Below are 111666 nucleotides of genomic sequence, written 5' to 3' on the forward strand. Positions count from 1 at the left end.
GCACCGCATTGGCCGTACCGGCCGCGCCGACCAGGAGGGCTGGGCGTTCAGCCTGGTCAGCATGGACGAGATGGGGCGTGTAGGTAACCTGGAACAGCACCACGGTGGCGAGTTCGAATGGCATCCGCTGGCCGAGCTGACGCCCGCGAGCAGTGATCGGCTGCTGCCGCCGATGGTGACGCTGCAGATGCTTGGCGGCCGCAAGGAGAAGATCCGCCCCGGCGATATCCTGGGCGCGCTGACCGGCGAGGCTGGCTTTACCAAGGAGCAGATCGGCAAGATCAACGTGCTGGAGATGTCGACCTATATCGCGGTGGAGCGCAGCATCGGGCGCGAGGCGGTGAAGCGGCTGAATGCGGGCAAGGTCAAGGGCAAGAAGGTGAAGGTGCGTCTGATGACGGAGTAAATGGAGGCCGGCAGTAGTGGGTGCGCCACAACATCGCTACAAAGATTCGCGTAAGTCACCCTGTAAGCCGGCGCATTCCTTTGCTACTCTGGTTCCATTGGTCGCAAGGCAGGTAGCGCCAGCCGCATGATTTCTCGACGGAAGAGGAGTTGGTGATGAAAACTGCACGCCAGGTTCTGGAATCCAAGCCGACTCAGGCCATCTACAGCATCCCCCCGACGGCGACGGTGTATGCCGCGCTGCAGCTGATGGCCGAGAAAGGGATCGGCGCCCTGCTGGTCATCGAGCACGGTGACATCATGGGCATCCTGAGTGAGCGCGACTATGCGCGCAAGGTGATCCTGATGCAGCGCACGTCGCGCGAGACGCTGGTGCGCGACATCATGACCAGCTCGGTGATCTACGTCAGTGCCAGCCAGAGCACCGACGAATGCATGGCGCTGATGACCAAGCACCGGCTGCGCCATCTGCCGGTGATGGACAACGAAGAGCTGGTCGGCATGCTGTCGATCGGTGACCTGGTGAAGGACATCATCTCCGAGCAGCAGTTCATCATCGAGCAGCTGGAGCATTACATCCATGGGGGTGGGCATTAGGCAATTTGCGTTGGGCTGGTGGTGAATTGATCCGCCGGCCCTCTCCCCCGGCCCCTCTCCCGCGGGCGGGAGAGGGGAGAAAACCGTAGGGGTTTGACGACAGCCCCTGGGCCTCCCTCAGCGCGATATGCGCTAACCGCATATAATTATGCGGTTACTGAATTACGGTCACTCCGCTGCGGCTTCCCAGCCGTTCCTGGCGGAACTTCCGGCCGGCAATTCCTCCTTCCCCAAGTCTGCTTCGCGGCACGATGCCGCGTACCCGTCTCTGCAATGTCGTCGTCCGCATCCGCCGCCCAGGCCATCCCCGCTCCCGTCCACGACCATCGCGCCATCATGCGTGTGATCGGCGGCATCGTGCTGTGCATCCTGCTGGCGGCGCTGGACCAGACCGTGGTGATCCCGGCGGTGCCGGCCATTGCCAATGACCTGAACGGATTTGGCCACCTGTCGTGGATCGTGACCGCGTACCTGATCGTGTCGACGGTGACCACGCCGCTGTACGGCAAGCTTTCCGACAGCTTCGGGCGGCGCCGCCTGCTGATGGTGGCGATCACGCTGTTCATCGGCGCCTCCGTGGCGTGCGCGCTGGCGCAGACGCTGGGGCAGCTGATCCTGTTTCGCGCGCTGCAGGGCGTGGGCGGCGGCGGGTTGATGTCGCTGGCGCAGGCGGCCATCGCCGACGTGGTGGCGCCGCGCCAGCGCGGGCGCTACCAGGGCTACCTGGCCACGGTGTGGGCGGTGGCGTCGATCGCGGGGCCGCTGGTGGGCGGCTGGGTGTCGGACCACATGTCGTGGCGCTGGCTGTTCTGGGTCAACGTGCCGCTGGGCCTGCTGGCGATGGCGATGTGCTATCGCGGGCTGGCGATGCTGCCGCCGCGTGGCGGCCGGGCGCGCGTGGACTGGCTGGGCGCGCTGCTGCTGGCGGTGGCCATCGTCGCCTTCCTGCTGGCAATGAGCTGGGGCGGCGATGTCTATGACTGGCTCTCGCCGGAGCTGGCCGCGCTGCTGGTCGCCGCGGCCGTGGCGGTGGCGCTGCTGGCGTGGCAGGAGCGCCGCGCCGCCGACCCGATGCTGCCGCCGCGGCTGTTCGGCAACCGTGCCTATGTGATGGGCGTGGCGGCATCGGCGCTGTCGGCGCTCAATATCTTCCTGTGCATCTTTGCGCTGCCGCTGCATTTCCAGCTGGTGCGCGGCGCCGATGCCTCGACCTCCGGCCTGCTGGTGATGCCGTTCCTGCTGGCGACGGTGGCGGGCAACTTCATCGTGGCCTGGGTCGCGCCGCGCGTGGGCCGCATGCGCGGCATCCTGACGGCGGGCTATGTTGCCGGGGCGCTGGGCCTGATCGTGCTGGCGCTGGTGACGCCGGCGGTGCCGCTGGCCGTGGTGCTGGCGGCGATGACGCTGGCCGGCGTGGGCCTGGGCATCACCATGGTGGCCACGCTGATGAGCGTGCAGAACGTGCTGGAGCGCCGCGATACCGGCGCCGGCACCGGCGCGCTGCTGGTGCTGCGCTCGCTCGGCAGCGCGCTGGGCGGGGCGCTGGCGGGCACGCTGCTGACGCTGGAATTCCGCCATGCGCTGGCGGCTTCGGGCGTGACGCAGGCGCTTGACCTGGGTGCGCTGCGCCATGGCAGCGAGGCGCTGGCACAGTTGTCGCCGGCGGTGCGGCACGTGCTGGCCGGCGGTGTCGAGTCGGGCTTTCAGCTGATCTTTGCGGTCGGCGCGGCTGCGTCGGTGCTGGCGCTGCTGGTCGTGCGCAGCATGCCGGACCTGGAGTTGCGCAGCAGCGTCACGGAGCATGCGGCCACGCTGGCGATGGACTGAAGCGGCGGGCGGCAGCCAGCCCGTCATCGGCGTAGACTACGCGTACCCGATACAGCGAGCCGACCCTTGGAGCCCCGTCGCCATGTTCCGTCGTTCCCTGATTTCCCGCCCCTTCGCTTTCGCCTTCGCCTACGCCGCCGTGGCGCTCGCCGCGTCGGCCCTGCTGCCCTCGCCCGCCCGCGCCGCCGAGAAGTCCGCAGCGCCCGCCGCCGCGCAGGCCGGTGCTTGCCCCGCATCGCTCAACTTCACCTTCCCGCGCCTGCAGGATGAAGCGCCGCAGAACCTGTGCCAGTACGCCGGCAAGGTGGTGCTGGTGGTCAACACCGCCAGTTATTGCGGCTTTACGCCGCAATATGAAGGGCTTGAGGCGCTGCACGCCAAATACAATGCGCGCGGGCTGGTGGTGCTGGGATTCCCGTCCAATGATTTCTCGCAGGAACCGGGCTCGGAGAAGCAGATCGCGGACTTCTGCTACAACACGTACGGCGTCAAGTTCCCGATGCTGGGCAAGTCGCACGTGCGCGGCAGCGACGCCAATCCGATGTACGCGCTGCTGGCCAGACAGACCGGCACCGCGCCCAAGTGGAACTTCTACAAATACCTGATCGGCCGCGACGGCAAGGTGGTCGCCAGCTACGACAGCCGCACCAGGCCGGACGACAAGGAACTGGTGGCGAAGATCGAATCGCTGCTCGGCGCGCAGCACTGAGCAGCGCCCTGCACCCTTCGCTCAGTCCCGCACTAGCCCTTCCGCGCGCATTGCTTCCTGCACCGCGGGCCGTGCGGCCACGCGCGACAGGTATTCCTGCAACGACGGGTACGCGGTCAGCGGCATCATCAGCATGCGCGCCCAGCCGAGGATAGTGAAGCAATACGCGTCGGCCACGGTGTAGCGGTCCCCCGTCAGGTATTGGCGGGTTTGCAGGTGGCGGTCGAGTTCGGCGAAGCGCGCCTGAAGCTTGGCCTTGCATGCCTGCTGCGTGCTTTGCGCGGTTTCCTTGTGCCACAGCCACGGACTGAACACCTTGTGCAGCTCGGTGGAGACCAGCGTCAGCCAGCCGGTGGCTTCCAGCCGCTCGCGCGTGCCGGAGGCGGGCAGCAGGCCGCGCTCAGGCACGAGATCGGCGATGTACTGGAGCAACGACGCCACTTCGGTATGGCGTGAGCCATCATCCAGTTGCAGCAGCGGCACGTAGCCGCGCGGGTTGATCGCGTAGTAGTCGTCGCCGCCGTTCTCGGGCTGCGCCAGCTTGTGGTGCGGGAGGTCGACATGGGCCAGCGTGACCGGCAGGCCGGCTTCGCGCAGCGCGATATGGACGGACATCGAGCATGCGCCTGGGGAGTAATAGAGCTTCATCGCGATCCTGTTTGGGGTTGGCTGGCCGCCACGTCGTTGTGGGGCCGTGCGAGCAGTCTAGGATCGCGTTTGCGGTGCGGCAATGCGCGGGCTTGCGGAGGGGGATTGCAGATTTGCACAGCCCGCGCCAAGTGCGATCGGGCGATGGTGCGATGGTGCGATGGCGCGACCTGTCGACCGTCGCGCCGTCGCCCTTCAGGTACTTATTCCACTTCGCGGAACAGCCGCCCCCATCCTTTCAGCTCCCGCGTATCCACGCCGCACAGCCGCAGCGATTTCCACACCACGGTAGAAATGGTGTCGTACAGCGGAATCCCCGTCTCGGCCTCAAGCTCTTCCGCCAGATGCGCCGCACGCAGGTTGGTGCAGAACGTGGTGATCGCCTGCGGCCCATGCTGCGCGAGGCCGCGCACCATCTCGCGGATGGTGTCCGCCTCGACTTCGGCAAAGCTGTAGTTCACGTGCAGGTCGAGGTGGCTTTCGGCCACGCAGTGAAAGCCGCTGCGTTCATAGTTGGCGATGATGCGCTGCTGCACGTCGTCCAGGTACGGCGTGGCCAGGCCGAAGTTGCGCGCACCGGTCTTTTCCAGGATCTCGTTGAGCGCCAGCACCGAGGTGGTGGCCGGGATGCCGGTCGCCTCGGTGATCTGCCTGCACAGCGCTTCATCCTTGTCGAAGCCGAGCCAGCCGGACGAGGTGCCGTTCCAGGCGATGACGTCGACGCGCGCATCGGCCAGCAGGCTGGCGGCGGCCAGGATCTTGTCCAGGTTGAACTGCCCCAGCGCCTGGTCGCGCAGCGAGATCTCGGTCACGGTGAAGCGCGAGAAATGCGCGCTGACGTTGGGCAGGCCGGCAACCATCGCGCTGGTGATGGGCTCGAGCGCCGTGTTGGAAGACGGCGTGAGCATGCCGAGTCGGATTTGCTTGGTCATGTGGTGGTCTCAGGAGTCAATGCGGGGGACGGGACGTTGCCGGCCCCCTGCTCGTCTTGGAATTCGGTGATCGCGGCGATCCGCGAGGATCAGACCGGAATCTTGGTCTCGTAGTCGATGGCTGTCGAGGCCATCAGCAGCCCCACGCCCGCCGCCGCGAAGAACATCAGCGCCAGGAAGTACGAGCCGGTGAACTGCACGATCATGCCGACGATGATGGGCACGGTGATGCCGCCGATATTGCCGCCCAGGTTCATCACGCCGCCCAGGAAGCCGACCTTGTTGCGCGTGCCGAGCATCGACGGCACGCACCAGAACAGGCCGCACCAGCGCAGGAAGAACAGCGTGGACGACAGCAGCACCACCACGATGATCGGATCGCTGACATAGGCCACCGAGAAGATCGAGGCCGTGGCCACCACCGCGGCGATGCCGAACAGCGTGCGCATCACCACATTGGGACGGCCGCCCGCCTCTTTCCACTTGTCGGCGATCCAGCCGCCGATCAGTTCGCCGATAAAGCCGCTGAAGAAGATGATGAAGCTGGCGCCGCCCATCTGCTTGATGTCGAAGCCATGCACCTTGTTCAGGTAGTTGGGCATCCAGGTCAGCAGGCCGTAGAACACCGTGTTGAAGCACATCCAGCCAGCGGCCATGCACCACACCGAGCGGTACTTGAAGAAGTCCATGGAGCGGCCCGACAGGTTGGCCGGCTCGGCGCGGTGTTCGTTGGCTTGCGCTTCTTCGATATAGCGCGCTTCCAGCTCGTTCACGCCGCGGTGCTCGCGCGGGGAATTGCGCACGTAGTACCAGGCCAGCACGCCGGCCAGCACGGTGCCCACGCCGGCCACGATAAAGGCCAGCCGCCACGAGCCAAGCGAGGCGATCAGCCACGTGATGATGATCGCGCCGAGCGCCGCGCCCAGCGGTGCGCCGCCATCAAGCAGCGTGGCGCCGCGGCCGCGTTCGTTCTGCGTCATCCAGATCGCGTTGAGCTTGCCGCCGGCCGGGTAGATCGGCGCTTCGGCGGCGCCCAGGCCAAGCCGGGTCAGCATCAGCGAGGTGGCATTGGTGGTGAACGCCGCGATGGTCTGGGCGAGCCCCCAGAACACGGTGGCGCAGGCGATCACGATGCGCGGCTTGTACTTGTCGGCCAGCATGCCGCCCGGCACCTGCATCAGGGCGTAGGTCCAGAAGAACGAACTGAGGATCAGGCCCTGCATGGTGGGACTGAGGTCGAACTCCTTTGCGATCAGTGGCATGGCCACCGAGAGCGAGGCGCGATCGATGTAGTTGATCGCGATGAGGAACAGCATCATCAGAAAAATCTTCCAGCGCACGGAGGTCTTGGCCTCCGTTAACACCGTCGCCTGGCTTGTCGTTTGCATGGCGGCGTCTCCTTGTCTTGGTCCTTTGGATGGGCAGTTCTAATTGGGTGTCGCGCAACAGGGCCGAGTATAGGATACGTAATCTGTAATTACAACGCGTGTAAGTCATTGATTTTACGATGTTGCGAATGCACAATTTTGGGATGTGATAGCCTTGCTGTGGTGCATTTCCCCATTCTGGTGACGTCTTTGACACAATCGCTTCCCAAAACCACGCGCCTGCGCACGCTCGGCATGTCGGCCGAGATCGCCGTCCGGCTGCGCACCATGATCGAAGAGGGCGAGTTGCCGCCGGGCGCGCGCATCGATGAACGCGCCTTCTGCGAAGCCTTCGACGTCTCCAAGACGCCACTGCGCGAGGCGCTCAAGGTGCTGGTGTCCGAGGGACTGGTGCTGCACCGGCAATACATCGGCTACCGCGTGGCGCCGCTCGACCTGGAGGAGTTGCGCGCCACCTTCGAGACCCTGCACGGGCTCGAGGCGCTGGCCGGCGAACTGGCCGCGCGGCGGCTGGGCGACGCCGCGATGGCGAAGCTGGAGCGGCGCCACCAGGCCATGATCGACGCGCATGCCGCGGGGCGGCGTACCGACTATTTCCGCATTAACCAGGAAATCCACCAGTTCATCATCGACGGCGCCGCCAACCCGGTGCTGGCTGGCGTCTACGCCACGCTGATGAGCAAGGTCCACCGCGCGCGCGGCGCCGCCAATGCCGACACGCTGCGCTGGCAAGAGTCGCATGAGGAACACGAGGCCATCATGGCCGCGCTGCGCGAGCCCGGCCGCCCGCGCCTGGCGCAGGTGTTGCGCCAGCATTCCGAGAACACCGCGAAAGAGGTGCTGGCCGTGGTGGCGCGCTCGCTGGCCGAGGCCGGCGCACGCGACCCTGGCCTGAAGCAGTCCGCATGAGTCATCCCTGACTCAAACGCAATCCCTGACGAAGACAACGACGATGAAACTGGTTCGAGTAGGCAATCCCGGCGCGGAGCGCCCGGGCGTGATCGATGCAGAGGGCCGCGTGCGCGACCTGAGCGGCGTGGTGGGCGAGATCGGCCCGGGCGAACTGGCGCCTGCGGCGCTGGCGCGGCTGGCGCAGGTGGACGTGGCGGCGCTGCCCGTGGTCGAGGGCGCGCGCGATGGTGTGCGTTTCGGCGTGCCCTGGACGGGTATCGGCAAGATCGTGGCGATTGGCCTGAACTATGCCGATCACGCCGCCGAGGCCGGCATGCCGCTGCCGGCCGAGCCGATCGTGTTCCTGAAGGCCAACAGCTCGCTGAACGGCCCGGACGACGCCGTGATGCTGCCGTTCGGCTCCGAGAAGTCCGACTGGGAGGTCGAGCTCGGCGTGGTGATCGGCACCACCGCGCGCAATGTCTCGCGCGAAGAGGCGCTGAACCACGTGGCCGGCTACTGCGTGGTCAACGACGTGTCCGAGCGCGAGTTCCAGATCGAGCGCGGCGGCACCTGGGACAAGGGCAAGGGCTGCGACACCTTCTGTCCGGTCGGCCCGTGGCTGGTGACGCGCGACGAAGTCGCCGACCCGCAGGCGCTGGGCCTGTGGCTGGAGGTCAACGGCGAACGCGTGCAGCGGGGCAGCACCGCGACCATGGTCTTCGACGTGGCTACGGTGGTCAGCTATGTCAGCCGCTTCATGACACTGCTGCCGGGCGACCTGATCGCGACCGGCACGCCGCCGGGCGTAGGCATGGGCTTCAAGCCGCCGCGCTTCCTGAAGGCGGGCGACACCATGCGCCTGGGTGTCGACGGGCTTGGCGTGCAGAGCCAGCGCGTGGTGGCCTACGGCGAGCGCTGAACGCACCGGCGCAAGCCGGGCAGGGCGCGGCGTCACCCGGCAAGGTGACGCCGTCGCGCGTCGGGCAAAGCTGCAAAGCCGGTAAAAAGCGCCCGTTTCAATGGTTCCCCATCGAAACGCTTTCATACAAAGCGTTGGGTTTCCATACAAAGCGTGCCGTGCGCGCAACGGTTCCGGTGGCGAAAACGCCCGGATCGCATCGATTTACGCGAAATCGCACACTTGGCATTTCGCTTGCGTTTTCTGCGTGAAATACTGGTTATACAGGTTTCGCCAGAGAGCAAACGCCATGTCAGAGCACGCCCCCGAGATCGAGTCCTACCTCGGTACCACACTCAAGCGCCGCTACTGCGGGCTGGCCGACACCCTGGACAGCCGCGCTGAACTTGAAGCGATCCGGCGCAACATCCACCAGAATCCCGAACTTGCCTTTGACGAGGTCCGCACCTCCGGCCTTATCGCCAGCCTTCTGGAAGCGTGGGGCTTCACGGTCACGCGTGGCGTGGGCGGGACCGGCGTGGTCGGGACGCTGAAGTGCGGCGAGGGCGCGCGCAGCATCGGCATCCGCGCCGACATGGACGCACTGCCGATCCACGAGCGCACGGCGCTGCCTTACGCGAGCGTCAATGAAGGTCGCATGCATGCCTGCGGCCACGATGGCCACACTGCGATCCTGCTCGGCGCTGCGCGGCAGCTGGCGCGTACGCGCACCTTCGACGGCACCGTGCACCTGATCTTCCAGCCGGCGGAGGAAATCGGCGCGGGCGGCGGCGCGGAGCGCATGCTGGCCGACGGGCTGTTTGAACGCTTCCCGTGCGACGCGATTTTCGGCCTGCACAACCATCCAGGCGTGGAGCAGGGCAACTTCCTGTTCCGCTCGGGCCCGTTCATGGCGGCGTGCGACACCGTCACCATCACCATCCGCGGCAAGGGCGGCCACGCGGCGCGCCCGCACCAGTCGGTCGATCCGATCCTGGTCGCCGGCAGCCTGGTGATGGCGCTGCAGTCAGTGGTATCGCGCTTCGTGGACCCGAACGAGGCCGCGGTGGTGAGCATCGGCACGCTGCACGCCGGCCACGCACCCAATGTGATCCCGGACAGCGCGCGCATGGAGATCAGCGTGCGTTCGTTCAGCCCGGACGTGCGCGCTTCGCTGGAGAACCGCATCCGCCAGCTTGCAATTTCGCAAGCCGAGGGCTATGGCGCGGTGGCGGAGGTCGACTACGTGCGCGGTTATCCGGTACTGGTGAACAGCGAACGCGAGACGGAGTTCGCGCGCCAGGTGGCCGAGGAACTGGTCGGTGCCGACAAGGTGGTGTCGCAGGCCGCGCGCATCACGGGCAGCGAGGATTTTGCGTATTACCTGCAGCAGCGTCCGGGCTGCTTCGTGCGGCTGGGCAATGGTGCCAACCAGCCGCTGCTGCATAACGCGGGCTACGACTTCAACGACGAGAACCTGACGGTGGGGGCGGCGTACTGGACCAGGCTGGTGGAGCGCTACCTGGGGCGTTGAGCGGGGAAAACGCCAGTGGTTTTCTCCCTTCTCCAACAAACGCCTAGCGGAAAAACCCGCTCGGCGGCACGCCGAACTGCCGCCTGAACATCGTTGCGAACGCGCTTGGGCTGTCGTAGCCCAGGTCCAGCGCCACGTCGACCACCTTGCTGCCCGCGGCCAGCTTTTCCAGCGCCGCCAGCAGCCGCGCCTGCTGGCGCCATTGCCCGAAGGTCATGCCGGTCTCGCGCGCAAAGCGGCGCTGGATGGTCTTGGGATCCACGCCCAGCTGTTCGCCCCAGTCCGCCAGGGTCAGGGCGGTGTCGGGCGCTTCCACGATCGCGTCGCAGATCTGCCGCAGGCCCGCGTCCGACGGGCGCGGCAGGTGCAGCGGCAGCGATGGCACCAGCAGGACTTCATCGAGCAGCAGCCGCATCAGGCGCGCATCGCGCGTATCCGGATCATAGGGCAGGGGGATGTCGATCGCGGCCAGGATCAGCTCGCGCAGCAGCGGCGAGATGCCGAGCACGGTGCAGCGCTGCGGCAAGCCGGGCGCGGCATCCGGGCGGATATAAGCGGTGCGCATCTGCACGTGGCCGACCATGCGGATCCAGTGCATGGTGCCGCCGGGCATCCACATGCCGCGCGTGGGTGGCACGATCCACTGGCCTTCCTCGGTGGCCACCACCATGACGCCGTGCACCGCGTGGATCAGTTGCGCATGGGGGTGCTGGTGCCGCTTGGTCACTTCGCCAGGCAGGTAGTCGGCGGCCATCGCGGCGACCGGCATCGGGCTGCGATCGTAGCGGACGTAGCGCGGGGGATCGCTGTAGGTGTCGCCCGGCGTGGCGACGGGGGGTACCGGCAGGTCGCGGACACGCCGCCGGGCGGTGGGATCGGGCGGGGCGGTGTCGCCGGGAGCATGGGGGGCGCGCGGCATGTCCTTTTCTCCAAGGTTGCGGACTTATTCTCGCAGGACAGGCGCCTGCGCGCCAGCTAGCATCCATGCTCACAGTCCTGACTGGCCAGCGCCCCCGCTGGCCGCTTTCCGTTTGTCGAGAGCCGCCAATGAGCACAACCATCGACTCCGCGCCGACCGGCGCTGCAGCTTCCAGCACTTCTAGCACCCCCACCACGCCCGCGCAGGCCGAACGCACCGGCTTCCGCGTGCTGTCGGCAATCAGCTTCGCCCACTTCCTCAACGACATGATCCAGTCGTTGATCCTGGCGATCTACCCGATGCTCAAGGGCGGCTTCAACCTGAGCTTCACGCAGATCGGGCTGCTGACCATGACCTACCAGGTCACCGCATCGCTGCTGCAGCCGGTAGTGGGGCTATACACCGACAAGCATCCCAAGCCGCATTCGCTGGCGATCGCCATGGCCTTCACGCTGGCGGGCCTGCTGCTGCTGTCGGTGGCGCCGACCTACGGCGTGCTGCTGGTAGCGGCGGCGCTGGTGGGTACCGGCTCGTCGATCTTCCACCCCGAGTCGTCGCGCGTGGCGCGCATGGCGTCGGGCGGCAAGCACGGGCTGGCGCAGTCGATCTTCCAGGTCGGCGGCAACGGCGGCAGCGCCATGGGCCCGCTGCTGGCGGCGCTGATCGTGCACCAGCAGGCCAGCCTCGCCTGGTTCTCGCTGGCGGCGCTGGTGGGCATCGTGGTGCTGTGGCGCATCGGCGGCTGGTACTCGCGCCAGCTGGCGCAGGGCGCGCGCAAGCGCAAGGCTGCAGGCGCCGCGGCCAGCCCGGTGCCGACGCGCGTGGTGATGCGGGCGATGGTGGTGCTGATGGTGCTGGTGTTCTCCAAGTACTTCTACATGGCCAGCCTGACTTCGTACTACACGTTCTACCTGATGGAGCGCTTCGGGCTGGAGCGCCAGAACGCGCAGCTGCACCTGTTCCTGTTCCTGTTCGCGGTGGCGGCGGGCACCATCCTGGGCGGGCCGATCGGCGACCGCATCGGCCGCAAGCGCGTGATCTGGGCGTCGATCCTGGGCGTGGCGCCGTTCACGCTGCTGCTGCCGCACGTGGGCCTGTTCTGGACCACGGTGCTGACCTTCATCATCGGCTTTATCCTGGCGTCGGCGTTCTCGGCGATCCTGGTGTTCGCGCAGGAACTGATCCCCGGCAAGGTCGGCATGGTGTCGGGGCTGTTCTTCGGCTTTGCCTTCGGCATGGGCGGCATCGGCGCCGCGGTGCTGGGCGGGATGGCGGATACGCATGGCATCCGCGCGGTGTATGAGTACTGTGCCTACCTGCCGCTGCTGGGGCTGCTGACTGTGTTCCTGCCGGACCTGCGCGAGCGCGCGCACGGCTGACGCGGCTGGATTTCCGAGGCGCCGGGCCAACAGGGCTCAGGCGTCGTTTGTCTCCCCGCCGCCGCCAGGCGGCGGTTCGAACTGGTGCAGCCAGCGCCGCAGCAGCGTGGCCAGCTGGGCCCGTTCCGCGGCGCTGAGCGCCTCCACCAGGCGGTGTTCGTTTTCGACGTGCGGGTGGCGCTAATGTCGCCGCTTCTGCCGCCGCCTTTGCCGGCCCGGCTTCTCCGGCCCCGGCGTCCTCCACGCCCGGCAGGCTGCCGCGCATGCCGTCGTCGGCGGTGTCGGCGTTGGGGCTGCTGAGCCCGGTCAGCGCCTCCGCGCTCGGCTTCCTGGTGCTGGGGCAGGCGCTGACCGTGGTGCAGGCGGTCGGGGCGCTGCTGGTGCTGGCCAGCGTCTGGCTGGGGCAGCGCGCGCCAAACTGAGTGCATGGGCACTGCCGCGGCGGCCGTGAACTGCTGCGGGCGGGCGTTTTGCGGCATCATGGCGGGCATGAAGTCCGCCGTGCCCACGATGCCCCCGCTTTCTCCGGTCACCTCCCAGCCTGTCGCGCCGCCGGCCAACCCCAAGCCGGCCTGCGAGCGCTGCCTGGAACTGGCCGCCGACCCGCGCCGACGCGAGCCGCCGGCTTGCCTGGCGCTGCGCAATACGGCGCCGCTGGTCAGCAAGAGCGAGGCGGGCGTGCCTTTCAGCATGCTGACCTTTGCCTGTCGCGACTGCGGCACGGTCTGGCGCCTGTATGACCGTGCCAACGAACTCTTTGTCTCCTGGGTGCCGGAGCGCCCGCTGGTGCGTTGAGGGGGGCGCGGAGTTGTTCGTGGAGTTGAGCGTGGAGCTGGGCGCCCAACACCGTTGAGCGCGCAACCGATCGGCTAAGATAGCGGCTGTCGCGCGCTGGCCGGCAGGCCGCTCGCCCTGCGAGGCGCGCCCCAGACACTCTCCCCGTATTCCCGACACTATGGCCTTCCCGTTCCGCCCGACTTTGCTGGCAGCCACCGTTGCCGCCGGCCTGCTGGCCGCCGCACTCCCCGTCGCCGCCGCCGCCGCAGACAACTACCCCAGCCGCCCGATCCGCCTGATCGTCGCCTATCCCACCGGCGGCATCAGCGATACCGTGGCGCGCGCGCTCGGCGAGCGCCTGTCGGCGCAGATGGGTACCTCGGTGGTGGTCGAGAACAAGGCCGGCGCCGGTGGCAGCATCGGCATCGACGCCGTCGCCAAGGCCGCACCGGACGGCTATACGCTCGGCTTCGCCTCGACCAGCCCGCTGACGCTGAACCCGCACGTCGGCCACGTCAACTACGACCCGCAGAAGGACGTCGCGCCGGTCATGAGCGTGATGTACTCACCGGTGCTGGTGATCGCCACCAACGGCTTCAGCGGCAAGGGGTTCGCCGACGTGGTCGGCCAGGCCCGCGCCAAGCCAGGCTCGGTGCGCTGGGCGACGTCGGGCCTGGGCACGGTCGGCCATGTGGTGCTGGAACAGGTCAAGCAGAAGTCGAAGGCCGACATCACGCTGATCCCGTACAAGGGCGCCGGCCAGCAGATGAACGATGCGCTCGGCGGCCAGTTCGAGGTGATGAGCACCAACGCCAGCCCGGCGCTGACCCAGCACATGCAGGCCGGCCGCCTGCGCGCGCTGGCGGTGGGCGCGCCCAGGCGCCTGGAGAGCCTGCCGCAGGTGCCGACGCTGGCGGAGCTTGGCTACCCCAAGGCCAACCTGACTTCGACCTTCGGCATCTTCGCCCCGGGCAAGACCCCCGTGGCGATCATCGACCGCCTGAATGCCGAGCTGAACAAGGCACTGGCAGAACCGGAAGTCCACGAGCGCCTGCTCAAGGGCGGCGAAGTGCCCACCGGCGGCACGGCGGCGCAATTTGCCAAGGCGATCCGCGAGGAGTACGCGGAGAACGCGCGCATCGTCAAGGAAGCCGGCATCAAGGCGGACTGATCCGGCGACTGCCGGCTCAGGCAGTATCGAGCCGGCACCCCAGCCCATATACCGACGACAGCCGCACGCCGTTGTGCGGCCACAGCGACAGCTTGGTGCGCACGCGCGACAGATGGCTGTCCACCGTACGCGACGTCGGCTCGACATGGTAGCGCCAGACCTGGTCGACCATGGTCTGGCGCGGCACCACGGTACCGAGATTGCGGAACAGCAGCACGGCCAGGTCGAATTCCTTGGGCGCCAGCGGCACCGGCCTGCCGTGCACCCAGGCACGCCGCTCCGCGGGGGCGAAACGGAACGCGCCATGCGCAACGTCGCAGGCTTGCGCGGTCGGCCGCGCAAGCCGCAGCAGCGCCTGCACACGCGCAGCCAGCTCGCCCAGCCGCAACGGCCTGGGAACATAGCTGTCGGCGCCCTGCGCAAAGCAGGCCGCGACGAAGTCGTCTTCGTTCGAGCCGCCGGTCAGCATCACCGGCAGGTCATGGCCCAGCGAGCGCCGCACCCACGCCAGCACGTCCAGCGTCGGGATCCCCGGCGTTTCGCAATCGAGGATCAGCAGGTCGAACGGCTCGGCGTGCAGCGCGCCCAGCAGCGTGCGGCCGCTGAGGTAGCGCCGGCACCGGTGGCCGTCCAGGCGCAGGCTCTGTTCGATACGGATGGCGAGGGTCGGATCGGCCTGCAGCGAGGCAATCTTCACGGTCGTGGCTCCTCCTGCCGGCGCGATGCCGCCGGCAATGAATGCGGGCAGGGAACGGGAACAAGCGGGAAGCAGGGGCACCGGTTGCCCGGTACCGCGGCGAAGCCATGTTATTGGCCGCCTTGCTGAGGCAAGAAGTAAAAGATTGTTGAAAGCCTGAATTGAGGTCTTTCCTATTCGTCCCGCCGGTTGCGCGGTCTTAAATGACTCGCTACGGCCGGCAGCCACGGTGTGCTGCCATGGCCGGCAACATCGCCGGAGATCAAATATGGGAAAGAAGATTGCATCGCTAGAGGACGCCCCCGCCGACGCGGCGCTGATCCGCCGGATCATCGCCGGCGGCGGGCATGAATGCGTAACCTTCACGGAAAGCCGCAAGCTGCTGCTGGCGCTGCGTAACGCGTGCTTCGACCTGCTCTTGCTCGACTGGTCGATGCCGGACCTGTCCGGGCGCGAGGTGCTGGGGTGGGTGCGCACGCATCTCGACCGGCGTGTGCCGGTGATGTTCCTCAGCGGCCGCGACGCCGAGCAGGATATCATCAGCGCGCTTGCCGCCGGCGCCGATGACTACATGGTCAAGCCGGTGCGTCCCGCCGAACTGTCGGCCCGCGTCGAATGCCTGCTGCGGCGCGCCTATCCCGCGGTGCAGTCGCCGCACGCGCCGCTGCGGCTGGGCGAATATGCCTTCGACTGCGCCATGCGCACGGCCACCTGCAACGGGCATCCCATCTGCCTGACGCCCAAGGAGTTCGACCTTGCCGTGCTGCTGTTCCGCAACGAGGGCCGCATCGTCACGCGCGACCACATCACCGCGGCGGTCTGGGGGCGCGAGATCTCGTCGCTGTCGCGCACCATCGATACCCATGTGTCGCGCGTGCGCAGCAAGCTAGGCCTGCAGGCGTCGCAGGCGCTGCGGCTGACGCCGGTCTACACGCATGGCTACCGGCTCGAGCGGATCGAGCGCGCCGCCGCATGAGGGCAGGCGCATGCCGATGAAAAAAGGCACCCGAAGGTGCCTTTTGCCAGGGACTGCTGATCGGGTAACGATCAGAAGATGTGGCGGATACCCAGCGCAGCGCCGGTCTGGTTGTTGCGGCCCGGCATTTCGGTGATGGTGCCGCCCGAGACCTTGTTGAAGTCCACGGTGCCGTAGACCTGGGTGCGCTTGGACAGCGAGTACTCGGCCAGCAGCACGCCGGTGTAGCGGCGGCCGTTGTTGTCGTTCACGCCGTTGACGTTCTCGACGTAGTCGCCGTAGAACACGCCGGTCAGGGCCAGGGCCGGGGTGGCCTGGTAGGTCAGGCCGATGTAGCCGATGGTGTCCTTGCGCGGGTTAGCCGCGAAGTTGCCGCCAGCCGGAACCGGGTTCTGCGTTGCGCCGCCGGTGAAGTTCAGCGAAGCGTCGACCGAGCCGGTGCGGTCCTGGCCGCCGATGTAGCCCAGGAAGACCTTTGCCGGGCCGATCGAGTACTTACCGGCAGCGCCCCACATTTGCTGCTTCTGGCCGGTGGTGTTGCGGACTTCCTGGTACACGCCGCCGATGCCGAACGGACCGTAGGTGTAAGCGGCACGAGCGCCCCAGTACTGGTTCTGGCTCATGCTGCCCGGCTGCTCGCCGAAGCCGTAGCTGGCGCCAACATCCAGGCCGCCGAACTTGCCGCCGTAGCTGACGACGTTGTCGTTACGGAAGTTGGTCAGGAAGAACGGCCAGGCGTTGTTGGTGTAGTTGCCGATGGTCAGCGGATCGTAGTCGCCGAAGAAATTAAAGCCTTCGGTGTACTGGCGGCCCAGCTTGATCGTGCCGAAGTCGCCCGACAGGCCCACATAGGCTTGACGGCCGAACAGGCGGCCATTCTGGTTGGCACGGCCGGTGTCCGGATCGAAGCCGTTCTCCAGCTGGAAGATTGCCTTCAGGTTGTTGCCCAGGGCTTCGCTGCCCTTGATACCCCAGCGGCTGTTGGTCACTGCGCCGTTGGTCAGTTCCCACGAGTTGTCGTTGTTGGCGCTCGAGTTCGTCTGGAAGCGAATGCTCTGGTCAACGATACCGTAGAGGGTGACGGACGACTGGGCGAATGCCGAGCCCGCCAACAGGCTGCCGGCTGCGAGGACGATGGCCGATTTCTTCATGGTGCTCCTTTTCTGTCTTGTACTGTTCTCTGCCGGATCACGGCAGGAAGAAGGTCTACGTTTCGTGTAAACGCCGCGAAAATTTAACAAAACGTAAGCAGTAAGGACACAAAACTCCGCGAAGCCGCGCTTTCAAGCAGGATTTTGGTGGAATTCCGTTGTCGCGCCGCTACACAATACCGTGATGGTGCGGTGCGTCAGCATGGACTGGCGGGGAGCGCGAGTGGTGCGAGTGAGAGCGTAAAGCGACAACAGGCCAGGACGCAGATACGCGTCCTGGCCTGTGGCAAAGATGGCATGAAAACCGGCCGGCCCGTGACGGCGCGGCCGGCGGATCAGCCTTGCGGGATCTCGATCTTGACTTCGAGCACCTCCAGGTTGTCCTGGCGTTCGAGGCTGACGCGCAGGTCCTGGTCGCTGATCTTGACGTACTTGGAAATCACCGCCACCAGTTCGCGCTGCAGCGCGGGCAGGTAATCGGCGGGTGCGGAATGGCCGGTGCGCTCGTGGGCGAGGATAATCTGCAGCCGCTCCTTGGCGACCGACGCGGACTTTTTCTTCTCCCCCAGCAGGAAGGAAAGGATCGACATGGGGATGGGCCTCCGGACCGTTTATTTGTTGCCGAAGATGCGGGAGAACAGCCCCGGCTTCTGGTAGTCAGTGAAGCGCATCGGCTTGTCCTTGCCGAGGAAGCGGTCCACCACGTCGCCATAGGCGTCGGCCACGTCGCTGCCTTCCAGGTGGATGGCGGGCGTGCCCTGGTTGGATGCGTGCAGCACGGCTTCGGACTCAGGCACCACGCCGATCAGCTTGATGCGCAGGATTTCCTGGATGTCGGTCAGCGACAGCATCTCGCCGCCATGCACGCGCTTGGGGTTGTAGCGGGTGATCAGCAGGTGTTCCTTGATCGGGTCGCCGCCTTCGCTGGCACGCTTGGTCTTGGAGGCCAGGATGCCGAGGATGCGGTCCGAGTCGCGCACCGACGACACTTCGGGGTTGGTGACGATCAGCGCCTCGTCGGCAAAGTACATCGCCATCAGCGCGCCCGACTCGATGCCGGCCGGCGAATCGCAGACGATGTAATCGAAGTCCATCTCGATCAGGCCGTTGATGACCTTCTCCACGCCTTCCTTGGTCAACGCGTCCTTGTCGCGCGTCTGCGAGGCGGGCAGGATGAACAGGTTCTCGCACTTCTTGTCCTTGATCAGCGCCTGGCGCAGGTTGGCTTCGCCCTGCACCACGTTGATCAGGTCATACACCACGCGGCGCTCGCAGCCCATGATCAGGTCGAGGTTGCGCAGGCCGACGTCGAAGTCGATCACGGCAGTCTTGTGGCCGCGCAGGGCCAGGCCGGCGGCAAAGCTGGCGCTGGTAGTGGTCTTGCCGACGCCTCCCTTGCCGGAGGTCACAACGATGATTTTTGCCATGGCTCTTTGGTCCAGTAATTAGGTTGAAGCTTGCGCTGCTTGATTGGGGTCCCCGATGCCGGCGCGGTTACTTGAGCCGCAGCGCCTCGAGGATCAGTTTTTCTTCGGCCAGGCGCACCTGGGCCGTCTTGCCGAGCACGTCGGCCGGGAACGCCTGCTCCGCGGTACGGTAGATGCCGGCAATGGAAATGAGTTCGGGCTCCATGCACGTGCTGAAGATGCGCGCGCCGGTATTGCCCTTGACACCCGCCAGCGCGCGGCCGCGCAGCGGGGCATAGATATGGATGTTGCCTTCGGCGATGACTTCGGCGCCATAGCTGACCACGTCGAGGATCACCACGTCGCCGTGCGCGTAGACCTGCTGGCCGGAGCGCAGCGGCTTGTCGATCACCATGGTCTGGTGCTGGCGCAGCGCGGCGGCGACCGCGGCGTCGGTGGTGGCCTGCGCGGCGGCGCGGACGGCGTCCTCGCGCGCGGCCTGCTCGGCCGCGGCTTGCGCGGCGGCCTGTTCCGCCTCGGCGGCGGCCTTGGCCTCGGCGGCACGATCGACCCCGCTGCCGCGGCGGCTCTGGCTGTCCAGCAGCGGCAGGCCGAAGCGCTCGGCCCATTCACGCTGGCCCGCGCGGGCTACCACGCCGATGGCGCGTGCCTTGAGCGTGGCCAGGGTCTCGATCACCGTGCCGAGCGCGACTTCTTTATCGTCCTCGAGCGCGCGCAGGTCCAGTGCGATCACGTCGTTGGAGAAGAAATCGGGAGTAGCTTCGAACCGGGAGAGGAGGTCATCCCTCAGCGCTGCCATGTCGGCGGTCTGGAGGGCGAGAAGGAGGGCGTCGACGTTGCCACTGCGCAGCTCGAATCGTGGCGATTTCTTCTGGGACATAGCCGGTGACCGTGGAAATGCCACATTCTAACGTTCTCTTACTCGCGAACTGTAACAATTGGCGCGATCCGTGAGATCAAGGCGCATTGGGTGGCCTGTGCGTTCCATCCGCGCGGGCGTTGTGCGTCAGGCGGCTCGCAACGCCTGCCGCGTGTGACGGTCGACACGCAGCGCTACCACGCCCGGCGGTAGCAATTTGCAAAGGCTTGTTACGATTGCGCCATCTGATAGCGGAGTTCCCATGGGCGCCATCGTCAATTGCGTGGCCTACCGGCAGGGCAAGCGGCTCGGTACGGTCGGCATGGAGGAGATCCCTGCGGTGCTGGGCGTGCCCGGCACCTTTGTCTGGCTGGGGTTGCATGAACCCGACCTGGCGCTGCTGCGCCAGGTGCAGCTCGCCTTCGGCCTGCACGACCTCGCGGTGGAAGATGCGCTCGACGCGCACCAGCGGCCCAAGCTCGAGGCCTACGGCGATTCGGTCTTTGTCGTGCTCAACACGGCGCAACTGGTGGAAAACGAAGTGGTGGTCGGCGAGACGCACCTGTTCGTCGGCCCCAACTACGTGGTCTCGGTGCGCCATGGCGCGAGCAGCGCCTACACCCCGGTGCGCGAGCGCTGCGAAAGCGATCCGCAGGGCCTGTCCAACGGGCCGGGTTATGTGCTGTACGCGCTGATGGATTTCGTGGTCGACCACTACATGCCGATCGTCACGCGGCTGGAAGACACGCTGGAGGAGCTGGAGCAGGGCATCTTCCGCGACGAGTTCGACCGCGGGGCGATCGAGGACCTGTACAAGGTCAAGCGCCAGGTGCTGCGGCTGCGCAATGCGGTCAGCCCGGTGGAAGACATGTGCAGCCAGCTGATCCGCCTGCACGAGGAACTGGTGCCCAAGGAACTGCGCGCCTACTTCCGCGACATCGAGGATCACGCCAGCCGGCTGGTGCGCACGCTCGACGTGATCCGCGAAATGCTGACCACCGCGGTGCAGGTCAACCTGGCGCTGGTGACCGTGGGCCAGAACGAGGTGGTCAAGCGGCTTGCCGGCTGGGGCGCGATCCTGGCGATTCCCACGGTGGTGTTCAGCCTGTACGGGATGAACTTCGATTTCATGCCGGAACTGAAATTCCACTATGCCTATCCGGCGGTGATCGGCGTGACGGCGATGGCGTGCGGGCTGCTGTGGCGGCGGCTGCACCGGGCGGGATGGATATGATCCGATCGGTTCTTTATCGACTCAATGAATAATCCGTTCTATTTTTCTTGATGGTTGATTATTCGCGTTGATAAATGGCCGCCTACCGGGTGCCCTCGCTGACTCCTACACTGGAGCAAAGAAGGCGCCGCACCCGGAGTCCGCCATGTCGAAAGTCCGTTTCCCGCATGCCGCCGTGCTGGCCGGCATCCTTGCCACATGGCTGTGCCTGCCGCTGGCCGACGCCGCACCCCAGCCGCCCGCTCCCGCGCAGGCACAGACCCGCGAGGCCGTTGCCGCCTATGAGTCGGGCCGCTTCGACCAGGCCTTGCAGGGTTTCTCCAGCGCCGCGCGCCAGGGTAACCGCCTTGCGCAATTCAACTACGCGATGATGCTGCTGCGCGGCGAGGGCACCGCTGCGCGGCCGCAAGAGGCATTGGTGTGGCTGCGGAAGGCGGCCGACAATGGCATGACGCATGCGCAATACACCTGGGGCGATCTCTATGAACGCGGCGAGCTGGTGCCGAAATCGCTGGAAGAGGCGAACCGCTGGTATGAGCGCGCGGCGCAAGGCGGGCACGTGCAGGCGCAGATGGAGCTGGCGACAAATTACTTCACCGGGCGCGGCGTGCCGCGCGACTATGCGCAGGCGTTTGTCTGGTACCGGCGCGCGGCAAGTGCGGGAGATGGCGGGGCGCAGTACATCGTCGGCAGCTTCTATGAGCACGGCGAGCCTGGCGTGGTCGACCGCGATATCGAGCAGGCGAAGATCTGGTACGCGCGCTCGGCTGCGCGCGGGGATCCCGGGGCGCTGGCGAAGCTGAGGTCGTTGCTGGAAGAGACGGTGAAGGGGAGGGCGGGGATGTAGGCAAGAATTGCCCAACACAAACTGCCCAACACACAAAGGGGGGAGCGGTTTTGGGTGCTCCGGAGTGGCCCGAGCTAGCCTAAGCAAGGTGTTCTCCCTCTCCCCTCAGCGACCTCAGCGGGAGAGGGTTGGGGAGAGGGGGGTCTGGCAAGCGACCACATCAAGCGGGGCCAACGGTTTTAACCCACGGGCGTCAGCCTTTGATCCTCCGGCCCTCTCCCCCGACCCCTCTCCCGCAAGCGCTTGCCTTTACCCACATCTCGATTGGAAAGGTTGTAAACCGGATTGGACGGTGTTAACTTCGTGTGAAGTTGACAATCAGTGGTGGCAATTTTGCCGGATACGGAAGATCTCGAAGACTGGGCCAGCGACGAATTCAGTGGCGCACAATTGGGCGATGCGCGTCGCACGCGGCGCCTTGTGGCATTGGCGCGCGGACTGGCGCAAAAGGCCCATGTTTCGTTCCCGCAGGCCTTGAGTGGTGCCCAACTCAAGGCGGCATATCGCTTCTTTGACAATGAGGCGGTCGACCCGGACGGAATCCTGGCGAGCCACGTCACGCAAACCGTGGGTCGCATGCAGCAGGTACCTGTCGTATTGGCGGTGCAGGACACCACGGAATTCAATCTGGCAAATTTGCCCGCGACTGAGAGGCTTGGTCACGGCACGGGCGGCAATTTGCACGGATTCATGTTGCACAGCGTGCTGGCGGTGACGCCTGAGGGCCTGCCACTGGGCGTGTTGAGCATGAAGACGTGGGTGCGTGCGCCGCAAGCATCGGGCAAGGCCGGGCAGCGCCGGGCGCTGTCCATTCGTGACAAGGAAAGCGTGAAGTGGCTGGAGGGGCTGGAATGCCTTGAGCCGCTCAAGATGCAGTGTCCGGACACGCACCTTGTTGCCGTCAGCGATCGCGAGGGCGATGTGTACGACGTGTTCCTGGCGCCGCGCCCAGCGGGGGTGGACTGGTTGGTGCGGGCCGCCTGGAATCGAGGCGTGGACCACCCAGAGAAGTATCTGTGGGAGACGGTTGCTGCGGCTCCTGTACTTGGAGAGACCGTATTGCACGTGCCCAGGAGCGGCGCCAGGCAGGCGCGTAGCGCCCGACTGGCTTTGCGTTGTGTGCCCGTCCAACTGCGACCGCCGCGCAGCCGCGGTGCAGAGGATCTACCGAGTCTCGAAGTGTTTGCCATTCACGCGCTGGAGATCGAGCCGCCCCAAGGCGTTGAGCCGCTCGAATGGATGTTGCTCAGTTCAATGCCTACCCAAACGCTGGAAGATGCGCTGGAGCGACTGAGCTGGTATGCCCGGCGCTGGACCATTGAATCCTGGCATCGTGTCCTGAAGAGTGGCTGCCAGATCGAAGCGCGGCAGTTCGGGACGCTGGAGCGGTTCCTACGTGCTACGGCGCTGTTCGCCGTGATCGGCTGGCGCATTATGTACGCGACCATGCTGGGCCGGCTCGAAGCCGATATCCCTTGCTCGGTGCTACTGCAACCGCTCGAATGGCGGGCCTTGTACTGCCGCACGCACGGCACAACCAAGCCACCGGAAGAGGCGCCAAAACTCAGCGACGCGGTCCTTTGGATCGCCAAGCTCGGTGGCTACCTGGGTCGCAAAAACGACGATCCCCCGGGAGCCACCGTCCTCTGGCGCGGCTTCCTCGCCCTGCACGAAATCACCGAAATGTATCGGATCTTCCAGAAAGACGAGTAAGCCGCCGCAAGTTGTGGGTAAAGGCAAGCCCGCAAGCGGGAGAGGGGAGCAAACCGGCGGCTTGGAGACTGGTCCTCAGCCCAATTTCTTCCGCAGCAGCTCATTAACCTGCGCCGGATTGGCCTTGCCCTTGGTCGCCTTCATCGCCTGGCCGACCAGCGCGTTGAACGCTTTTTCCTTGCCCGAGCGGAATTCCTCCACCGACTTGGCATTGGCCGCCAGCACGTCGTCGATGATCTTTTCCAGCTCGCCGCTGTCCGACATCTGCTTCAGGCCCTTGGCGGCGATGATCGCGTCGGCATCGCCGTCGTGCTCGCCCGCCCACATGGCCGGGAACACGTCCTTCTTGGCGGTGTTGTTCGACACCGTGCCGTCGGCGATGCGCGCCAGCAGCCTGGCCAGTTGCGCCGGCTTGACCGGTGCGTCGTCGATGGCCATGCCTTCGCGGTTCAGCTGCGACGCCACATCGCCCATCAGCCAGTTGGCGGCGGGCTTGGCGCTGGCGCTGCCGGCATCGGTGACCACGGCCTCGTAGTAGGCGGCGAAAGCCTTGGTCGCGGTCAGCGTGGTCGCGTCATACGCCGACAGGCCGTATTGCGACACGAAGCGCGCCTGCATCGCGGCAGGCAGTTCGGGCAGTGCATTGCGCACGCGATCGACCCATGCCGGTTCGATCTCCAGCGGCATCAGGTCGGGATCGGGGAAGTAGCGGTAGTCGTGCGCGTCTTCCTTGGTGCGCATCGCGCGGGTCTCGCCGGTGTCCGGATCGAACAGCACGGTGGCCTGCTGGATCTTGCGGCCGTCCTCGATCTCGGCGATCTGCCACTGCACTTCGTATTCGATGGCCTGCTGCAGGAAGCGGAACGAGTTCAGGTTCTTGATTTCGCGGCGCGTGCCGAATTCCTTCTGCCCGTACGGGCGTACCGACACGTTGGCGTCGCAACGGAAGCTGCCTTCCTGCATGTTGCCGTCACAGATGCCCAGCCACACCACCAGCGAGTGCAGCGCCTTGGCGTAGGCCACGGCTTCGGCGGCGCTGCGCATGTCGGGCTCGGTCACGATCTCGAGCAGCGGCGTGCCGGCGCGGTTCAGGTCGATGCCGGTCATGCCGGCAAAGTCCTCGTGCAGCGACTTGCCCGCATCCTCTTCCAGGTGCGCGCGCGTCAGGTTGACGGTCTTCTCGTAGAACTCGCCCTTCTTGCCTTCGACCTGGATGGTGATGGTGCCGCCCTGGACCACCGGGATCTCATACTGGCTGATCTGGTAGCCCTTGGGCAGGTCGGGGTAGAAGTAGTTTTTGCGCGCGAAGATGCTGCGCGGCGCGATGGTGGCACCGATCGCCAGGCCGAACTGGATGGCGCGCTCGACCGCGCCCTTGTTGAGCACCGGCAGCACGCCGGGCAGCGCCAGGTCCACCGGCGAGGCCTGCGTGTTGGCCTCGGCCCCGAAGGCGGTGGAGGTACCGGAAAAAATCTTGGAGGCCGTCGAAAGCTGCGCGTGCGTTTCGAGGCCGATCACCACTTCCCATTGCATGGCGGTATTCCTGTTCGGTTCTTTCGTTCTGTCTGTTGCGGCGGGGCGGCGGGCCGCCCCGGGTTCGGTCTGTCTGGTTGCGGCCCTCGGTGCGGCCTCAGTGTGGGCTCAGTGCGGTCTCAGTGCGGGCTCAAGGGTCGGGGCTGGCAAGCCAGGAATCGAGTTGCGCGAGTGCCGCGGCGCGCGCCACCGCGTCGCCGCCGACGGTCACCGCGCGCGCCTTGCGCACGCCGCCGTTGCCGTTGCTGCTGCCCGGGACGTCGCGGCGGACGTGCAGTTCGCTGGTGCCGTCAAAGCCGTGATGGGCGCCGGGATAGATCTCAAGCCGGAAGCGCGCGTTGGGCTGGCGCGCCAGCACGGCGGACTGCAGCATGGCGCAGCGCGTCGCGGGCGTCCAGTCGTCGGCGCCGCCGATCATCAGCAGCATGGGCGTGCGCAGCCGGTAATCGTGCTGGCGCACCGCGCGCTTGCAGCCCGGATAGAACGCGACGGCGCGCTCTACCTGCGGCGTGCCGGCCGGCCATGGGCGGCTGGCGTCGACGCTGGCAAGCACCGCCTGCGCGCCGTTGGACCAGCCCAGCAGCACGATGCGCGCGGGGTCGACGCCCGGCTGGCTGCCCAGCCAGCGCAATGCGGCAAGCGCATCGGCGCGGCGGGTGCGGTCGTCGATGCCGCGGTTGTCGACGGGTTCGGTACAGATGCCGTGGGGTTTGCCGCGGGCACTGAAGCTGTCGGGCATCAGCACGGCGTAACCGCGCGCGGTCAGCCACTGGGCGTATTCGCGGTAGCGCTGCTGCAGCAGTGCTGACGCGTCGGCGGCGTCGCCGGTGGCCATGGGGTCGTGCGCGGACAGCAGGCCGCCGCAGCCATGCAGCGCCACCACCACCGGCAGCGCGCGCGGCGTGGCACCCTCGCGCGGCACGAACCAGTAGGCGGTCAGCGCCGGCGTGGCGGCGTCGCCGCGCAGCAGCACGCGTTGCGCAGGCACCGGGGCGGAGCTGGTGGCCGCGGTTGCCGGCGTGGCACCGTGGCGCGTCACCGCGCTTGGCGCCAGCGCGCCGGCCGGCGACATCAGCGGAGGCTGCACCAGCGACGGCGCCGGCAGGTCGGGCGTATGCGCCGCGGCGCCGCCGAGCCACGCCACCAGGCCGAGCGCCAGCACCGCTGCCGCGGTGCGGCGTGCGGCGGGGATGGCGCTGGCGGGGTGGGGCTGGATGGCGGGCGTACGCGGCATGGTCGTTGCGGTCAGCGCGTGGCGGCGCAGCCGCCGCTGCCGGGCTCGAACATCACGGGCCAGGCCTGTTCATAGATGCCGGGCGTGCAGCGCTGCTGGCAGTTGGCATGCGCCAGCGTGACGCGGCGCGGGTCCTGCCAGACCATCAGCTTGCAGCCGCTGCCGTCGTTGGCGCGCAGCTCGATATGCGGCTTCTTCTGGACCTGGCGGAAGTCCGCCAGGTTGAAGGTGCACGAGCCGCGCCGTCCCACCCACAGCTTCCACGACAGCTGCTGCACGGTGTTGTCGGACACGCGCAGCTGGGCATCCTCGCGGAAGCCGTCTTCCTCGGTGCGGCGGCAGTCGCCGGCCAGGTCGATGTCGCGGCTGGCAATGGGCGTCGGCTTGCCGATGATCGGCAGCTGGATACAACCCGCCACCAGCGTGGCGAACACCGCGGCGGCAAGCAACCGGAGGAAGGTCGGCGTCATGGTCAGGCCTTGGCGGGGCGGCGCAGGTGCCAGTCGGTCGCCTGCTGGAACGCGTGCGCGGCCTGCAGCAGGCGCGCTTCGTCGAAGTAGTTGCCGATCAGCTGCAGGCCGACAGGCATGTTGCCGTCGCCGAAGCCGCACGGCACGCTCATGCCGGGCAGGCCGGCCAGGCTGGTCGACAGCGTGAAGATATCGGCCAGGTACATCTGCACCGGGTCGGAGGTCTTCTCGCCAAGCTTCCACGCCACCGTCGGCGCCACCGGGCCCATGATCACGTCGCACTGGGCGAAGGCGCGCTGGAAGTCGTCGGCGATGATGCGGCGGATCTTCTGCGCCTGCAGGTAGTAGGCGTCGTAGTAGCCGTGCGACAGCACATAGGTGCCGACCATGATGCGGCGCTTGACCTCGGCGCCAAAGCCTTCGGCGCGGCTCTTCTTGTACATGTCGAGCAGGTCGCGGTACTCGGCGGCGCGGTGGCCGTAGCGCACGCCGTCGAAGCGCGACAGGTTCGACGAAGCCTCGGCCGGCGCGATCACGTAGTACACGGGGATCGACAGCTCGGTCTTGGGCAGCGACACCTCGACCAGCGTGGCACCGAGCCTTTCATATTCGGCCAGCGCGGCGCGCACGGCCTGCTCGACGTCGGCCGACAGGCCCTTGCCGAAGTACTCCTTCGGCAGGCCGATGCGCAGGCCCGCCAGCGGGCGCTCGGCGGTGGCGCCGGCGCGCGGCTGGCCCAGCAGGCGGGTGTAGTCCTCGTCCACGCCGCCTTGCTCCGGCGGGATGCTGGTCGAGTCCTTCGGGTCGAAGCCGGCCATGGCGTTGAGCAGCAGCGCGCAGTCCTCGGCCGAGTGCGCCATCGGGCCGCCCTGGTCCAGCGAGGAGGCGAACGCGATCATGCCGTAGCGCGACACGCGGCCGTAGGTCGGCTTGATGCCGGTGATGCCCGAGAACGACGCCGGCTGGCGGATCGAGCCGCCGGTGTCGGTGCCGGTGGCGGCGGGCGCCAGCCCGGCGGCAACGGCCGCGGCCGAGCCGCCCGACGAGCCGCCGGGCACGCGGCTGGTGTCCCACGGGTTCTGCACCGGGCCGAAATGCGAGTTCTCGTTGGACGAGCCCATCGCGAACTCGTCCATATTGGTCTTGCCCAGCGTGACCATGCCGGCGGCGGCCATGCGCTCGACCACGGTGGCGTCGAACGGGCTTTCATAGTTGCCCAGCATCTTAGAGCCGGCGGTGGCGCGCCAGCCGCGGGTGACGAATACGTCCTTGTGCGCGACCGGCACGCCGGTCAGCGGCGCGGCCTCGCCGCGCGCGCGGCGCTCGTCGGCGGCGCGCGCCTGCGCCAGGGTGCGCTCGGGGTCCACATGGATAAAGGCGTTGAGCGCGGCGGCTTGCTCGATGCGCGACAGGTACTCGCGCGCGAGTTCCTCGGCGGAGACGGTGCGCGCGGCCAGGGCGTCAGCGAGCTGGCGCAGGGAGGTCACGGAATCAGCGGAAAAGGGCATGACAGTCGGGTTGGCATTCGGGTGGCGTACTGGCTGGGGCGGCCGGCGCGACGAGCTGGTGCGTAACTTGTAACCGGCGGTGTAACCGGCGCGACCGGCGCAGGTCACTCGATGACCTTGGGCACCAGGTACAGCCCGTTCTCGGTGGCCGGGGCAGGGCGCTGGTAGTCGATGCGGCGGTCGCTCTCGGTGACCGCGTCGTCGCGCAGGCGCTGCACCATGTCGCGTACGGCCGACAGCGGGTGCGCCAGCGGTTCGATGCCGGTGGTGTCGACCGCCTGCATCTGCTCGACCAGCGAGAAAAAGTTGTTCAGCTGCGCAAGCGTCTGTTCGGCTTCGGCATCGCTGGTTTCGATGCGGGCCAGGTGGGCGATGCGCTTGACGTCGGATAGGTCGAGGGCCATGGCGTGGTGGTTCTGATGCACGGATGCGGAAGGTGCCGGCAGGGCCGGCGTCCGGCCGTGCGGCGGTGGCGTCGCGCGGCCCGGACAAGGCGGCTCCGGGGCGCGGCAACGGCGCAACGGAGTCGTCGGAATTACAGGGTTTTTCAGGCCGTAAACGCCCGAAGCAGCAGGAATTATAAGGTATCATTGCGTGTTCCCGACCTTTGGCAACGCCTTCGTCACATTGCCGCCAACGTCGCCGCAAACCGGTCCCCGGCCGGCCTGCCGCGTCTGCCTGCCGAAGGTGCCCGAAGGGCGAAATCTGGGTCCTCTGATTAGGCCTCCGCCGCCGGCCACGACATCCCTCGAGAGACGGGACATGCCGAGCCGGCCACTGCACATTTTCGCGAACTTTTTCGCGAGGCCTAATCAAAGGTTCCCGTAGGGCTGGCCCGCGCGGCATGCCGGCGGCGGCGCCGAACCCGACTCCAATCTAGCACCCCGGCCCGGGTTCCCCCGCGCCGGAGCGTGGGCGGGCCGGGAAGCCGAGAACCATTCCGTATTCAACACCCAAGCAATTCGTGGCCGGGCCGCCCGCGGCGCCGGCCGCTTCGCCTACCCGCGAACACCACCACAGACAGGATTCCTGATGTTCGGATTTCTCCGCAGCTACTTCTCCAACGACCTGGCGATCGACCTCGGCACCGCCAACACGCTGATCTACATGCGCGACAAGGGCATCGTGCTGGACGAGCCCTCGGTCGTCGCGATCCGCCAGGAAGGCGGTCCCAACGCCAAGAAGACGATCACGGCGGTGGGCAAGGAAGCCAAGCAGATGCTGGGCAAGGTGCCGGGCAATATCGAAGCGATCCGCCCGATGAAGGACGGCGTGATCGCCGACTTCACCGTCACCGAGCAGATGCTCAAGCAATTCATCAAAATGGTGCATGACAGCAAGCTGCTGCGCCCGAGCCCGCGCATCATCATCTGCGTGCCGTGCGGCTCGACCCAGGTCGAGCGCCGCGCCATCCGTGAATCCGCCCTGGGCGCCGGTGCCAGCCAGGTGTACCTGATCGAGGAGCCGATGTCGGCAGCGATCGGCGCCGGCCTGCCGGTGTCGGAGCCGTCGGGCTCGATGGTGGTCGATATCGGCGGCGGCACCACCGAGGTGGGCATCATCTCGCTGGGCGGCATGGTCTACAAGGGTTCGGTGCGCGTCGGCGGCGACAAGTTCGACGAGGCCATCGTCAACTACATCCGCCGCAACTACGGCATGCTGATCGGCGAGCAGACCGCCGAAGCGATCAAGAAGGAAATCGGCTCGGCCTTCCCGGGCTCCGAAGTCCGCGAGATGGAAGTCAAGGGCCGCAACCTGTCCGAGGGCATCCCGCGCGCCTTTACCGTTTCGTCCAACGAAATCCTGGAAGCCCTGACCGATCCGCTGAACCAGATCGTGTCGGCCGTGAAGATCGCGCTGGAACAGACCCCGCCGGAACTGGGCGCCGACATCGCCGAGCGCGGCATGATGCTGACCGGTGGCGGCGCGCTGCTGCGCGACCTGGACCGCCTGCTGGCCGAGGAAACCGGCCTGCCGGTGCTGGTCGCCGAAGACCCGCTGACCTGCGTGGTGCGCGGTTCCGGCATGGCGCTGGAACGCATGGACAAGCTTGGCAGCATCTTCTCCTACGAGTAAGCACCAGGAACTGCACGTGGCGATGCGCGGCCTGCCGGATCGTTGGATCAGGGCGGCGCCGCGGCGCCGCATCCGCCGGGGGATTGCCCCGGCAACGCCCGCCGCCCTGCGGCGCCGTGCCCCCGCCGGGCGCGGCACCGCGGGCGGCGCGGTGTTTGCGGCATTCGCATGCGTGCACCGGCCTGCGTTCGGGTAAATGGATTACTCTCCTCCGCCGCTCTTCAAGCAAGGCTCCTCGGCTGTCGCCAGGCTGGTGCTCTACGTGGGCATCGCGCTGGCGCTGCTGGTGGTCGACGCCCGTTTCAACGCGCTCAGCGTGGGCCGGCAGGTGGCCGCCACCGTGCTGATGCCGGTCGAGCGCCTGGTGCTGGTGCCGCGCGACGCGCTGCGCACCGCGTTCGACTACGCGCAGTCCTCGGCGATACTCGCCTCCGAGAACCGCGAGCTGCGCCACAACGCCGTGCAGCAGGCCGAGGCCTCGGTGCGCCAGGCCCAGCTGGAAGCCGAGAACAACCAGCTGCGCAAGCTGCTGGGGCTGGCCCGGCAATCGGCCACGCCGGTCACGTCGGCTGAAATTCTCTATGACGCGCGCGACCCCTACAGCCAGCGCATCGTGATCGACAAGGGCAGCCAGCAAGGCATGCGCGCCGGCTACCCGGTGATCGACGAGCGCGGCGTGGTCGGTCAGGTCACGCGCGTGTCGCCGTTCCAGTCCGAAGTCACGCTGCTGACCGACAAGGACCAGGCGATTCCCGTGCAGGTGGTGCGCAACGGCCTGCGCAGCGTGGCCTTCGGCGGCGCGCGCGCGGGCCACTTGGACCTGCGCTTCATGGCCGCCGCCGCCGACCTGCAGCAGGGCGACCTGCTGGTGACATCGGGGCTGGACGGCACCTACCCGCCGGGGCTGCCGGTGGCGAAGATCGTACAGATCGAGCGCAAGGCCGATACCGCCTTCTCGCGCATCTACTGCGAGCCGGTGGCCGGCGTGCGCGCGCACCGGCAGCTGCTGGTGGTGCGCTATGACTCCGCCATCCCGCCGCGCGAGTCCGTCGAGGCCAAGCCCGAGGCGCCGGTCAAGGGCGCCAAGTCCGCCGCGGCACGCGCGGCCGCGGCCAGCGCCGCGGCGGCCAGGGCGCCTTCCGCCAAAGAGGCCAGGGACGCCAAGGAGGGTCAACGGTGACCAACCCCCAATACCTGCTGCGGCCGGTCAACCCCGCGTTTATCGCGCTCAGCTTCGTGCTGGCGTTCCTGTTCAACCTGATGCCGTGGGGCGACACGCTGTGGATCCCCGACATGGTGGCGCTGGTGCTGGTGTTCTGGAACATCCACCAGCCGCGCAAGGTGGGCATGGGCGTGGCTTTCGCGCTGGGCCTGCTGATGGACGTGCATGATGCGCGCCTGCTGGGCGAGCATGCGCTGGCCTATACGCTGCTGGCCTACTTTGCCATCACCATCCACCGCCGCGTGCTGTGGTTCACGGTCTACACCCAGGCGCTGCACGTGCTGCCGCTACTGTTCATCGCGCACGCGGTGCCGGTGCTGATCCGCCTGGCGATGGGCGCGCCGCTGCCGGGCTGGCAGCTGCTGCTGGCGCCGGCGATCGAGGCGCTGCTGTGGCCGCTGGCGACCAGCCTGCTGCTGGCGCCGCAGCGCCGTTCGAGCGATGTCGACGAGACGCGCCCGATCTGACGCCACTCATCCCTAACAGGCCCCGCGCAGTACCATGACCGAAATCCGCAACGTCGAACTGGAAATCGGCCGCTTCCGCATCCGCGTGGCGGCCGCGGCCCTGTTCACGGTGATCTGCTTTGGCCTGCTGTTCTCGCGCTTCCTGTGGCTGCAGTGGTACAAGCATGACCAGTACTCGGCCAAGGCCGAGGACAACCGCATCTCGGTGGCGCCGATCGAGCCCAACCGCGGCATCATCATGGACCGCAACGGGATCGTGCTGGCGCGCAACTATTCGGCGTACACGCTGGAGATCACGCCGTCCAAGCTGACCGATACCCTGGACAACACCATCGAAAGCCTGTCGGGGCTGGTGGAGATCCAGCCGCGCGACCGGCGCCGCTTCAAGCGGCTGATGGAAGAGTCGCGCAGTTTCGAGAGCCTGCCGATCCGCAGCCAGCTGACTGACGAGGAAGTGGCGCGTTTCTCCGCGCAGCGCTTCCGCTTCCCCGGCGTGGACGTGCGCGCGCGGCTGTTCCGCCAGTACCCGCTGGGCGAGTCGGCCTCGCACGTGATCGGCTACCTGGGCCGCATCTCGCAGCGCGACCAGGAGCGGATCGAGGCCATGGACGAGGCCAATGACGCCGACAGCGCCAAATACGATCCCCGCAAGGACGCCGACAACTACAAGGGCAGCAACTACATCGGCAAGATCGGCCTGGAGCAGAGCTACGAGACCGAGCTGCACGGCCTGACCGGCTTCGAGGAAGTCGAAGTCAGCGCCGGCGGGCGCCCGATCCGCACGCTGTCGACCTCGCCCGCCACGCCCGGCAACAACCTGATCCTGTCGCTGGACATCCGCCTGCAGCAGCTGGCCGAGGCGCTCTATGGCGACCGCCGCGGCGCGCTGGTGGCGATCGAGCCGACCACCGGCGACATCCTGGCGTTCGTCTCCAAGCCGACCTTCGATCCCAACCTGTTCGTCGAAGGGATCGACACCAATACCTGGAACGAGCTTAACGGCTCGCCCGACAAGCCTCTGCTGAACCGTCCGCTGCGTGGCACGTATCCGCCGGGCTCGACCTACAAGCCGTTCATGGCGCTGGCGGCGCTGAGCACCGGCAAGCGCACGGCGGCGTGGGGCATGTCGGATCCGGGCTTCTTCACGCTGGGCAACCACACTTTCCGCGACGACAAGCCGGGCGGGCACGGCTGGGTCGACATGCACAGTTCGATCGTGCATTCCTGCGACACCTACTACTACGCGCTGGCGCGCGACATGGGCGTCAACGGCATCCATGACTTCATGAAGCCGCTGGGCTTCGGCCAGATCACCGGCATCGACATCGAGGGCGAAAGCCGCGGCATCCTGCCGTCGACCGAGTGGAAGCGCAAGGCCTACCGCAAGCCCGAGCAGCAGAGGTGGTATGACGGCGAGACCATCTCGCTGGGCATCGGCCAGGGCTACAACAGCTTCACCATCCTGCAGCTGGCGCAGGCGACCTCGGTGATCGTCAACAACGGCAAGGTGATGAAGCCTCACCTGGTCAAGGCGGTCGAGGACGCGGTCACGCGCAAGCGCACGCTGACGGTGCCCAAGGAAAGCTACACGATCCCGTTCAAGCAGGCCGACATCGACGTGATCAAGCGCGCCATGGTGGCGGTGACGCACGCCGGCACGGCCGCGCGCGTGTTCGCCGGCGCGTCGTACGAGTCGGCCGGCAAGACCGGCACGGCGCAGACCTACAGCCTGTCCAAGGGCGAGAAGTACAACCACCACGCGCTGGCCGAGCACAAGCGCGACCACTCGCTGTACACCGCGTTCGCGCCGGCGGACCAGCCGAAGATCGCGATCGCGCTGATCGTCGAGAACGCCGGCTTTGGCGCCGCGGTGGCTGCGCCGATCGCGCGCAAGCTGATGGACTACTACCTGACCGGCAAGTGGCCGGCCGACCTGGAGGCGATGGCGCCACCGGCCAGTGAGCGCGTGGCCGGCCGTCCGCCGGTGGATACGCCGAGCGTGTTCACCACCGGCCAGACCGCCAGCATTGCCAGCGCCACGGTGATGTCGTCCGGTGCCGGCCCCGCCAGCGGCGCCGCCGCCAGCGCGGTGGCCGCGGCCTCCGGCGCGCAGCCGGTGACGCCGGAGGCCATCGCCGCCGCGCTGAACGCCGGGGCAATCGCGCCGGCCTCGGCCGTGGAGACGCTGGACCAGCGCATGCTGCAGGCCCTTGGCCATAGCAAGCCCGCTCCGCAGCCGGCCTCCGCCCCCGCCGTGCAGCCCGTCAGGGCGCCCGCGCCCAAACCTCGCGTCAAGCCCGTGTCCGCCAAGGCGGCCAGCGGTGCCGACGCCACCCGCTGAAGGAGACGCGCATGGATCGCCGCCGCGTCATGTCCCTGATCAAGACCGCGCTGACCGGTTTTGACAAACCGCTTTCGCTGATCGTCTTCCTGCTGTTTGCCACCGGCATCGTCGCGCTGTACTCGGCCGCCATCGACATGCCGGGCCGCGTCGAAGACCAGTTGCGCAACATCCTGCTGTCGTACGTGGTGATGTTCGTGATCGCCTACCTGCCCACGCAGACGCTGATGCGGGTGGCGGTGCCGATGTACACGGTCGGCGTGGCGCTGCTGATCGCGGTGGCCATGTTCGGTTTGATCCGCAAGGGCGCGCGCCGCTGGCTCTATGTCGGGATGGTGATCCAGCCGTCCGAGATCATGAAGATCTCGATGCCGCTGATGCTGGCGTGGTACTTCCAGAAGCGCGAGGGCGTGATCAAGTGGTTCGACTTCATCGTCGCGCTGGGGCTGCTGGTGATCCCGGTCGGCCTGATCGCCAAGCAGCCCGACCTCGGCACCGCGCTGCTGGTGATGGCGGCGGGCCTGTATGTGATCTACTTCGCCGGACTGTCGTGGAGGCTGATCCTGCCGCTGTTGGGGCTGCTGGTGGTGGCGATCACGCTGCTGATCACGTTCCAGAACGACATGTGCGCGCCGGGCGTGAACTGGCCGGTGCTGCACGACTACCAGCAGCACCGCGTGTGCACGCTGCTCGACCCGACCAGCGACCCGCTCGGCAAGGGCTTCCACACCATCCAGTCGATCATCGCGATCGGCTCGGGCGGGGTCGAGGGCAAGGGCTTCCTCAAGGGGACGCAGACCCACCTCGAATTCATCCCTGAAAAGCACACCGACTTCATCTTCGCGGTCTACTCCGAAGAGTTCGGCCTGATCGGCAATGCGCTGCTGCTGGTGCTGTACCTGCTGCTGATCTTCCGTGGCCTGTTTATCGCCGCCAACGCGCCGACGCTGTTCTCGCGGCTGCTGGCGGGATCGATCACGCTGATCTTCTTTACCTATGCGTTCGTCAACATGGGCATGGTGAGCGGGATCCTGCCGGTGGTGGGCGTGCCGCTGCCGCTGATGAGCTATGGCGGCACCGCGCTGGTGACGCTGGGGGCGGGGGTTGGGATCCTGCTTAGTATTTCGCGGCAGAAGCGGCTGATCCAGACGTAGGTTTTTGCATAGCGCTGGTTTGCTCCCCTCTCCCCATGAGCCCCATGAGGGGGAGGGAGAACACCTTGCTTAGGCCAGCTCGGGCGGCGTTGGAGCACCCAAAACCGTGCGCCCCTGCGCAGGCAAGTGTGTTTGCTAAACTGCCACCCAATTTTCCTCTACCGGTCCAAGCCCCATGAACGCCCAAGACGTCGCCGCCTACCTGCAGAGCCACCCCGAATTCTTCGAAGAGCACGCCGAGCTGCTGGCGGCGGTGCAGCTGACCAGCCCGCACAGCCACCGCGCCGTGTCGCTGCAGGAGCGCCAGATGGAAATCCTGCGCGAGAAGAACAAGGGCCTGGAGCTGCGCCTGGCCGACCTGGTGCGCCATGGCCACGACAACGACCGCACCCAGCAGCGCCTGCACGACTGGCAGCTGCGGCTGCTGGCCGAGGCCGATTCGCACGCGCTGCCGTATGCCGTGCAGGACGGCCTGCAGCAGGTGTTCGACGTGCCGGCCGTGGCGCTCCGGCTGTGGGACGTGGCCGAACAGTACGTCCACATGGAAGTCGCGCAGGGCGCCAGCGAAGATATGCGCCTGTTCGCCGACGGCCTGCGCGCGCCGTATTGCGGCGCCAACAGTGGCTTCGAGGCGGCAGCGCTGCTGGAGCGCGACGATATCGTCTCGCTGGCGATGGTGGCGCTGCGTGTGCCCGTGCGCGCGGCCGATGCCGGTGCCGACGTGCAGGGCGCCGCGTTCGGCCTGCTGGTGCTGGGCTCGCCCGACCCGCGCCGCTTCCATGAAGGCATGGGCACGGCCTACCTGGCGCAGATCGGCGAAGTCGCCGGGGCCGCGCTGAACCGCCTGCGCGACTGAGGCCGATGCCGTGAGCGCACGCCGGCCATCGCGCCAGCCCGCTCCCGCGCCGGTGGATGACGGCGCGTCTTCGTCGACCGATCTGCCGGCCGATCCGCTGGTCGTGCGCTATCTCGACTGGCTGCGCGGCAGCCGCAAGCTGGCCGACCATACGCTCGCCTGCTATGGGCGCGACCTGCGCGTGCTGCAGGCGCATGCCGCGCGCTACGCGCCCGGTGTCGCATTGCTGGCGCTGCAGACCCAGCATATCCGCAACTTCGCCGCCCGCCTGCATGGCAGTGGGCTGGTCGGCACCAGCATCGCCCGCACGCTGTCGGCGTGGCGCGGCTTCTACCAGTGGGCGGCGCGGCATGGCCATGGCGTGACGGTCAACCCGGTCGAAGGCGTGCGCGCGCCGCGTTCCGGCCATGCGCTGCCGAAGGCGCTGTCGGTCGAGCATGCGGTGGCGCTGGTCGCCCACACCGCCGGCACCGATGCGCAGGCCTTGCGCGACCATGCGGTATATGAACTGTTCTACTCCAGCGGGCTGCGGTTGTCGGAGCTGGTGCAGCTGGACCTGCGCTATGCCGCCGTTGACGGCTACCAGTCCAGCGGCTGGCTTGACCTGGCCGGCGCCGAGGTGACGGTGACCGGCAAGGGCGCGCGCCGGCGCACGGTGCCCGTCGGCAGCAAGGCGATCGAGGCGCTGCGTGCCTGGATCGCGGTGCGCGACACGCTGCTGCGCCCCGGCGCGACGCCTGAAGACGCGCACGCACTGTTCCTGGGGCCGCGCGGGCGGCGGCTGTCGATGCGCACGGTGCAGTTGCGGCTCAAGCAGCAGGCGCTCGGCGCAGGCGTGCCGGCCGACGTGCATCCGCATATGCTGCGGCATTCGTTCGCCACACACGTGCTGCAGTCGTCGGGCGACCTGCGCGCGGTGCAGGAGATGCTGGGGCACGCCAGCATCTCGACCACGCAGATCTATACCTCGCTGGATTTCCAGCACCTGGCGCGGGTCTACGACAAGGCGCACCCGCGCGCGGGACGGCGTTCGGCGCCTGCGTCGGAACCAACAGGCGACGAGGCCGACAAGACCGGCGCCGCCGACGAAACCGGGGACTAATTCACTCCCACTGCGCCAGCACTTCGCGGAAGCGCTCGATCTCCGGCATCAGCCAGCTGCGGAAGGCCTGCACCTTGGGCAGGTTCAGCGACCCCGGTGCGCACACGAAGTACAGCAGCCACGGACACGGGATGCTGACGTCGAACAGCCGCACCACGCGCCCCGCCAGCAGGTCGTTGTAGGCCAGCGACGAGCGGATCAGCGCGATCCCCTGGCCCTCCGACGCGGCCTGCAGCAGCAGCGACGAATCTTCCATCAGCAGGCCCTTGCGCGGCTCGGGCCAGTCCAGCCCGGCGGCCTCGAACCACGGCTTCCACGGATCGCCCTCGCCGCGCAGCAGCGGCATGCCGGCCATCTCTTCCGGCTTCTGCGGCAGCCGTCCGCCGTTGAAGCTGGGGCTGCACATCGGAAAGAAGACGTCGTCGAGCAGCTTTTCCACATACAGGCCGGGATAGTCGCCGCTGCCCATGCGCAGCGCGATATCGACTTCTTCATGCGCAAAGTTGACCAGCGTGTTCGACGACAGCAGCTCGACGTCCAGCTCGGGATGGCGCTCGATAAAGCTGCCGATGCGCGGCGTGAGCCAGCGCGCGGCGAACGAAGGCATGGTGCTGATGGTCAGGCGCTTGTCGCGGTTGCCCGCCTGCAGCACGCGCGTGGCATCGGCGATCTGGAGCAGCGCGTCGCGCACGCGTTCGGCGTAGACGCGGCCTGCCGGGGTCAGCGCCACGCGTTTGCCGTGGCGCTCGAACAACGGCAGGCCCAGCTCGTCTTCCAGCCCGCGGATCTGGTGGCTGACCGCGCCGTGGGTGACGAACAACTCCGTCGCCGCGCGCGAAAAACTCTCATGGCGCGCCGCCGCCTCGAACGCGCGCAGTGCGGTCAGCGCCGGCAGGCGCGGCAACTCGCGGTGCCAGCCGCGCGGCAGGTCTTTTTCCCAGGCGCTCTTCCAGGCCATGGCTGCCTCCGGTGAAGTCGGGTTTATGTGAATCTGACTAACAAGAACAAAGAAAATATATCGTTTTGATAGTGTCCGGGCAATCACTAATATTCCATCACCGGCCCCCGCTGTAGCGATTCACCTAACGACGAATTCCACAGGATTTAACTGGCATGGTCCTCTTGCCGGGCCAATTGCATGGATTCGTTGCCCATAAGCGACAGCGTGGCGCAACTGCCTCCGGGCCGGCTGAACGGAGAACTTCGATGAAAACCGTGCTCACAACGACCGTGTTCACCCTGAATCCTGGCGAAGTCACCGCGCTGTCGGTGCACGCCGCCCAGCGCCTGCATGTCGAGAAAGCCAATGGCATGGATGTATGGCTGACGCGCGAAAGCGATTCGGAGGACTACTGGCTGCGTTGTGGCGGCAGCCTGTTGCTCCGCACTGGCGACGAGGTGGTGGTCAGCATCGACCCGCGCGCGCAGGAACCGGTACGCCTGGCGTTGATCGCCGAGGCGCGCCGTCCGGCGCTGGCGCTGGCCGATGTGCCGCACCTGGTGTACCGCAGCCTGCGCCGACTGGTTCGAGGCACGGAATGGACGCCTAACCAGGACCAGGCCGCCGCATCCTGAAGCCGAAGCGGACGGGACATCGTCCGCGTCACACCGGCGCCGCGCGCATCTGCGCCTGGCCTGGTCGCGTGACGCAAACGACGATTCCCCGGCGCCGCAAGGCTGACAGGGCAAGGCAGGGGCCGGCGCAAGCCGGCCCTTTTCGTTACACTCTCGCCATGCATCCGATTCAGATCATCGAACGCGGCCGCGAGGACTATCAGCCGTGTTTCGACGCGATGCGCGCCTTCACCGCCGCACGCTCCCCCGAGACGCCAGACCAGATCTGGCTGGTCGAGCATCCGCCGGTCTACACGCTGGGCCAGGCGGGCGATCCCGCACACCTGCTGTCGCCTGACGACAACATCCCGGTGGTGCAGATCGACCGTGGCGGCCAGATCACTTATCACGGCCCAGGCCAGGTAGTGGCTTACCTGTTGCTCGATTTGCGCCGCCGCCACCTGATGGTGCGCGAGCTGGTCTACGCCATCGAGCAGGCAGTGCTGGACACGCTCGCGGCGTATAATCTCGCAGCCGAACGCAAGCCCGGCGCCCCTGGCATCTACCTGTCCGAGGGGCCGCACCAGGGCGCCAAGATTGCCGCGCTCGGCCTCAAGATCCGCAACGGCTGCAGCTACCACGGCGTCAGCCTCAACGTGCAGATGGACCTGTCGCCGTTCCTGCGCATCAATCCCTGCGGCTATGCCGGACTGGAAACAGTCGACATGGCTACCGCGGGCGCCACCTGCCCGGTGGCGGATGCCGATGGCGCCCCCCTGCCCGTGACCGCGGCAAGACAAACCGACATCGCACAGCGCCTGGCGGCTGCATTGTGCGAAGTGCTGGCAGCGCACGAATCCCGCGTGCTGGCGGCTGAAGCCGCCGACGTGAATGCCGACCCGGCCCTGGCCTCCTAGTCAAAAGCGAAATGCACGCTGAGCGCGTGCGGAGAAATGTATGAGCGACGCCCTGATCGCCACTTCCAGCGAAGCCCCGCAGTCCCCCGCGGAGGCGTACGACCCGACCCGCAAGCAAAAGTCGGCCGACAAGACCGCACGCATCCCCATCAAGATCGTGCCGGCCGAAAAGCTCAAGAAGCCGGACTGGATCCGCGTGAAGGCTGCAACCGGCAATTCGCGTTTCTATGAGATCAAGGACATCCTGCGCGCCAACAACCTGGTGACGGTGTGCGAGGAAGCCAGCTGCCCGAACATCGGCGAATGCTTCGGCAAGGGCACGGCCACCTTCATGATCATGGGCGACAAGTGCACGCGCCGCTGCCCGTTCTGCGACGTCGGCCACGGCCGCCCCGATCCGCTGGATACGAACGAGCCGGGCAACCTGGCCCGCACCATCGCCCAGCTCAAGCTGAATTACGTGGTGATCACCAGCGTCGACCGCGACGACCTGCGCGATGGCGGTGCCCAGCACTATGTGGATTGCATCTCGCAGACGCGCGAGCTGTCGCCGGCCACCCGCATCGAAGTGCTGGTGCCGGACTTCCGCGGCCGCCTGGACAAGGCGCTGGACATCCTGCAAGCCTGCCCGCCGGACGTGATGAACCACAACATGGAAACCGTGCCGCGCCTGTACAAGCAGGCGCGCCCGGGCGCGGACTACGCGCACTCGCTCAAGCTGCTGCAGGAATTCAAGCGCCGCAACCCCAACGTGCCGACCAAGTCCGGCCTGATGGTGGGTCTGGGCGAGACCGACGAGGAAATCCTGGAAGTCATGCGCGACATGCGCGCGCACGACATCGACATGCTGACCATCGGCCAGTACCTGGCGCCGTCGAACCACCACCTGCCGGTGCTGCGCTACGTGCACCCGGACACGTTCAAGATGTTCGAGGACGAGGCGTACAAGATGGGCTTTACCCACGCTGCCGTGGGCGCGATGGTACGCAGTTCGTACCACGCTGACCAGCAGGCGCATCAGGCGGGGTTTGCCTGATCAGCATCGGGTTCAATGCGTTTTCAAAACGGCCGGGATTGACCCCGGCCGTTTTGCATTGCGCTGGCCTGTTTTCTGCATCGCATTCCCCTGGCCGCCAGCCTACACTGGTAAAAAGTGCGCTACCAGGAATCCCATGAGCCTCTGTACGATCCACCGCCTCGCCGAACAAGCGCTGCTCTACAGCGTGGCGCCCCCCGCATCGCTCGAGGTCCAGCGCCGCATCTGGGCCATGGCATCCCGGGCGGAAGGCTGGCGCGGCGTGGTCGACGTGGTGCCCGGCATGAACAACCTGACGGTGATCTTCGACGGCAGCGCCGATGTCGAGACGCTGGAGCGCGGCCTGAAGCAGGCCTGGTCCTCGGGCGAGGCGCGCAACACCACCGGCAAGGTGGTCGAGATCCCGGTGCGCTACGGCGGTGAGCATGGGCCGGACCTGGCCGATGTGGCCGCGCATACCGGGCTATCGCCGCGTGAAGTGGCGCGCCGTCATGCCGCCGGCGAGTACGTTGTCTACTTCGTCGGCTTCCAGCCCGGCTTTGCCTATCTGGGCGGGCTGGCGCCGGAACTGGCCACGCCGCGCCGGCGCGAGCCGCGGCTGGCGGTGCCGGCCGGGTCGGTCGGTATCGGTGGCGAGCAGACCGGCATCTATCCGGCGGTGCTGCCGGGCGGCTGGCAACTGATCGGCCACAGCGATGTTGGACTGTTCGTCGCGGACCGCGATCCGCCGTCCCTGTTGGCGCCCGGCGACACCGTGCGCTTTGTCGCCGAGGAAATCATCGCGTGATCGAAATCATCCGACCTGGCGCGCTCGCCTCGGTGCAGGACCTGGGCCGTACTGGCTTCCGCCGTTTCGGCGTGGGCCGTTGCGGGGCGATGGATATGCTGGCCGTGGCGGTCGGCAACCGGCTGGTGGGCAATTCACCCGAGTGCGCCGCGATCGAGTTCACGCTGGGCCGAGCCGCGGTGCGCTTCCATGCGGACATGCGCGTCGCGCTGTCTGGCGCGGAGTGCGGCGCGACGCTGGACGGAACACCGGTCTGGTCCTGGCATGCCTTCGACGTGCACGCGGGCGAGATCCTGGTGCTGCCGCCGGCGCGCGGCGGTACGCATGCCTACCTGTGCGTGGCCGGCGGCATCGCGGTCGACCCGGTGATGGGTTCGCGCAGTACCGACCTGAAGGCCGGTTTCGGCGGGCTGAACGGGCGCGCGCTGCAGGAGGGCGACCGGCTGCCGGCGGGAAGGCCGGGCTTGCGGGCCGACGGGGACTGGATCGGCGTGCAGGCGCCCGCTTGGGCGCTGCCGGCCGCCGTCGACGGCAGGGCTACGCCGGTGCGCATGCTGCAGGGACCCGAGTACGATGACTTCGAGGTGGAATCGCAGCAGGCGCTGTGGCAGGCCGACTGGATCGTCACGCCCAACAGCAACCGCATGGGCCTGCGGCTGAATGGGCCGGCGCTGGCGCGCCGCGCAGAATGCAGCGCCGACCTGCTTTCGCACGGCGTGATGCCGGGCGTGATGCAGGTGCCGCCGGCCGGGCAACCGATCGTGCTGATGGCCGATGCGCAGACCACCGGCGGCTATCCGAAGATCGGCGTGGTGATCGGCGCTGACATGTGGCGGCTGGCGCAGGTGCCGCTGGGCGCGGCCGTGCGTTTCGTACCGGTCACGCTGGCACAGGCCGCCGCCGCGCAGGCGGAGCTTGACCGCTACCTGCGGCAGATCGAACAGGCGCTGCAATGGCAGGGCGACGGCATGGCCATCGCCGCGCGCCGGCGCACGCTGACCCGCGCGGCGGCCTGAGCCTCGCGCTTGTACACATCGACAGAAGGCGGCATCGCGGTCCCCTCGCCGCACCGCCCAGGAGAACGGCAATGCAGATCGACCTGAACGCCGACCTCGGCGAAGGCTGCGGCAACGACGAAGCGCTGCTGGCGCTGATCAGTTCCGCCAACGTGGCGTGCGGCTGGCACGCGGGCGACGCCGCCACCATGGTGCAGACGGTGAAGTGGGCGCTGCAGCATGGCGTCGCCATCGGCGCGCACCCGAGCTACCCGGACCGCGAGAATTTCGGCCGCACCGAGATGCAGCGCGATCCCGAGGACGTATATGCCGACGTGCTGTACCAGATCGGCGCGCTCGACGCGATCGTGCGTGCGCAGGGGGGCGAGTTGCACCACGTCAAGCCGCACGGTGCGCTGTACAACCAGGCCGTGCGCGACCCGGCGCTGGCCCGCGCCATCGTGCGCGCGGTGCGGGATTTCGATGCCGACCTGGTGTTCTTCGGCCTGGCCGGCAGCCAGATGATCGACATCGCCAAAGAGGCCGGGCTGCGCGTCAAGCAGGAAGTCTTTGCCGACCGCGGCTACAACCCCGATGGCACGCTGGTCAGGCGCGGCACCCCTGGCGCACTGCACGACGACGAGGAAGTCGCGCTGAACCAGACCCTGACCATGGTGCGCGAAAAACGCGTGCGCGCCATCGACGGCACCTGGGTCCCGATCCAGGCCGAGACCGTTTGCCTGCACGGCGACGGTGCGCATGCACTGGCCTTCGCGCGCCGCATCCGCGAACGGCTCGGCGCCGAGGGCATTGCCATCCGCGCCGGCGACTGACGGCCCTTCAACCGACGGCGCCGCGCGTCGTCACCGTTCCTGCGTCCCGGTAGCGGCCGCCTCACGGCGCGCCGCGGCCTTCTTCATGGCGTGGCGGCGCAGGCTGACCTGCTCGAAGCGCCAGATCACATAGCAGAACGCAAGGAACGGCCATAGCCAGCCCAGCCATTGCGCCAGGCTGTTGAAGTGGATGAAGCGGCCCATGCGCCAGCCCTGCTCGGAAATCCACGCGTAGGGATTCGACGGCAGGACATTGGTCAGCGCCACCAGTGCGAGCAGCGCCACCATCGCCAGCACGGCGCGCACCCAGCGCGGCAGGTACAGCAGCAGCGCCAGCACCAGCGAGCTCGTCAGCAGCGCAAAGCGGCCGCCTTCGGACAGCCAGTTGAAGGCGCTGTCGGCCGGGAACTGCAATTCGGCCGCGGTGGCCTTGATCAGCAGCGCGGCGGCCAGCAGGCCAGCCAGGATGCGCAGCATCGGCGCGTTGCGGCGCATGGCGATCGAGGCGAACAACCCGGTGCCGATCCAGCTGCTGGCGGTCACCAGCGATTCCAGCAGTTGCTGGCTCTGCATGTCTTCGGGCCGCAGGCCGATGTGGTCCTGCCACGCCTCCAGTTGCGGGAACAGCATCTGCAGCACCTGCATCGGCCAGGACTCGGGATCGGTCAGCCATTCGCGCACGATGCCGCCCATGCCGAACAGGTGCTCCTGCGGGAAGATCTGCGCGAACGGCCACAGCATGAGCAGGATGATGGCAAAGCTGGCATGCGGCTCGAACCACGCATGGCGCAGCCGCGTCAGGCGGCCGCCGTCGATCAGCGCATGCGTGAAGGGCGCCACCACCGCGCCGCCCAGCAGCGCGCCCAGCGCATTGGTGATCAGGTCGATGTTGGAAGAGATGCGGCTTGGCAGCCAGGTCTGGAACGCTTCCATGCAGGCCGACAGCAGCGCACCGGCGACCAGCGCCACCAGCGTGGCGCGTCCGCCAGACATGCGCGGATGCAGCGACAGCACGACCAGCGCCCCGAAGGGAACGTAGCCGATGACGTTGGTCAGCAGGTCGAAGTCGGTGATATAGCGCGGCTTGGGCGCGGTGACGAAGGCGAACGGCGAAATGCCGTTGTCGACCCAGCCCGAGAACGGGTAGAGGCTGGCATACACCACCAGCAGCGTGAAGCAAAGCAGCCCAACGCGGGCCAGCGGCGAATACTGGGGCTCGGCGGGTCCGCTCACAGGCGGTACCGCCGCCGGTTGCGCGGCTGGCGCCGGGGGCGGTGCGGAGGGCGGCGGGACAGCCGGCTCCATGGCAATTCTCCTTGTCTGCCTTACTTTAGCGGCAGCGTGGCGGTCCAGTCGAGCAGCGCGGCGATGGCGGCGTCGCTGGCATCGGCCAGCGCCTTGACCCCGCCGGCGCCGTCGGCGCTGGGCGCGGGACGGCGCACCTCGAAGGTCTGCTGGCCGAGCCGGCCGCGGTGGTACACGGTGGCGCGCAGGCGCACCACGCCCTGGCTGGTGGTGGCACTGTCGAACACCTGCTCGAAGGCCAGCAGGTCTACTTTCAGCCCGGGTGCGCTGGGGTCGCCGGACCAGGCCAGTCCGCTGCGTGCCGACACCGCCTCGCGCAGACGCTCGTCGAACAGGCGCGTCGGCGACATCACCCACCGCTGCGTGGCATAGGGTTGCAGTCGCTGCGCCTGCGCGTACAGCAGGCGGTAGTAGAGGGCATTGCCTTCGAGCCAGTCGGGTCCGTCGGTGTGCGATACGCGCAGCTTTGGCAGCGGCGTGGGCGCTGTCGTGGCCGCTGTCGTTGCCGCGTGGGCAGCGGTGCCCGCCGAGCCGCCAGGCGCGGCGGACGGCCCCAGGTCGTACGTGACGGTCGGCGTGCCGCGCGACAGCGCGCAGCCTGCCAGCACCAGCGCGGCGCCTGCCAGCGCCAGCAGCGTGGCGGCGGTGCGGGAGCGGCTGCTCCGGCATGAATTCTCGGTGGCAGGGTTCACGGCGGGGCCTCGGCGGTTATCGTTCTTCGGCATGGCGATGGGTCGTCGATACGTCAGGGGGCGAAACCCGGTTCGCCCGGGCCCGGCGCGGGCGCAGGCGCGCCGAACAGCACGCTGGTCGGGCTGTCGTTGAACTGACCGGCGGCGCGCTCGAAGCTGCGCGCGGTCTGGCGCGCATCGCGGGCCAGTCCGTTGAGCTGTGGCAGGGTCTCGTCGCTGAAGGTGCCGGCGGCCGTCTGCACCGACGCCGCCGCGCCCTGCAGGTCGCGGCCGACGCTGTCGACCGTGCGCAGCACCGTGCCATTGGGGCTGGCCAGCTCCTGCGTCAGGCGCCGCGTCGATTCCAGCGTGGCGTTGAGGTTCTCGGCCACGCGCGGCAGCCGGTTCACGGCGGGCGCCAGCGATTCCGACAGCTTCGAGTAGTCCTCGGCGGTCTTGCGCACGGATCGGATCGCCGCCATCAGTTCATTGCGGTTGGTGGTCTGGAACATGTCGTTGAGCGAGGCCATCAGCGTCTCGGCCTGCGTCAGCAGCGAATCGCCGCGCTTTTCCAGCTCTTCGAAGAAGCCCGGGCGCATGGCGATGCGAGCCACCGCCTTGGGCGAGGTGCGCAGCGGCGGCGAGGCTTCGGCGCCCGCATGCGCGGCGGTGTCGTCCAGCTGCACGTAGGCGATCCCGGTCACGCCCTGGAAGCCCAGCGTGGCATAGGTGGTGCGCGTGATCGGCGTGTCCTGGTTGACGCTGATGCGCACGATGATCTGGCCCGGCACCTGCGGGTCGAACTTGATCGACTCCACCTTGCCTACCGCCAGCCCACGGTACTTGACGTCGGCCTGCGGCCCCAGCCCGTTGACGGTGGACCGCGTGATCAGGTCATACGGCACGCGCACGGCGTGGTCGCTGCTGAACCAGAACAGCGCGAACAGCACCAGCACGGCCAGGCCGATGGTGAACACGCCGGCAAGGAATGCGTGTGACTTGTTTTCCATCATGCTTCTCCGGGGGGCGCCGCGGGCTGAGGGGGCTGAGGGGGCTGAGGGGGCTGAGCACCCTGCGGCAGCGCCTGCAAGGCGCGCTGGGCGCGGTCGCCCAGGAAATATTCGCGGATGAAGGGGTGGTCCACTTTCACCACTTCAGGAATCGGCGCGGCGGCGACGACCTTGTGGTCGGCCAGCACCGCGACGCGGTCGGACAGCGCCACCAGCGTGTCGAGATCGTGCGTGATCATCACTACCGTGAGGCCCAGCTCGCGCCGAAGTTCCCGGATCAGCGCAACGTAGTCGTCCGACGCCATCGGGTCCAGCCCGGCGGTGGGCTCGTCGAGGAACAGCAGTTCCGGCTCCAGCGACAGCGCGCGTGCCAGCGCCACGCGCTTGATCATGCCGCCGGACAGGTCCGACGGCATCTTGTCCGCATCGCGCGCCGACAGGCCCACCAGCTGCAGCTTGAGCAGCGCCGCCCGGCAGATCAGGTTGTCCGGCAGCGCGCGCAGCTCGCGCAGTGGCAGCGCGATATTGTCGATCACCGACAGCGCCGAGAACAACGCGCCGCGCTGGAACTGCAGCCCCCAGCGGTTGCGCAGCGCCTGCAGCTGCGCCGGGCGCAGTTTGGCCGGGTCTTCGCCAAACACCTTGATGCTGCCCGATGTGGGCCGCTCCAGCCCCACGATCTGGCGCAGCAGCACGGTCTTGCCGCTGCCCGAGCCGCCCACGATCGACAGCACCTCGCCACGCCACACGTCCAGGTTGACGTGGTCGTGCACCAGGGCCTTGCCGAAGCGCTTTACCAGGTTGCGCACCTCGATCACCGCGGTGCGTTGTGCCGGGGCCGCTGCCGATGCGGGTTCCGTTGGCGCGTTCACAGGCCCACGTCCTTAAACAGGATGGCAAACACCGCGTCGGCCAGGATCACGATGGTGATGGAGGTCACGACCGACGCGGTGGTGCCTTCGCCCAGGCTTTGCGTATTGGGCTTGATGCGCAGCCCGAAGTGGCACGCCGTGAGCGCGATCAGGATGCCGAACGCCACGCCCTTGCCCAGCCCCAGCCACAGGTTGGCCACCGGCACCGCGTCGGGCAGCTCGCGCAGGAAGAACGCGGCGCTGATGCCCAGTTGCATGCGCGCGGCCACCATGCCGCCGGCCAGTGCCATCACGTCGGTCCACGCCACCAGCAGCGGCATCGAAATGGCCAGCGCGATCACGCGCGGCATGATCAGCCGGAAGCCGTGCGAGATGCCCATCACGCGCATGGCGTCAAGTTCCTCGGTGACGCGCATCACGCCGATCTGCGCGGTAATGGCCGAGCCTGACCGGCCCGCGATCAGGATCGCCGCCAGCACCGGCCCCAGTTCGCGGATCACCGCCATGCCGAGGATATTGACGATAAACGTGCTGGCACCGAACACACGCAACTGGTTCGCCGACAGGTACGACAGCACGATGCCGATCAGGAACCCGACCAGCGCGGTGATGCCAAGCGCCTTGTAGCCGACGTTATAGATATTGGCCGAAATCTCGCGCCAGGGGCCGCGCTGCGGCACGCGCGCTAAGCGCAGCAGGTCGAGCGCCAGCTGGCCCAGCATGGTGACGCCGATGGCCAGCTGCGCGCCGAACGAAAGCACGTTGGCGCCGAACAGCGCGACCGGGTTGAAGCGGTCCACCATGTGCTTCTTCCAGCCTTCATCCTGCACCGCGGCGATGCGCTCGAACACGCGGCGCTGGCCGTCGCTGGCCTCGATCTGCTGCGGCATCTTGCCGTTCCAGGCCTGCCATAGCAGCTGTCCGCCGATATGGTCCAGACGCTGCACCTCCGCCAGCGACCATTGCGCGTGCTCCGGATCCTGCGCCAGTTCGTGCAGCTGCGAGCGCAGCTGGCGCGCCTGGTGGCAGCCGGCCAGCGCGAGCGCGGTCCAGTCGCCACGCAGCGCTACGCTGACGGTCCCGTCCCCGCGCGTGATATGGAAGTCTGGCGTTGTCTGGCGTTCCAAGGGCATGCGATGTGATGGCCGAGTCTCGATTCTAAGCCACCCGCCCGGCTGGCGCGACCGCGGCCATGCCGGGCCAGGGGGCAGGGCCGGGGGAACCGTCCCGCGCGGCTACAATGCGGCAGTCGCGCAGGCGTCATGCCTGCCAGCCCTTGCAACGCCTTTCATAACGCTTGCACCGTCGATTGCCACCAGCGCAGCTTCCCATGCCAGACGCCCCTGACACCTCTCTCACGCCCGCATCGGGCCCGTCCGCCCCCTGGCGCATTGATCCCGCCGCCCTGCGTGCCGCGCTGTCGCCGGCGCTGCGCGACTGGACGCTGGAGCTGGTCGAGGAAACCGGCTCGACCAACGCTGACCTGACCGCTGCGTGCCGTCAGGCGCCCTGGTCCGATGCCGGCTGGCTGCGCCTGGCCTACCGCCAGACCGCGGGACGCGGGCGCCTGGGCCGGCCCTGGCAGGGGCAGGCGGGCATGACCTTCTCGGTGGCGCTGCCGTTCGCACTGGCGCCGGCGCAGCTCACCGGCCTGAGCCTGGCGGTGGGACTGGCGCTGGCCGAGGCCCTCGGCGATGTCGACGCGCGCCTGGGTGCCCGCGTCGGCCTGAAATGGCCGAACGACCTGCAGATCGATGGCCGCAAGCTGGCCGGCATCCTGATCGAATCGGTGCCCGCCGGGCCTAACCGGATCTGGGCCGTCGTCGGCATCGGCCTGAACCTGGTGCGCGATGCGCAGATGGAAGTCGCGCTTGGCCGCGAACTGGCCGGCGTGGCCGAGGTTATTCCGGGCTTCGACGCCAATCGCGACACGGCGCGCCTGCTGGCCGCGGTGCTGGAGCGGCTGGCATCGATGCGCACCGCGTTCCTGGCCCACGGCTTCGGACCGATGGCGCGGCGCTGGTCCGCCGCCGATGCCTACCGCGACCAGCCGGTGCGGCTGCTGCACGACGGCAAGGTGATTGCCGAGGGCATGGCGCGCGGCGTCGACGAGGCCGGCCAGCTGCTGCTGGAAACGCCCACAGGGCTGGAGCGGGTCGCCAGCGGCGAGCTGTCGCTGCGCGCCGCGCCGGGGCAGGAGGATGGCGCATGAGCGTGCCGCAGCTGCTCATCGACATCGGCAACACGCGCCTGAAATGGGCATGGTGCAAAGCCGGCGCGCCACTGCCGGCCGGCGCGGGTTTGCCCACGCCGTGGCAGCACGGCGGCGCGGTCGCACATGCCGATGACGATGCGCTGAAGACGCTGGCCGCCGACCTGCGCGCGCTGCGCGGCAGCGGCCCGATGCCGGCGGTATGGATCACCAACGTGGCCGGCCCGGTGATTGCCGCCGCCGTCGATGCGGCGCTCGCCGACGCCTTCGGCGGCTGCGCGCCGGTGCAGTGGGTGCGCAGCACCGCGGCGCACGGCAACCTGGCCAATGGCTACCGCGAGCCCACGCAGCTGGGCGTCGACCGCTGGGTCGGCGCCATCGGCGCGCACCGCTGGCTGCCGCACGACACGCTGCTGGTGGTGACCGCGGGCACCGCCACCACGCTCGACATCGTTACCGTCGCCGCGGATGGCCGCGCACGCTTCGAAGGCGGGTTGATCCTGCCGGGGCTGGCGCTGATGCTCGGCACGCTGGCGCGCAATACTGCGCAGCTGCCGGCGCTGGAAGTGGACGAGGCCGGCACCGTGGCCGGCGCGCACCTGCGCTGGGCTGACAACACCCACGACGCCATCGCCGCCGGCTGCCTGGCCGCGCAGGCGGGGGCGATCGAACGCACCTGGCGCGCGCTGGGCGAACGTGGGCCGACGCGCTGCCTGCTGTCTGGCGGCGCACGTAGCGCGCTGGCCGGCGCGCTCGCGGTGCCTTTCGAGATGCACGATAATCTGGTGCTGCTCGGCCTGCATGCGATGGCGTCGGCCGAGGCCTAGCGGCCATCGCCTTCACCACGGAATTTCCGCACGCTCCGCCGCCGTTCCATGCCCGTCCCACGCGCCCTGCGCATTGCCCTGCTGTTGCTGTTGCTCGCCAACACCTTGTTGCTGGTGGCGCTGGCCGGCCTGTTTGGAAAGAATCCGTTGGGCGGGTGGTTCGGCACGCCGCGCGAGCCGCACCGGCTGGAGCAGCAGGTGCGTGTCGAACGCATGCAACTGCTGCCGCCGGCACCGTCGCCCGCGGCCAATGGGGCGCCGCGCGGCGCCTTGCCGGTGGTTCGGCGCCAAGGCTGAGCGCGAGGCTCAGCCGGCCTGGCGCACCTTGGTCAGCAGCTTGGTGGTGGAGCGGTCGTGCAGGAAGGGGATGGCATAGGCCTGGCCGCCCCAGCTGCGCACCAGCCGGGTTTCTTCCAGCGTATCGATGTCATAGTCGCCGCCCTTGATATAGATGTCGGGGCGCACCAGCCGGATCAGCTCGACCGGCGTCTGCTCGCGGAACATTGCCACCAGGTCGACCGATGCCAGCGCGGCCAGCAGCGCCATGCGGTCGGATTCATGGTTGAGCGGGCGGTCGTCGCCCTTGCCCAGCATCTTGACCGAGGCATCGCTGTTGACGCCGACCACCAGGCTCGCGCCCAGCGCGCGCGCCTGCGCCAGGTAGGTGGCATGGCCGCGGTGCAGGATATCGAAGACGCCGTTGGTGAACACCAGCGGACGCGGCAGCGCGGCGATGCGCGCGGCCAGCTCGGCGGGGTTGTCGGCGGGAGTCAGCTTGGATTCGAAGGCGGGTACGGACATGGGTAAGGGATCGGAAGGTGGAGGCCGGCGCTGGCGGCGCCGGCACGCTTGTCCGAATGGTACCCCGTTCGATGCGCGGTTCGCCGCCCGTCAGCGCGAGTTCGCACCTTGCTTGCCTTGCTTAGCCGACCAGCGCCACCGCCGCGTCGTTGGCGGGCAGGGGCACCGTGGCCGCGGCAATGCCGCGCAGCACCGAGACCAGTGCCTCGCGCACCGCATCGACGTGCGCCGCCTGGGCGCGGCCGCCCAGGTACAGCAGGCTGACGTCAGCCCAGGCCGGGAAGCCCTCGGGCACCTGCGCCACGTAGGCGCTGTTGGCCCCGTCGATCCATGGCACGTTGAACTTCAGCACCGGCGTCACGCCGCCGCGCGAGCGCCACAGCGCGACCTGGCCGTTCCATGACGGCGCCACGGTCAGGCGGACCTGGTCAGACATATCCGCCAGGAAGCGCCGCACCGGGCTTTCGGCGTCGGCATCGTCGCTGAGCAGGGTCCAGTGCTCGGGCAGGGGGATGTCGTTGCCCGCGGCCTCCGCCTCCACGGATGGCAAGGATGGCAGCCGGATCAGGCTGCGCTGCGCCATCATCACGTGCTCGGCCAGCACGCCGCCCGCGCCCGGCAGCGCGTCCACGGTGACGGCGCAGTCGATCTGCCCCTTTGTCAGGGCCTGCCCGACCAGGCGGCCGTTGCCGATCACGCCCGAGACGATATGCACGTCCGGCAGCGCTGCCGAGAGCCGTGCCAGCACCTGCGTCAGCGCGGGATCGCCCAGCGCCATCGAGACGCCGACGCGCAAGGTCTGGCGCGGGCCGCCGCGCGGTACGCGTTCGCCCGCATTTGCCACCAGCCCGTTCCAGCGTTCCAGCATGCCGGCCGCGGCGCGTTCCAGCTTCAGCCCGTACGCGGTGGGCACCAGGCCGCCGCGCCGCTCGAAGAACAGCTCGTCGCCGGTCACGTCGCGCAGCTTGCGGATGGCGTAGGCCACGGTGGGCTGGCGCACGCCGAGCGCCTGCGCGGCGCGGCCGATGCCGCCGTAGTGCATGACCTGGACAAAGACGCCCAGGGCCTTGAAATCGATATGACGCAATCTTTACCCCTGCCAAGACGTTGCCGCGCGCCGTCGTCGCTGCCCCAGGCCCGTACGTTGCGGGAGCGCGGCGAGGGCGCACCCGGGAAGCGGGTGGCACCTTGCCGGCGGGGCCGAGCGGCGCTGCGGATAATCGCCAGCCGCGACTGGCGGATTTTTCGGGGATATTATCGGAATTACAGTCTATTACAAAATGATTTGCGCCAATAACTAAAGTCCGATCAATAACACATGAGGCAAAAAAGATAATCACGCACTGTGATTTAAGTATTTTATTTTCGGAATTAAAAGTTTTAGGAATGGCGCGCCACGGCTGGCATTGCGGCCAATGCGGGGGAGAGCTTCCGGATAACCTGGCCGTCTTGCCAGCGGTGTAGTAACGGGATACCACCCGACCCGTTGCAAAATCTGGCAGGCACCGTTGTTTCCGAGTATTCGGGAATGGCGGTGCTGGCGCGCCAATGAAAAAACCCCGCCGTAGCGGGGTTTTTGTCGGGGTGGCAGCAAGCTGCCGGATCAGGCCTGTGCCGGCTGGGCGCCGCCGGCGCCGGGCAGGCGGGCGTTCAGCTCCTTGCGGTAGCGGTTCAGGTCCTGCACCGATTCAAAGGTGCGTTCGAACAGCAGCGACATATTGTGCAGGATCCGTTCGATGACCTTCTTTTCCCAGCCTTCGTCGAAGCGGATCTGTTCGTCCAGCCATTTTTCCAGCCAGTCCGGGTCGGGCAGGCGCGACTGCACGGTGTCGTTGGGGAACAGCGCCTTGTTCACGTGCAGGTTGGTCGGGTGCAGCGGCTTCTCGGTGCGGCGCGCCGATGCCATCAGCACGCCGATCTTGGCGAACGCGGCGCGCGCGGTGTCACCGAACTGGGCCAGGTATTTCTTCATGTAGCGCAGGTAGGCACCGCCGTGGCGGGCTTCGTCCTGCGACAGGGTGCGGTAGATATGCTTGATCACCGGTTCCGAGTGCCATTCGGCGGCGCGCCGGTACCAGTGGTTCAGGCGGATCTCGCCGCAGAAATGCAGCATCAGCGTTTCCAGCGGCGGCGCCGGATCGAATTCGAAGCGCACCGCGTGCAGCTCTTCCTCGGTCGGCACCAGGTCCGGGCGGAAGCGGCGCAGGTACTCCATCAGCACCAGCGAATGCTTCTGCTCCTCGAAGAACCAGATGCTCATGAACGCCGAAAAGTCGGAATCGTGGCGGTTGTCACGCAGGAACATCTCGGTCGCGGGCAGGGCGGACCATTCCGTGATCGCGTTCATGCGAATGGTCCTGGCTTGGTCGTCCGTCAGCAGGCTGGGGTCGAAGCTATCCCAGGGGATGTCCTTGTCCATGTGCCAGCGGACCGCTTCCAACGATTTGAACAGTTCGGGGTAGAGCATGGTAAGCCTTTGAAATTACGGGCAGATTCTACCAGATGCGAATTATTCTCTTCTCCCTTTTTTAGTGCGGATCGGGGCAAATGCAACGACTTTTATGGATTTTGGCGCAGTCCACTGCATATTACGGGCGATCAGCGGCGCGGCGGGCGGGCCAAGTGCCAGCAACGACGCCTGGCGGCAGGCTGCTCAGGGCGAGACCGCGCCCTCGGGCAAGGCAGCGGGTGCCGTACCCGGCACCACACCGTACAGGAAGGCGGCCAGTTCGGCGGCCTGCGCTTCGGCGTCGCGCTCGCCCAGCGCCATCAGCGCCTGGGTGAACTCGGGCTCGAACAGCAGGTAGCTGGCAAAGGCGGCGCCGCGCGCCTCGGTGCCGCCCAGCGGCGCCAGCAGCGCGCGCACGGTGCGCGGCAGCTGTTTCAGGTGCTCGGCGGCGAGCGCTTCGATCGGTTCGCTCGGGGAGATCGTCATGACCTGCACCGGACGCCAGCCCTCGCGGTCGCCCGCGAGCTCCGGCATGCGTGCCAGCAGCCGGTTGATATGCAGCAGCCGCTCCAGGTCGGCGTTGAGCCCGTCCAGGAAGATGCTGGCCAGCGCCTGGCCGCCTACCTGCGCCAGCGACGGATAGCCGCCGGCGGGCACGGTGTCGAACCAGCCGGAGCGCTGGCGCGAGGCCGCGCCGATCGCCAGGACGCGCGACGCGCCCAGGTGGATGGCCGGCGAAAGCGGCGACATCTGCCGCATGGTGCCATCGCCGAACCATTCGTGATGGCCGTCGATCTCCAGCGGCATCGCCGGGAACAGGAACGGGATCGAGGCCGATGCCAGCAGGTGGTCCACCGTGATCGACGCCGGCACCGCGATGCGCTGGCTGCGGTGCCATGGATGGATACGGTGGTGCGACTGGTAGAAGGTGACGTGGCGGCCGGTGCTGTAGGACAGCGCGGTGACCGCGAACGCCTGCAGCGCGCCGCTGTCCAGGCTGGCCTGCACCCGCGCGGGCTCGAACAGCTCGCCCAGCATGCTGCCCAGCGGGGTGTTGTCGAATAGCGCGCGCGGCGCCCTGCGCTGCGTGGCCCAGCCCAGCGCCAGCGTCGACAGCCAGCGCGCGCCCGACACGCCCACGCGCAGCACGTCGGTACGATAGACGTCGTCGGCGTGGATGCCGTGCCACAGCGCACCCAGGCTTTGTGTGGCGGCCTGGAAGTCGCTGGCGTGGATGGCCAGCCCGGCACCGTTGATCGCGCCCGCCGAGGTGCCGGCGATAATGCCGAACGGCAGCCCGCCATGCGCCTTGCCGTGGCGCGCGGCGATCCGCGCCAGCCCGCACAGCACGCCGGCCTGGTAGGCGGCGCGCGCGCCTCCGCCCATCATGATCAGCGCGGTGGCGGCGGGGTTGGGGCCGCTATGGCCATTTGCGCCGCTGCGTGGGGCGGTCTGGTGTCCTGGCAGGGAATCGCGGTGCATGGCGGGGGCGCGGCGTAGCGACAGGTCAGGCGGTGCGGTGAAGCGTCATTCGTCGCCGCCGTTGTTGTCGTCCCTGGCGTCGTCGTTGCCGGTGCGCGTGGCCTTGGCTGTCTTCCCGGCAGCGGGCTTCTTTGCGGCCGGTTTCTTTGCAGCGGGCTTGGCCGCAGCCTTGGTCCCGGACTTGGCCGCACTCGTGGCGCCGTTCTTTGCCGTGGCGCTCGCCCTGGCGCCGTCGCCATTGCCATTTCCGTTGCCAGCGGCCTTGCGTGGCGCGGCGCCGGCGTCCGGCGCGGTGCCCGGCTGCGCCGGCGTGCCACCGGCACCGAAGCCGCCCATATTGAACGGCGCGATGCTGGCCGCGGCGGCGCTGCTGGCGATCTGGCTGAACTGATGCTGCAGCAGGTCCCACCACACCGCGGCGTTGGGTGCGCTTTCGGGTGTGGCCTCGGCCGACGGCTCGGGCGCCGGCTCGGGCTCGCCCGCCGGCTGCGCCGCGGGCGCTTCTTCGCCCAGCCCGGTGCCGGCGCGCTGCGGCGGCGAGGCGCTGGGCGCATTGGCCGCGCGCGCCACGTTTTCCATTGCCGCCTGCATGGCGTCAGGCGAGAGCGCCTTGCCGAAGGTCTGCAGCGCCACCAGCGTGGCGCGCTGGACTTCCAGGCCCTGGATCGTGGTGCGCAGCAGGTTGGTATTGAGTTGCAGCCAGCTTTCCACGGCCTGGAGGTCGGCGATGCGCTTGTCGAGGTCGTCGAGGTCCATCGGCGGCGTCATTGCCTGCAGGCCGGGCATCAGGCCGCCGGGCATGCCGGCGCTGCCGCCCCACAGGCGGCGCATGAAGTCGAAGCTGTTGGTGAAATCGGGAATCTGTCCGAACATGGTCGCGTGCTCCGTGTGCGGCGCAGCCCGCGCCCGGATGCGGGCTGCTCGGCTGCGTCGTCGTTACCTGAATTGTGGCGGCCGCTTCTGGCGCAGGCTCGCCATGCCCTCGTGCACGTCGGGGCCGGCAAAGCCCATGAATTCGAGCGCCAGCGAGGTATCGAAGGCGGGACCGGCCATGCGCAGCCAGTTGTTGAGGGCGTACTTGGTCCAGCGGATCGCTGTCTGCGATCCTGCCGCCAGCCGGTTGGCAACCTCGAAGGCGCGCGCCACCAGTTCGTCCTCTTCCACCGCCAGCGAGACCAGGCCGATCCGCTCGGCCTCTTCGCCGCTGACCGACTCGCACAGCATCAGATAGTACTTGGCCTTGGCCATTCCGCACAGCAGCGGCCACACGATCGCGGCATGGTCGCCCGCGGCCACGCCCAGCCGGGTGTGGCCATCGACGATGCGCGCGGTCTTCGCGGCGATCGAGATATCGGCCAGCAGCCCCGCCACCAGCCCGGCCCCTACGGCCGGGCCGTGCATGGCCGAGACCACCGGCTTGTCGCAGTTGATGACGTTGTAGACCAGGTCGCGCGCTTCGTGCCACACGCGCGTGCGGGTCTCGAAGTCGTTGGCCATGTCCTCCACCAGCGCCAGGTCGCCGCCGGCGGAGAAGCCCTTGCCCTCGCCCTCGCCGCGGATCAGCGCCACGCGGATGTCGGGGTCGGCGGAGACGTCGCGCCAGATCTCGGCCAGCTCGCGGTGCATGTTGGCGTCGGCGGTGGCCAGCTTCTGGTTGGCCGACTGGGCCGCGCCCATGATGATCTCGAGGATGGGGCCGTGGCGGCGCAGCGTCAGAGCCCGGTAGCGGGCGTAGCGTTCGGACAGTTCAGTGGAAGGCGAGTCGTTGGAAGCAGTCATGGGGGGCCTGTCAGGTAAGAGGCGCGAGCTGCGCGCCGGGTGCATCGCGAATTTACCAACCGATCGGTCGGTTAATTATATGCGTATCCGTCTATGCAAATCCGGCGGCAGGACCTTCCTGACAGGCGCGGCCGGTTCAGGGCGCCGCCACCAGCTGGTCGATCGCACCAAACACCGAATGCCCCTGCGCGTCGAACATCTCGATCTTGACCGCGTCGCCGAATTTCATGAACTCGGTGGCGGGCTTGCCGTCGTCGATGGTCTCGAGCATGCGCTTTTCGGCGATGCAGCAGTAGCCCTTCTTGCGGTCGACATTGGAGATCGTGCCCGAGCCGACGATGCTGCCGGCGCGCACGTTGCGGGTCTTGCAGATATGCGCGATCAGCATGCCGAAGTCGAACACCATGTCGGTGCCGCAGTCGGGCTGGCCGACCTTCTTGCTGTTCCAGTGCACCGTCATCGGCAGGTGCACCTTGCGCTCCCGCCAGGCCTCGCCCAGCTCGTCGGGCGTGACGGCGACCGGCGAGAAGGCGGTTGCCGGCTTGCTCTGGAAGAAGCCAAAGCCCTTGCCCAGCTCGGCCGGGATCAGGTTGCGCAGCGAGACGTCGTTGGCCAGCATCACCAGTCGGATCGCGTCGCCGGCCTGCTCGGGCGTGGCGCCCATCTTCACGTCGCCGGTGATGACCGCGACCTCGGCCTCGAAGTCGATGCCGAAGGCTTCGCTGGCGCACACGATGTCGTCCTGGGGGCCGAGGAAGTCGTCCGAGCCGCCCTGGTACATCAGCGGGTCGGTCCAGAACTCGGGCGGCATCTCCGCGCCGCGTGCCTTGCGCACCAGCTCGACGTGGTTGACGTAGGCGGAGCCGTCGGCCCACTGGTAGGCGCGCGGCAGCGGCGCCATGCAGTCCTTGGGATTGAACGCGAACGGATGACGCGCGCGGCCGGCACTGAGCGCGTCGTACAGGTCCTGCAGCTGCGGCGCGAAGAAATGCCAGTCGTCCAGCACGGTCTGCAGCTTGCCGGCGATATCGGTGGCGAAGTGGGCTTGCTTCAGGTCGCGCGACACGACCACCAACTGGCCGTCGCGCGAACCGTCCTTCAGGGTTGCGAGTTTCATGGGATGCGATGCGGTAGAGAGCGGGGCGTCCGCGCGGCGGACGCAGTGCCCGCTAGTCTACCGCGCCGTGCAGCGCGCCCCTGCGACAATGGCTCAGTCGACCGTGATGCCCTTGGCCTTGATCAGCTTGCCCCAGCGCTCGGCTTCCGCGCGCGCGTAAGCGGCGAATTCCTCGGGCGTGCTCGACACCGCCTCGACGCCGACGCCTTCCAGCTTCTTCTGCACTTCGGGGGTCTTCAGCGCCTTGACCAGCTCGGCGTTCAGCCGCGTGACCACCGCCTTGGGCGTGCCCGCCGGCGCCACCATGCCTTGCCAGGCATAGGCCTCGAAGTTGCTCACGCCGCCTTCGGCCACGGTCGGCACGCCGGGCAGCACCGCCAGGCGCTTGGGCGTGGCCACGCCCAGCGCGCGCAGCTTGCCGGCGCTCACGTTCTGCTGGCCCGAGGCCAGGTCCAGGAACATCAGGTCGACCTGGCCGGCCAGCAGATCCTGCACCGCGGGCGCAGCGCCCTTGTAGGGCACGTGCGTCATCTTGACCTTGGCCTGGTCCATGAACAGCTCCATGGCCAGGTGGTGCGGGCTGCCGGCGCCGGGCGAGGCGAAATTGACCTTGCCCGGGTTCTTCTGCGCGTACTCGATGGCTTCCTTCAGCGTGCGCGCCGGGAAATTGGGATTGGCCACCAGCACCAGCGGGAAGCGCGCCAGCTGACCGATATAGACGAAGTCCTTCTCGGGGTTATAGGGCAGCTTCTTGTACAGCGACGGGTTGGCCGCGAGCGTGGCGGTGTCGGCGGTCAGCACGGTGTAGCCGTCGGGCTTGGCGTGGGCGACGGCATCGGCGCCGACGATGGTGGCCGCGCCCGGGCGGTTGTCGATCACCAACTGCTTGCCCAACCCGGGAGTGATGGCCTGGGCGACGGTGCGCGCCACCACGTCGGTGCCGCCGCCGGCCGGGTAGGGCACGACCCAGCGGATCGGTTGGGCGGGCCACTCTTCGGCTTGTGCGGGCGCGCTGGCGGTGAACAGGGCGCCGGCGGCAGCCGTAGCGGCCAGCATGAGATGGGCATAACGACGCCCAAAGAAGGGACGCAGGGGGCGCATCGGTAGTCTCCGTGTTAAAAAGGGGCCCGGCTCGGCAGGCATCGACACGCGCGCCGCCGGGTCTGTTGCGAAGGAAGTCTACCGACGGCTTAAAAATTGGTAAATCGATTTCGCTATAGTAAATTTACCTACGAACTTGCCCGGGTCTCCGGGCGCTGATTCCCCGCCCCAATCCGCCCTTGCCGCTGGTCCACGCATGTCACGCATTGCTGAAAACGAAGAAGACGACGCCAAGCTGCGCTCCGGCATCCAGTCCATCGAAGTGGGCTTCAAGCTGCTCCAGGCGCTGGCCGCCTCGCCGCGCGCGATGATGCTGCGCGACCTCGCCGCCGCCGCCGGCATGAACCCGGCCAAGGCGCACCGCTACCTGGTCAGCTTCATGCGGCTGGGCGCGGTGGCGCAGGACCCGGTCAGCGGCCGCTATGACCTGGGGCCGTTCGCGCTGCAGCTGGGACTGGCGGGGCTCAATCGGCTCGACCCGGTGAAGAAGGCGCGGCCGATCCTGTCGCAGTTGCGCGACGAGATGGATCTCACCGCCGGCATCGCCGTGTGGGGCAACCACGGCCCGACCATCGTGCACTGGGAGGAATCCAGCCATCCGGTCACGGTGAGCCTGCGGCTGGGCGACGTGATGCCGATGCTCAACTCCGCCACCGGGCGGCTCTACGGCGCCTACCTGCCGCGCAAGCAGACCCTGCCGCTGGTCGAGCGCGAACTTGGCGCGCGCGGCAACGGCGCCGTGCCGGACATGCCGGCTTCGTTGGCCGAATACGACGCGATCTGCGCCGACGTGCGCGCGCATGGCGCCGCGCGCACCCTCGGCGGCGTGCTGCCGGGCATCAACGCGTTCTCGATGCCGGTGTTCGATGCCAACGGCCACCTGGCCATGGGGTTAATCGTACTGGGCGCGCAGAGCCTGTTCGATGCAGAATGGGGCGGTACGATGGATCGTCGCGTCCGCGATATCGCCCAACAGCTCTCATCGGAACTCGGCTACCTTGGTGCCGCCCCTCCGGCCGGAGAAACCGGCCACCCCTGATCCTCGCGCCCGCGCGGGCGCGGAGTCCCCCGTCTGGCGCCGCCGGCGCTGGGTGATCGCGGTTGCGCTGGTGGTGCTGGTGCACGTGCTGGCGGTGGTGGGATTCCTGCGCATGCCGGGCCCCCTGATCCCGCTCGACGTCACCGACACCCCCACGCTGGAGGCGGTCCTGCTGCCGCCGCCCAAGCCGCCCGCCCCGCCCAAGCCGCGCCCCGCGCCGCAGCCGCGCCCGAAGCCCGCGGCGCCGGTACCGGCGCCCGAGCCGCAGCCCGAACCGCCGGCCCCGCCGCTGGCAACCAGCCCGCAAGGCCCCACCGAGATGGCAACGGGTCCCGGCGGCACCGGGGCGGCCCCGGCGCCACCCGCCGCGCCGGCTCCTGCGCCGTCTGGCGGCCCGCAGGGTGGCGTCGACGGCGTTGTCTACAGCGCGCCACCGCCCGCCACCTACCATTACGCCAGCTACGTCAACGGCGTGCAGAACCCTGATGGCCTGATCCGCTGGGAGCACGACGGCCGCCGCTACCGGCTCGCGGTGGAAACGCGCGTGCTCTGGTTCCGCTTCGCGTTCCAGAGCAGCGGGGCGCTGTCCGAACAGGGACTGTTGCCAGAACGCTACGAAGAGCACCGCCGCAACAAGGCCGAGTCATCGCGCTTCGACCCCGCCGCCGGGACCGCTGTCCTCGGCAACGGCACGCAGTCGCCGTTCCCGGCCGGGGCTCAGGATCGCTTCAGCGTATTCCTGCAACTTGTCGGCCTGGTGCGTGGCAATCCGCAACGCTATGTCACGCCCGGTGTGACGGAAACGTTCCAGGTGGCGGATACGCGCAATGTGGAACCGATGCAGGTGCAGTATGTTGGAGAGGAGGACATCGACACGGGCAGCGGTGTGGTACGTGCAAAGCACTTCTTGCGGATGCCGCGCCGCGCCAATGACCGTCGCCGGGTCGAGCTATGGCTGGCGCAATCCCTTGGCTGGATGCCGGTGCGGCTGCGGCAGACCGAACCCGACGGCACCCAGATCGACCTGGTCTACCGCGGTAACGGAAGCTAAAAGCCACGGGCCGGCGCCCAGTCGATCACCGATAACCGGCCGGGCGAATGTCAACAATCGTCAAAAGATTTGTCGCCCGGGTCAACGCCGCCGCGTTTGGCGCATTCTTACTGACAGGAGCCCAGCCATGACTGTTGCCACGCCACCCGCCGAAACGCACCGCGTCCATGCCGACGGCGCCGAGCTTTACGTGCGCATCGACGGCACCGACGGACCGTGGGTGATCCTGGCCCATGCACTGGCCGCCAGCCACGCGCTGTGGGACCAGACCGCCGCCCACCTGGCGTCGCGCTACCGCGTGGTGCGTCCCGACATGCGCGGGCATGGCGGCAGCGATGCGCCGCTGGGGCCCTACACCATGACGCGGCTGGCCGACGATGTGATCGCGGTGATGGACGCGCTGGAAATACCGCAGGCCCATTTCTGTGGCATTTCGGTCGGCGGCATGATCGGGCAGACGCTGGGGCTGCGCCATGCGGAGCGGCTGCTGTCGCTGGCTTTGGTCGCCACCAACAGCCAGACTCCGATGGAAGCCCACCCGATGTGGCATAACCGCATCGGCCAGGCCGAGGCCCATGGCATGGCCGGGATGGCCGATGCCACGCTGGAGCGCTGGCTGACGCCGGCCTTCCGCGCCGCCCATCCCGATGCGGTGGCGCGCATCCACGCCATGCTGGTGGCCACGCCGGTGCGCGGCTACGTGGGCGTGGCCGAGGCGATCATGGCTTTCGATCTCGCCGGCGCGCTTTCCCGCATCCATTGTCCTACGCTGGTAGTAGCAGGAGAGAACGATCAGGGCGCGACCGTGGCGATGGCGCAGAGCATTGCGGCCGCCATCCGAGGCGCCCGGCTGGAAGTGATGCCGCAGGCGGCGCACCTGGTGCATGTGGAGCAGCCCGAGAGCTTCCATGCGGCGCTGGACGCCTTCCTCGGCAGTGCGGCGTGCGGTGGCCAGTGCGACGTTCCGTGACAGACAACACACTGATGCACCAGGCTCAAGAAACTTGTTAAAAGGGCCGATGCCCAATCTATGCAGGCAGCAATGACGTGGCAACACAGTGACCCGCATAACTCCTTGATTTCGCGAAGGTCACCCCAAGTTTGTAGGTAAAGCCGCGGCGCCCCCCTCACGGCAACATCGACGAGGCAAGAATCACAAGGGCATGCCGCCCAACCATGACGCCCAGGAGGTGTGCCATGCAAATGATCTACAACAGCGACAATTACTGCATCGTCGAGTTCGGCGCGGATGTCGAGCAGGCGCCGCTTGAGTTCGGCGGCTATGAAATCGTCGACAAGAACCTGAAGCGCGAAATTTTCCTCGGCGGGCATCTGGCCGAAAGCTTCCGCGCCGACGTCAAGCGCCTGATCGAAAGCGAGCCATCCGTGGAGGAGGTCGACGACTTCCTCGGCAAGTTCGATAACGTCATGACGCATCCACTGGTGATGCACTGAGCGGCTTTGCGCGGCTGCCGGCCACGGCCGGCGGCACGCCATCGCGCCCGCCCTGGCGGGCGTTTTTATTTGGCGGCCCGGGTCGGCATCGTTGTCCAGTACTGTTCAGTACTGTTCCCACGGCAGCCCTTCATGCCGCCAGCCATTGAGCGTGTTGCGGTGGCGCTGCGGGTCCAGGTCGCCCTCGAAGCCGTGCAACACGTTATAGACATTCGCAAAACCCGCACCCTCCAGCGCCCGTGCCGCCGCCGTCGAGCGGTTGCCGCTGCGGCAGATCAGCAACACCGGCCGCGCTGACACATGCCCGGCCAGCTTCTTCACCATCTGCACGAAATGCGGGTTGACCTCCCAGTCCGGGCCGTCGTTCCACGGGACGTTGTGCGCACCCTTGGGGTGGCCAACGAACAGGTATTCCATCTCGCTGCGGCAGTCGATGAACAGCGTGTCGGGCGATTGCGCCAGCAAGTCGTTGGCGTCGGCGGGGGCTAGGTGTTGCATGGTCGGCTGGGCGAGGGTGCGCGGGATGAGCGGCGTGGTGACGCGTGGTGACGAATGGTGACGGTTACGCCTCTCAGTGTAGGCGTCGACGGCCCCGGCAGGCAACCGTGGGGCACCGCAAGGCCTTGATACACCTGATAAAATCGACCCTCTTTGGCCAGCATCGGCCACAGCAGCGCCCGCCGCCGATCCTCCGATCGAGCGCCCGGCCGCCTTTCCAGAGTTCCCCGCCATGAGTGCCCCTGAATCCCGCGCGGCCGCACCGCGCCCCTACACCCGGGCTGCCGAGCTGCCCCGGCTGCTGCAAGAACGCATCCTGATCCTGGATGGCGCCATGGGCACCATGATCCAGCGCTACAAGCTGACTGAAGCGGACTACCGTGGCGAGCGTTTCACCGAACACAAGATCGACGTGAAGGGCAACAACGAACTGCTGTTGCTGACGCGCCCGCAGGTCATCAGCGAGATCCACGAGCAATACCTGGCCGCCGGCGCGGACCTGATCGAGACCAATACCTTCGGTGCCACGCGCGTGGCGCAGGAAGACTACAAGATGGCCGATCTGGCGTACGAGATGAACGTCGAGGCCGCGCGCCTGGCGCGCGCCGCCTGCGACAAGTACAGCACGCCCGACAAGCCGCGCTTCGTTGCCGGTGCCTTCGGCCCGACGCCCAAGACCGCCAGCATCTCGCCCGACGTGAACGACCCGGGCGCGCGCAATGTCACCTTCGAAGAGCTGCGCGAGTCCTACTACGAGCAGGGCAAGGCGCTGCTCGAAGGCGGCGCCGACGTGTTCCTGGTCGAGACCATTTTCGACACGCTCAACGCCAAGGCCGCGCTGTTCGCCATCGACCAGTTGTTCGAAGACACCGGCGAGCGCGTGCCGGTGATGGTCTCCGGCACCGTGACTGATGCCTCCGGCCGAATCCTGTCGGGCCAGACCGTGGAAGCGTTCTGGAACAGCCTGCGCCACGCGAAGCCGGTCACCTTCGGGCTGAACTGCGCGCTGGGTGCCACGCTGATGCGCCCGTACATCGCCGAGCTGGCCAAGGTGTGCGACGCCGCGGTGTCGTGCTATCCGAACGCGGGTTTGCCGAACCCGATGAGCGATACGGGCTTCGACGAAACGCCGGAAGTCACCTCTTCGCTGGTCGAGGAGTTCGCCGCCTCCGGCCTGGTGAACCTGGTGGGCGGCTGCTGCGGCACCACCCCCGAGCACATCGCCGCCATCGCCCAGCGCGTGGCCGACAAGAAACCCCGCACCTGGCCCGGCCAGTACCGCGACGCCGCCTGAGCCCGGAGCCTTAGAACATGAGCGAGAACAAACTGCCCCCGCGCCCGATGCGCCTGTCCGGCCTTGAGCCCTTTAGCATCGACGACGACACGCTGTTCGTCAACGTAGGCGAGCGCACCAACGTGACCGGCTCCAAGGCCTTCGCGCGGATGATCCTGAACGGCCAGTTCGACGAGGCGCTGGCGGTGGCGCGCCAGCAGGTCGAGAACGGCGCGCAGATCATCGACATCAACATGGACGAGGCCATGCTGGACTCGAAGGCCGCGATGGTTCGCTTCCTGAACCTGATCGCCTCCGAGCCGGACATCGCGCGCGTGCCGATCATGATCGACTCGTCCAAGTGGGAAGTGATCGAAGCCGGCCTGCAGTGCGTGCAGGGCAAGCCGGTGGTGAACTCGATCTCGCTGAAGGAAGGCGAGGAGCAGTTCCGCCACCACGCCGAGCTGATCCGCCGTTATGGCGCGGCCAGCGTGGTGATGGCCTTCGACGAGAAGGGCCAGGCCGACACGTTCGAGCGCAAGACCGAGATCTGCAAGCGCAGCTACGACGTCCTGGTCAATGAAGTCGGCTTCCCGCCGGAAGACATCATCTTCGACCCGAATATCTTCGCGGTCGCGACCGGCATCGAGGAACACAACAACTACGCGGTCGACTTCATCGAAGCCACGCGCTGGATCAAGCAGAACCTGCCGTACGCCAAGGTGAGCGGCGGCGTCTCCAACGTGTCGTTCTCGTTTCGCGGCAATGACGTGGTGCGCGAGGCGATCCATACCGTGTTCCTGTACCACGCGATCGGCGCGGGCATGGACATGGGCATCGTCAACGCCGGCCAGCTCGGTGTGTATGACCAGCTTGACCCCGAGTTGCGCGAACGCGTTGAAGACGTGGTCCTCAATCGCCGCGAGGATTCCACCGACCGCCTGCTGGAAATCGCCGACCGCTTCAAGGGCGGCGGCGCGAAGAAGGAAGAGAACCTCGCCTGGCGCGGCACGCCGGAGCAGCCGGTGCCGGTGGGCCAGCGCCTGGCGCACGCGCTGGTGCATGGCATCACCACCTTTATCGTCGAAGACACCGAGGAAGTCCGCCAGCAGGTAGAGGCGCGTGGCGGCCGCCCGATCGAGGTGATCGAAGGCCCGCTGATGGATGGCATGAATGTCGTCGGCGACCTGTTCGGTGCCGGCAAGATGTTCCTGCCGCAGGTGGTCAAGAGCGCGCGCGTGATGAAGCAGGCGGTGGCGCACCTGCTGCCCTACATCGAGGAAGAAAAGCGCCTGCTGGCCGAGGCCGGCGGCGATGTGCGCGCGCGCGGCAAGATCGTGATCGCCACCGTGAAGGGCGACGTGCACGACATCGGCAAGAACATCGTGTCGGTGGTGCTCCAGTGCAATAACTTCGAGGTCGTCAACATGGGCGTGATGGTCCCCTGCAACGAGATTTTGGCCCGCGCCAAGGTCGAGGGCGCGGACATCGTCGGCCTGTCGGGACTGATCACGCCGTCGCTGGAAGAAATGGCCTACGTCGCGTCCGAGATGCAGCGCGACGATTACTTCCGCGTGAAGAAGATCCCCCTGCTGATCGGCGGCGCGACCACTTCGCGCGTGCATACCGCGGTAAAGATCGCGCCCAACTACGAGGGGCCGGTGGTGTACGTGCCTGACGCCTCGCGCTCGGTCAGCGTGGCATCGAGCCTGCTGTCCGATGAAGGCGCGGCAAGGTACCTGGACGAACTGAAGACCGACTACGAGCGCATCCGCGTCCAGCACGCCAACAAGAAGGCCACGCCGATGGTGACGCTGGCGCAGGCACGCGCCAACAAGACGCCGGTCGACTGGAGCGCGTACGCGCCGCCCAGGCCGAAGTTCATCGGCCGCCGCGTGTTCCGCAACTACGACCTGGCCGAGCTGGCCAACTACATCGACTGGGGCCCGTTCTTCCAGACCTGGGACCTTGCCGGCAAATTCCCCGACATCCTCAACGACGAGATCGTCGGCGAGTCGGCGCGCAAGGTGTTCTCGGACGGCAAGGCGATGCTGTCGCGCCTGATCCAGGGCCGCTGGCTGACTGCCAACGGCGTGATCGCGCTGCTGCCGGCCAACACCGTCAACGACGACGATATCGAGATCTACACCGACGAGACCCGCAGCAAGGTCGCGCTGACCTGGCACAACGTGCGCCAGCAGAGCGAGCGCCCGGTGGTCGATGGCGTGCGCCGGCCCAACCGCTGCCTTGCGGACTTTGTCGCGCCCAAGGACAGCGGCATCGCCGACTATGTCGGCATGTTCGCCGTCACCGCGGGCCTGGGCGTGGACAAGAAGGAAGCCCAGTTCGAAGCCGACCTCGACGACTACAGCGCGATCATGCTGAAGGCGCTGGCCGACCGCCTGGCCGAAGCCTTCGCCGAATGCCTGCACGAGCGCGTGCGCAAGGACCTGTGGGGCTACGACGCGGCCGAGCAGCTTACCAACGAGCAGCTGATCGCCGAGTCGTACCGCGGCATCCGCCCGGCGCCTGGCTACCCTGCCTGCCCCGAGCACACCGTCAAGGGCCCGATGTTCCAGTTCCTCGACGCAGCCGAGATCGGCATGGGCATCACCGAGTCGCTGGCGATGACGCCGGCCGCTTCGGTCAGCGGCTTCTACCTGGCGCATCCGGAGTCGACCTACTTCACCATCGGCAAGATCGGCCAGGACCAGCTCGACGACATGGTGGCGCGCCGCCATGAAGAGCGCGCCACGCTGGAGCGCGCACTCGCGCCCAACCTGTAACCGCGTGCGACGGCGCAGCGGTGCCGGTATCGGCACCGCTGCGCAGCGCGGAGCCTTGATGCAGCAGGGAAAACCTGCGTGGCAGGCCGCATCCGCCCCATGTCAGCGTTGTTTGCGGTGCATCACAACTCCTTACACAGCCTTTCAACTCCTCACAGACCGGTGCCGGCAGCGTCCCTAGACTGAAGGCTCGATTCACGCACAACACCACGGCGTGAACACCGCGGCGAATGTTTCGCTGCGGGGCACCCTGAAAGGAGTCCTTCCATGAAGAAACTGCTGATCTCCCTGTCCGCTCTGTCGATCGCCGCTGCTTCCTCGCTCGCCATGGCGCAAGGCACTGGCGCCTCCGTGGGGACCAAGGCTGATGTGGGCGCTTCGGTGACCACGCCGGCACCGTCTGCCGGCGGCGCGCTGGGTGGCGCGACCGGCGCCGCGACTGGCGCCGCGGACAAGGGCCTGTCGACAGCGGGCTCGGCGGCCGACAAGGGCTTGTCGACCGCGGGTTCGGCAGTTGGCTCGGCGGCCGACAAGACCACTGGCGCGGCCGCCGATGTGGGCGCAGGCGCCAAGGCCGAAGCCGGCAGCAAGGCCAAGCATGGCAAGCAAGCCACCAAGTCGGCCAAGAAGTCCAAGGCTGACGCCAGCGTCGGCACCGAGGCGGGCGCCAAGGTGCAGTAAGCTCGCCGCCAGTCGGCACAGGCGCGCAGGCCATGGTGGCCTGACGCGCCGCAGCAAAGCGGGACGGACTCCAGGCCGTCCCGCTTTGCTTTTGTACGTCAGGCCTCGCAACGTGGACCGCAGGCGTGCGCCATGTGCGCTCGACGCGTTGTGGCCGCGCGTCATGTCAGCCTGACACCGACAGCCCGCGCGCGCGGCCGGCACTACAATGACAGCAACGCAAGCGGTTCCGCCTGCACCCGACTGCACCGGGCAATGTGCCGGTCCGTTCAACCCCGTGGAGCCCCACATGATCCGCGTCTTGATCGCTGACGATCACGAGATTGTGCGTGCCGGGCTGCGACAGTTCATTTCCGAAGAGCCCGATATCCAGGTGACTGGTGAAGCCGGCAGCGGCGACGAAGTCATGGCGCGGCTGCGCGACGCCGAGTTCGATGTGCTGGTCCTGGATATCTCGATGCCCGACCGCAACGGCATCGACGTCCTCAAGCTGATCCGGCAACGCAAGCCTGAACTGCCGGTGCTGATCCTGTCGACCTACCCGGAAGACCAGTACGCCATCAACCTGATCCGTGCCGGTGCTTCAGGCTACCTGACCAAGGAAAGTGCCCCCGACGATCTCGTCAAGGCGATCCGCACGGTGGCGCAGGGGCGGCGCTATGTCAGCGCCACGGTGGCCGACCTGCTGATCGGGGGGCTCGACAAGCCGACCGAGCAGCCGGTGCACCAGATGCTGTCCGAGCGCGAGTTCCAGATTTTCTGCAAGCTTTCGCGCGGGCAGTCGGTGTCGGTTATCGCCGACGAATTATTCCTCAGCGTCAAGACCGTCAGTACCTATCGTTCCCGCATCCTGGAGAAAATGGGCATGAAGACCAACGCTGACCTGACTTACTACGCCATCAAGAACGGCCTGGTCGAGTAGCGGCACGCCGCGGGCCGCATCGCGGCCTGCGGCGGATCGCACCGGACCGGGCCTGCAAACGAGAACATGTCGGAGCAGGCTTCGAACACTTCCTACCGGGCGCTGAGCATACTGCTGATCGAAGACTCGGCGGTCCTGCGAGGCATGTTGCTCGAATACCTGAAGGACTTCCCGTTTATCGAGAACGTGGACTGGGCCGACACTGAAGCCATGGCCCTGCGCCTGCTCGACGCCGGCAAGTACGACGTCGCCATCGTCGACCTGCAGCTGCGCCAGGGCAACGGCATCAATGTGCTGCGCGCAATGCAGCGCAAAGGCACGGACACCGTGCGCATCGTCTATACCAACCACGCCCAGGTGCAGATGTATCGCAGCCAGTGTGCCGATGCGGGCGCCGATTATTTCTTCGACAAGTCGCTGGAGCTGGAACAGGTGTTCCGCGTGATCGAGGAACACGCGGCGACGGCGTCCTGATCCCGCAAGGCATCCCTCAGGCAGCGACCCTCAAAGCTCCCATCAAGCTTCCCATCAAGCTTCCCATCAAGCGCGCGCAGGCTCTTCGCCTTCCGGCTCTTCCGCCGGAGCCAGCACCGACGCCGTCAGTGGCACCTCGATGTGGATGCGCACGCCCGCATGCGCCGACGAGTCGATCTGCATGCTGCCGCCCAGCGCGGTGACGCGCTGCTCCATGCCCAGCAGGCCGTGGTGGCCGGCGGTGCTGCCGGCGTCGAAGTCGGGCGGCAGGCCCTTGCCGTCGTCGCGCACGGTCAGCGTGAGCAGGTCGTCGCGGCATGCCAGGCAGACCTCGACGCGCCTGGCTTCCGAGTATTTGCTGGCATTGGTCAGCGATTCCTGCACGATCCGGTATAGCGCTATCGCCGCTTCGTCGCGCAGCGCAGGCAAATCCTCGGGCACGCTGACGTCGATCTCCCAGCTGTTGCGCGCGCCGACATCCTCCACCAGCTGGCATACCGCGGCGCGCAGGCCGAGGTTGAGCAGCACGGTGGGGCGCAGGTCCTCGATCAGGCGGCGCTTGATCTGGATGCCCTGGTCGACGTGCAGCATCACGCGCGTGAGGCGCTCGGCGCCTTGCGGATGCGCCTCCTGGATCTGGCGCCGCACCCAGTGCAGGTCGAGCTTGATGGCGGTCAGGATCGCGCCCAGCTCGTCGTGCAGCTCGCGCGCCAGGCGCGTCTTCTCATCCTCGGTGACGCGCTGCAGGTGGGCCGCCAGCGCCGAAAGCTGGCGCGTGCGCGCGCGCACCTTGCGGTCCAGCTTGGCGCTTTCGTCTTCCAGTTGCGCACGCACCGCGTCGGCCATGGACAGGCGCTTGGCGTGGCCTACGCCGACCGCGAGCATCAGGACGATGTTGATCGCCGTCAGCAGGCCGATGCCATAGCGCGACAGCTGCACGTCGTTCTCCGCGCCTTCCAGCCGATGCGAGACCGAGCCCGCCTCGCGCGCCTGCAGCTGGTCGAGCCCGCGCCGCGCGTTGTCCATGGTCTGCTTGCCGTAGTCGGTACGGACCAGGTCCAGCGCCACTTCCAGGTCGCGCTTGCCATAGACCAGCGTCAGCGCCATCTCGTTGAGCTTGCTGTTGATCAGCTTGGAGGTGTCGCCGAACATCTTCAGCCCCTCCGCGTCGTTGGCGTAGTCCGCGCGGATCTGCGCCATCAGCTCGGCGATGCGCGGCAGTGCCTTGTAGTAGGGTTCGAGATAGGTTTCCTTGCCGGTCAGCAGGAAGCCGCGCTGGCCGGCCTCGGCATTGACCAGTTCGCCGTTGAGCGCGGCCAGCTCGGTCTGCACGCGCTGCGATCGGATCACGTCGGTGTAGCTCTCGCGCAGCCGGATATTGCCCGTTTCCGACGCCACCAGCACCGCCAGCGTCAGCACGATGCCACCCGCCAGCAACAGCGTATGAGGAAGAAATGACTGCTTGAACATGGGGGCAGATTTCCTGTAGTTGAGGCGCGCCGCTTGCCCGCGCAGCGCCAGGGAGCGCTCATGGAATCACATCGATCCGCATGGGTCAACCTTGATGCGTCGGGCGTGCCGCACCCGTATTGCCGTGCTGTAGGACTCGGCTGACAGCCGAATCGGCTCGCTGTCGGTATTGGTGCGGCGGCTGGCTTCCTACGATGAGGCTATGAGCTTGCACCTTGTGGCGCAAGTCTTCACTTGGGCCCCGGGCCAGTGCCGGCCCGGTCAGCCATCTTCGGGAGCCTAGCCATGCTGCACTATGCACTCGTATTTTTTGTTATCGCCCTGATTGCGGCGATCTTCGGCTTCGGCGGTATCGCTGCCGGCGCCGTGGAAATCGCCAAGATCCTGTTCTTCATCTTCCTGGTCGTGGCGCTGGTGGCCGCGGTGATGGGCCTGGTCCGCAGGCGATAGCGCCGGCCACGTGCCGGCTCCTGTGCCGATCGCAACCTGAGGAGACCCCATGCTGACGCAAAACCCCAAAGTCCGGAAGGAACTGAACCACTTGACCGACAGTGCCGACAGCGCCATCCGCCATATCAAGCACGCCGCGCGCGATTCGCGCGAGGCCGCCGCGCCGGTTTCCGGCGAGGTCAAGGCGCTGATCGCCCAGCTTGAGCACACCATTGAAGTGCTGGCGCGGGAAGGCTCGGCCGAGAGCCTGCGAGCGGGCCAGCGGCTGCGCGACCGTGCCAGCGAGATGGCGCACAAGCTGCGCGACCAGACCACCGACAGCATGATGCGCGCCCGCGACCGCATGGACGGTGCGGTCGAACACTCGCGCCAGCGCGTTGTCGAATCGCCGCTCAAGGCTGTGGCGATTGCCGCGGCCATCGGCGCGGTGATAGGCCTGCTGCTGGCCAACGGCCGCCACCACGAAGAAGAGTAGGCCTGGTGGCACCGGGCCCCGCCGCGGCGGGGCCACTGAAAGCATTCCCCCCCTTTCCGGCGCCCTCGTCCGGAAGCCCGGCAACCTCAACGCGGTGCCGGGCGCTTTTTTTTGCGCGCGCCGCGCGTGCGGCGTCGCGCAGGTGTGCCGCCAGCGGCTACACGCCCCACAAGACGTTGGCCCCTTCCCGCTGCGAGGCGCGCAGCATGTCCAGGAAGGGATAGGCGCGCTGTCCCAGGTGCAGCGGCTCTTCCTCGTCCTCGTCGGCGGCGGCCCGCTCCTCGACCGCCGAGCTGGCGGGGTGGTCGCGGCGGGCATCGACCACCGCCGCTTCCAGCTTCTGGATCGCGCGTGGCAGTTCTTCGACGGTGATCACCCCCCGTTCCCCGAGATGCTTGCCGATGATGCCCAGCAGCGTGATGGCCAGATCCTTCATCATGATCAGGTCTTGCGCAGCATGGGATTTGAAGGTGATCAGCATGGTGTGGTTTCCTTTTACGGACATGCGGGGGACGGCGTTCCCGGGGGCGGGCCGCCGCATGGATTGTGGCCCGGGGCCATCTTCGCGCATGATGTCAGCATAGCACCTGATAAAATTCCGCGTTCCCGATTCCAATGCCTGATATGCGGCGCGGCGTACCGTTGCCGTCACATGCCGTTTCAGGGCGTTGGTGTCGCGTTTAAGTGGCTTGGACCAGCCGTCCAACGCCGTCCAGACGCGGCGCCTGAATACTTGCCCACAGGGCTTCCGACATCCATGCTGCCTGTTCAGACCTCCAATCTCGCCGCCGCGTTCACCGATGCCGTGCGTGCGCTCGCCCCGGCCGATGCCACCCTGCCCGCCGTCACTTTCGAGCGGCCCAAGGCGGCCGCCCACGGCGACCTTGCCTGCAACGTCGCCATGCAGGTCGCGCGCGCGCTCAAGAGCAATCCGCGCGAGCTGGCGCAGCGCATCGTCGCCGCGGTGCAGGCCGATGCGCGTGCGCAGGGCCTGGTCGAGGCCATGGAGATCGCCGGTCCCGGCTTTATCAACCTGCGCCTGACCCCCGCCGCCAAGGCCGAGGTGCTGCGCGCGGTGCTCGCCGAGGGCGACCACTACGGCGCGCGCGAGCGCGGCGTGCACGGCCAGGTGCTGGTCGAGTTTGTTTCCGCCAACCCGACCGGCCCGCTGCACGTCGGCCACGGGCGCCAGGCGGCGCTGGGCGACGCGCTGGCCAACCTGCTGTCGTGGCAGGGCTTCCACGTCCACCGCGAGTTCTACTACAACGACGCCGGCGTGCAGATCCAGACCTTGGCGCTGTCGGTGCAGGCGCGTGCGCGCGGCCTGAAGCCGGGCGACGCCAGCTGGCCCGAGTCCGCCTACAACGGCGACTACATCGCCGACATCGCGGCCGACTTCCTGGCCGGCAAGACCGTCAGCGCCTCGGACGGCGAGCCGGTGACCGCGTCGGGCAACGTCGAGGATATCGACTCGATCCGCAAGTTCGCCGTGACGTACCTGCGCAACGAGCAGGACATCGACCTGCAGGCCTTCGGCGTCAAGTTCGACCGCTACTACCTGGAGTCGTCGCTGTACAGCGACGGGCGCGTGGAAGCCGCGGTGCAATCGCTGGTCGCCAAGGGCAAGACTTACGAGAGCGAAGGCGCGCTGTGGCTGCGCACCACTGACGACGGCGACGACAAGGACCGCGTCATGAAGAAGACCGACGGCACCTACACGTACTTCGTGCCGGACGTGGCCTACCACACCACCAAGTGGGAGCGCGGCTTCAGCAAGGTCATCAACGTGCAGGGCAGCGACCACCACGGCACCATCGCGCGCGTGCGCGCCGGCCTGCAGGGCCTGGACATGGGGATCCCCACGGGCTACCCCGACTACGTGCTGCACAAGATGGTCACCGTGATGAAGCACGGCGAGGAGGTCAAGATCTCCAAGCGCGCCGGCTCCTACGTCACCGTGCGCGACCTGATCGAATGGTCCAACGGCCAGGATGACACCTGCGAGACCATCCGCGGCTGCCTGGAGCAGGGCGTGGCCGACTGGCCGGAGCACTTCACCCGCGGCCGCGACGCGGTGCGCTTCTTCCTGCTGTCGCGCAAGGCCGATACCGAATTCGTGTTCGATGTGGACCTGGCGCTCAAGCAGAGCGACGAGAACCCGGTGTACTACGTGCAGTACGCCCACGCCCGCATCTGCTCCATCTTCGAGTCGTGGGGCGGCGCAGAATGGGAGAGCCGCCTGGCCGAGCTGGCCGGCGCCGACCTGTCGGCCGTCACCGGCCCCGAGGCCAGCGCCCAGGCGCAGGCGCTGGGCCGCCGCCTGGCCGAGTTCCCCGACATGCTGTCGGCCGCCGCCTCGGAGCTGGCACCGCATGCGGTCGCCTTCTACCTGCGCGACCTCGCCGGCGATTTCCACGCCTTCTACAATGCCGACCGCGTGCTGGTCGACGACGAAGCCGTCAAGCGCGCCCGGCTGGCGCTGCTGGCCGCGACGCGCCAGGTGCTGCGCAACGGCCTGGCGGTGATCGGCGTCTCGGCGCCGCGCCGCATGTAATCGATGGGCGCAAAGAAGGGCGCAAAGAAGGGCGCAAAGAAGGGCAAACAGGGCCGCCCGGCGGTGGCCCTATAATCCCGGCATCACCTAAGAGGACTTCATGCAACAGCAACGCAAGCGCGATGTGCGCAAGGCCCGCCGCAGCCAGCAGCGCGGCGGAACGTTCCTGGGCCTTGTGCTCGGGCTGATCGTCGGGCTGGCCATCGCCGTGGTGGTCGCCCTGTACATCACCAAGTCGCCGACGCCGTTCCAGCAGAAGAACGCGCCGCGGCCGAGCGAGCCGGGCAATGTCGCCAGCCAGTTGCCGCCGCCGGCCAAGCGCGCCGACGAGGGCCCGACCGACCCGAACAAGCCGCTGTGGAGCAAGACGCCGGCCAAGCCGGTGGGCCAGGCCCCGGAGCCGGAGCCGAAGCCGAGCGCCCCGCAGAGCCAGTCGAGCCAGTCGAGCCAGCAGAACGGTCACCAGAATGGCCGCCAGAACGGCGAGCCTCCGGTGGCGGTCACCCGCCCGGCCGAGAAGCCGGTGGAAAAGCCGGTTGAAAAGCCCGCCGACAAGCCCGTGGCCACCAAGCCGGCCGAAAAGCCGGTGTCCGACCCGATCGCCGAGATCGCCCAGGCCGACGCCAACAAGGTCGGCTACCTGCTGCAGGTGGGCGCGTTCCGCTCGTCCGACGATGCCGACCGCCAGAAGGCCAACCTGGCGATGCAGGGCTTCGAGGCCCGGATCACCGAGCGCGATGTCAACGGCGTCAAGATGTACCGCGTCCGCATGGGCCCGTACAACCGCATCGAAGACATGAACAAGACGCGCGACCGGCTGCAGTCGTCGGGCTTCGAGGCATCCGTGATCCGCTTCACCAAGCAGTAATGGTCAGCGGGAACCCCGGCTCGGGCGTTATGCGCCTGGGCGGGTACGCCCGGGCCACGAAAGCGTCATAAATACGCCGTAACCAACGCAACACCCTTGTCACCACCGCGGTCGGCGCCCGGGCTGAACCGGACGTCGCCGCCGCGGTCATACGCTCATCGACCCAACTGCAAGGCCGCACCAAGATGAAGAAACTCGCCGCACTGTTCGCCATGTTCGCCGCCGTGGGCGGCCTGCTGATGTCCGCGCCGTCCCAGGCCGCGCCCACCGAGGGCAAGGAATACCAGGTCCTGAAGGCGCCCCAGCCGGTCACGCCGGGCAAGATCGAGGTCACCGAGTTCTTCTGGTACGGCTGCCCGCACTGCTTTGACTTCGAGCCCGACCTGGAAGCCTGGGTCAAGAAGCAGGGCAACAACGTCGTGTTCAAGCGCGTGCCGGTTGCCTTCCGCGACGACCTGCTGCCGCACACGAAGATCTTCTATGCGCTGGAAGCCATCGGCAAGCTCGACGCCATGAACATGAAGGTCTTCAACGCCATTCACGTCGAGCGCAAGCGCCTGCTCGACAGCAACGAGATCGCCGACTTCATGGCCAAGAACGGCGTCGACCGCAAGGCGTTCCTGGACGCGTACAACTCGTTCACGGTGACCACCAACGCGCAGCGCGCCAACAAGATCGCCGACGCCTACAAGATCGACGGCGTGCCGACGGTGGTGGTGCAGGGCAAGTACGTGACCTCGCCGTCTATCACCGGCAACAAGCAGGGCGCGATCCAGGCCATGGATTACCTGGTGGAGCAGGTGAAGGCGAAGAAGATGTAAATGTGACTGGCGGCCTTGTGCAGGCCGGTGGTTAGCCAAACGGCTGGTATCCTGTACCAGCCGTTTTTTCATTTCGGACAGCCTTCTTCCTCCCATGCGTCCCCTCAAAGTCTTCCTCACTGGCGCCTCCAGCGGACTCGGCCAGGCACTCGCGCGCGAATACGCATCGCAGGGCGCCATCCTCGGCCTGGTCGCCCGGCGTGAAGACGCGCTGCGCGAATTCGTGGCGACGCTGCCGAACCCGGGCGCGGTGCGCGTCTACGGCGCCGACGTGCGCGACGCCGACGCGATGGCGCGCGCGGCGGAGGACTTCCTTGGCCATTTCGGCTGCCCGGACGTGGTGATCGCCAATGCCGGCGTCTCGGTCGGCACCGTCGCTAGCGAACGCGAGGACCTGGACGCCTTCCGGCAGGTGATGGACACCAACTGGTTTGGCGTGCTGACCACCTTCCAGCCCTTCCTGCACGCGATGCAGCAGCGCGAACCCGGTCCCGGCGGCAAGCGCGGCACGCTGGTCGGCATCGCCAGCGTCGCCGGCGTGCGCGGGCTGCCGGGTGCCGGTGCGTACAGCGCATCCAAGTCGGCGGTGATCAAGCTGCTGGAAAGCCTGCGGCTGGAGCAGCGCCCGCTCGGCATCCGCGTGGTGACGATCGCGCCGGGCTATATCCGCACGCCGATGACCGCGAAAAACCCGTACCGGATGCCGTTCCTGACCGATGCCGACGTGTTCGCGCGCAAGGCCGCGCGCGTGATCGCCGCCGGCCGGGGCTTCCGCGTGATTCCGTGGCAGATGGGCGTGGTGGCGGGGCTGATGCATGTGATGCCGCGCTGGCTGTACGACATGCTGGCGACCGGCGCGCCGCGCAAGCCGCGGCGTGGAGAAAGCAAGGAGCCCTGAACATGTGGACCGATGCCATTGGCCAGCAGCACGCCGCCGCAAGCGGCGAGGTGCGCATCGCCTCGCTGGTGCCATCCGTGACCGAACTGCTGTTCGCGCTCGGGCTGGCGCCGCAGATGGTGGCGCGCACCGGCTTCTGCATCCACCCCGAACCGGCCGTGCGCGCGGTGCCCAAGGTTGGCGGCACCAAGGACGTCAGGGTGGCGCGGCTGCGCGAACTGGCACCCACGCACGTGGTGGTCAATATCGACGAGAACCGGCGCGAGACGGTCGACGAGATCCGCGCCTTCGTGCCCAACGTGATCGTCACGCATCCGTGCGCGCCGGAAGATAACCTGCCGCTGTACCGGCTGCTGGGCGGCATTTTTGGCCGCCATGCCGAGGCCGAAGCGCTGTGCGCGGCCTTGCAGGCCGAGCTGGATGCCATCCACGCGCGCCCCTGGCCTGCGCGCCGCGTGCTCTACGCGATCTGGCAGGACCCGTGGATGACGGTGTCGCGCAACACTTATATCAGCCGCATGCTGGCGCTGGCCAACTGGCAGACGTGGCCGGGCGATGCAGGCAATGCAGGCGCCGTGCAGGCGTGCGCGGGCGGCGACTGCAGCCGCCCCAATGCCCCCGGCGAACGCTATCCCACTTTCCGCTGGAGCGATGCGCTGGTGCGCGAGCTCGACCTGGTGCTGCTGTCGACCGAGCCCTATCGCTTCACCGAAGACCACGCCGACGCGCTTGAGCGCCAGCTCGGCAAGCCGGTGCTGCTGGTCGACGGCGAGATGCTGTCGTGGTACGGCAGCCGCGCGGTGGACGGCGTGCGTTACCTGGCGGCGCTGGCGGCCGCCAACTGACTTGCGCGATCAGGCGGCGCGGAAGCGGTACACGCCGTCGTCATCCAGCTGCCGCACCAGCTCGCCGCGGTGCCACAGCAAGTGCAGGTGCGCCAGCGATTCACCCATGGCGAAGGTCATCTGGTGGATGTCGAACTGGCGCTTGAAGATCACGCTGACGATATCGTGCGCGCAGCACGGCTTCTCGCCGCAGGCTTCCAGCGTTTCGGCAAGGCGGTCGGCGTGGTGCTCGCGCAGCTGCATGATGCGGGTATGCAGGTTGCGGAACGGGCGGCCGTGCGAGGGCAGGATCAGCACGTCCTGCGGCAGCGGCTCATACTTGCCCAGCGAATCCAGGTAGAGCTGCAGCGAGTTGCCTTCGGGCTCCATGTCGAACACGCTGACATTGGTCGAGATGCGCGGCAGCACCATGTCGCCGGACACCAGCACGTTGGTTGCTTCGTTGTACAGCGCCACGTGCTCGGGTGAATGGCCGAAGCCGGTGATCACGCGCCAGCCCGAGGTGGCCGTGTCGGTGCCGATCCGCACCGTGTCGCCTTCCATCAGGCGGCGGTACTGCATCGGCAGGTCGGGCACCAGCGACGGGTAGTAGGTCTTGCGCGCGCGCAGCTTTTCCTGGCTGTCGGGATCGGTCAGGCCATGCAGCGCGAAGTGCGCGGCGGCCGCGTCTCCGCCCGCGCTGGAACCGGCGCCGGTGCCGGTGCCCATCACGCGCGCGCTCATGTAGTCGCCCAGGCTCATCCACAGCCGCACGTCGAAGCGCTTGCACAGCCAGTGCGCCAGGCCAACGTGGTCCGGGTGGCTGTGCGTCACCAGCACGCGCAGCACCGGCAGGCCTTCCAGCTCGTTGGCGAAGATGGTTTCCCAATGCGCCTTGATGGTGTCGTTGGTGATGCCGCAGTCGATGATGGTCCAGCCGTCGCGCCCGTCCAGGCGGTCGCGCAGCAGCCACAGGTTGATATGGTCGAGGGCGAACGGCAGCGGCATGCGCAGCCAGTAGACGCCGGGGGCGACTTCCTGCCTGGTGCCGGGCTCGGGCATGGTGTCGCCGAACGGGTATTGGAGCTGGTGTTCGAGTGCGTTCATGAGGAGTCTCTTGTTCGAAGCCTTGTGCCGCGCCGGATCAGTGTGGTGCCGTGCGGGGGCAGGCGGGCTTTCTCGTTGCCGGTCATGGCGCCTTTCCGCCTTTCCAGAATCTGGAGGGCGTAAAAGCGCCAGTTGCCAGTCGCCGGGGTTGACGCTAACGTAAACGTCAACTCTGGCGGTTCGTCTCCATCTTAAGCGAAAACTTGACTTCGCAACGAACGACCGTTCACTTTACTGGGCGCACCCATGGCAGTCACGCAAAATCCCGCCTCCGCAACCTACACCATCACCGACCTCGCGCGCGAGTTCGATGTCACGCCCCGCGCTATCCGCTTCTACGAGGACCAGGGCCTGCTGTCGCCCGAGCGTGAAGGCCCCGGCGGCCGCAAGCGGGTCTACAACAGCCGCGAGCGGACCCGGCTGAAGCTGACGCTGCGCGGCAAGCGGTTAGGACTCACTCTCAATGAGATCCGCGAGATCCTGGATCTGTACGAGTCGCCGCGCGACACCACCCCGCAACTCGAACGCTTTCTGCACGCGCTCGCCGCCCACCGCGGCGCGCTGGAGCGGCAGATGGAAGACCTGCAGGCGCAACTCGCCGAGATCGACCAGCACGAGCGCCACTGCCGGGACTTGCTGGCTGCGCAGGCCGGCGGCAAGCCCGCGGCCACGGAGGGCGGCGATGCGCCGGCCCGGAAACGATCGGCCTGATGCATCACCTGGCACGGCTTCCGTGCCGATTCGGATTGACGTTTACGTAAACGTAAATAGAATACTCCAACGCCCTCACCCCGGAACCCTGCCATGACGCCTGCCAACGCCAGTGCCCTGCCAGCCGAACGCGCTGAACTCGCCGAACCCGAAGCGCTGTCCGCAGCGCGCGCCGATGCCATCGCCACCAGCTTCTCGCGCCAGGGGCTGATGACCAGCTTCGGCGCCACGCTGCAGCGGGTGGAGCGCGGCGAAGTCGAGATCGCGATGCCGTGGTCCGACGGCGTGACCCAGCAGCACGGCTTCTTCCACGGCGGCGCGGTTGGCGCGCTGGCCGACAGCGCCTGCGGCTATGCCGCGCTGTCGATGGTGGGCGAGGGCGAGGCGGGCCTGACCGCCGAATACAAGATCAACCTGCTGTCCCCCGCGCAAGGCGAACGCCTGGTCGCGGTGGGGCGGGTGCTGAAGCCCGGGCGCACGCTGATCGTGGCGCAGGGCGAGGTCTATGTCGAGCAGCAGGGCCGCCGCAAGCAGGTGGCCACCATGCTGATGACGCTGTGCGTGGTCAAGACCCTGGACCACGTCTGAAGCACGAATACAAACCGAATCCAAACAGGAGACCGACATGACCGAACTGCCAGGCCTGAAATTCGATCTGGGCGAAGACATCGAGATGCTGCGCGATTCCGTGCGTACGTGGGCCCAGGCCGAGCTGGCCCCGCGCGCGGGCGAGATCGACCGCACCGACCAGTTCCCGATGGACGCCTGGAAGAAGATGGGCGACCTCGGCGTGCTCGGCATCACCGTGGCCGAGGAATACGGCGGCGCCAATATGGGCTACCTGGCGCACATGATCGCGATGGAGGAGATCAGCCGCGCGTCGGCGTCGGTCGGCCTGTCGTACGGCGCGCATTCGAACCTGTGCGTGAACCAGATCCACCGCAACGGCACGCCGGCGCAGAAGGCCAAATACCTGCCGAAGCTGGTGTCGGGCGAATGGATCGGCGCGCTGGCGATGAGCGAGCCCAACGCCGGCTCCGACGTGGTCAGCATGAAGCTGCGCGCCGAGTTCAAGGGCGACCGCTACGTGCTCAACGGCACAAAGATGTGGATCACCAACGGCCCGGACTGCGACGTGCTGGTGGTGTACGCCAAGACCGAGCCCGAGCTGGGCGCGCGCGGCATGACCGCATTTATCGTCGAGAAGGGCATGAAGGGCTTCTCGGTGGCGCAGAAGCTGGACAAGCTGGGCATGCGCGGCTCGCACACCGGCGAGCTGGTGTTCGAGGACGTGGAAGTACCGGCCGAGAACATTCTCGGTGCCGAGAACAGCGGCGCCAGGGTGCTGATGAGCGGGCTGGACTACGAGCGCGCGGTGCTGTCGGGTGGCCCGGTCGGCATCATGCAGGCGTGCATGGACGTGGTCACGCCCTACATCCACGACCGCAAGCAGTTCGGCCAGAGCATCGGCGAGTTCCAGCTGATCCAGGGCAAGGTGGCGGACATGTACACCACGCTGCAGGCGGCGCGCAGCTACCTGTACACGGTTGGCAAGAACCTGGACGCGCTCGGCAGCGACCACGTGCGCCAGGTGCGCAAGGACTGCGCCGCGGTGATCCTGTACACGGCGGAAAAGGCCACCTGGATGGCGGGCGAGACCGTGCAGATCCTGGGCGGCAACGGCTATATCAATGAATACCCGGCCGGGCGCCTGTGGCGCGATGCCAAGCTGTACGAGATCGGCGCCGGCACCTCGGAGATCCGCCGCATGCTGATCGGCCGCGAGCTGTTCGCGGAAACGATGTAAGGGGTGCCGGGGGTGCCGGGGGCGCCGGAATCACCTCCGGCGCCCCCGGGCATCCGGAGCGCTCCCCCAGAACCCATTTACAATCTCACTACCCGTCGCAAGACCGTCACGCAGTCGCCCCCGTCGACCCATGTCCCACTTCCCCAAACTGCTTTCCTCGCAGATTGCCTTCGATGTGGCGAGAACGATGCTCGACGGGTTCGACAAGCACTACCGGCTGTTCCGCGAGGTCAGCCACCAGGCCAAGCTCAAGTTCGAGGGCGGCGACTGGCACGGGCTGCAGCAGATCCAGCGCGACCGCATCGCCTTCTACAACGAACGCGTGCGCGAATCGAGCATCATCCTTGAAGACGAGTACGACGCCGAGAACATCGACGACGAGATCTGGCAGCAGATCAAGCTGCACTACATCGGGCTGTTGACCAATCATCACCAGCCTGAGCTGGCCGAGACCTTCTTCAATTCGGTCTGCACGCGCATCCTGCACCGCTCGTACTTCAACAACGATTTCATCTTCGTGCGCCCGGCGATCTCGACCGAATACATCGAGAACGAGGAATCGCCGACGCGCCCGACCTTCCGCGCGTACTATCCGGGCAGCCGCGCGGGCATGGCGGGGTGCTTCGAGCGCATCGTGCACAACTTCCAGCTGGAGCGCCCGTTCGAAGACCTGGAGCGCGACATCGGCTACGTGGTGCGCGCCATGAGCGAGCATTTCGGCGATTTCCGCATCGCGCCGAATTTCCAGATCCACACGTTGTCGTCGCTGTTCTTCCGCAACAAGTCGGCCTTCATCATCGGCCGGATCCTGAACGGCGACCGCACCTTCCCGCTGGCGATCCCGATCATCCACGGCCCGTCAGGCAAGCTGGTGCTGGACACGGTGCTGCTGAAGAAGGAACAGCTGCTGATCCTGTTCTCGTTCACGCATTCCTACTTCATGGTCGACATGGAGATCCCGTCGGCCTACGTGACCTTCCTGCGCGACATCATGCCGCGCAAGCCGCGCGCGGAGATCTACACGACGCTGGGTTTGCAGAAGCAGGGCAAGAACCTGTTCTACCGCGATTACCTGCACCACCTGCAGCATTCGTCGGACAAGTTCATCGTCGCGCCCGGCATCCGCGGGCTGGTGATGCTGGTGTTCACGCTGCCGTCTTACCCGTACGTGTTCAAGGTCATCAAGGATTTTTTCCCGGCGCCCAAGGAAACCACGCGCGAGCTGGTCAAGTCCAAGTACCAGCTGGTCAAGCAGCACGACCGCGTCGGCCGCATGGCCGATACGCTGGAGTACTCCGACGTGGCGTTCCCGCTGTCGCGCTTCGACGAAGCGCTGGTGCGCGAGTTCGAGCAGCATGCGCCGTCAATGATCGAATACCAGCGCGGCAAGCAGGGCGGCGAGGAGATCGTGGTGCGCCACGTCTATATCGAACGCCGCATGACGCCGCTGAACATCTACCTGCAGGAAGGCTCCGACGAGCAGGTCGAGCACGGCGTGCTGGAATACGGCAACGCCATCAAGGAACTGATGGCCGCCAACATCTTCCCGGGCGACATGCTGTACAAGAACTTCGGCGTCACGCGGCACGGGCGCGTGGTGTTCTACGACTACGACGAGATCGAGTACCTGACCGACTGCAATATCCGCCACGTGCCGCAGCCGCGCAACGAGGAAGAGGAGATGTCGGGCGAGGTCTGGTACACGGTACGTCCGCACGATATTTTTCCCGAGACCTTCCGCACGTTCCTGCTGGGCGACGCGCGCGTGCGCGCGGCGTTCCTGCGGCACCATGCGGATTTTTTCGACCCTGCCATGTGGCAGGGCCACAAGGACCGGCTGCTTGCCGGACATGTCCATGACTTCTTTGCCTATCACCCTACAGAGCGATTCATCAACCGCTACGGCGCTGCCGCCGTGCTGCCTGCCGCCGACCCTGCAAGGAGAGTCGCATGAGTGACGCCATCGCCCAACTGTTCCGCAACAACCGTGACTGGGTGGACCGCGTCAACGCGGAAGATCCCGCGTTCTTCACTCGCCTGGCCAACCAGCAGGCGCCGGAATACCTGTGGATCGGCTGCTCCGATTCGCGCGTGCCGGCCAACCAGATCCTGGGGCTGGCGCCGGGCGAGGTGTTCGTCCACCGCAATATCGCCAACGTGATCGCGCACAGCGACCTGAACGCGCTGTCTGTGATCCAGTTCGCCGTGGAAGTGCTCAAGGTGCGCCATATCACCGTGGTGGGCCACTACGGCTGCGGCGGCGTCAAGGTCGCGCTCAAGCGCGAGCGCATCGGCCTGGCCGACAACTGGCTGCGCCATGTGCGCGATGTGGCCGACAAGCATGAGGCCTACCTCGGCACCATCCTGCGCGAGGAAGACGCCCATACCCGCCTGTGCGAACTCAACGTGATCGAGCAGGTCAGCAATATCTGCCAGACCACGGTGATCCAGGACGCCTGGGACCGCGGCCAGGCCGTCACGGTGCACGGCTGGATCTACGGCGTATCCGACGGATTGCTGCGCGACCTGGGCATGGCCGCCAGCAACAACGACGAACTGCACGAGCAGCTCGCCGCGGCCTACCGCCAATACGGCGATCCGCCGCAGGCGTCGATCCGCTGAGAGCGCGCATACCGGCCACCACATCCGCCACCACATCCGCCACCACTTCCGCACACATACACCGATCCAGGAGACCCGACATGGAAGAGATCGTCATCGTTTCAGCCGCCCGCACGCCGATGGCTGCGTTCCAGGGCGAATTTGCCAGCGTGACCGCGCCGCAGCTCGGCGCCGCCGCCATTCGCGCCGCCGTGGAACGCGCCGGCCTGAAACCCGAGCAGGTTGAAGAAGTGGTGTTCGGCTGCGTGCTGCCCGCGGGCCAGGGCCAGGCACCGGCACGCCAGGCCGCGCTGGGCGCGGGCCTGCCGCTGGGCGTGGGCTGCACCACCGTCAACAAGATGTGCGGCTCGGGCATGCGCGCGGCGATGACCGTCTATGACGGCCTGATCGCCGGCTCGTTCGATATCGCCGTCGCCGGCGGCATGGAAAGCATGACCAACGCGCCGTACCTGATCCCGAAGGGCCGCGGCGGCTACCGCATCGGCCACGGCATGATCTACGACCACATGATGATGGACGGCCTGGAAGACGCCTACGACAAGGGCCGCGCCATGGGCACCTTCGGCGAGGACTGCGCCGCCAAGTACGGCTTCACGCGCCAGCAGCAGGACGAATTCGCGATGGAAAGCGTGCGCCGCGCGCAGCAGGCCACCGAGAACGGCGACTTCCGCTGGGAGATCACGCCGGTGACGGTGTCGGGCAAGGGCGGTGACACCGTGATCGACACCGACGAAGGCCCGCGCCGCATCAAGCTCGACAAGATCCCGTCGCTCAAGCCGGCCTTTGCCAAGGACGGCACCATCACCGCCGCATCGTCGTCGTCGATCAACGACGGCGCCTCGGCGCTGGTGATGATGCGCGCGTCCACCGCGAAGCAGCTGGGCCTGCAGCCGATCGCCCGCATGCTGGGCCACACCACGCACGCGCAGGCGCCTGGCTGGTTCACCACCGCGCCGGTGGAAGCGATTGCCAAGCTTTACCGCAAGCTGGACTGGACCACCGACAGTGTCGACCTGTTCGAGATCAACGAGGCCTTTGCCGTGGTGCCGATGGCCGCGATGCACGACCTCAAGATCCCGCGCGACAAGGTCAACATCCACGGCGGCGCGTGTGCGCTGGGGCATCCGATCGGCGCTTCGGGCGCGCGCATCATGACCACGCTGATCGGCGCGCTGCGCAAGACCGGCGGCAAGCGTGGCGTGGCGAGCCTGTGTATCGGTGGTGGCGAAGCGACGGCGGTGGGGATCGAGATCCTGTAACGCTTTTCCTTCCCGCTTGTTGTCTCCCCTCTCCCATAAGTGGGAGAGGGGAGTAAAACCAGAAAAAGGAGCCCAGCCTTGCCAACCGTCCTGATCCTCGGTGCCTCCCGCGGCATCGGCCTTGAATTTGTCCGGCAGTACCGCGCCGACGGCTGGCGCGTCATCGCGGCGGCACGCTCGCCGGAAGGCGTGGGCGAGTTGCAGGCGCTCGGCGCCGAAGCCCACCAGGTCGATTTGTCAGACCCCGGCGCGGTCGCCGGGCTCGGCTGGAAGCTTGACGGCGAAGCGCTCGACGTGGCGATCTACAACGCCGGCGTGCTGGGCCCGCGCACCGAAGGCGCGCAACCGGTGACGCCGCAGGAGTTCGACCAGGTGATGCACGTCAACGTGCTCGGCCCGATGATGGCGCTGCCGCTGGTGCTGCCCTACGTCGAAGCCGGCCAGTCCGGTCATGGCGGCGTGCTGGCGGTGCTGTCCTCGCGCATGGGCAGCATCGGCGGGATGGAGCACAACGGCAGCTGGCTGTACCGCGTCAGCAAGGCCGGCGCCAATGCGGCGCTGCGCGCGGTGTCGCTCGACGCGCGCCACGCAACCTGCGTCGCGCTGCACCCGGGCTGGGTCAAGACCGACATGGGCGGCCAGGAAGCCGACCTGACCGTGCAGCAGAGCGTCAAGGGCATGCGCCAGGTGCTGGCCGGCGTCAAGCGGCGCGACAACGGCACCTTCCACAACTACGACGGCACGCCGATCCCCTGGTGATCCCGGCGCGCACGACCAACCGACCATCGACATGCTGCTGACCCCCGAACAGGAAATGATCCGCGACGCCGTGCGCCAGTTTGCGCAGGAGGTGATCGCGCCGCAGGCTGCGCAGTGGGACCGCGACAAGACCTTCCCCAAGGACGTGCATCGCGAACTGGCGACGCTGGGCGCGTATGGCGTGGCCGTGCCCGAGGAATACGGCGGCGCCGGCCTCGACTACCTGTCGCTGGCGCTGATCCTGGAAGAGATTGCGGCTGGCGACGGTGGCACTTCCACCGTCATCAGCGTCAACAACTGCCCGGTGTGCAGCATGCTGATGTCGTTCGCCAGCGAAGCGCAGAAGCAACAGTGGCTGGTGCCGCTGGCACGCGGCGAGATGCTGGGCGCGTTCTGCCTGACCGAGCCGCACGTGGGCTCTGACGCCTCGGCGCTGCGCACCTCTGCGGTCCGCGACGGCGACGACTACGTGCTCAACGGCGTCAAGCAGTTCATCACCAGCGGCAAGAACGCCGATGTGGCGATCGTGCTGGCGGTGACCGACAAGGCCGCCGGCAAGCGCGGCATCAGCGCCTTTATCGTGCCGACATCGACGCCGGGCTACGTGGTGGCGCGGCTGGAAGACAAGCTCGGCCAGCATTCGTCGGACACCGCGCAGATCCTGTTCGAGGACTGCCGCGTGCCTGCCGCCAACCTGCTGGGCGACGAGGGCGGCGGCTACAAGATGGCGCTGTCCGGGCTGGAAGGCGGGCGCATCGGCATCGCCTCGCAAAGCATCGGCATGGCGCGCGCGGCGTTTGAAGCGGCGCTGGCGTATGCCAAGGAACGCGAGAGTTTCGGCCAGCCCCTGTTCCAGCACCAGGCGGTGCAGTTCCGGCTGGCCGAGATGGCCACGCGCATCGACGTCGCGCGCCAGATGGTGTGGCATGCCGCGGCGCTGCGCGATGCCGGCCGGCCGTGCCTGAAGGAAGCCGCGATGGCCAAGCTCTTTGCCAGCGAGATGGCCGAGCGGGTCTGTTCCGATGCGATCCAGGTGTTCGGCGGCTATGGCTATGTCAGCGACTTCCCGGTCGAGCGCATCTACCGCGACGTGCGCGTGTGCCAGATCTACGAGGGCACCAGCGACATCCAGAAGATCCTGATTGCGCGCGCACTGGCCTAATACGGGCTTAAAAAGCGTACGATGATGCCATGTGCCGCCGGCGCCCCCGGCAACAGGCGCCACGACCCCCGTCTCCGGTATCGCCAACCGAATCGCCAACCGAATCGACACAAGAACAAGGCCCCCGACATGACCGCAGCGATCGACTTCTACTTCGATTTCTCCTCGCCCTACGGCTATTTCGCCAGCACCCGCATCGATGAACTGGCGCAGAAGTACGGCCGCATCGTCGCCTGGCATCCGATCCTGCTGGGTGTCGTGTTCAAGACCACTGGCGCGTCGCCGCTGCCGCAACTGCCGCTCAAGGGCGATTACAGCTGGCGCGATTTCGAGCGCACCGCGCGCTTCCACGGCATCGAGTACAAGCGGCCCACGCATTTCCCGCTGCCGACCACGCATGCCGCCCGCGCGATGCTGTGGCTGCAGAACCATCACGGCGACGATATTGCCGCGGCCTTCGCCAAGGCGGTGTACCGCGCGCTGTTCGTCGACGACATCAATATCGCCGAGCCGGCCGAGATCATGAAGCTGGCCGAGCCGCTGGGCATCGACGTGCAGGCCATGGACGCCGGCGCCACCAGCTACCAGATCAAGGACCAGCTCAAGGCCGAGATCGACGTGGCCATGGCCAAGGGCGTGTTCGGCTCGCCCTTCGTCATCATCGACGGCGAGCCCTTCTGGGGCTTCGACCGTTTCGAACAGGTCGAGGCGCACCTGAAGGCGCGCCGCCAGACTGAACTCCGGGCCGTACCTGGTGTGGCAAGCAGCCTGGACAACAAGGAAAAGACATCCGCATGACCGCAGTAACCCCTGGCCACTCCGGCCGTTTCGATTGCGTGATCTTCGACTGCGACGGCGTGCTCGTCGACAGCGAGCCCATCGTCAACCGCGTGCTCAACCAGATGCTGAACGAACTCGGCATCGAGATCTCGGTGGAAGACTCCACGCGCCTGTTCCTCGGTCGCGCCGTGCGCGAGGAACTGGGCATGATCGAGCGCATGCGCGGCGCGCCACTGCCCGAGAACTGGCTGTCGACCTGGCTGGCGCGCCGCAACGCGGTGCTCGAGGCCGAAGTGGCGGCGGTGGAGCACGTGCGCGACGCCATCGCCAGGATCGCGGCCACCGGCATGCCGGTGTGCGTGGCGTCCGGCGCGGACCGCATCAAGGTCAAGCTGCAGCTGACCAAGACCGGGCTGGTCGAGCTGTTCCAGCAAGATGAGCGCGAGCATATCTTTTCCGCCACCGAAGTGGCGCGCAGCAAGCCCGCGCCCGACGTGTACCTGCTGGCTGCGCGCACCATGGGCGTTGAGCCGGCGCGTTGCGCCGTGGTCGAGGACAGCCCCACGGGCGTCACCGCCGGCGTGGCGGCCGGCATGACGGTGTTCGGCTACGCCGCGCGCAACGACGCCGCGTCGCTGCGCGAAGCCGGTGCGCATACGCTCTTCACCGACATGCGCGACCTGCCGGAGCTGGTGGGATGACAGCGCGCCGCCCGCCCAAGGCCGGTCCGGCGCCGTGCCCCTGCGGCGGCGCCGACTATGCCGCGTGCTGCGGCCGCTTCCATCGCGGCGAGGCGTTGCCGCCCAATGCCGAGGCGCTGATGCGCTCGCGCTACAGCGCCTATGTGCTGAACGACACCGACTGGCTGCGCCAGACATGGCATCCGTCTACCTGTCCGGCCGATCTTCTGCCGGATACCGCCACGCGCTGGCTCGGGCTGTCGGTGAAGACGCACGCGCAGCAGGACGATACCCATGCCGAGGTGGAGTTCGTCGCGCGCTACAAGGTTGGCGGGCGCGCCTGGCGGCTGCATGAGCGCAGCCGCTTCGTGTGCGAGCCGCGCGCGCCCGACGAAGCGCCGCGCTGGCTCTATGTGGATGGCGACATGATCGGGGAAGCGCCATGAGCATCGCCACATAGCCGGGCCTCCACCCCACGCCCGCAGCGCAGGCTGGACAGATCCCCACCAAGACCCAAGCACGAAGAGACGATACGATGCCCACGCTGGAAACCAAACTGAACGCCCGCTCAGAATCGTTCAAGGCCAACGCCGACGCGATGCGGGAACTGGTGGCCGACCTCAAGGCGAAGATCGCAAAACTGGCGCAGGGCGGCGGTGACGACGCGCGCAACAAGCACCTGTCGCGTGGCAAGCTGCTGCCGCGCGACCGCGTGCAGATGCTGCTGGATCCTGGTACGCCGTTCCTGGAGCTGTCGCAGCTCGCGGCCTACGACATGTATGACGATGCCGCGCCGGGCGCCGGCATCATCACCGGCATCGGCCGCGTGGCCGGGCAGGAGTGCGTGATCGTCTGCAACGACGCCACCGTCAAGGGCGGCACGTACTACCCGATCACGGTCAAGAAGCACGTGCGCGCGCAGGAGATCGCCGAGCAGAACAACCTGCCGTGCATCTACCTGGTCGATTCCGGGGGCGCCAACCTTCCCAACCAGGACGACGTGTTCCCCGATCGCGACCACTTCGGCCGCATCTTCTACAACCAGGCCAACCTGTCCAAGCAGGGCATCCCGCAGATCGCGGTGGTGATGGGTTCCTGCACCGCAGGCGGCGCCTACGTGCCGGCGATGAGCGACGAGTCGATCATCGTCAAGAACCAGGGCACCATCTTCCTGGGCGGCCCGCCGCTGGTGAAGGCCGCCACCGGCGAGGAAGTCAGCGCCGAGGACCTGGGCGGCGCCGACGTGCATACGCGCCTGTCCGGCGTGGCCGACTACTTTGCGCAGAACGACCACCACGCGCTGAGCCTGGCGCGCAATATCGTGCAGCACCTGAACCGCCGCAAGCCGGACCAGATCCGCCTGCACGAGCCGGCCGAACCGCTGTACCCGGTGGAAGAACTGTACGGCGTGATCCCCACCGACACGCGCAAGCCCTATGACGTGCGCGAGGTGATCGCGCGCATCGTCGACGGCTCCGAGTTCGACGAGTTCAAGGCGCGCTACGGCACCACGCTGGTATGCGGCTTCGCGCGCATCTGGGGCTACCCGGTCGGCATCGTCGCCAACAACGGCATCCTGTTCTCCGAGTCGGCGCTGAAGGGCGCGCACTTTATCGAGCTGTGCTGCCAGCGCAAGATCCCGCTGGTGTTCCTGCAGAACATCACCGGCTTCATGGTGGGGCGCAAGTACGAGAACGAAGGCATCGCCCGCAACGGCGCCAAGATGGTGACCGCGGTGGCGACCGCGCAGGTGCCCAAGTTCACCGTGATCATCGGCGGCTCGTTCGGTGCCGGCAACTACGGCATGTGCGGCCGTGCGTATTCGCCGCGCTTCCTGTGGATGTGGCCGAACGCGCGCATCTCGGTGATGGGCGGCGAGCAGGCCGCGAGCGTGCTGGCGACGGTGCGCCGCGATGGCATCGAGGGCAAGGGCGGCAAGTGGAGCGCGGAAGAGGAAGACGCCTTCAAGCAGCCGATCCGCGACCAGTACGAGCACCAGGGCCACCCGTACTACGCCAGCGCGCGGCTGTGGGACGACGGCGTGATCGATCCCGCGCAGACGCGCACGGTGCTGGGGCTGGGCCTGTCGGCCAGCCTGAACGCGCCGATCGAGGACATGAAGTTCGGCGTGTTCCGCATGTAGTGCCGGCAGGGCATCGGCCCTGTCTGCTTTACTGGTTTCATTGGCTTTATCGGTTTCATCGGTTTTTTGGCTGCTACTCCCATGCGTTGCGTGACCCGCCTGCTTTCCTGCCTTGCCACGGTGCTGGCCTTGCTGCCGGCCCTGCCGGCGCCGGCGCAGACCGGGGCCGGCACCGGGCAGGCTGTGCCGCGCATGCGCTTCACCGAGCAAGTGGTGATGCTGCCCAAGGCTGCCATCCCGTCACGCATCGACCTGGAGGCGACGGTGTTCAAGCCGCCGGGAGAAGGGCCGTTCCCGCTGGTGGTGATCAACCACGGCAAGGCGCCGGGCCGGCCCTTCACCCAGGGGCGCGCGCGGTTTCCGGCGCAGAGCGCCGAGTTCCTGCGCCGCGGCTACGTGGTGGTGCTGCCGATGCGGCAGGGCTTCGCGCGCTCGGGCGGCGCCTATGTGGGCGGCAGTTGCGACATCGAGGCCAACGGCATGATGCAGGCTGACGACGTGGTCGCCACGCTCGACTACATGGCCACGCTGCCCTATATCGACATGGAGCGCATCGTGGTGATCGGGCAATCGCATGGCGGCCTGACCACGATGGCCTTCAGCACCATCGGCTATCCCGGCGTGCGCGGCGTGGTCAACTTTGCCGGCGGGCTGCGCAACCTTAACTGCGCGGACTGGGAAGACCGGCTGGTGGACGCCTTCGCCAGCTACGGCGTCGCGGCGCGCTACCCGTCGCTGTGGGTGTACGGCGACAACGACAGCTACTGGCCGGTGCCATTGCCCGGCCGCATGTTCAACGCATACAAGGCGCAGGCCAAGGGCGAAGCGGCCAATGCACGGCTGTTCGACGTGGGCGAGTTCAGCAACGACTCGCACCGGGTGTTCAGCGCGCGCGAAGGTATCCCGCTGTGGCTGCCCGAGGTCGCCGACTTCTTCCACTCGCTCGGCCTGCCGTTCGAGACCGGCTCCTGAGCCGTACCCGCCAACCATTCAGACATCCGCCAACGGAGCGAACCATGGACTTCACCACCCTCACCGTCACTATCGCCAACCACGTCGCCACCGTGACGCTGAACCGGCCCGACGTGCGCAACGCCTTCAACGAGACCGTGATCGCCGAAGTCACCGGCGCCTTCCGCGCGCTCGGCGACATGGACGAGGTGCGCGCCATCGTGCTGGCCGGCAACGGACCGGCCTTCTGCGCCGGCGCCGACCTGAACTGGATGAAGAAGATGGCCGGCTATTCCGACGACCAGAACCGCGCCGATGCGCTCACGCTGGCGCAGATGCTGCATACGGTCTGGTCGTGCCCGCGCCCGGTAATCGCGCGCATCCAGGGCGACACCTACGCCGGCGGCATGGGACTGGTCGCCGCGTGCGACATCGCCGTGGCCGCCGAGCACGCGCATTTCTGCCTGTCCGAAGCGCGCCTGGGGCTGCTGCCCGCCACCATCAGCCCGTACGTGATCCGCGCCATGGGCGAGCAGGCGGCCCGCCGCTACTTCATCACCGCCGAGCGCTTCGACTCGGCCGAGGCGCTGCGGCTGGGATTCGTGCACGCGGTAGTGCCGGCTGAAGCGCTTGACACCAAGGTGGCTGAACTGGCGGCCGCGCTGGTCGGCAACAGCCCCAACGCCGTGCGCGAGAGCAAGCGGCTGGTGCAGGATATTGCGGGGCAGGTGATCGACGACGACCTGCTGGCGGATACGGCGGACCGGATCGCAAAGATCCGGTCGTCGGAGGAAGGGAAGGAAGGCGTGCGGTCGTTCCTGGAGAAGCGGTCGCCGGCGTGGCGTCCGGCCTGAGGCCTTAATCCAGCCGCGAGTTTGCTCTCCTCTCCCGCCTGACGGGAGAGGGAAGTCATGCTGCAGCACACCGGACGCTTGCAGCACCGAAAAAAGCTCGCGGAATTTTGCGTGAAGATCGCTGCACGCTAACCGCAAGACTGGTGCTTCACCCCAATAACATCCCCCAAGTCCGGCTAAACCACCCCCAAACCAAAAAAACCGGCAACATTGCCAACCGCAAGGGGACATTCATAACATGACCCTCCCGAACCCGTCCGCCCACATCGCGCACCCGGCCCAGCCGGCAACGCCAGGCACCCGGACGGTCAACAAAGGAGGGCTACCTTGGATCACCCGTCCCTTTTTCCAGGCGAAGCGCCGGCGCAGTCGCTAGGCCAGCGCAGCCGCAACGCGGTCTGGCACCCGTGCACGCGGCTGCGCCCCGATGACGATGCGCTGCCGCTGGCGATCGTGCGCGGCGAAGGCCCGTGGCTGTTCGATGCCGACGGCCGCCGCTATTTCGACGCCACCAGCTCGTGGTGGGTCAACCTGTTCGGCCACGCCAACCCGCGCATCAGCGCCGCGCTGGCCAGCCAGCTGGAAACGCTCGAGCATGTGATGCTCGCCGGCTGCACGCATGCCCCCGCGGTGGAACTGGCCGAGCGCCTGTCCGCGCTGAGCGGCGGGGCGCTCGGCAATGTGTTCTACGCCTCGGACGGCGCTTCGGCGGTCGAGATCGCGCTCAAGATGAGCTTCCACTACTGGCGCAACACCGGTCTGCCGGCCAAGCGCGAGTTCGTCTGCCTGCGCAATGGCTATCACGGCGAGACCGTGGGCGCATTGGCGGTGACCGACGTGGAAATCTTCCGCGACGCCTATGACCCGCTGATCCGCCGCGCCCACGTGGTGATGTCGCCCGACGCGCGCCAGGCCTTGCGCAGCGAATCGGCCGCCGACGTGTCCGCGCGCGCGCTGGCTGAACTGGAAGCGCTGCTGCGCGAGCGCGCCGGCCAGGTCGCCGCGCTGATCGTCGAGCCGCTGGTGCAGGGCGCCGCCGGCATGGCGATGCATGACCCGTCCTACCTCGACGGCGTGCGCGCACTGTGCGATCGCTATCGCGTCCACCTGATTGCCGACGAGATCGCGGTCGGCTGCGGGCGTACCGGCACCTTCTTCGCGTGGGAACAGTCGCGCGGCGAGACCTCGGCCGAGACGCCGCTGCCCGCGCATGCGTGGCCCGATTTCCTGTGCCTGTCCAAGGGCATCAGCGGCGGCTACCTGCCGCTGTCGCTGGTGCTGTCGCGCCCGGAGATCCAGCGCGCCTTCGTCGCCGACGAACTCGCGCGCAGCTTCCTGCATTCGCATTCGTACACCGGCAACCCGCTGGCCTGCCGCGCCGCGCTGGCCACGCTCGACCTGTTCGAGCAGGACAACGTGATCGAACAGAACCGCCAGCGCGCCCGCTGGCTGGCCGACGCGATGGCGCCGCTGGCTGCCGACGCGCGCCTGCAGCACGTACGCCAGCGCGGCCTGATCTGGGCCGCCGATGTGCGCGACGATGTGGCCGGCGCGGAATTCTCATCGCGTTTCCACCATGCCGCGCGGGCGCGCGAGTTGCTGGTGCGGCCCATCGGCAACACGCTGTACGTGCTGCCGCCCTATGTATTCGATGCCGCGCAGGCAAGCTGGCTGGGCCAGCAACTGCTGGCCACGCTCGACGATGTCACCACCAGCGCGGAGGTTCGCCATGCTGCTTGAACAACTGAAACAGGCCGCCGCACAGCGCCAGCAACTGGCCCTGACGCGCCGCCGCCGCATCGCGCACACCGCGTGCGCGCCGCACCAGGCCGTGGGCGCCGTCGATGCGCAACCGCAGCCGCTGCTGACTTTCTGCAGCAACGATTACATGGGACTGGCCAACCATCCGAAGGTGATCGCCGCGCTGGCGGAAGGCGCGCACCGCTACGGCGCCGGCAGCGGCGCGTCGCATTTGGTCAGCGGCCATTCGCTGGCGCATGCGCAGCTGGAGGAAGAACTGGCACGCTGGTTCGCGCCGCATATCCCGCACGCGCAGACGCTGTACTTCTGCACCGGCTACATGGCCAACATGGCGGTGCTGACCGCGCTGGGCACGGCGGGCGCAACGCTTTTCTGCGAATCGCTCAACCATGCCTCGCTGATCGACGGCGCCCGGCTGGCACGCGCCGACGTGCAGCGCTACCCGCATTGCGACACCGCCGCGCTGGAAGCGCTGCTGGCGGCCAGCACCAGCGAGCGCAAGCTGATCGTCACCGACAGCGTGTTCAGCATGGACGGCAATGTCGCACCGCTGCGCCAGCTGCTGGCGCTGGCCGAGCGCTACGACGCGTGGATCATCGTCGATGACGCGCATGGCTTCGGCGTGCTGGGCGAGCAGGGCCACGGCGTGCTGGAAGCGCTGGGACTGTCGTCCGAGCGCTTTATCTATATCGGCACGCTGGGCAAGGCAGCCGGCGTGGCGGGCGCATTCGTCGCCGCGCATGAGACCGTGATCGAGCACCTGGTCAACACCGCGCGGCCATACATCTACACCACGGCCGCGCCGCCGGCGGTGGCGCATGCGCTGCTGGCCAGCCTGGCGATCATCGAAGGCGAGGAAGGCCGGCAACGCCGTGCGCAACTGACGCGCTGCATCGCGCTGCTGCGCGAGGGGCTGGCACGGCTGGCCGCCAGCGCCGGCTGGTCGCTGGGCGAGAGCCAGACCGCGATCCAGCCGCTGATCATTGGCGACAACGCCGCGTCGCTGGCACTGTCGGCGGCACTGGAGGCCGGCGGCATCCGCGTCGGCGCGATCCGGCCGCCGACCGTGCCGGAAGGCACGGCGCGGCTGCGCATCACGCTGTGCGCCGCGCATGACGAGGCCGACGTGCGTCGCCTGCTCGACGCCCTGTCCGAGGCGATGCCGCGCAAGGAGGCAGCATGATCGCCCTGCGCAACTTCGCCTGCTTCGTCACCGGCACCGATACCGGCGTCGGCAAGACCCACGCCAGCGCCACGCTGCTGCATGCGTTGAACGGCGCCGGCTACCGCAGCGCGGGCATGAAGCCCGTCGCCAGCGGCAGCGACTGGCGCGACGGCCACTGGCACAACGACGACGTGGCGCAGTTGCGCGCCGCCAGCTCCGTGACGGTGCCGCTCGGCCATACCTGCCCGTTCCTGCTGCGCACGCCGTGCTCGCCGCACCTGGCCGCGGCGCAGGAAGGGGTGCGCATCACCCGCGCGCCGATCCGCGCCGCCTTCGACGCGCTGCGCCAGCAGGCCGACGCCGTGGTGGTGGAGGGCGTGGGCGGTTTCCACGTCCCGCTCGATGCCGGCGCGGTGCGCTGGAGCACCGCCGACCTGGCCGTGATGCTGGGCCTGCCGGTGGTGATGGTGGTCGGTATCCGCCTGGGCTGCCTCAATCACGCCGTGCTCACCGCCGAAGCGATCCGCGCGCGCGGCCTGTTGCTGGCCGGCTGGATCGCCAACCGGATCGACCCCGACATGCTGCTCGCCGACGAGAACATCGCCACGCTGCATGCATCGCTGGACGCGCCGTGCCTGGGCGAGCTGCCCTGGCAACTGGAGCCCGCCGCCGCCGCGACACGCCTCGACCTCGCTCCGCTGTTCGCCGCCACCGCCAAATCCCAGGCCGAGGCCGCCGGCCTTGCCGCCTGAACCAGAATTCGACTGAAAAAAACATGACCCAAGCCCACACCGTTACCACCATCTCCGCCGATTCGCTGCGCCAGACCGCACGCCAGCACGCATTGCCTGACGACGCCAAATGGCGTGTCGACGACGTCGCCGCGCTGTTCGCGCTGCCGTTCAACGACCTGCTGTTCCGCGCCCAGCAGGTGCACCGCGAGAATTTCGACGCCAACACCGTGCAGCTGTCGACGCTGCTGTCGATCAAGACCGGCGGCTGCGAGGAGGATTGCGGCTATTGCCCGCAGAGCGCGCACCACGATGCCGGCGTCAAGGCCGAGAAGCTGATGCCGCTGGACGAGGTGCTGGACGCCGCGCGCGCCGCCAAGGCCAACGGCGCCACGCGCTTCTGCATGGGCGCTGCCTGGCGCAGCCCCAAGGACCGCCACCTGGAGCCGGTGATGGACATGGTGCGCGAGGTCAAGGCGATGGGCCTGGAAACCTGCGTCACGCTGGGCATGCTCAAGGCCGAGCAGGCGCAGCAGCTCAAGGACGCCGGGCTGGACTACTACAACCACAACCTGGATACCTCGCCTGAGTTCTACGGCAAGATCATCACCACGCGCACCTACCAGGACCGGCTCGACACCATCGGCCATGTGCGCGACGCCGGCATCAACGTCTGCTGCGGCGGCATTGTCGGCATGGGCGAATCGCGCGAGGCGCGCGCCGGCCTGATCGCGCAGCTGGCCAATATGGACCCGTATCCGGAGTCGGTGCCCATCAACAACCTGGTCCAGGTCGAAGGCACGCCGCTGGCCGGCACCGAGGCGCTGGACCCGTTCGAGTTCGTCCGCACCATTGCGGTGGCCCGCATCACCATGCCGGGTGCCATGGTGCGCCTGTCCGCCGGCCGCGAGGCCATGGACGAAGCCTTGCAGGCGCTGTGCTTCATGGCCGGCGCCAATTCCATCTTCTACGGCGAAAAGCTGCTGACCACCGGCAACCCGCAGGCCGACCGCGATCGCGCCCTGCTGGCCCGCCTGGACATCCGCGCGGAGGGTTACGCCGGGTAGTTGCGCGGGGAAGTTACGCGATAAAGCGACATCGGAAATAACCCATTGGACATCTCCCCGCCGTAAGATGCCGATAACGGCATAACAAGGAGGGAGCCATGTTCAGCAAGATCCTGATCGCCAACCGCGGCGAGATCGCCTGCCGTGTCGCCGCCACTTGCCGCCGGCTCGGCATCCGCACCGTCGCGGTGTACTCGGATGCCGACGCCAATGCCCGCCACGTCGCCTTCTGCGACGAGGCGGTCCATATCGGCGGCGCCGCCGCGCGCGACAGCTACCTGCGCGCCGACCACATCATCGAGATGGCCAGGGAAAGCGGCGCCCAGGCGATCCACCCGGGCTACGGCTTCCTGTCCGAGAACGAAGCCTTTGCCGAGGCCTGCGCCGCGGCCGGGCTGGTCTTCATTGGCCCGCCGGCCTCCGCCATCCACGCCATGGGCAGCAAGAGCGCGGCCAAGCAGTTGATGGAAAAGGCGTCGGTGCCGCTGGTGCCGGGCTACCACGGCGAAGACCAGGATCCGGCGCTGCTGCGCCGCGAGGCCGACCGCATCGGCTACCCGGTGCTGCTCAAGGCCAGCGCGGGCGGCGGCGGCAAGGGCATGCGCGTGGTCGAGTCGGGCGATGGCTTCGAGGCCGCGCTGGCGTCGGTCAAGCGCGAGGCCAGCGCCAGCTTCGGCGACGACAAGGTGCTGGTCGAGAAGTACCTGACCCGCCCGCGCCATATCGAAATCCAGGTGTTCGCCGATACCCACGGCAACTGCGTCTACCTGTTCGAGCGCGACTGCTCGGTGCAGCGCCGCCACCAGAAGGTGCTGGAAGAGGCGCCCGCGCCGGGCATGACGGAAGAACGCCGCCGCGCCATGGGCGAGGCCGCCGTGGCTGCCGCCAAGGCGGTGGGCTACGTTGGCGCCGGCACCGTCGAGTTCATCGCCGATTATTCCAACGGCGAGGACGGCTCCTTCTATTTCATGGAGATGAATACGCGCCTGCAGGTCGAGCACCCGGTCACCGAGATGATCACCGGGCAGGACCTGGTCGAATGGCAACTGCGCGTCGCCGCCGGCGAGCCGCTGCCGCTCACGCAGCAGCAACTGCGCATCGACGGCCATGCGCTGGAAGCGCGCATCTACGCCGAGAACCCCGACAAGCAGTTTCTGCCGTCCACCGGCACGCTGCGCTTCCTGCGCACGCCGGCGGCGGTGCAGTTCATGCGTGGCGAAGATGCGCATGGCCCGGCCGGCATACGCATCGATGCCGGCGTGCGCGAAGGCGACACCATCAGCCCGTACTACGACCCGATGATCGCCAAGCTGATCGTCTGGGGTAAGGACCGCGACGAGGCGCTGGCGCGCATGCGCCAGGCGCTGGCGGCATACCATGTGGTCGGCCTGTCGACCAACGTGGCGTTCCTGCAGCGGCTGGTGTCGTCGCAGGCGTTCCGCACCGCGGACCTCGATACGGGACTGATCGAGCGCAACGAGAAGACCCTGTTCCCACCGCGTGCGCCGGTCGGCATGGAGATCATCGCGCTGGCGGTCGCCGCGCTGCTGGATCGCGAGGCGCGCGAGCTGCGCATCGACGCCGCCGATCCCCACTCGCCGTGGACCCACGGCGGCGCGTGGCGGCTCAACGGCGGCGTGTCGCGTCAGCTGCGCTTCGGCTACGGCGACCATGTGCTCGACGTGACGCTGAACACCAATGCGCGCGGCAGCACGTTGATCTACGCCGACCAGGCCGCGCCTTTCGCCAGCACCTGCCAGGCCGACGACCTGCGCGTCAACCTTGGCACCCGCCGTGCGCATGGACAGGTGCACAGCGATGGCGAGACCTTCCATGTGTTCTATGCCGGGCGGCATGTCGCGCTGGCTTGGCTCGACCCGCTGGCCCATGCAGGCGAAACCGAAAGCGAGGGCGGCAAGCTGACCGCGCCGATGCCGGGCAAGGTCATCGCGGTGATGGTCGAAGCCGGCAGCACGGTCACGCGTGGCACGCCGCTGCTGGTGATGGAAGCGATGAAAATGGAGCACACAATCAGCGCACCGGCCGACGGCGTGGTCAGCGAAGTGCTCTACGGGGTGGGCGAGCAGGTGGCCGAAGGGGCGCAACTGCTGGCGTTCGAAGGCAAGTAAGGAGCGCGCACGACGGGGTCTGGCCCGAAGCCTGACCCCGATCGCATTCCTCTGCCAAAATAGCTTTTTGAGCGATCAACGCCTGCCGTCAATCCCGCGCGCGCGGAAACGGCACGGACGCCGCTTCTCCCCCGCAATATCCCTGGAGACAAAATGAAGTTGCAGTTGTACGTCCCCGACGGCCGCTATGACCCGTGGATCGAAGGCTTTGCCGAAGCCCTGCCTGAAGCCGAATGCCTGACCTGGGAGGGCAGCCGCGACGAGCCAGCCGACTATGCCGTGGTCTGGCGCCCGCCCGTGGAAATGCTGCGCGGCCGCACCGACCTGAAGGCGGTGTTCAACCTCGGTGCCGGTGTCGACGGCATCCTGCGGCTGCGCGACGAAGCGCCCGATGCGCTGCCCGCCGGCGTGCCGATCGTGCGGCTGGACGATGCCGGCATGGCCGCGCAGATGGCCGAGTACGTCACCGCCGCCGTGCTGCGCTATTTCCGCAAGCTCGACGCCTATGAGGCGCAGGAGCGCGCCGGCAACTGGAAATTCCTCAAGCCGCATCGCCGCGCCGACTTCACCATCGGCGTGATGGGCGTGGGCACGCTCGGCACGCATATCGCCCGCACGCTGGCCGGCTTCGGCTTCCCGGTGCGAGGCTGGAGCCGTACCGCGCGCGCGATCGAAGGCGTCAGCGGTTTCTACGGCGATGCGGGGCAGGCGCCGTTCCTGGACGGCCTGCGCGTGCTGGTCAATGTGCTGCCGCTGACACCGCAGACCGAGAACATCCTGAATGCCGGCCTGTTCGCGCGACTGGCGCAGGGCGCCTATGTGATCAACGTGGCGCGGGGGCAGCACCTGGTCGAGGAAGACCTGCTGGCCGCGGTGCAGTCCGGCCAGGTCGGGGGCGCCACGCTCGACGTGTTCCGCACCGAGCCGCTGCCGGCCGACCATCGGTTCTGGCAGGAGCCCCGCATCACGGTGACGCCGCATATCTCGGCGCTGACGCTGCGCGAGGACAGCATCGCCCAGATCGCCGGCAAGATCCGCGCGCTGCGCGCGGGCCAGCCGATTGCCGGCGTGGTCGACTTGCAGCGCGGGTACTGAACCCGGCTGCTGAGCACGGCACCCCACATAACGAACAAAGGACAGGAGACGGCCATGACCATCCCGAACTACGTGAAGATCGTCGAAGTCGGCCCGCGCGACGGCCTGCAAAATGAAAAGGCCATGGTGCCGACCGACGTCAAGGTCGCGCTGGTCAACCAGCTGACCGATGCCGGCTTCGTCAATATCGAGGCTGCATCGTTTGTCTCGCCCAAGTGGGTGCCGCAGATGGCCGATGGCGCCGACGTGATGGCGCGCATCCAGCGCCGGCCCGGCACGCTGTACTCGGTGCTGACGCCGAACATGAAGGGTTTCGAAGGCGCGGTCGCCGCCGGCGCCGACGAGGTGGTGATCTTCGGCGCCGCCAGCGAGGCGTTTTCGCAGAAGAACATCAACTGCTCGATCGCCGAGTCGATCCAGCGCTTCGAGCCGGTCGCAGCCGCGGCGAAAGAGAAGGGCGTGCGCCTGCGCGGCAGCATCTCGTGCGCGCTGGGCTGTCCCTACCAGGGCGAGGTCCCGGTCAGCGCCGTGGTCGACGTGGTGCGCCGCATGCGCGAGCTGGGCTGCGACGAGATCGATATCGCCGACACCATCGGCGTGGGCACTCCGGTGCGCGTGCAGGAAGTGATGCGCGCCGCCTCGGCGGAGTTTGCGATCGACCGGCTCTCAGGCCATTTCCACGATACCTACGGCCAGGCGCTGTCCAACATCCTGGCCAGCCTGGAAGTCGGCATCGCGATCTTCCACGCGTCGGTCGCCGGTCTGGGCGGTTGCCCGTATGCGAAGGGCGCGACCGGCAACGTGGCCACCGAAGATGTGCTGTACATGCTGCACGGCATGGGCATCCATACCGGCATCGATCTGGAAGCGGTGGTGCGCACCGGCGACTACATCTCACAGTCGATCGGCCGCGCCAACAGTTCGCGCGTGGGCCGGGCGCTGCTGACCAAATGGGCCGCCGCCAGCGATGCGGCGCCCGCCTGCGTCTGAGCACAGGGAATAAGGAGAACGCATGACGGCAAGTAACGAAGCGCTGCCCGAATCCGCGCAGCGCGTGGCGGACCTGCTGGCCGGGCTCGGGCACGACCGCCCGGTGGTGATGCTGCCCGCCACCGGCAAGACCTCCGCCGAAGCGGCGGCGGGGCTGGGCTGCAGCGTGGCGGAGATCGCCAAGTCGATCATCTTCCGCCGCGTCGAGGACGATGCGCCGGTGCTGGTGATCGCCAGCGGCAGCAACCGCGTCGACGTGGCCAAGGTGGCCGCGCGCGTGGGCGCGCTGGGCAAGGCCGATGCGCGCTTCGTGCGCGAGAAGACCGGCTATGCCATCGGCGGCGTCTGCCCGATCGGCCATGCGGTGGCGCCGGTGATGCTGCTCGACCAGGACCTGTTTCGGTACGACAGCCTGTGGGCCGCCGCCGGACATCCGCACGCGGTGTTCAACCTGACGCCGCGGCAGCTGCAGCAGATGACCGGCGCGGAAGTTGCCGACGTGGCCGCCGGAGCGCCGGCGTGAGCCCCGGGCTACGTGCAGGGCTGAGCTTCAGCTGGCAATACACGGTGCCGCCCAAGGCCACCGTGCCGCGCCTGTACGACGATATCCCCTGCTGCCCGGAGATGCCCGACGTGCTGGCCACCGGCTACATGGTTGGCATCATGGAATGCGCCTGCCTGCAGATGCTGCGCGAGCACCTGGACTGGCCGCGCGAGCAGTCGCTCGGCACGCTGGTCAGCTTCTCGCACCTGGCGCCGACGCCGCCGGGCATGACGGTGACGGTCAAGGGCCAGCTGGTCGAGGTGGACGGACGCCGCCTGCGCTTTGAACTGAGTGCCTGGGACGGCGAGGACAAGATCTCGGAGGGCGTGCACGAGCGCCACCTGATCGACGCGGGCCGCTTCAACGAAAAGGTGGCGGCCAAGGCGGCGCGCCAGGCAAAGCATGCCTGAAGCGCGCGCATCTGCGACGCTTGCGGCATTGGCCGCGGAGCTCGCGGCACAGGCCGCCCGGCTGGCAACGCCGGTGCCCTCGCCGTGCCGCAACGTCTGCCGCATGGATGCGGCCAGCGGCTACTGCGAGGGCTGCCTGCGTACCATCGAAGAGATTGCCGGCTGGTCATCGGCCGGCGACGAAGACAAGCGCCGCATCTGGGCGCAACTGCCCCAGCGCGCCGCCTGGCTGGCGGGCGAGGAGACACCCCCTTGAGCGAAGCATCGATGCCGACGTTGCCCGAGACCATGCGCGTGTTCGAGCGCGGCTGGCTGTCGGCCAACAACATCCTGTTCGTCGATGGCGACGATACCGCGCTGGTCGACACCGGCTACGTCAGCCATGCACCGCAGACCGTGGCGCTGGTGGCCTCAGCGCTGCAGGGCCGGCCGCTGGCTCGCATCCTCAACACCCACCTGCATTCCGATCACTGCGGCGGCAATGCCGCGCTGCAGGCGCGCTGGCAACCGCGCACCGCGATTCCCGCTGCCGAAGCCGCGGTTGTGGCCGCGTGGGACACCGAGGCACTTACCTACCGCGCCACCGGGCAGCAGTGCGACCGCTTCGGCTTCGACAGCGTGCTGCACGACGGCGATGCGGTGACGCTGGGCGGCATGGAATGGCGGGTTGTGGCCGCGCCTGGCCATGATCCGCATGCGGTGATGCTGTTCGCGCCGGGGCCGCGCATTTTGATTTCCGGCGATGCGTTGTGGGAAAACGGCTTCGGCGTGATCTTTCCCGAGCTGGAAGGCGAGAGCGGCTTCACCGAGCAGGCGGCGGTGCTGGCACGCATCGCGGAGCTGGATGCGCGGCTGGTGATTCCCGGCCACGGACGCATGTTCACCGACGTGGTCCCTGCGGTCGAGCGCGCCACCGCCAGGCTGCGCCACCTCAGCGCCGATCCCGCGCGCAATGCCAGCCATGCGGTCAAGGTGCTGGTGAAGTTCAAGCTGCTGGAGCAGCAGCGGATGACGCAGGCGGAACTGGCGCAGTGGATGGCGGAGGCGCCGTTGATGGTGCGGATCCGCGACCGGTTCATGCCGGGGCAGGAGATGGCGGAGATTTCCGCGCAGACGGTGCGGGCGCTGGTGGGCGCCGGGGCGTTGGCGGTGGAAGGGGAGTGGGTGGTGAATCGGGATTGAGGTGGTTGCAGGCCTTCGCGATTGAAAGCGTCTGCAGGCGCCTCAACGAAGTCCTGCCAGCCGCTAAGCCGCCAAGCCCCAAGCGGCCTCAGAACGACGTCCTGAACCCCACCTTCACACTCCGCCCTGCCAGCGGCGCGATATCCCGCAGGATCGAGGTCGCATTGCGCGCATCCTGGTTGGTCAGGTTATCGCCGCGCAGGTACACCAGCGTCTGCGTCCCGGACACCTTGAACTTGTAGGTCAGCGCCAGGCTCAGCAGCGTATAGGCATCGGTCGGCGTGTCATTGCTCGGCACGCGCGTCTGCCTGGCCGCATACGTGACATCCACGCGCGCGCCCCATGGCCCCGCGCCGTACACCAGCGCTCCGCCCAGGCGCAGCGGCGCCAGCCGCGGCAGCGGCTCGCCGGTGTCGCGGTTCTCGCCACGCACGTAGTCGGCGCGCGCCTCGAAGTCGAGCGTGTCGCTGCTGGTCAGCATCTTCTGCAGCAGCCGGGTCTTGCCTTCGGCCTCGAAGCCGTAGAGCGTGGCCGGCACGCCCAGGTACTGGAATTCCGGCAACGCGCCCGGGCTGCCGATGGCGACGACGTCGCCGGCCTCGTCGCGCGCGCGGCCCGTGGCCGACAGCGCCAGGTAGTTGGCAAAGCGGCTGTAGTAGCCCGATACGCTCGCGCTGTGCGCGCCCGACTTGAAGCGCGCGCCCAGGTCGATCGAGGTGGCGCGTTCCTTGTTGGCGTTGGGGTCGCCCACTTCCCACGAGCCGGTGGCCACGTGGGGGCCGTTGGCGTACAGCTCGTAGAAGGTCGGCGCGCGTTCCGTGTAAGACAGGTTGCTCGTCAGCGACCACGCCGGGTTGACCTTGTACAGCAGGCCGGCCGAGGCGCTGGTGGCGTTGAAGCTGCGGTTGGCGTCGGCAAAGCGGTCGTTGCCGTTGGCGCTGGCTTTGATGCTGCTGTGGTCGAGCCGGCCGCCGAAATTCAGCTTGAGGTCGCCCGAGGCGTTCAGCGGCAACTCTTCGAACAGGAACAGCGCGGCGTTGTCGGTATTGGTGCTCGGCACGAAGGCTTCCTCGCCCAGCGCGGAGAAGTCGGTGTGGCCGAACTGCGTGCCGATCACCCCCGTCATGTTGCCGATCCTGGCGTGCCTGGCCTCGAAGCGCGCATCCCAGCCGCGGTTCTTGAAGATCGTGCCGGTCTCGCCGTCCTCGATCTCCTTGTGCTCGTAGTCGGTGTAGCTGAACTTGCCCTTGACCGATTCGATCCAGCCGCCGGTGTTGCCGGCCAGGTTGCGCGCCTCGCCCTCCAGCGCCAGGCGGTCCTGCCTCATCTTCAGCCGCACGTCGTCCTCGGCGGGCGTGCCGTAGTCGTTGCGGTAGGCGCTGTAGTTGGCGCCGAGGAAGCCATCGGCCCAGGTATAGGAGCCGCCCAGCGAGCCGCCCTGCTGCTCGGCGCTGGTGTTGGGCAGGCGGCCATAGGCTTCGCTTTCGCCCTCGGGCAGCGGCTCGGCGGCGCGCAGGCGGTCGCTGCGGGCGTAGCCGGGGATGCGCAGGTCGCTGGTCTTGCGTGCGAACGCATCGGCATGGACGCCGAACTGGCCGTTGCCGGCCTCGATCAGCGCGCTGGCATTGCGGGCCTGGTCGCCGCCGATGGTGCCGCTGGCATCCACGGCGCCGCCGACGCCTTCGATCGGCTCCTTGGGGATGCGGTTATCGATCACGTTGACCACGCCGCCGATGGCGTTGCCGCCGTACATCAGCGCCGCCGGACCGCGCACCACCTCGATGCGTTCGGCCACCAGCGGGTCCAGCGCCACTGCGTGGTCATAGGACAGCGTCGAGGCGTCGACGGTGCTGCCGCCGTTCTGCAGCACCTTGATGCGGTCGCCATCCAGGCCGCGGATCACCGGGCGGCTGGCATTGGGGCCGAAATACGTCGACGACACGCCAGGCAGCTTGTCGAGCGTCTCGCCCAGCGTGCTGGCCTGGCGCACGGCCAGCGCGTCGCCGCCCAGTGTCGATACCGGCGCGACCATGTCGTTCAGTTCGCTGCCGAGCGGGTTGGCGGTGACGACGACTTCGCGCAGCGTGCCGCTGGCGGTGGCGGTGGCCGGCGCTGTTTCGGCGGTGGGCGCAGGCGTGGCGGTCTGCGCGTGCGCAGGCGCCGCCAGGGCAGCGAGCGACGCAGTCAGGGAAGCGGCAATGGCCGCGAGCGGGGTCAGGCGGGGGGCGCTGTTTTTCGAGCGGTTCTGTTTGGACATGGCGCGCATAGCGAGGCGTGGCAATCGGCCCCGGCTGGCCAGCAGGCACGGCATGGCGCGCCACGCCCAACGGGTATGGCCGCGCCGCGCAGGCGGCAGGCGTTCAGCTCGGGAAAAATTCGAAAGCCGGACACGCGGCGATGGCCGCGTCCCGGATCAGGCGAGGGCGATGGCCGGCGCCGGTGGCGCGCGCGAATGGAAGGGGTGGGCGGCAGGCAGGTCGGGCCAGCGCCAGGCGAGATTGGCCGGCTTGGCCGGCTTGCCGAAGGCGAGCCGCGGCAACGGCAGCTTGCCGCACAGCGTGTCGGCGACCGTGGCGCCGTCGAACAGCACGCAGGAGTGGCCGCTGAATTTCTGTGCCAGCGAGTGGGAGTCGGTATCGGCGTCAGTGCCGGCGTCAGTGCCGGCATCGGCCGCGGCCAGCGTAGCTGCGGCAGGCGGCAGCAGGCCGCCGTGCACGATGCGGTGGGTCAGCCCGGCATGCTGCGCCAGCAGCAGGCATAGCGCCAGCCACAGCGCCGGCCAAAGGCCCGGGCCGTGCGTGCGCAGGCGGGCGAACCAGTCAGTGCGCATGGGGATGGTGCGGCGCGCCGCAGCCGCAATCGTCACCATGGTCATGATCGTGGTCATGGCCATGGTCGTGCTCATGGTCCTCGTCCAGATCGTCGACCCACGCCGGGAACGGGTCCGCGTAGGTGGCCCACGCCGCTGTGCCGGCCGCCATTTCTGCGTCGTCCAGCAGGCAGGCATCGAGCCGCGCCGCCAGCGCGGCCGCGTCGAGGTCCATGCCGATCAGCACCAGTTCCTGGCGGCGGTCGCCAAACGGTGCCGGCGCCCCATCGACCTCCATGTCGGCCTCGATCTCGGCGCGGTCCGCGTCACCGGTCGGCCACTCGGCCGGGTCCAGCGCGGCCCACCAGGCGCCAGCGCCGCCGTGGCGGCACACGCCGCCGGCCTGGTTCCAGTCGCCGGCAGTGTCCATGCGGCTCGCCAGCCAGAACAGGCCCCTGGAGCGCATCACGCTGCCGTGTTCGCGCAACCATTCGGTATGGATCAGGTCGGCAAAGCGCTGCGGATGGAACGGGCGGCGGCGCCGGTACACCAGCGTCGACACGCCGCGGTCTGGCTCCGGCGCCATGCCCTGCAGCGCGGCCAGCCAGCCCGGGGCATCAGCGGCGGCGGCAAAGTCGAAGCGGCCGGTGCCGGACACGCGCTGCGGTGGCACGTTGCCGAAGCTGGCCTCGACGATATCGGCGCGCGGGTTCAGCGCATGCAGCACCGAGCGCAGCCGCGCCAGCGCGTCTGCACTGGCGAGGTCGGTCTTGTTCAGCAGGATGACGTCGCAGAACTCGACCTGCGCGGCCAGCACTTCGGCGACGGTGCGGTGGTCTTCCGACCCCTGCGCCAGGCCGCGGTCGGCCAGGAAATCGGCTTCGTTGAGGTTGGCCAGGAAGGTGGCCGCGTCGACCACCGTCACCAGCGTGTCGGGCTGCAGCGCGGCATCGGGGCCGGCGCCGTGCTCGGCCTCGAACAGGAAACCCTCGGCGATGGCGAGCGGGTCGTCCCGGCCGTCCGCCTCGACCAGCAGCGCATCGAAGCGGCCTTGCGCGGCCAGCCGCGCGGCCTCGGCCATCAGCGTGTCGGCGTCCGGCAGGACCGTGGCCTCGCAGCCGGGCGGCAGCGGCGCCAGCGTCTGGCCGTCCTGCGCGCCGCAGACCAGCACGGCCACGCGCCCGCCGGCGCCTTGCGCAAGCAGGTGGTTCAGCAGCGTGGTCTTGCCGGCGCCGGTAAAGCCGGACAGCACGGTGACGGGCAGGCGATCAGCCATGGCGGGAGAGTGGAGAAGGTGACGGACCGGTCGCGAACAGGTCGCGCATGCGGTGCGCTTCCGGTTATTGCAACAAAGTTGCGAATTTACCAGAAAGGCCCCGCCGGCGACAGCCGGACGATTCTCACAATGGTAGGCCGTGGCCGCGCCACGACAAGTGCGGCAGCGCCCGGCAAGCGCGCGCCAATGCAAACGGCCCGGTCAAACCGGGCCGTTGTGGTGCGGCAACGCCGGCAGGCCGGCGCGCCCGGGGATCAGTCCCCGAACAGCTTCTGGCGCAGTTCGCGGCGTTGCTGCGCTTCCAGCGACAGCGTCGCGGTGGGCCGGGCCAGCAGGCGCGGCACGCCGATCGGCTCGCCGGTTTCCTCGCACCAGCCGTAGTCGCCGGACTCGATGCGCTGCAGCGACTGCTCGACCTTCTTCAGCAGCTTGCGCTCGCGGTCGCGCGTGCGCAGTTCCAGCGCATGCTCTTCCTCGATGGTGGCGCGGTCGGCCGGATCCGGCACGATGACCGTTTCGCGCAGGTGTTCCGTGGTCTGGTCAGCGTTCTTGAGGATTTCGTCACGCAGCTGTTCAAGCCGATGCTTGAAGAAGGCGAGCTGCGCTTCATTCATGTAATCCTTGTCGCTCATCTTCAGGATTTCAGCTTCAGTCAGAAGTTTGTTGCTGCTCATGGTTGCTGCTGATTCTCTTGTTGAGGCGGCCGGCGGCGTCTGGGTCCGCTCGGATTCGCTGTCCGTGCGCTTGCGCGCCACGGTCGTCGTTTCACTCTGGCTGGCTGCAGTCTTGCTGCTTCGCGGGCCTCCCTTCGTTGCGCCCGCTTCGGCGTTCGCCGTACTGCCGCGGGGAGCGGGCGCGGCCTTCACAGGCTGCGCCTTGAGCGTCTCTGCCGCGGCACTACCTGTCTTGCTGCGGCTTTCTTTCGTCTTCGTTGCGGCTGTCATGGGACACCTCTCTCTCGCGTCAGTCAGTGACGGCGCGTGCCGAGGCACCCCAAGCGGAAAGGCGGTCTCCGCACGAAGCACTGCGACCGCACCTGCCCGGCGGCCTGCCTCGTGCTGACGACAACCGCCGCCCTGCAAGATCCCGGGGCGGAAAAAAGGTGCGCCACCGGTATCAAATCCGGCCTATTGTACTTGAACAAATTTTTCCGAGATACGGGGGAAAGCCAGCCTGCACTTCGGTATTTCCCCGGTACCCCGAACGGGGGTGGCCGTGAGAGGGTGTCCGGTGGCAGGAGCCGCCCGTGCGGCGGCCCGTGCACTCAGGCCAGGCAGTTCTCCAGCCCCTTGAGAATGGCGTCCCGCGGCAGGTCCACGCCGATAAATACCATCTTGGTGCCCGGCGTCTCGTCTTCCCACTTGGCGCCGATATCGCTGCCCATCAACTGGTGGACGCCCTGGAACACGACTTTCCGGTCCACACCCTCCATATATAGTACGCCCTTGTAGCGCAGCAGTTTTTCCCCGTACACCGCCAGAATCCCCGACAGGAATTCTTCCAGCTTGCCGTAGTGGAAGGGCTTGTCGCTGCGGAAGACGAACGACGCGATGCGGTCGGTGTGGTGATGGTGATGGTGGTGGTCGTGCCCGTGGCCATGGTGGCCGTGGTCGTGCCCATGGTCGTGGCCGCAGTCGTCTGCGCACTGCTCACCGTGCTCGTGGTCATGATCGTGGTCGTGACCATGTTCGTCGGCGCGCAGGAATTCGGGATCCAGTTCCAGCTTCTCGTTCAGGTTGAAGCCGCGCAGGTCGAAAATGGTGTCGATCGCCGTCTCGCCGAAGTTCGCCGTGCGGATCGGCGCCCGCGGGTTCATGTGCAGCAGGCGGTGGCGCAGCTCGGCCACGTCGTCCTCGCTGACGAGGTCGGACTTGGTGATGAAGATGGCATCGGCAAAGCCGACCTGGCGCTGCGCCTCTTCCTGCTTGTCCAGCTGCATGTGCGCATGCTTGGCGTCGACCAGCGTGATCACCGCGTCGAGCAGGTAGCGCGAGGCGATTTCCTCGTCCATGAAGAAGGTCTGCGCCACCGGGCCCGGGTTGGCCACGCCGGTGGTCTCGATCACCACGCGGTCGAAGTCGATCTCGCCGGCGTCGCGGCGCGTCAGCAGCCCGGACAGCGCCTGCACCAGGTCGCCGCGGATGGTGCAGCAGATGCAGCCGTTGCTCATCTGCACGATCTGCTCGCGGCCATCCTGCACCAGGATCTCGTTGTCGATGTTTTCCTCGCCGAACTCGTTCTCGATGACGGCGATCTTCATGCCGTGCTGCTCGTTCAGGATGCGCTTGAGCAGGGTGGTCTTGCCGCTGCCGAGGAAGCCGGTCAGGATCGTGACCGGGGTCAGTTTGGACATTTGTTGTTCTCCGGGAAATAAGAGTGCCGGTCAGTGGGCGGCGGGCGTACGCTTGCCGCACTCGGCGCAGACGCCGTTCACGGTCAGTTCGACATGTTCGATGGCAAAGCCGCTGGGCACGCGCGGCGCGGCCGGCTGGGCCGGGGCGCTGGCGTCGTCCAGGCAGAAGGTACGGTCGCAGCGGGTGCAGTGGAAATGGCTGTGCTGGCGATGTTCCTGCGCGCGCGCGGCCTCGTGCTCGACCAGGCTGAAGCGGAACACGCGGTCGTTGCCGGCGCGCTTCTGCGCCACGCCCTGATCCACCAGCCAGTCCAGCACGCGGTACACGGTGACGCGGTCGATGGTCTCGCCCTGCTCGGGCAGGCGGTCGATCACGGCCTGGTGGGTCAGCGCTTCGTCGCTGCCGATCAGGCAGGCCAGGATGCACAGCCGCGGCTGCGTCACGCGCGCGCCCAGCTGGCGCAGGCGCTCGTGGGCGGCTTCTAGGATGGCGGGCGCCAGTGCGGCGGACGGCCCGTCCGGGCTAATGCGGGTCATGGGCCGATTTAACCATAGGCCCACGGTTGATGCAATTCAGTTGCAACGGTCCATGGATGCACCCCGCGGTCACGGCTGGCGCCGAAGCCGGGGTTTGCGCCTATGATCGACAAGCGACCCAGAAGCGGAGACACGCCATGCTGAACGACGCCAGCGCGTTGCTGTTCCCCAATTTCGAACCCTTCCGGCACCGTATCGGCGAGGTCGAGATCGCCGGCGTGCAGGGCGGTTCGGGCCCGCCGCTGCTGCTGTTGCACGGCCATCCGCAAAGCCACCTGATCTGGCACCGGGTGGCGCCGAGGCTGGCCGACCACTTCACCGTGATTGCCACCGACCTGCGCGGCTATGGCAGCAGCTCGGCGCCGCCGGGCAACGCCGGGCATGAGCGTTACAGCAAGCGCGCCATGGCGCAGGACCAGGTCGGGCTGATGGCGAAGTTCGGCTTTACGCGCTTTGCGCTGTGCGGCCACGACCGCGGCGCGCGCGTCGCGCACCGGCTCTGCGCCGACCACCCCGAGGCCGTGAGCCGCGCCATGCTGCTCGACATCGCCCCCACGCTGGCCATGTACGAGCGCACCAGCATGGCCTTTGCCGCGGCCTACTGGCACTGGTTCTTCCTGATCCAGCCCACGCCGTTCCCCGAGACGCTGATCAACGCCGAGCCCGAGTTCTACCTGCAGAAGCTGGTCGGCCTGCGCCAGGCCGGGCCGAGCCCGTTCGCCCCGGACGCGATGGCGGCCTACGTGGCGGCCATGCGCGACCCGGCGCGGGTGCATGCCATGTGCGAGGACTACCGCGCCGCCGCCACCATCGACCTGGAGCATGACCGCGCCGACCGCGAGGCCGGGCGCCGGCTGGCGCTGCCGCTGCGCGTGCTGTGGGGCGAGCACGGCGTGGTGGCGCGCTGCTTCGAACCGCTGGCGTTGTGGCAGGAGGTGGCGACCGACGTGAGCGGCGAAGCCCTGCCGTGCGGGCACTACATCCCGGAAGAAGCCCCAGAACCGCTACTTGAGGAAATGCTCGGTTTTTTCCGTTGAGCAGCTCCCGGTGTCGCAAACACGAGCCTTTATAGCCGATCCCTGCATAACTACCCGGTTTCCCGCCATATGCCGCTGATTGCAGGCGGGTTAGCACCTATACCTGCGTATTGTCTGGTGTTGTTAACATCATCCTCCCCCCTTGCGTTTTACGGCAGGGGTAGCGGCGCCAGTCGGTCATGTTCCAAGCGCGGCCAGTGAGACCGCGCCAGATGCGCCCCCGCATGAGCAGGGGCCGGGCCGGCGGCAATGCATTGCTTGACGGGTATTTGAAGGAACCAGGAGAAGAGAGCATGAAACGAGTGGCAAAGACGATCGCGGCCGCGCTGGCAGTCAGCGCGATGGGTGTGGCGGCAGGCGCGTACGCGCAGGAATTCCCGGGCGGCAAGCCCATTTCGGCCGTGGTGCCGTTCTCGGCGGGCGGCCCGACCGACAAGGTTTCGCGCGAGCTGACCGCGATCATGTCCAAGCACCTGGGTGCGACCATCGTGATCGAAAACCTCGGCGGCGCCG

The 111666-nt window shown here is 67.6% G+C and carries 111 protein-coding genes and 1 pseudogene (2 of these 112 running past the window's edge); 74 read left to right on the forward strand and 38 right to left on the reverse strand.

Annotation, left to right across the window (positions count from 1 at the left end; translation table 11 throughout):
- The 4 genes from dbpA to LPA45_RS00245 all read left to right on the forward strand — a co-directional run.
- Positions 1-406, forward strand: partial view of an ATP-dependent RNA helicase DbpA gene (gene dbpA / locus LPA45_RS00230; protein WP_317922938.1) — the 3' portion only. It extends 1016 nt beyond the left edge of the window; the window shows 406 of its 1422 coding nt (coding positions 1017-1422); the start codon falls outside the window, past its left edge; its stop codon occupies positions 404-406.
- 155 nt (positions 407-561) lie between these two features.
- Complete coding sequence (locus LPA45_RS00235; RefSeq protein WP_116322318.1) at positions 562-1002, forward strand: CBS domain-containing protein; 441 nt, start codon at positions 562-564, stop codon at positions 1000-1002.
- A 336-nt stretch (positions 1003-1338) separates the two neighbouring features.
- Positions 1339-2829, forward strand: a complete 1491-nt coding sequence (locus tag LPA45_RS00240) for an MDR family MFS transporter (protein WP_367395037.1) — start codon at positions 1339-1341, stop codon at positions 2827-2829.
- 82 nt (positions 2830-2911) lie between these two features.
- Positions 2912-3538 carry a glutathione peroxidase gene (locus LPA45_RS00245; protein ID WP_367394739.1) on the forward strand — a complete coding sequence of 209 codons (627 nt, stop codon included), beginning with the start codon at positions 2912-2914 and terminating at the stop codon, positions 3536-3538.
- 21 nt (positions 3539-3559) lie between these two features.
- Here the strand turns inward: LPA45_RS00245 and gstA are convergent, their stop codons facing one another.
- The 3 genes from gstA to LPA45_RS00260 all read right to left on the reverse strand — a co-directional run bounded on the left by gstA (position 3560) and on the right by LPA45_RS00260 (position 6506).
- Complete coding sequence (gene gstA / locus LPA45_RS00250) at positions 3560-4186, reverse strand: glutathione transferase GstA (protein WP_367394740.1); 627 nt, start codon at positions 4184-4186, stop codon at positions 3560-3562.
- Between the two features lie 203 nt (positions 4187-4389).
- Positions 4390-5118 (reverse strand): aspartate/glutamate racemase family protein, encoded by a 729-nt coding sequence (locus LPA45_RS00255; protein WP_029047813.1) that lies wholly within the window; start codon positions 5116-5118, stop codon positions 4390-4392.
- 89 nt (positions 5119-5207) lie between these two features.
- A complete protein-coding gene (locus LPA45_RS00260; protein WP_367394741.1) occupies positions 5208-6506 on the reverse strand; it encodes an MFS transporter in 1299 nt (432 codons plus the stop codon).
- 42 nt (positions 6507-6548) lie between these two features.
- On the opposite strand from LPA45_RS00260, the gene LPA45_RS00265 reads away from it, so the two are divergent.
- From LPA45_RS00265 to LPA45_RS00275, 3 genes are all read left to right on the forward strand, one after another.
- A complete protein-coding gene (locus tag LPA45_RS00265; RefSeq protein WP_367395038.1) occupies positions 6549-7415 on the forward strand; it encodes a GntR family transcriptional regulator in 867 nt (288 codons plus the stop codon).
- Positions 7416-7458: 43 nt separating this feature from the next.
- Positions 7459-8319: a fumarylacetoacetate hydrolase family protein gene (locus tag LPA45_RS00270; RefSeq protein WP_116322324.1), complete on the forward strand. Its 861-nt coding sequence runs from the start codon at positions 7459-7461 to the stop codon at positions 8317-8319.
- A 289-nt stretch (positions 8320-8608) separates the two neighbouring features.
- On the forward strand, positions 8609-9832 hold the full coding sequence (locus LPA45_RS00275; protein WP_367394742.1) for a M20 aminoacylase family protein: 1224 nt from the start codon (positions 8609-8611) through the stop codon (positions 9830-9832).
- Positions 9833-9875: 43 nt separating this feature from the next.
- On the opposite strand, the gene LPA45_RS00280 is transcribed toward LPA45_RS00275, so the two are convergent.
- Positions 9876-10751, reverse strand: coding sequence for a helix-turn-helix domain-containing protein (locus tag LPA45_RS00280; RefSeq protein WP_367394743.1), 876 nt, complete (start codon positions 10749-10751; stop codon positions 9876-9878).
- 128 nt (positions 10752-10879) lie between these two features.
- Here LPA45_RS00280 and LPA45_RS00285 point away from each other — a divergent pair, with 128 nt between their 5' ends.
- From LPA45_RS00285 to LPA45_RS00300, 4 genes and pseudogenes are all read left to right on the forward strand, one after another.
- Positions 10880-12130 carry an MFS transporter gene (locus tag LPA45_RS00285; protein WP_367394744.1) on the forward strand — a complete coding sequence of 417 codons (1251 nt, stop codon included), beginning with the start codon at positions 10880-10882 and terminating at the stop codon, positions 12128-12130.
- A 260-nt stretch (positions 12131-12390) separates the two neighbouring features.
- Positions 12391-12552 (forward strand): annotated as a pseudogene (locus tag LPA45_RS00290) (EamA family transporter); the annotation flags it as partial.
- 88 nt (positions 12553-12640) lie between these two features.
- A complete protein-coding gene (locus LPA45_RS00295; protein ID WP_376790620.1) occupies positions 12641-12925 on the forward strand; it encodes a hypothetical protein in 285 nt (94 codons plus the stop codon).
- A 160-nt stretch (positions 12926-13085) separates the two neighbouring features.
- Positions 13086-14078: a tripartite tricarboxylate transporter substrate binding protein gene (locus LPA45_RS00300; RefSeq protein ID WP_116322326.1), complete on the forward strand. Its 993-nt coding sequence runs from the start codon at positions 13086-13088 to the stop codon at positions 14076-14078.
- Positions 14079-14094: 16 nt separating this feature from the next.
- Here LPA45_RS00300 and LPA45_RS00305 read toward each other — a convergent pair whose 3' ends face one another.
- A complete protein-coding gene (locus tag LPA45_RS00305) occupies positions 14095-14775 on the reverse strand; it encodes a response regulator transcription factor (RefSeq protein WP_367394745.1) in 681 nt (226 codons plus the stop codon).
- Positions 14776-15043: 268 nt separating this feature from the next.
- Here LPA45_RS00305 and LPA45_RS00310 point away from each other — a divergent pair, with 268 nt between their 5' ends.
- Positions 15044-15751 carry a response regulator transcription factor gene (locus tag LPA45_RS00310; protein ID WP_317922930.1) on the forward strand — a complete coding sequence of 236 codons (708 nt, stop codon included), beginning with the start codon at positions 15044-15046 and terminating at the stop codon, positions 15749-15751.
- A 71-nt stretch (positions 15752-15822) separates the two neighbouring features.
- Here the strand turns inward: LPA45_RS00310 and LPA45_RS00315 are convergent, their stop codons facing one another.
- The 4 genes from LPA45_RS00315 to minC form a co-directional block, all read right to left on the reverse strand.
- Positions 15823-16902, reverse strand: a complete 1080-nt coding sequence (locus tag LPA45_RS00315) for a porin (protein ID WP_116322329.1) — start codon at positions 16900-16902, stop codon at positions 15823-15825.
- 335 nt (positions 16903-17237) lie between these two features.
- The gene (gene minE, locus LPA45_RS00320; RefSeq protein WP_006164360.1) at positions 17238-17492 is read right to left on the reverse strand and encodes a cell division topological specificity factor MinE; all 255 of its coding nucleotides are present in this window, start codon (positions 17490-17492) and stop codon (positions 17238-17240) included.
- A gap of 21 nt (positions 17493-17513) precedes the next feature.
- Entirely contained in the window at positions 17514-18329 is an 816-nt protein-coding gene (gene minD, locus LPA45_RS00325; protein ID WP_116322330.1) for a septum site-determining protein MinD, read from the reverse strand.
- A gap of 67 nt (positions 18330-18396) precedes the next feature.
- Positions 18397-19209, reverse strand: a complete 813-nt coding sequence (gene minC, locus LPA45_RS00330; RefSeq protein ID WP_317922928.1) for a septum site-determining protein MinC — start codon at positions 19207-19209, stop codon at positions 18397-18399.
- A gap of 241 nt (positions 19210-19450) precedes the next feature.
- Here minC and LPA45_RS00335 point away from each other — a divergent pair, with 241 nt between their 5' ends.
- The 3 genes from LPA45_RS00335 to LPA45_RS00345 all read left to right on the forward strand — a co-directional run bounded on the left by LPA45_RS00335 (position 19451) and on the right by LPA45_RS00345 (position 22982).
- Positions 19451-20422, forward strand: coding sequence for a magnesium and cobalt transport protein CorA (locus LPA45_RS00335; protein ID WP_317922927.1), 972 nt, complete (start codon positions 19451-19453; stop codon positions 20420-20422).
- A gap of 145 nt (positions 20423-20567) precedes the next feature.
- Positions 20568-21269 (forward strand): tetratricopeptide repeat protein, encoded by a 702-nt coding sequence (locus LPA45_RS00340; protein ID WP_317922926.1) that lies wholly within the window; start codon positions 20568-20570, stop codon positions 21267-21269.
- A 321-nt stretch (positions 21270-21590) separates the two neighbouring features.
- Positions 21591-22982, forward strand: coding sequence for an IS4 family transposase (locus LPA45_RS00345; protein ID WP_367394746.1), 1392 nt, complete (start codon positions 21591-21593; stop codon positions 22980-22982).
- A 75-nt stretch (positions 22983-23057) separates the two neighbouring features.
- On the opposite strand, the gene gatB is transcribed toward LPA45_RS00345, so the two are convergent.
- The 5 genes from gatB to gatC all read right to left on the reverse strand — a co-directional run bounded on the left by gatB (position 23058) and on the right by gatC (position 28131).
- Positions 23058-24515 carry an Asp-tRNA(Asn)/Glu-tRNA(Gln) amidotransferase subunit GatB gene (gatB, locus tag LPA45_RS00350; protein ID WP_116322334.1) on the reverse strand — a complete coding sequence of 486 codons (1458 nt, stop codon included), beginning with the start codon at positions 24513-24515 and terminating at the stop codon, positions 23058-23060.
- A gap of 130 nt (positions 24516-24645) precedes the next feature.
- Positions 24646-25749 carry a dienelactone hydrolase family protein gene (locus LPA45_RS00355; protein ID WP_367394747.1) on the reverse strand — a complete coding sequence of 368 codons (1104 nt, stop codon included), beginning with the start codon at positions 25747-25749 and terminating at the stop codon, positions 24646-24648.
- A gap of 11 nt (positions 25750-25760) precedes the next feature.
- Entirely contained in the window at positions 25761-26219 is a 459-nt protein-coding gene (locus LPA45_RS00360) for a hypothetical protein (RefSeq protein WP_116322336.1), read from the reverse strand.
- A gap of 2 nt (positions 26220-26221) precedes the next feature.
- Positions 26222-27727, reverse strand: coding sequence for an Asp-tRNA(Asn)/Glu-tRNA(Gln) amidotransferase subunit GatA (gatA, locus tag LPA45_RS00365; RefSeq protein WP_317922924.1), 1506 nt, complete (start codon positions 27725-27727; stop codon positions 26222-26224).
- A gap of 104 nt (positions 27728-27831) precedes the next feature.
- Positions 27832-28131 (reverse strand): Asp-tRNA(Asn)/Glu-tRNA(Gln) amidotransferase subunit GatC, encoded by a 300-nt coding sequence (gene gatC, locus LPA45_RS00370; RefSeq protein ID WP_116322338.1) that lies wholly within the window; start codon positions 28129-28131, stop codon positions 27832-27834.
- A 628-nt stretch (positions 28132-28759) separates the two neighbouring features.
- On the opposite strand from gatC, the gene LPA45_RS00375 reads away from it, so the two are divergent.
- From LPA45_RS00375 to LPA45_RS00405, 7 genes are all read left to right on the forward strand, one after another.
- The gene (locus LPA45_RS00375) at positions 28760-29803 is read left to right on the forward strand and encodes a rod shape-determining protein (protein ID WP_008648066.1); all 1044 of its coding nucleotides are present in this window, start codon (positions 28760-28762) and stop codon (positions 29801-29803) included.
- A gap of 196 nt (positions 29804-29999) precedes the next feature.
- Entirely contained in the window at positions 30000-30983 is a 984-nt protein-coding gene (gene mreC, locus LPA45_RS00380) for a rod shape-determining protein MreC (protein WP_116322340.1), read from the forward strand.
- Positions 30980-31492 (forward strand): rod shape-determining protein MreD, encoded by a 513-nt coding sequence (gene mreD / locus LPA45_RS00385; RefSeq protein ID WP_209760285.1) that lies wholly within the window; start codon positions 30980-30982, stop codon positions 31490-31492. The genes mreC and mreD overlap by 4 nt, the downstream gene beginning before the upstream one ends.
- Positions 31493-31526: 34 nt before the next feature.
- A complete protein-coding gene (gene mrdA, locus LPA45_RS00390) occupies positions 31527-33833 on the forward strand; it encodes a penicillin-binding protein 2 (RefSeq protein ID WP_116322341.1) in 2307 nt (768 codons plus the stop codon).
- A gap of 11 nt (positions 33834-33844) precedes the next feature.
- The gene (gene rodA, locus LPA45_RS00395; protein WP_367394748.1) at positions 33845-34987 is read left to right on the forward strand and encodes a rod shape-determining protein RodA; all 1143 of its coding nucleotides are present in this window, start codon (positions 33845-33847) and stop codon (positions 34985-34987) included.
- 175 nt (positions 34988-35162) lie between these two features.
- The gene (locus LPA45_RS00400; protein WP_116322343.1) at positions 35163-35843 is read left to right on the forward strand and encodes a DUF484 family protein; all 681 of its coding nucleotides are present in this window, start codon (positions 35163-35165) and stop codon (positions 35841-35843) included.
- 10 nt (positions 35844-35853) lie between these two features.
- A complete protein-coding gene (locus tag LPA45_RS00405) occupies positions 35854-36945 on the forward strand; it encodes a tyrosine recombinase XerC (protein ID WP_376790621.1) in 1092 nt (363 codons plus the stop codon).
- A gap of 1 nt (position 36946) precedes the next feature.
- On the opposite strand, the gene LPA45_RS00410 is transcribed toward LPA45_RS00405, so the two are convergent.
- Positions 36947-37903, reverse strand: a complete 957-nt coding sequence (locus LPA45_RS00410) for a transcriptional regulator GcvA (RefSeq protein ID WP_317924194.1) — start codon at positions 37901-37903, stop codon at positions 36947-36949.
- A 248-nt stretch (positions 37904-38151) separates the two neighbouring features.
- On the opposite strand from LPA45_RS00410, the gene LPA45_RS00415 reads away from it, so the two are divergent.
- The 6 genes from LPA45_RS00415 (at position 38152) to pxpA (ending at position 43067) form a co-directional block, all read left to right on the forward strand.
- Entirely contained in the window at positions 38152-38520 is a 369-nt protein-coding gene (locus LPA45_RS00415) for a DUF2917 domain-containing protein (protein WP_116322345.1), read from the forward strand.
- 158 nt (positions 38521-38678) lie between these two features.
- Positions 38679-39416 carry a lipoyl(octanoyl) transferase LipB gene (lipB, locus tag LPA45_RS00420; protein ID WP_116322346.1) on the forward strand — a complete coding sequence of 246 codons (738 nt, stop codon included), beginning with the start codon at positions 38679-38681 and terminating at the stop codon, positions 39414-39416.
- 40 nt (positions 39417-39456) lie between these two features.
- Entirely contained in the window at positions 39457-40452 is a 996-nt protein-coding gene (gene lipA / locus LPA45_RS00425; RefSeq protein WP_116322347.1) for a lipoyl synthase, read from the forward strand.
- A gap of 136 nt (positions 40453-40588) precedes the next feature.
- Positions 40589-41239, forward strand: coding sequence for a 5-oxoprolinase subunit PxpB (gene pxpB, locus LPA45_RS00430; RefSeq protein WP_367394749.1), 651 nt, complete (start codon positions 40589-40591; stop codon positions 41237-41239).
- Positions 41236-42255 carry a biotin-dependent carboxyltransferase family protein gene (locus LPA45_RS00435; RefSeq protein ID WP_367394750.1) on the forward strand — a complete coding sequence of 340 codons (1020 nt, stop codon included), beginning with the start codon at positions 41236-41238 and terminating at the stop codon, positions 42253-42255. Before pxpB ends, LPA45_RS00435 begins: the two co-directional genes overlap by 4 nt.
- A 71-nt stretch (positions 42256-42326) precedes the next feature.
- Positions 42327-43067 carry a 5-oxoprolinase subunit PxpA gene (gene pxpA / locus LPA45_RS00440; protein ID WP_317924200.1) on the forward strand — a complete coding sequence of 247 codons (741 nt, stop codon included), beginning with the start codon at positions 42327-42329 and terminating at the stop codon, positions 43065-43067.
- Between the two features lie 30 nt (positions 43068-43097).
- Here the strand turns inward: pxpA and LPA45_RS00445 are convergent, their stop codons facing one another.
- From LPA45_RS00445 to LPA45_RS00465, 5 genes are read right to left on the reverse strand one after another with little or no spacing between them, the layout of a single operon-like run.
- Positions 43098-44372 (reverse strand): VanZ family protein, encoded by a 1275-nt coding sequence (locus LPA45_RS00445; RefSeq protein ID WP_367394751.1) that lies wholly within the window; start codon positions 44370-44372, stop codon positions 43098-43100.
- A 20-nt stretch (positions 44373-44392) separates the two neighbouring features.
- Complete coding sequence (locus LPA45_RS00450; RefSeq protein WP_367394752.1) at positions 44393-45097, reverse strand: ABC-type transport auxiliary lipoprotein family protein; 705 nt, start codon at positions 45095-45097, stop codon at positions 44393-44395.
- Positions 45098-45117: 20 nt separating this feature from the next.
- On the reverse strand, positions 45118-46056 hold the full coding sequence (locus LPA45_RS00455; protein ID WP_116322353.1) for an MlaD family protein: 939 nt from the start codon (positions 46054-46056) through the stop codon (positions 45118-45120).
- Complete coding sequence (locus tag LPA45_RS00460; RefSeq protein WP_116322354.1) at positions 46053-46925, reverse strand: ABC transporter ATP-binding protein; 873 nt, start codon at positions 46923-46925, stop codon at positions 46053-46055. Before LPA45_RS00460 ends, LPA45_RS00455 begins: the two co-directional genes overlap by 4 nt.
- Complete coding sequence (locus tag LPA45_RS00465) at positions 46922-48058, reverse strand: ABC transporter permease (RefSeq protein ID WP_116322355.1); 1137 nt, start codon at positions 48056-48058, stop codon at positions 46922-46924. The genes LPA45_RS00460 and LPA45_RS00465 overlap by 4 nt, the downstream gene beginning before the upstream one ends.
- Positions 48059-48255: 197 nt before the next feature.
- Here LPA45_RS00465 and LPA45_RS00470 point away from each other — a divergent pair, with 197 nt between their 5' ends.
- From LPA45_RS00470 to LPA45_RS00480, 3 genes are read left to right on the forward strand one after another with little or no spacing between them, the layout of a single operon-like run.
- The gene (locus LPA45_RS00470) at positions 48256-49137 is read left to right on the forward strand and encodes a biotin--[acetyl-CoA-carboxylase] ligase (protein WP_317924203.1); all 882 of its coding nucleotides are present in this window, start codon (positions 48256-48258) and stop codon (positions 49135-49137) included.
- Entirely contained in the window at positions 49134-49964 is an 831-nt protein-coding gene (locus LPA45_RS00475; RefSeq protein WP_116322357.1) for a type III pantothenate kinase, read from the forward strand. The genes LPA45_RS00470 and LPA45_RS00475 overlap by 4 nt, the downstream gene beginning before the upstream one ends.
- Before the next feature lie 48 nt (positions 49965-50012).
- Positions 50013-50261 (forward strand): hypothetical protein, encoded by a 249-nt coding sequence (locus LPA45_RS00480; RefSeq protein ID WP_367394753.1) that lies wholly within the window; start codon positions 50013-50015, stop codon positions 50259-50261.
- Between the two features lie 9 nt (positions 50262-50270).
- Here LPA45_RS00480 and rfaE2 read toward each other — a convergent pair whose 3' ends face one another.
- The 8 genes from rfaE2 to LPA45_RS00520 form a co-directional block, all read right to left on the reverse strand.
- Positions 50271-50765: a D-glycero-beta-D-manno-heptose 1-phosphate adenylyltransferase gene (gene rfaE2, locus LPA45_RS00485; protein WP_116322359.1), complete on the reverse strand. Its 495-nt coding sequence runs from the start codon at positions 50763-50765 to the stop codon at positions 50271-50273.
- Positions 50766-50886: 121 nt separating this feature from the next.
- On the reverse strand, positions 50887-51852 hold the full coding sequence (locus tag LPA45_RS00490) for a LysR family transcriptional regulator (RefSeq protein ID WP_116322360.1): 966 nt from the start codon (positions 51850-51852) through the stop codon (positions 50887-50889).
- A gap of 516 nt (positions 51853-52368) precedes the next feature.
- Complete coding sequence (locus tag LPA45_RS00495) at positions 52369-53232, reverse strand: ferritin-like domain-containing protein (protein WP_116322361.1); 864 nt, start codon at positions 53230-53232, stop codon at positions 52369-52371.
- A gap of 186 nt (positions 53233-53418) precedes the next feature.
- A complete protein-coding gene (locus LPA45_RS00500) occupies positions 53419-54603 on the reverse strand; it encodes a patatin-like phospholipase family protein (RefSeq protein ID WP_233528319.1) in 1185 nt (394 codons plus the stop codon).
- Positions 54604-54741: 138 nt separating this feature from the next.
- On the reverse strand, positions 54742-55569 hold the full coding sequence (locus LPA45_RS00505; RefSeq protein ID WP_367394754.1) for a PhaM family polyhydroxyalkanoate granule multifunctional regulatory protein: 828 nt from the start codon (positions 55567-55569) through the stop codon (positions 54742-54744).
- Between the two features lie 63 nt (positions 55570-55632).
- Positions 55633-56475 (reverse strand): enoyl-CoA hydratase/isomerase family protein, encoded by an 843-nt coding sequence (locus tag LPA45_RS00510; RefSeq protein ID WP_367394755.1) that lies wholly within the window; start codon positions 56473-56475, stop codon positions 55633-55635.
- 136 nt (positions 56476-56611) lie between these two features.
- Positions 56612-57592 carry a fumarylacetoacetate hydrolase family protein gene (locus tag LPA45_RS00515; RefSeq protein ID WP_116322365.1) on the reverse strand — a complete coding sequence of 327 codons (981 nt, stop codon included), beginning with the start codon at positions 57590-57592 and terminating at the stop codon, positions 56612-56614.
- A 93-nt stretch (positions 57593-57685) separates the two neighbouring features.
- On the reverse strand, positions 57686-58648 hold the full coding sequence (locus LPA45_RS00520; RefSeq protein ID WP_367395040.1) for a Bug family tripartite tricarboxylate transporter substrate binding protein: 963 nt from the start codon (positions 58646-58648) through the stop codon (positions 57686-57688).
- Positions 58649-58898: 250 nt separating this feature from the next.
- On the opposite strand from LPA45_RS00520, the gene LPA45_RS00525 reads away from it, so the two are divergent.
- The 4 genes from LPA45_RS00525 to LPA45_RS00540 all read left to right on the forward strand — a co-directional run bounded on the left by LPA45_RS00525 (position 58899) and on the right by LPA45_RS00540 (position 62238).
- Positions 58899-59732, forward strand: a complete 834-nt coding sequence (locus LPA45_RS00525; protein ID WP_199414687.1) for an IclR family transcriptional regulator — start codon at positions 58899-58901, stop codon at positions 59730-59732.
- Positions 59733-59817: 85 nt separating this feature from the next.
- Positions 59818-60783: a DUF3108 domain-containing protein gene (locus LPA45_RS00530; RefSeq protein ID WP_233528321.1), complete on the forward strand. Its 966-nt coding sequence runs from the start codon at positions 59818-59820 to the stop codon at positions 60781-60783.
- Between the two features lie 127 nt (positions 60784-60910).
- Positions 60911-61753, forward strand: a complete 843-nt coding sequence (locus LPA45_RS00535; RefSeq protein WP_116322368.1) for an alpha/beta fold hydrolase — start codon at positions 60911-60913, stop codon at positions 61751-61753.
- Between the two features lie 227 nt (positions 61754-61980).
- A complete protein-coding gene (locus LPA45_RS00540) occupies positions 61981-62238 on the forward strand; it encodes a DUF3567 domain-containing protein (protein WP_116322369.1) in 258 nt (85 codons plus the stop codon).
- 105 nt (positions 62239-62343) lie between these two features.
- Here the strand turns inward: LPA45_RS00540 and LPA45_RS00545 are convergent, their stop codons facing one another.
- On the reverse strand, positions 62344-62736 hold the full coding sequence (locus LPA45_RS00545) for a rhodanese-like domain-containing protein (RefSeq protein ID WP_116322370.1): 393 nt from the start codon (positions 62734-62736) through the stop codon (positions 62344-62346).
- Between the two features lie 232 nt (positions 62737-62968).
- Here LPA45_RS00545 and LPA45_RS00550 point away from each other — a divergent pair, with 232 nt between their 5' ends.
- From LPA45_RS00550 to LPA45_RS00570, 5 genes are all read left to right on the forward strand, one after another.
- On the forward strand, positions 62969-64030 hold the full coding sequence (locus LPA45_RS00550) for a homocysteine S-methyltransferase family protein (RefSeq protein WP_367394756.1): 1062 nt from the start codon (positions 62969-62971) through the stop codon (positions 64028-64030).
- Positions 64031-64047: 17 nt separating this feature from the next.
- Positions 64048-66795 carry a methionine synthase gene (gene metH, locus LPA45_RS00555; RefSeq protein ID WP_367394757.1) on the forward strand — a complete coding sequence of 916 codons (2748 nt, stop codon included), beginning with the start codon at positions 64048-64050 and terminating at the stop codon, positions 66793-66795.
- A gap of 267 nt (positions 66796-67062) precedes the next feature.
- The gene (locus LPA45_RS00560) at positions 67063-67476 is read left to right on the forward strand and encodes a hypothetical protein (RefSeq protein ID WP_116322373.1); all 414 of its coding nucleotides are present in this window, start codon (positions 67063-67065) and stop codon (positions 67474-67476) included.
- A gap of 289 nt (positions 67477-67765) precedes the next feature.
- Positions 67766-68398, forward strand: coding sequence for a response regulator transcription factor (locus tag LPA45_RS00565; protein ID WP_116322374.1), 633 nt, complete (start codon positions 67766-67768; stop codon positions 68396-68398).
- Positions 68399-68464: 66 nt separating this feature from the next.
- On the forward strand, positions 68465-68872 hold the full coding sequence (locus LPA45_RS00570; protein WP_116322375.1) for a response regulator: 408 nt from the start codon (positions 68465-68467) through the stop codon (positions 68870-68872).
- Between the two features lie 66 nt (positions 68873-68938).
- Here the strand turns inward: LPA45_RS00570 and LPA45_RS00575 are convergent, their stop codons facing one another.
- Positions 68939-70342 carry a CHASE3 domain-containing protein gene (locus LPA45_RS00575; protein WP_116322376.1) on the reverse strand — a complete coding sequence of 468 codons (1404 nt, stop codon included), beginning with the start codon at positions 70340-70342 and terminating at the stop codon, positions 68939-68941.
- 285 nt (positions 70343-70627) lie between these two features.
- Here LPA45_RS00575 and LPA45_RS00580 point away from each other — a divergent pair, with 285 nt between their 5' ends.
- On the forward strand, positions 70628-70792 hold the full coding sequence (locus tag LPA45_RS00580) for a DUF1328 domain-containing protein (protein ID WP_029047756.1): 165 nt from the start codon (positions 70628-70630) through the stop codon (positions 70790-70792).
- Between the two features lie 49 nt (positions 70793-70841).
- Positions 70842-71267 carry a DUF883 family protein gene (locus tag LPA45_RS00585; protein ID WP_116322377.1) on the forward strand — a complete coding sequence of 142 codons (426 nt, stop codon included), beginning with the start codon at positions 70842-70844 and terminating at the stop codon, positions 71265-71267.
- Positions 71268-71424: 157 nt separating this feature from the next.
- Here LPA45_RS00585 and LPA45_RS00590 read toward each other — a convergent pair whose 3' ends face one another.
- Positions 71425-71748: a DUF1840 domain-containing protein gene (locus LPA45_RS00590; RefSeq protein ID WP_116322378.1), complete on the reverse strand. Its 324-nt coding sequence runs from the start codon at positions 71746-71748 to the stop codon at positions 71425-71427.
- Between the two features lie 276 nt (positions 71749-72024).
- Here LPA45_RS00590 and argS point away from each other — a divergent pair, with 276 nt between their 5' ends.
- From argS to LPA45_RS00615, 5 genes are all read left to right on the forward strand, one after another.
- Positions 72025-73821, forward strand: coding sequence for an arginine--tRNA ligase (argS, locus tag LPA45_RS00595; protein ID WP_116322379.1), 1797 nt, complete (start codon positions 72025-72027; stop codon positions 73819-73821).
- Between the two features lie 100 nt (positions 73822-73921).
- A complete protein-coding gene (locus LPA45_RS00600; RefSeq protein WP_116322380.1) occupies positions 73922-74689 on the forward strand; it encodes an SPOR domain-containing protein in 768 nt (255 codons plus the stop codon).
- A 185-nt stretch (positions 74690-74874) separates the two neighbouring features.
- Entirely contained in the window at positions 74875-75510 is a 636-nt protein-coding gene (locus LPA45_RS00605; protein WP_116322381.1) for a thiol:disulfide interchange protein DsbA/DsbL, read from the forward strand.
- Positions 75511-75604: 94 nt separating this feature from the next.
- Entirely contained in the window at positions 75605-76408 is an 804-nt protein-coding gene (locus LPA45_RS00610; protein ID WP_367394758.1) for an SDR family oxidoreductase, read from the forward strand.
- A gap of 2 nt (positions 76409-76410) precedes the next feature.
- Complete coding sequence (locus LPA45_RS00615; RefSeq protein WP_367394759.1) at positions 76411-77253, forward strand: helical backbone metal receptor; 843 nt, start codon at positions 76411-76413, stop codon at positions 77251-77253.
- A 9-nt stretch (positions 77254-77262) separates the two neighbouring features.
- Here the strand turns inward: LPA45_RS00615 and LPA45_RS00620 are convergent, their stop codons facing one another.
- The gene (locus LPA45_RS00620) at positions 77263-78339 is read right to left on the reverse strand and encodes an MBL fold metallo-hydrolase (RefSeq protein ID WP_116322384.1); all 1077 of its coding nucleotides are present in this window, start codon (positions 78337-78339) and stop codon (positions 77263-77265) included.
- 246 nt (positions 78340-78585) lie between these two features.
- Here LPA45_RS00620 and LPA45_RS00625 point away from each other — a divergent pair, with 246 nt between their 5' ends.
- The 25 genes from LPA45_RS00625 to LPA45_RS00745 all read left to right on the forward strand — a co-directional run bounded on the left by LPA45_RS00625 (position 78586) and on the right by LPA45_RS00745 (position 103141).
- Positions 78586-79050, forward strand: a complete 465-nt coding sequence (locus LPA45_RS00625) for a MerR family DNA-binding transcriptional regulator (protein WP_116322385.1) — start codon at positions 78586-78588, stop codon at positions 79048-79050.
- A gap of 93 nt (positions 79051-79143) precedes the next feature.
- The gene (locus tag LPA45_RS00630) at positions 79144-79638 is read left to right on the forward strand and encodes a PaaI family thioesterase (protein ID WP_116322386.1); all 495 of its coding nucleotides are present in this window, start codon (positions 79144-79146) and stop codon (positions 79636-79638) included.
- A 37-nt stretch (positions 79639-79675) separates the two neighbouring features.
- Positions 79676-80857: an isovaleryl-CoA dehydrogenase gene (locus LPA45_RS00635; RefSeq protein WP_367394760.1), complete on the forward strand. Its 1182-nt coding sequence runs from the start codon at positions 79676-79678 to the stop codon at positions 80855-80857.
- A 130-nt stretch (positions 80858-80987) separates the two neighbouring features.
- Positions 80988-82811 (forward strand): bifunctional isocitrate dehydrogenase kinase/phosphatase, encoded by a 1824-nt coding sequence (gene aceK, locus LPA45_RS00640; protein WP_317920793.1) that lies wholly within the window; start codon positions 80988-80990, stop codon positions 82809-82811.
- Complete coding sequence (can, locus tag LPA45_RS00645) at positions 82808-83479, forward strand: carbonate dehydratase (RefSeq protein WP_116324007.1); 672 nt, start codon at positions 82808-82810, stop codon at positions 83477-83479. The genes aceK and can overlap by 4 nt, the downstream gene beginning before the upstream one ends.
- Positions 83480-83559: 80 nt before the next feature.
- Positions 83560-84738: an acetyl-CoA C-acetyltransferase gene (locus LPA45_RS00650; protein WP_317920796.1), complete on the forward strand. Its 1179-nt coding sequence runs from the start codon at positions 83560-83562 to the stop codon at positions 84736-84738.
- A 78-nt stretch (positions 84739-84816) separates the two neighbouring features.
- Positions 84817-85497, forward strand: a complete 681-nt coding sequence (locus LPA45_RS00655) for an SDR family oxidoreductase (RefSeq protein ID WP_116324005.1) — start codon at positions 84817-84819, stop codon at positions 85495-85497.
- A 31-nt stretch (positions 85498-85528) separates the two neighbouring features.
- Complete coding sequence (locus LPA45_RS00660) at positions 85529-86659, forward strand: acyl-CoA dehydrogenase family protein (RefSeq protein WP_317920791.1); 1131 nt, start codon at positions 85529-85531, stop codon at positions 86657-86659.
- Positions 86660-86788: 129 nt separating this feature from the next.
- The gene (locus tag LPA45_RS00665; RefSeq protein WP_317920789.1) at positions 86789-87457 is read left to right on the forward strand and encodes a 2-hydroxychromene-2-carboxylate isomerase; all 669 of its coding nucleotides are present in this window, start codon (positions 86789-86791) and stop codon (positions 87455-87457) included.
- Positions 87454-88140 carry an HAD family hydrolase gene (locus LPA45_RS00670; RefSeq protein WP_367394761.1) on the forward strand — a complete coding sequence of 229 codons (687 nt, stop codon included), beginning with the start codon at positions 87454-87456 and terminating at the stop codon, positions 88138-88140. Before LPA45_RS00665 ends, LPA45_RS00670 begins: the two co-directional genes overlap by 4 nt.
- Positions 88137-88565 (forward strand): YchJ family protein, encoded by a 429-nt coding sequence (locus LPA45_RS00675; protein ID WP_116324001.1) that lies wholly within the window; start codon positions 88137-88139, stop codon positions 88563-88565. The genes LPA45_RS00670 and LPA45_RS00675 overlap by 4 nt, the downstream gene beginning before the upstream one ends.
- A gap of 89 nt (positions 88566-88654) precedes the next feature.
- On the forward strand, positions 88655-90262 hold the full coding sequence (locus LPA45_RS00680) for a carboxyl transferase domain-containing protein (RefSeq protein ID WP_367394762.1): 1608 nt from the start codon (positions 88655-88657) through the stop codon (positions 90260-90262).
- 81 nt (positions 90263-90343) lie between these two features.
- Positions 90344-91234: a dienelactone hydrolase family protein gene (locus LPA45_RS00685; protein WP_116316856.1), complete on the forward strand. Its 891-nt coding sequence runs from the start codon at positions 90344-90346 to the stop codon at positions 91232-91234.
- Between the two features lie 44 nt (positions 91235-91278).
- A complete protein-coding gene (locus LPA45_RS00690) occupies positions 91279-92067 on the forward strand; it encodes an enoyl-CoA hydratase/isomerase family protein (RefSeq protein WP_116316857.1) in 789 nt (262 codons plus the stop codon).
- 327 nt (positions 92068-92394) lie between these two features.
- Positions 92395-93807, forward strand: a complete 1413-nt coding sequence (gene bioA / locus LPA45_RS00695) for an adenosylmethionine--8-amino-7-oxononanoate transaminase (protein ID WP_367394763.1) — start codon at positions 92395-92397, stop codon at positions 93805-93807.
- Positions 93797-95011: an 8-amino-7-oxononanoate synthase gene (gene bioF / locus LPA45_RS00700; protein ID WP_116316859.1), complete on the forward strand. Its 1215-nt coding sequence runs from the start codon at positions 93797-93799 to the stop codon at positions 95009-95011. Before bioA ends, bioF begins: the two co-directional genes overlap by 11 nt.
- Positions 95008-95745, forward strand: a complete 738-nt coding sequence (gene bioD, locus LPA45_RS00705) for a dethiobiotin synthase (protein WP_367394764.1) — start codon at positions 95008-95010, stop codon at positions 95743-95745. Before bioF ends, bioD begins: the two co-directional genes overlap by 4 nt.
- Before the next feature lie 23 nt (positions 95746-95768).
- On the forward strand, positions 95769-96791 hold the full coding sequence (bioB, locus tag LPA45_RS00710) for a biotin synthase BioB (RefSeq protein WP_116316861.1): 1023 nt from the start codon (positions 95769-95771) through the stop codon (positions 96789-96791).
- Positions 96792-96889: 98 nt separating this feature from the next.
- Positions 96890-98920: an acetyl-CoA carboxylase biotin carboxylase subunit gene (locus LPA45_RS00715; protein ID WP_367394765.1), complete on the forward strand. Its 2031-nt coding sequence runs from the start codon at positions 96890-96892 to the stop codon at positions 98918-98920.
- Positions 98921-99073: 153 nt separating this feature from the next.
- Positions 99074-100015, forward strand: a complete 942-nt coding sequence (locus tag LPA45_RS00720) for a glyoxylate/hydroxypyruvate reductase A (RefSeq protein ID WP_317922695.1) — start codon at positions 99074-99076, stop codon at positions 100013-100015.
- A 54-nt stretch (positions 100016-100069) separates the two neighbouring features.
- Complete coding sequence (locus LPA45_RS00725) at positions 100070-101005, forward strand: hydroxymethylglutaryl-CoA lyase (protein WP_116316864.1); 936 nt, start codon at positions 100070-100072, stop codon at positions 101003-101005.
- A gap of 22 nt (positions 101006-101027) precedes the next feature.
- Positions 101028-101528 carry a YbaK/EbsC family protein gene (locus tag LPA45_RS00730; RefSeq protein WP_367394766.1) on the forward strand — a complete coding sequence of 167 codons (501 nt, stop codon included), beginning with the start codon at positions 101028-101030 and terminating at the stop codon, positions 101526-101528.
- A complete protein-coding gene (locus LPA45_RS00735) occupies positions 101525-101959 on the forward strand; it encodes a thioesterase family protein (RefSeq protein WP_116316866.1) in 435 nt (144 codons plus the stop codon). The genes LPA45_RS00730 and LPA45_RS00735 overlap by 4 nt, the downstream gene beginning before the upstream one ends.
- On the forward strand, positions 101952-102215 hold the full coding sequence (locus LPA45_RS00740) for a DUF1289 domain-containing protein (RefSeq protein WP_116316867.1): 264 nt from the start codon (positions 101952-101954) through the stop codon (positions 102213-102215). Before LPA45_RS00735 ends, LPA45_RS00740 begins: the two co-directional genes overlap by 8 nt.
- Before the next feature lie 11 nt (positions 102216-102226).
- Complete coding sequence (locus LPA45_RS00745) at positions 102227-103141, forward strand: MBL fold metallo-hydrolase (protein WP_367395041.1); 915 nt, start codon at positions 102227-102229, stop codon at positions 103139-103141.
- Between the two features lie 88 nt (positions 103142-103229).
- Here the strand turns inward: LPA45_RS00745 and LPA45_RS00750 are convergent, their stop codons facing one another.
- The 6 genes from LPA45_RS00750 to LPA45_RS00775 all read right to left on the reverse strand — a co-directional run bounded on the left by LPA45_RS00750 (position 103230) and on the right by LPA45_RS00775 (position 110116).
- Positions 103230-105398, reverse strand: a complete 2169-nt coding sequence (locus tag LPA45_RS00750) for a TonB-dependent receptor (protein ID WP_367394767.1) — start codon at positions 105396-105398, stop codon at positions 103230-103232.
- Positions 105399-105554: 156 nt separating this feature from the next.
- Positions 105555-106028, reverse strand: coding sequence for a hypothetical protein (locus tag LPA45_RS00755; protein WP_376790622.1), 474 nt, complete (start codon positions 106026-106028; stop codon positions 105555-105557).
- Entirely contained in the window at positions 105961-107226 is a 1266-nt protein-coding gene (locus LPA45_RS00760; protein WP_367394768.1) for a GTP-binding protein, read from the reverse strand. Before LPA45_RS00760 ends, LPA45_RS00755 begins: the two co-directional genes overlap by 68 nt.
- A gap of 254 nt (positions 107227-107480) precedes the next feature.
- The gene (gene dksA / locus LPA45_RS00765; protein ID WP_233527968.1) at positions 107481-108170 is read right to left on the reverse strand and encodes an RNA polymerase-binding protein DksA; all 690 of its coding nucleotides are present in this window, start codon (positions 108168-108170) and stop codon (positions 107481-107483) included.
- Between the two features lie 320 nt (positions 108171-108490).
- Entirely contained in the window at positions 108491-109579 is a 1089-nt protein-coding gene (locus tag LPA45_RS00770; protein ID WP_317922691.1) for a GTP-binding protein, read from the reverse strand.
- Positions 109580-109609: 30 nt separating this feature from the next.
- Positions 109610-110116 (reverse strand): Fur family transcriptional regulator, encoded by a 507-nt coding sequence (locus tag LPA45_RS00775; protein ID WP_116316870.1) that lies wholly within the window; start codon positions 110114-110116, stop codon positions 109610-109612.
- 137 nt (positions 110117-110253) lie between these two features.
- Here LPA45_RS00775 and LPA45_RS00780 point away from each other — a divergent pair, with 137 nt between their 5' ends.
- Positions 110254-111153: an alpha/beta fold hydrolase gene (locus tag LPA45_RS00780; RefSeq protein WP_367394769.1), complete on the forward strand. Its 900-nt coding sequence runs from the start codon at positions 110254-110256 to the stop codon at positions 111151-111153.
- Between the two features lie 293 nt (positions 111154-111446).
- A protein-coding gene (locus tag LPA45_RS00785) for a tripartite tricarboxylate transporter substrate-binding protein (RefSeq protein WP_116316872.1) crosses the window boundary here: on the forward strand, positions 111447-111666 show its 5' portion. The gene runs 767 nt beyond the window's last position; only the first 220 of its 987 coding nucleotides appear in the window; the start codon lies at positions 111447-111449; the stop codon falls past the right edge of the window.

It is taken from the genome of Cupriavidus sp. Agwp_2, assembly GCF_040784895.1.
Taxonomy (GTDB): domain Bacteria; phylum Pseudomonadota; class Gammaproteobacteria; order Burkholderiales; family Burkholderiaceae; genus Cupriavidus.

Coding starts and splice junctions, on each gene's coding strand:
- LPA45_RS00235 (WP_116322318.1), top strand. CDS start 562: ATGAAAACTGCACGCCAGGTTCTGGAATCCAAGCCGACTCAGGCCATC.
- LPA45_RS00240 (WP_367395037.1), top strand. CDS start 1,339: ATGCGTGTGATCGGCGGCATCGTGCTGTGCATCCTGCTGGCGGCGCTG.
- LPA45_RS00245 (WP_367394739.1), top strand. CDS start 2,912: ATGTTCCGTCGTTCCCTGATTTCCCGCCCCTTCGCTTTCGCCTTCGCC.
- gstA (WP_367394740.1), bottom strand. CDS start 4,186: ATGAAGCTCTATTACTCCCCAGGCGCATGCTCGATGTCCGTCCATATC.
- LPA45_RS00255 (WP_029047813.1), bottom strand. CDS start 5,118: ATGACCAAGCAAATCCGACTCGGCATGCTCACGCCGTCTTCCAACACG.
- LPA45_RS00260 (WP_367394741.1), bottom strand. CDS start 6,506: ATGCAAACGACAAGCCAGGCGACGGTGTTAACGGAGGCCAAGACCTCC.
- LPA45_RS00270 (WP_116322324.1), top strand. CDS start 7,459: ATGAAACTGGTTCGAGTAGGCAATCCCGGCGCGGAGCGCCCGGGCGTG.
- LPA45_RS00275 (WP_367394742.1), top strand. CDS start 8,609: ATGTCAGAGCACGCCCCCGAGATCGAGTCCTACCTCGGTACCACACTC.
- LPA45_RS00280 (WP_367394743.1), bottom strand. CDS start 10,751: ATGCCGCGCGCCCCCCATGCTCCCGGCGACACCGCCCCGCCCGATCCC.
- LPA45_RS00285 (WP_367394744.1), top strand. CDS start 10,880: ATGAGCACAACCATCGACTCCGCGCCGACCGGCGCTGCAGCTTCCAGC.
- LPA45_RS00295 (WP_376790620.1), top strand. CDS start 12,641: ATGCCCCCGCTTTCTCCGGTCACCTCCCAGCCTGTCGCGCCGCCGGCC.
- LPA45_RS00300 (WP_116322326.1), top strand. CDS start 13,086: ATGGCCTTCCCGTTCCGCCCGACTTTGCTGGCAGCCACCGTTGCCGCC.
- LPA45_RS00310 (WP_317922930.1), top strand. CDS start 15,044: ATGGGAAAGAAGATTGCATCGCTAGAGGACGCCCCCGCCGACGCGGCG.
- LPA45_RS00315 (WP_116322329.1), bottom strand. CDS start 16,902: ATGAAGAAATCGGCCATCGTCCTCGCAGCCGGCAGCCTGTTGGCGGGC.
- minE (WP_006164360.1), bottom strand. CDS start 17,492: ATGTCGATCCTTTCCTTCCTGCTGGGGGAGAAGAAAAAGTCCGCGTCG.
- minD (WP_116322330.1), bottom strand. CDS start 18,329: ATGGCAAAAATCATCGTTGTGACCTCCGGCAAGGGAGGCGTCGGCAAG.
- minC (WP_317922928.1), bottom strand. CDS start 19,209: ATGTCCCAGAAGAAATCGCCACGATTCGAGCTGCGCAGTGGCAACGTC.
- LPA45_RS00335 (WP_317922927.1), top strand. CDS start 19,451: ATGGGCGCCATCGTCAATTGCGTGGCCTACCGGCAGGGCAAGCGGCTC.
- LPA45_RS00340 (WP_317922926.1), top strand. CDS start 20,568: ATGTCGAAAGTCCGTTTCCCGCATGCCGCCGTGCTGGCCGGCATCCTT.
- gatB (WP_116322334.1), bottom strand. CDS start 24,515: ATGCAATGGGAAGTGGTGATCGGCCTCGAAACGCACGCGCAGCTTTCG.
- LPA45_RS00355 (WP_367394747.1), bottom strand. CDS start 25,749: ATGCCGCGTACGCCCGCCATCCAGCCCCACCCCGCCAGCGCCATCCCC.
- LPA45_RS00360 (WP_116322336.1), bottom strand. CDS start 26,219: ATGACGCCGACCTTCCTCCGGTTGCTTGCCGCCGCGGTGTTCGCCACG.
- gatA (WP_317922924.1), bottom strand. CDS start 27,727: ATGCCCTTTTCCGCTGATTCCGTGACCTCCCTGCGCCAGCTCGCTGAC.
- gatC (WP_116322338.1), bottom strand. CDS start 28,131: ATGGCCCTCGACCTATCCGACGTCAAGCGCATCGCCCACCTGGCCCGC.
- LPA45_RS00375 (WP_008648066.1), top strand. CDS start 28,760: ATGTTCGGATTTCTCCGCAGCTACTTCTCCAACGACCTGGCGATCGAC.
- mreC (WP_116322340.1), top strand. CDS start 30,000: ATGGATTACTCTCCTCCGCCGCTCTTCAAGCAAGGCTCCTCGGCTGTC.
- mrdA (WP_116322341.1), top strand. CDS start 31,527: ATGACCGAAATCCGCAACGTCGAACTGGAAATCGGCCGCTTCCGCATC.
- rodA (WP_367394748.1), top strand. CDS start 33,845: ATGGATCGCCGCCGCGTCATGTCCCTGATCAAGACCGCGCTGACCGGT.
- LPA45_RS00400 (WP_116322343.1), top strand. CDS start 35,163: ATGAACGCCCAAGACGTCGCCGCCTACCTGCAGAGCCACCCCGAATTC.
- LPA45_RS00410 (WP_317924194.1), bottom strand. CDS start 37,903: ATGGCCTGGAAGAGCGCCTGGGAAAAAGACCTGCCGCGCGGCTGGCAC.
- LPA45_RS00415 (WP_116322345.1), top strand. CDS start 38,152: ATGAAAACCGTGCTCACAACGACCGTGTTCACCCTGAATCCTGGCGAA.
- lipB (WP_116322346.1), top strand. CDS start 38,679: ATGCATCCGATTCAGATCATCGAACGCGGCCGCGAGGACTATCAGCCG.
- lipA (WP_116322347.1), top strand. CDS start 39,457: ATGAGCGACGCCCTGATCGCCACTTCCAGCGAAGCCCCGCAGTCCCCC.
- pxpB (WP_367394749.1), top strand. CDS start 40,589: ATGAGCCTCTGTACGATCCACCGCCTCGCCGAACAAGCGCTGCTCTAC.
- pxpA (WP_317924200.1), top strand. CDS start 42,327: ATGCAGATCGACCTGAACGCCGACCTCGGCGAAGGCTGCGGCAACGAC.
- LPA45_RS00445 (WP_367394751.1), bottom strand. CDS start 44,372: ATGGAGCCGGCTGTCCCGCCGCCCTCCGCACCGCCCCCGGCGCCAGCC.
- LPA45_RS00450 (WP_367394752.1), bottom strand. CDS start 45,097: ATGCCGAAGAACGATAACCGCCGAGGCCCCGCCGTGAACCCTGCCACC.
- LPA45_RS00455 (WP_116322353.1), bottom strand. CDS start 46,056: ATGATGGAAAACAAGTCACACGCATTCCTTGCCGGCGTGTTCACCATC.
- LPA45_RS00465 (WP_116322355.1), bottom strand. CDS start 48,058: ATGCCCTTGGAACGCCAGACAACGCCAGACTTCCATATCACGCGCGGG.
- LPA45_RS00470 (WP_317924203.1), top strand. CDS start 48,256: ATGCCAGACGCCCCTGACACCTCTCTCACGCCCGCATCGGGCCCGTCC.
- LPA45_RS00475 (WP_116322357.1), top strand. CDS start 49,134: ATGAGCGTGCCGCAGCTGCTCATCGACATCGGCAACACGCGCCTGAAA.
- LPA45_RS00480 (WP_367394753.1), top strand. CDS start 50,013: ATGCCCGTCCCACGCGCCCTGCGCATTGCCCTGCTGTTGCTGTTGCTC.
- rfaE2 (WP_116322359.1), bottom strand. CDS start 50,765: ATGTCCGTACCCGCCTTCGAATCCAAGCTGACTCCCGCCGACAACCCC.
- LPA45_RS00495 (WP_116322361.1), bottom strand. CDS start 53,232: ATGCTCTACCCCGAACTGTTCAAATCGTTGGAAGCGGTCCGCTGGCAC.
- LPA45_RS00500 (WP_233528319.1), bottom strand. CDS start 54,603: ATGATGGGCGGAGGCGCGCGCGCCGCCTACCAGGCCGGCGTGCTGTGC.
- LPA45_RS00505 (WP_367394754.1), bottom strand. CDS start 55,569: ATGTTCGGACAGATTCCCGATTTCACCAACAGCTTCGACTTCATGCGC.
- LPA45_RS00510 (WP_367394755.1), bottom strand. CDS start 56,475: ATGACTGCTTCCAACGACTCGCCTTCCACTGAACTGTCCGAACGCTAC.
- LPA45_RS00515 (WP_116322365.1), bottom strand. CDS start 57,592: ATGAAACTCGCAACCCTGAAGGACGGTTCGCGCGACGGCCAGTTGGTG.
- LPA45_RS00520 (WP_367395040.1), bottom strand. CDS start 58,648: ATGCTGGCCGCTACGGCTGCCGCCGGCGCCCTGTTCACCGCCAGCGCG.
- LPA45_RS00535 (WP_116322368.1), top strand. CDS start 60,911: ATGACTGTTGCCACGCCACCCGCCGAAACGCACCGCGTCCATGCCGAC.
- LPA45_RS00540 (WP_116322369.1), top strand. CDS start 61,981: ATGCAAATGATCTACAACAGCGACAATTACTGCATCGTCGAGTTCGGC.
- LPA45_RS00545 (WP_116322370.1), bottom strand. CDS start 62,736: ATGCAACACCTAGCCCCCGCCGACGCCAACGACTTGCTGGCGCAATCG.
- LPA45_RS00550 (WP_367394756.1), top strand. CDS start 62,969: ATGAGTGCCCCTGAATCCCGCGCGGCCGCACCGCGCCCCTACACCCGG.
- metH (WP_367394757.1), top strand. CDS start 64,048: ATGAGCGAGAACAAACTGCCCCCGCGCCCGATGCGCCTGTCCGGCCTT.
- LPA45_RS00560 (WP_116322373.1), top strand. CDS start 67,063: ATGAAGAAACTGCTGATCTCCCTGTCCGCTCTGTCGATCGCCGCTGCT.
- LPA45_RS00565 (WP_116322374.1), top strand. CDS start 67,766: ATGATCCGCGTCTTGATCGCTGACGATCACGAGATTGTGCGTGCCGGG.
- LPA45_RS00570 (WP_116322375.1), top strand. CDS start 68,465: ATGTCGGAGCAGGCTTCGAACACTTCCTACCGGGCGCTGAGCATACTG.
- LPA45_RS00575 (WP_116322376.1), bottom strand. CDS start 70,342: ATGTTCAAGCAGTCATTTCTTCCTCATACGCTGTTGCTGGCGGGTGGC.
- LPA45_RS00580 (WP_029047756.1), top strand. CDS start 70,628: ATGCTGCACTATGCACTCGTATTTTTTGTTATCGCCCTGATTGCGGCG.
- LPA45_RS00585 (WP_116322377.1), top strand. CDS start 70,842: ATGCTGACGCAAAACCCCAAAGTCCGGAAGGAACTGAACCACTTGACC.
- LPA45_RS00590 (WP_116322378.1), bottom strand. CDS start 71,748: ATGCTGATCACCTTCAAATCCCATGCTGCGCAAGACCTGATCATGATG.
- argS (WP_116322379.1), top strand. CDS start 72,025: ATGCTGCCTGTTCAGACCTCCAATCTCGCCGCCGCGTTCACCGATGCC.
- LPA45_RS00600 (WP_116322380.1), top strand. CDS start 73,922: ATGCAACAGCAACGCAAGCGCGATGTGCGCAAGGCCCGCCGCAGCCAG.
- LPA45_RS00605 (WP_116322381.1), top strand. CDS start 74,875: ATGAAGAAACTCGCCGCACTGTTCGCCATGTTCGCCGCCGTGGGCGGC.
- LPA45_RS00610 (WP_367394758.1), top strand. CDS start 75,605: ATGCGTCCCCTCAAAGTCTTCCTCACTGGCGCCTCCAGCGGACTCGGC.
- LPA45_RS00615 (WP_367394759.1), top strand. CDS start 76,411: ATGTGGACCGATGCCATTGGCCAGCAGCACGCCGCCGCAAGCGGCGAG.
- LPA45_RS00620 (WP_116322384.1), bottom strand. CDS start 78,339: ATGAACGCACTCGAACACCAGCTCCAATACCCGTTCGGCGACACCATG.
- LPA45_RS00625 (WP_116322385.1), top strand. CDS start 78,586: ATGGCAGTCACGCAAAATCCCGCCTCCGCAACCTACACCATCACCGAC.
- LPA45_RS00630 (WP_116322386.1), top strand. CDS start 79,144: ATGACGCCTGCCAACGCCAGTGCCCTGCCAGCCGAACGCGCTGAACTC.
- LPA45_RS00635 (WP_367394760.1), top strand. CDS start 79,676: ATGACCGAACTGCCAGGCCTGAAATTCGATCTGGGCGAAGACATCGAG.
- aceK (WP_317920793.1), top strand. CDS start 80,988: ATGTCCCACTTCCCCAAACTGCTTTCCTCGCAGATTGCCTTCGATGTG.
- can (WP_116324007.1), top strand. CDS start 82,808: ATGAGTGACGCCATCGCCCAACTGTTCCGCAACAACCGTGACTGGGTG.
- LPA45_RS00650 (WP_317920796.1), top strand. CDS start 83,560: ATGGAAGAGATCGTCATCGTTTCAGCCGCCCGCACGCCGATGGCTGCG.
- LPA45_RS00660 (WP_317920791.1), top strand. CDS start 85,529: ATGCTGCTGACCCCCGAACAGGAAATGATCCGCGACGCCGTGCGCCAG.
- LPA45_RS00665 (WP_317920789.1), top strand. CDS start 86,789: ATGACCGCAGCGATCGACTTCTACTTCGATTTCTCCTCGCCCTACGGC.
- LPA45_RS00670 (WP_367394761.1), top strand. CDS start 87,454: ATGACCGCAGTAACCCCTGGCCACTCCGGCCGTTTCGATTGCGTGATC.
- LPA45_RS00675 (WP_116324001.1), top strand. CDS start 88,137: ATGACAGCGCGCCGCCCGCCCAAGGCCGGTCCGGCGCCGTGCCCCTGC.
- LPA45_RS00680 (WP_367394762.1), top strand. CDS start 88,655: ATGCCCACGCTGGAAACCAAACTGAACGCCCGCTCAGAATCGTTCAAG.
- LPA45_RS00685 (WP_116316856.1), top strand. CDS start 90,344: ATGCGTTGCGTGACCCGCCTGCTTTCCTGCCTTGCCACGGTGCTGGCC.
- LPA45_RS00690 (WP_116316857.1), top strand. CDS start 91,279: ATGGACTTCACCACCCTCACCGTCACTATCGCCAACCACGTCGCCACC.
- bioF (WP_116316859.1), top strand. CDS start 93,797: ATGCTGCTTGAACAACTGAAACAGGCCGCCGCACAGCGCCAGCAACTG.
- bioD (WP_367394764.1), top strand. CDS start 95,008: ATGATCGCCCTGCGCAACTTCGCCTGCTTCGTCACCGGCACCGATACC.
- bioB (WP_116316861.1), top strand. CDS start 95,769: ATGACCCAAGCCCACACCGTTACCACCATCTCCGCCGATTCGCTGCGC.
- LPA45_RS00715 (WP_367394765.1), top strand. CDS start 96,890: ATGTTCAGCAAGATCCTGATCGCCAACCGCGGCGAGATCGCCTGCCGT.
- LPA45_RS00720 (WP_317922695.1), top strand. CDS start 99,074: ATGAAGTTGCAGTTGTACGTCCCCGACGGCCGCTATGACCCGTGGATC.
- LPA45_RS00725 (WP_116316864.1), top strand. CDS start 100,070: ATGACCATCCCGAACTACGTGAAGATCGTCGAAGTCGGCCCGCGCGAC.
- LPA45_RS00730 (WP_367394766.1), top strand. CDS start 101,028: ATGACGGCAAGTAACGAAGCGCTGCCCGAATCCGCGCAGCGCGTGGCG.
- LPA45_RS00740 (WP_116316867.1), top strand. CDS start 101,952: ATGCCTGAAGCGCGCGCATCTGCGACGCTTGCGGCATTGGCCGCGGAG.
- LPA45_RS00745 (WP_367395041.1), top strand. CDS start 102,227: ATGCCGACGTTGCCCGAGACCATGCGCGTGTTCGAGCGCGGCTGGCTG.
- LPA45_RS00750 (WP_367394767.1), bottom strand. CDS start 105,398: ATGTCCAAACAGAACCGCTCGAAAAACAGCGCCCCCCGCCTGACCCCG.
- LPA45_RS00755 (WP_376790622.1), bottom strand. CDS start 106,028: ATGACCACGATCATGACCATGGTGACGATTGCGGCTGCGGCGCGCCGC.
- LPA45_RS00760 (WP_367394768.1), bottom strand. CDS start 107,226: ATGGCTGATCGCCTGCCCGTCACCGTGCTGTCCGGCTTTACCGGCGCC.
- dksA (WP_233527968.1), bottom strand. CDS start 108,170: ATGACAGCCGCAACGAAGACGAAAGAAAGCCGCAGCAAGACAGGTAGT.
- LPA45_RS00770 (WP_317922691.1), bottom strand. CDS start 109,579: ATGTCCAAACTGACCCCGGTCACGATCCTGACCGGCTTCCTCGGCAGC.
- LPA45_RS00775 (WP_116316870.1), bottom strand. CDS start 110,116: ATGACCCGCATTAGCCCGGACGGGCCGTCCGCCGCACTGGCGCCCGCC.
- LPA45_RS00780 (WP_367394769.1), top strand. CDS start 110,254: ATGCTGAACGACGCCAGCGCGTTGCTGTTCCCCAATTTCGAACCCTTC.